This is a genomic window from bacterium (assembly GCA_023230585.1).
Lineage (GTDB): Bacteria > Ratteibacteria > UBA8468 > B48-G9 > JAFGKM01 > JALNXB01.
In genome coordinates this window covers 1-111,848 of record JALNXB010000002.1, presented here as the reverse complement: position 1 = coordinate 111,848, position 111,848 = coordinate 1, and the positions used below count along the sequence as shown (strand labels likewise).

At 35.4% G+C, this 111,848-nt stretch carries 88 protein-coding genes, 4 tRNA genes, 1 rRNA gene, 2 pseudogenes, 1 CRISPR repeat array and 1 riboswitch; of the genes and pseudogenes, 50 read left to right on the top strand and 45 right to left on the bottom strand.

Annotation, left to right across the window (positions count from 1 at the left end; translation table 11 throughout):
* A 23S ribosomal RNA gene (locus tag M0P98_01185) occupies nucleotides 1-816 on the bottom strand; the annotation flags it as partial.
* Nucleotides 817-1,305: 489 nt separating this feature from the next.
* On the opposite strand from M0P98_01185, the pseudogene M0P98_01180 reads away from it, so the two are divergent.
* The 5 genes and pseudogenes from M0P98_01180 to M0P98_01160 all read left to right on the top strand — a co-directional run bounded on the left by M0P98_01180 (nucleotide 1,306) and on the right by M0P98_01160 (nucleotide 11,124).
* Nucleotides 1,306-1,392, top strand: a pseudogene (locus M0P98_01180) (prepilin-type N-terminal cleavage/methylation domain-containing protein).
* A 757-nt stretch (nucleotides 1,393-2,149) separates the two neighbouring features.
* A complete protein-coding gene (locus tag M0P98_01175; protein MCK9265491.1) occupies nucleotides 2,150-2,875 on the top strand; it encodes a prepilin-type N-terminal cleavage/methylation domain-containing protein in 726 nt (241 codons plus the stop codon).
* A gap of 171 nt (nucleotides 2,876-3,046) precedes the next feature.
* Nucleotides 3,047-6,475, top strand: a complete 3,429-nt coding sequence (locus tag M0P98_01170; GenBank protein MCK9265490.1) for a right-handed parallel beta-helix repeat-containing protein — start codon at nucleotides 3,047-3,049, stop codon at nucleotides 6,473-6,475.
* Nucleotides 6,476-6,878: 403 nt separating this feature from the next.
* On the top strand, nucleotides 6,879-9,092 hold the full coding sequence (locus M0P98_01165) for a tetratricopeptide repeat protein (protein ID MCK9265489.1): 2,214 nt from the start codon (nucleotides 6,879-6,881) through the stop codon (nucleotides 9,090-9,092).
* Nucleotides 9,093-9,936: 844 nt separating this feature from the next.
* Complete coding sequence (locus M0P98_01160; GenBank protein ID MCK9265488.1) at nucleotides 9,937-11,124, top strand: DegT/DnrJ/EryC1/StrS family aminotransferase; 1,188 nt, start codon at nucleotides 9,937-9,939, stop codon at nucleotides 11,122-11,124.
* Between the two features lie 152 nt (nucleotides 11,125-11,276).
* Here the strand turns inward: M0P98_01160 and M0P98_01155 are convergent, their stop codons facing one another.
* The 6 genes from M0P98_01155 to M0P98_01130 all read right to left on the bottom strand — a co-directional run bounded on the left by M0P98_01155 (nucleotide 11,277) and on the right by M0P98_01130 (nucleotide 19,430).
* Nucleotides 11,277-13,262, bottom strand: a complete 1,986-nt coding sequence (locus tag M0P98_01155; GenBank protein MCK9265487.1) for an OPT/YSL family transporter — start codon at nucleotides 13,260-13,262, stop codon at nucleotides 11,277-11,279.
* Between the two features lie 14 nt (nucleotides 13,263-13,276).
* On the bottom strand, nucleotides 13,277-17,662 hold the full coding sequence (locus M0P98_01150) for a M28 family peptidase (GenBank protein ID MCK9265486.1): 4,386 nt from the start codon (nucleotides 17,660-17,662) through the stop codon (nucleotides 13,277-13,279).
* Nucleotides 17,652-18,185 (bottom strand): hypothetical protein, encoded by a 534-nt coding sequence (locus M0P98_01145; protein ID MCK9265485.1) that lies wholly within the window; start codon nucleotides 18,183-18,185, stop codon nucleotides 17,652-17,654. The genes M0P98_01150 and M0P98_01145 overlap by 11 nt, the downstream gene beginning before the upstream one ends.
* Complete coding sequence (locus tag M0P98_01140; protein ID MCK9265484.1) at nucleotides 18,182-18,379, bottom strand: hypothetical protein; 198 nt, start codon at nucleotides 18,377-18,379, stop codon at nucleotides 18,182-18,184. The genes M0P98_01145 and M0P98_01140 overlap by 4 nt, the downstream gene beginning before the upstream one ends.
* Nucleotides 18,380-18,483: 104 nt before the next feature.
* Nucleotides 18,484-18,564, bottom strand: a tRNA-Leu gene (locus M0P98_01135).
* A gap of 11 nt (nucleotides 18,565-18,575) precedes the next feature.
* Nucleotides 18,576-19,430 (bottom strand): glycine--tRNA ligase subunit alpha, encoded by an 855-nt coding sequence (locus M0P98_01130; protein MCK9265483.1) that lies wholly within the window; start codon nucleotides 19,428-19,430, stop codon nucleotides 18,576-18,578.
* Nucleotides 19,431-19,654: 224 nt separating this feature from the next.
* Here M0P98_01130 and M0P98_01125 point away from each other — a divergent pair, with 224 nt between their 5' ends.
* The 11 genes and pseudogenes from M0P98_01125 to M0P98_01075 all read left to right on the top strand — a co-directional run bounded on the left by M0P98_01125 (nucleotide 19,655) and on the right by M0P98_01075 (nucleotide 34,284).
* Nucleotides 19,655-20,911 (top strand): DegT/DnrJ/EryC1/StrS family aminotransferase, encoded by a 1,257-nt coding sequence (locus M0P98_01125; GenBank protein ID MCK9265482.1) that lies wholly within the window; start codon nucleotides 19,655-19,657, stop codon nucleotides 20,909-20,911.
* A 191-nt stretch (nucleotides 20,912-21,102) separates the two neighbouring features.
* A riboswitch (cobalamin riboswitch) is annotated at nucleotides 21,103-21,280 on the top strand.
* A 114-nt stretch (nucleotides 21,281-21,394) separates the two neighbouring features.
* A pseudogene (locus tag M0P98_01120) lies at nucleotides 21,395-21,478 on the top strand (prepilin-type N-terminal cleavage/methylation domain-containing protein).
* A gap of 39 nt (nucleotides 21,479-21,517) precedes the next feature.
* The gene (locus tag M0P98_01115) at nucleotides 21,518-22,117 is read left to right on the top strand and encodes a hypothetical protein (GenBank protein MCK9265481.1); all 600 of its coding nucleotides are present in this window, start codon (nucleotides 21,518-21,520) and stop codon (nucleotides 22,115-22,117) included.
* A gap of 9 nt (nucleotides 22,118-22,126) precedes the next feature.
* Complete coding sequence (locus tag M0P98_01110) at nucleotides 22,127-22,987, top strand: helical backbone metal receptor (GenBank protein ID MCK9265480.1); 861 nt, start codon at nucleotides 22,127-22,129, stop codon at nucleotides 22,985-22,987.
* 172 nt (nucleotides 22,988-23,159) lie between these two features.
* Nucleotides 23,160-24,149, top strand: a complete 990-nt coding sequence (locus tag M0P98_01105) for an iron ABC transporter permease (GenBank protein ID MCK9265479.1) — start codon at nucleotides 23,160-23,162, stop codon at nucleotides 24,147-24,149.
* Nucleotide 24,150: 1 nt separating this feature from the next.
* Nucleotides 24,151-24,945: an ABC transporter ATP-binding protein gene (locus tag M0P98_01100; protein MCK9265478.1), complete on the top strand. Its 795-nt coding sequence runs from the start codon at nucleotides 24,151-24,153 to the stop codon at nucleotides 24,943-24,945.
* Between the two features lie 451 nt (nucleotides 24,946-25,396).
* Nucleotides 25,397-26,794, top strand: coding sequence for a hypothetical protein (locus tag M0P98_01095; protein MCK9265477.1), 1,398 nt, complete (start codon nucleotides 25,397-25,399; stop codon nucleotides 26,792-26,794).
* Nucleotides 26,795-27,031: 237 nt separating this feature from the next.
* Nucleotides 27,032-27,550, top strand: coding sequence for a hypothetical protein (locus M0P98_01090; GenBank protein MCK9265476.1), 519 nt, complete (start codon nucleotides 27,032-27,034; stop codon nucleotides 27,548-27,550).
* Between the two features lie 16 nt (nucleotides 27,551-27,566).
* Nucleotides 27,567-29,384 (top strand): DUF11 domain-containing protein, encoded by a 1,818-nt coding sequence (locus tag M0P98_01085; GenBank protein ID MCK9265475.1) that lies wholly within the window; start codon nucleotides 27,567-27,569, stop codon nucleotides 29,382-29,384.
* A gap of 12 nt (nucleotides 29,385-29,396) precedes the next feature.
* The gene (locus tag M0P98_01080) at nucleotides 29,397-32,747 is read left to right on the top strand and encodes a carboxypeptidase regulatory-like domain-containing protein (GenBank protein ID MCK9265474.1); all 3,351 of its coding nucleotides are present in this window, start codon (nucleotides 29,397-29,399) and stop codon (nucleotides 32,745-32,747) included.
* Complete coding sequence (locus tag M0P98_01075; protein MCK9265473.1) at nucleotides 32,671-34,284, top strand: hypothetical protein; 1,614 nt, start codon at nucleotides 32,671-32,673, stop codon at nucleotides 34,282-34,284. The genes M0P98_01080 and M0P98_01075 overlap by 77 nt, the downstream gene beginning before the upstream one ends.
* 520 nt (nucleotides 34,285-34,804) lie before the next feature.
* Here M0P98_01075 and M0P98_01070 read toward each other — a convergent pair.
* Nucleotides 34,805-34,954, bottom strand: coding sequence for a hypothetical protein (locus tag M0P98_01070; protein MCK9265472.1), 150 nt, complete (start codon nucleotides 34,952-34,954; stop codon nucleotides 34,805-34,807).
* Nucleotides 34,955-35,004: 50 nt separating this feature from the next.
* Here M0P98_01070 and M0P98_01065 point away from each other — a divergent pair, with 50 nt between their 5' ends.
* From M0P98_01065 to M0P98_01040, 6 genes are all read left to right on the top strand, one after another.
* Nucleotides 35,005-37,260: an SGNH/GDSL hydrolase family protein gene (locus M0P98_01065; GenBank protein MCK9265471.1), complete on the top strand. Its 2,256-nt coding sequence runs from the start codon at nucleotides 35,005-35,007 to the stop codon at nucleotides 37,258-37,260.
* 167 nt (nucleotides 37,261-37,427) lie between these two features.
* Entirely contained in the window at nucleotides 37,428-37,982 is a 555-nt protein-coding gene (locus M0P98_01060) for a DUF6036 family nucleotidyltransferase (protein ID MCK9265470.1), read from the top strand.
* Nucleotides 37,969-38,187, top strand: coding sequence for a hypothetical protein (locus tag M0P98_01055; protein MCK9265469.1), 219 nt, complete (start codon nucleotides 37,969-37,971; stop codon nucleotides 38,185-38,187). Before M0P98_01060 ends, M0P98_01055 begins: the two co-directional genes overlap by 14 nt.
* Nucleotides 38,188-38,458: 271 nt before the next feature.
* Nucleotides 38,459-38,710: a BrnT family toxin gene (locus tag M0P98_01050; protein MCK9265468.1), complete on the top strand. Its 252-nt coding sequence runs from the start codon at nucleotides 38,459-38,461 to the stop codon at nucleotides 38,708-38,710.
* Between the two features lie 21 nt (nucleotides 38,711-38,731).
* A complete protein-coding gene (locus M0P98_01045) occupies nucleotides 38,732-38,995 on the top strand; it encodes a BrnA antitoxin family protein (GenBank protein MCK9265467.1) in 264 nt (87 codons plus the stop codon).
* Nucleotides 38,996-39,162: 167 nt separating this feature from the next.
* Nucleotides 39,163-39,234: transfer RNA gene (locus M0P98_01040), tRNA-Ile, on the top strand.
* Between the two features lie 474 nt (nucleotides 39,235-39,708).
* Here the strand turns inward: M0P98_01040 and M0P98_01035 are convergent.
* The 6 genes from M0P98_01035 to M0P98_01010 all read right to left on the bottom strand — a co-directional run bounded on the left by M0P98_01035 (nucleotide 39,709) and on the right by M0P98_01010 (nucleotide 46,655).
* On the bottom strand, nucleotides 39,709-42,240 hold the full coding sequence (locus tag M0P98_01035; protein MCK9265466.1) for a hypothetical protein: 2,532 nt from the start codon (nucleotides 42,238-42,240) through the stop codon (nucleotides 39,709-39,711).
* A gap of 397 nt (nucleotides 42,241-42,637) precedes the next feature.
* Nucleotides 42,638-42,850, bottom strand: a complete 213-nt coding sequence (locus tag M0P98_01030) for a hypothetical protein (protein ID MCK9265465.1) — start codon at nucleotides 42,848-42,850, stop codon at nucleotides 42,638-42,640.
* A gap of 125 nt (nucleotides 42,851-42,975) precedes the next feature.
* Nucleotides 42,976-43,305 (bottom strand): hypothetical protein, encoded by a 330-nt coding sequence (locus M0P98_01025; protein ID MCK9265464.1) that lies wholly within the window; start codon nucleotides 43,303-43,305, stop codon nucleotides 42,976-42,978.
* A gap of 249 nt (nucleotides 43,306-43,554) precedes the next feature.
* Nucleotides 43,555-43,941: a hypothetical protein gene (locus tag M0P98_01020; GenBank protein ID MCK9265463.1), complete on the bottom strand. Its 387-nt coding sequence runs from the start codon at nucleotides 43,939-43,941 to the stop codon at nucleotides 43,555-43,557.
* Nucleotides 43,942-44,124: 183 nt separating this feature from the next.
* The gene (locus tag M0P98_01015) at nucleotides 44,125-45,405 is read right to left on the bottom strand and encodes a M48 family metalloprotease (GenBank protein ID MCK9265462.1); all 1,281 of its coding nucleotides are present in this window, start codon (nucleotides 45,403-45,405) and stop codon (nucleotides 44,125-44,127) included.
* A 56-nt stretch (nucleotides 45,406-45,461) separates the two neighbouring features.
* Nucleotides 45,462-46,655 (bottom strand): hypothetical protein, encoded by a 1,194-nt coding sequence (locus M0P98_01010; protein MCK9265461.1) that lies wholly within the window; start codon nucleotides 46,653-46,655, stop codon nucleotides 45,462-45,464.
* 211 nt (nucleotides 46,656-46,866) lie between these two features.
* Here M0P98_01010 and M0P98_01005 point away from each other — a divergent pair, with 211 nt between their 5' ends.
* Nucleotides 46,867-47,313, top strand: a complete 447-nt coding sequence (locus M0P98_01005; protein MCK9265460.1) for a lecithin retinol acyltransferase family protein — start codon at nucleotides 46,867-46,869, stop codon at nucleotides 47,311-47,313.
* Between the two features lie 177 nt (nucleotides 47,314-47,490).
* On the opposite strand, the gene M0P98_01000 is transcribed toward M0P98_01005, so the two are convergent.
* The 6 genes from M0P98_01000 to M0P98_00975 form a co-directional block, all read right to left on the bottom strand.
* Nucleotides 47,491-47,721 (bottom strand): thioredoxin family protein, encoded by a 231-nt coding sequence (locus M0P98_01000; GenBank protein ID MCK9265459.1) that lies wholly within the window; start codon nucleotides 47,719-47,721, stop codon nucleotides 47,491-47,493.
* Nucleotides 47,722-47,737: 16 nt separating this feature from the next.
* Nucleotides 47,738-48,919: a permease gene (locus M0P98_00995; protein MCK9265458.1), complete on the bottom strand. Its 1,182-nt coding sequence runs from the start codon at nucleotides 48,917-48,919 to the stop codon at nucleotides 47,738-47,740.
* Nucleotides 48,920-48,921: 2 nt separating this feature from the next.
* On the bottom strand, nucleotides 48,922-49,257 hold the full coding sequence (locus tag M0P98_00990) for a metalloregulator ArsR/SmtB family transcription factor (protein ID MCK9265457.1): 336 nt from the start codon (nucleotides 49,255-49,257) through the stop codon (nucleotides 48,922-48,924).
* A gap of 382 nt (nucleotides 49,258-49,639) precedes the next feature.
* The gene (locus tag M0P98_00985) at nucleotides 49,640-51,379 is read right to left on the bottom strand and encodes a tetratricopeptide repeat protein (protein ID MCK9265456.1); all 1,740 of its coding nucleotides are present in this window, start codon (nucleotides 51,377-51,379) and stop codon (nucleotides 49,640-49,642) included.
* A gap of 548 nt (nucleotides 51,380-51,927) precedes the next feature.
* Nucleotides 51,928-52,221: a hypothetical protein gene (locus M0P98_00980; protein MCK9265455.1), complete on the bottom strand. Its 294-nt coding sequence runs from the start codon at nucleotides 52,219-52,221 to the stop codon at nucleotides 51,928-51,930.
* A 56-nt stretch (nucleotides 52,222-52,277) separates the two neighbouring features.
* Entirely contained in the window at nucleotides 52,278-53,264 is a 987-nt protein-coding gene (locus M0P98_00975) for a hypothetical protein (protein MCK9265454.1), read from the bottom strand.
* A gap of 385 nt (nucleotides 53,265-53,649) precedes the next feature.
* Between M0P98_00975 and M0P98_00970 the strand changes: the two genes are divergently transcribed.
* The 5 genes from M0P98_00970 (at nucleotide 53,650) to amrA (ending at nucleotide 58,837) form a co-directional block, all read left to right on the top strand.
* Nucleotides 53,650-54,585 (top strand): carbon-nitrogen hydrolase family protein, encoded by a 936-nt coding sequence (locus tag M0P98_00970; protein MCK9265453.1) that lies wholly within the window; start codon nucleotides 53,650-53,652, stop codon nucleotides 54,583-54,585.
* A 150-nt stretch (nucleotides 54,586-54,735) separates the two neighbouring features.
* Complete coding sequence (locus M0P98_00965; GenBank protein MCK9265452.1) at nucleotides 54,736-55,761, top strand: AEC family transporter; 1,026 nt, start codon at nucleotides 54,736-54,738, stop codon at nucleotides 55,759-55,761.
* Between the two features lie 153 nt (nucleotides 55,762-55,914).
* Nucleotides 55,915-57,210, top strand: a complete 1,296-nt coding sequence (locus M0P98_00960; GenBank protein MCK9265451.1) for a neutral/alkaline non-lysosomal ceramidase N-terminal domain-containing protein — start codon at nucleotides 55,915-55,917, stop codon at nucleotides 57,208-57,210.
* A gap of 28 nt (nucleotides 57,211-57,238) precedes the next feature.
* Nucleotides 57,239-58,270: an alcohol dehydrogenase catalytic domain-containing protein gene (locus M0P98_00955; protein ID MCK9265450.1), complete on the top strand. Its 1,032-nt coding sequence runs from the start codon at nucleotides 57,239-57,241 to the stop codon at nucleotides 58,268-58,270.
* 15 nt (nucleotides 58,271-58,285) lie between these two features.
* Nucleotides 58,286-58,837, top strand: a complete 552-nt coding sequence (gene amrA, locus M0P98_00950) for an AmmeMemoRadiSam system protein A (GenBank protein MCK9265449.1) — start codon at nucleotides 58,286-58,288, stop codon at nucleotides 58,835-58,837.
* A 371-nt stretch (nucleotides 58,838-59,208) separates the two neighbouring features.
* Here amrA and M0P98_00945 read toward each other — a convergent pair whose 3' ends face one another.
* Nucleotides 59,209-60,540, bottom strand: a complete 1,332-nt coding sequence (locus M0P98_00945) for an IS4 family transposase (protein ID MCK9265448.1) — start codon at nucleotides 60,538-60,540, stop codon at nucleotides 59,209-59,211.
* 52 nt (nucleotides 60,541-60,592) lie between these two features.
* On the opposite strand from M0P98_00945, the gene M0P98_00940 reads away from it, so the two are divergent.
* Together M0P98_00940 and M0P98_00935 are read left to right on the top strand one after the other, a co-directional pair.
* Nucleotides 60,593-60,799, top strand: coding sequence for a hypothetical protein (locus M0P98_00940; GenBank protein MCK9265447.1), 207 nt, complete (start codon nucleotides 60,593-60,595; stop codon nucleotides 60,797-60,799).
* A 267-nt stretch (nucleotides 60,800-61,066) separates the two neighbouring features.
* Nucleotides 61,067-62,365 (top strand): neutral/alkaline non-lysosomal ceramidase N-terminal domain-containing protein, encoded by a 1,299-nt coding sequence (locus tag M0P98_00935; GenBank protein ID MCK9265446.1) that lies wholly within the window; start codon nucleotides 61,067-61,069, stop codon nucleotides 62,363-62,365.
* A 221-nt stretch (nucleotides 62,366-62,586) separates the two neighbouring features.
* Here the strand turns inward: M0P98_00935 and trxA are convergent, their stop codons facing one another.
* From trxA to M0P98_00890, 9 genes are all read right to left on the bottom strand, one after another.
* Complete coding sequence (trxA, locus tag M0P98_00930) at nucleotides 62,587-62,934, bottom strand: thioredoxin (GenBank protein ID MCK9265445.1); 348 nt, start codon at nucleotides 62,932-62,934, stop codon at nucleotides 62,587-62,589.
* Nucleotides 62,935-63,212: 278 nt separating this feature from the next.
* Entirely contained in the window at nucleotides 63,213-63,809 is a 597-nt protein-coding gene (locus tag M0P98_00925) for a 5-formyltetrahydrofolate cyclo-ligase (protein MCK9265444.1), read from the bottom strand.
* Nucleotides 63,772-65,133, bottom strand: coding sequence for a replication-associated recombination protein A (locus M0P98_00920; protein MCK9265443.1), 1,362 nt, complete (start codon nucleotides 65,131-65,133; stop codon nucleotides 63,772-63,774). The genes M0P98_00925 and M0P98_00920 overlap by 38 nt, the downstream gene beginning before the upstream one ends.
* Before the next feature lie 96 nt (nucleotides 65,134-65,229).
* Complete coding sequence (locus M0P98_00915) at nucleotides 65,230-65,925, bottom strand: hypothetical protein (GenBank protein MCK9265442.1); 696 nt, start codon at nucleotides 65,923-65,925, stop codon at nucleotides 65,230-65,232.
* 135 nt (nucleotides 65,926-66,060) lie between these two features.
* Nucleotides 66,061-67,896 (bottom strand): hypothetical protein, encoded by a 1,836-nt coding sequence (locus M0P98_00910; GenBank protein ID MCK9265441.1) that lies wholly within the window; start codon nucleotides 67,894-67,896, stop codon nucleotides 66,061-66,063.
* Nucleotides 67,883-68,758 (bottom strand): homocysteine S-methyltransferase family protein, encoded by an 876-nt coding sequence (locus tag M0P98_00905; protein ID MCK9265440.1) that lies wholly within the window; start codon nucleotides 68,756-68,758, stop codon nucleotides 67,883-67,885. Before M0P98_00905 ends, M0P98_00910 begins: the two co-directional genes overlap by 14 nt.
* A gap of 1 nt (nucleotide 68,759) precedes the next feature.
* Nucleotides 68,760-71,729, bottom strand: a complete 2,970-nt coding sequence (locus tag M0P98_00900; GenBank protein MCK9265439.1) for a hypothetical protein — start codon at nucleotides 71,727-71,729, stop codon at nucleotides 68,760-68,762.
* 6 nt (nucleotides 71,730-71,735) lie between these two features.
* Entirely contained in the window at nucleotides 71,736-72,602 is an 867-nt protein-coding gene (locus M0P98_00895; GenBank protein MCK9265438.1) for a histone deacetylase, read from the bottom strand.
* A gap of 11 nt (nucleotides 72,603-72,613) precedes the next feature.
* Entirely contained in the window at nucleotides 72,614-73,357 is a 744-nt protein-coding gene (locus tag M0P98_00890; protein ID MCK9265437.1) for a serine/threonine protein kinase, read from the bottom strand.
* 275 nt (nucleotides 73,358-73,632) lie between these two features.
* Between M0P98_00890 and M0P98_00885 the strand changes: the two genes are divergently transcribed.
* From M0P98_00885 to miaB, 6 genes are all read left to right on the top strand, one after another.
* Nucleotides 73,633-75,882 (top strand): heavy metal translocating P-type ATPase, encoded by a 2,250-nt coding sequence (locus M0P98_00885; GenBank protein MCK9265436.1) that lies wholly within the window; start codon nucleotides 73,633-73,635, stop codon nucleotides 75,880-75,882.
* 4 nt (nucleotides 75,883-75,886) lie between these two features.
* Nucleotides 75,887-76,705 carry a sugar phosphate isomerase/epimerase gene (locus tag M0P98_00880; protein ID MCK9265435.1) on the top strand — a complete coding sequence of 273 codons (819 nt, stop codon included), beginning with the start codon at nucleotides 75,887-75,889 and terminating at the stop codon, nucleotides 76,703-76,705.
* A 68-nt stretch (nucleotides 76,706-76,773) separates the two neighbouring features.
* Nucleotides 76,774-77,376, top strand: a complete 603-nt coding sequence (locus M0P98_00875) for a hypothetical protein (protein ID MCK9265434.1) — start codon at nucleotides 76,774-76,776, stop codon at nucleotides 77,374-77,376.
* Nucleotides 77,377-77,429: 53 nt separating this feature from the next.
* Nucleotides 77,430-78,779: a neutral/alkaline non-lysosomal ceramidase N-terminal domain-containing protein gene (locus M0P98_00870; GenBank protein MCK9265433.1), complete on the top strand. Its 1,350-nt coding sequence runs from the start codon at nucleotides 77,430-77,432 to the stop codon at nucleotides 78,777-78,779.
* Between the two features lie 13 nt (nucleotides 78,780-78,792).
* Nucleotides 78,793-79,404 carry a hypothetical protein gene (locus tag M0P98_00865; protein ID MCK9265432.1) on the top strand — a complete coding sequence of 204 codons (612 nt, stop codon included), beginning with the start codon at nucleotides 78,793-78,795 and terminating at the stop codon, nucleotides 79,402-79,404.
* A 33-nt stretch (nucleotides 79,405-79,437) separates the two neighbouring features.
* Nucleotides 79,438-80,763 carry a tRNA (N6-isopentenyl adenosine(37)-C2)-methylthiotransferase MiaB gene (miaB, locus tag M0P98_00860; protein MCK9265431.1) on the top strand — a complete coding sequence of 442 codons (1,326 nt, stop codon included), beginning with the start codon at nucleotides 79,438-79,440 and terminating at the stop codon, nucleotides 80,761-80,763.
* On the opposite strand, the gene M0P98_00855 is transcribed toward miaB, so the two are convergent.
* Genes M0P98_00855 through thrC form a run of 7 tightly spaced genes read right to left on the bottom strand, consistent with a single transcriptional unit; the run spans nucleotide 80,678 to nucleotide 86,461 of the window.
* Nucleotides 80,678-81,178, bottom strand: a complete 501-nt coding sequence (locus tag M0P98_00855; GenBank protein ID MCK9265430.1) for a DNA-binding protein — start codon at nucleotides 81,176-81,178, stop codon at nucleotides 80,678-80,680. The genes miaB and M0P98_00855 overlap by 86 nt on opposite strands.
* Before the next feature lie 17 nt (nucleotides 81,179-81,195).
* Complete coding sequence (locus M0P98_00850; protein MCK9265429.1) at nucleotides 81,196-82,695, bottom strand: TrkH family potassium uptake protein; 1,500 nt, start codon at nucleotides 82,693-82,695, stop codon at nucleotides 81,196-81,198.
* A complete protein-coding gene (locus tag M0P98_00845) occupies nucleotides 82,692-82,838 on the bottom strand; it encodes a hypothetical protein (protein ID MCK9265428.1) in 147 nt (48 codons plus the stop codon). The genes M0P98_00850 and M0P98_00845 overlap by 4 nt, the downstream gene beginning before the upstream one ends.
* The gene (locus M0P98_00840; protein MCK9265427.1) at nucleotides 82,835-83,506 is read right to left on the bottom strand and encodes an NAD-binding protein; all 672 of its coding nucleotides are present in this window, start codon (nucleotides 83,504-83,506) and stop codon (nucleotides 82,835-82,837) included. Before M0P98_00840 ends, M0P98_00845 begins: the two co-directional genes overlap by 4 nt.
* Nucleotides 83,506-84,150 (bottom strand): TrkA family potassium uptake protein, encoded by a 645-nt coding sequence (locus M0P98_00835; GenBank protein ID MCK9265426.1) that lies wholly within the window; start codon nucleotides 84,148-84,150, stop codon nucleotides 83,506-83,508. The genes M0P98_00840 and M0P98_00835 overlap by 1 nt, the downstream gene beginning before the upstream one ends.
* 27 nt (nucleotides 84,151-84,177) lie before the next feature.
* Complete coding sequence (gene thrB, locus M0P98_00830; GenBank protein MCK9265425.1) at nucleotides 84,178-85,086, bottom strand: homoserine kinase; 909 nt, start codon at nucleotides 85,084-85,086, stop codon at nucleotides 84,178-84,180.
* 10 nt (nucleotides 85,087-85,096) lie between these two features.
* The gene (gene thrC / locus M0P98_00825; protein ID MCK9265424.1) at nucleotides 85,097-86,461 is read right to left on the bottom strand and encodes a threonine synthase; all 1,365 of its coding nucleotides are present in this window, start codon (nucleotides 86,459-86,461) and stop codon (nucleotides 85,097-85,099) included.
* A gap of 297 nt (nucleotides 86,462-86,758) precedes the next feature.
* On the opposite strand from thrC, the gene M0P98_00820 reads away from it, so the two are divergent.
* From M0P98_00820 to M0P98_00795, 6 genes are all read left to right on the top strand, one after another.
* Nucleotides 86,759-87,541 (top strand): hypothetical protein, encoded by a 783-nt coding sequence (locus M0P98_00820; protein ID MCK9265423.1) that lies wholly within the window; start codon nucleotides 86,759-86,761, stop codon nucleotides 87,539-87,541.
* Between the two features lie 2 nt (nucleotides 87,542-87,543).
* Nucleotides 87,544-88,830 carry a homoserine dehydrogenase gene (locus M0P98_00815; protein ID MCK9265422.1) on the top strand — a complete coding sequence of 429 codons (1,287 nt, stop codon included), beginning with the start codon at nucleotides 87,544-87,546 and terminating at the stop codon, nucleotides 88,828-88,830.
* Nucleotides 88,831-88,893: 63 nt separating this feature from the next.
* A complete protein-coding gene (locus M0P98_00810) occupies nucleotides 88,894-90,135 on the top strand; it encodes an MFS transporter (GenBank protein ID MCK9265421.1) in 1,242 nt (413 codons plus the stop codon).
* 44 nt (nucleotides 90,136-90,179) lie between these two features.
* Nucleotides 90,180-90,253: transfer RNA gene (locus M0P98_00805), tRNA-Arg, on the top strand.
* Nucleotides 90,254-90,296: 43 nt separating this feature from the next.
* A complete protein-coding gene (locus tag M0P98_00800; protein ID MCK9265420.1) occupies nucleotides 90,297-91,238 on the top strand; it encodes a membrane dipeptidase in 942 nt (313 codons plus the stop codon).
* Between the two features lie 80 nt (nucleotides 91,239-91,318).
* A tRNA-His gene (locus M0P98_00795) sits at nucleotides 91,319-91,390 on the top strand.
* A 50-nt stretch (nucleotides 91,391-91,440) separates the two neighbouring features.
* Here the strand turns inward: M0P98_00795 and M0P98_00790 are convergent.
* Complete coding sequence (locus M0P98_00790; protein MCK9265419.1) at nucleotides 91,441-92,622, bottom strand: ankyrin repeat domain-containing protein; 1,182 nt, start codon at nucleotides 92,620-92,622, stop codon at nucleotides 91,441-91,443.
* A gap of 445 nt (nucleotides 92,623-93,067) precedes the next feature.
* Between M0P98_00790 and M0P98_00785 the strand changes: the two genes are divergently transcribed.
* From M0P98_00785 to M0P98_00760, 6 genes are all read left to right on the top strand, one after another.
* Nucleotides 93,068-93,331, top strand: coding sequence for a hypothetical protein (locus M0P98_00785; GenBank protein MCK9265418.1), 264 nt, complete (start codon nucleotides 93,068-93,070; stop codon nucleotides 93,329-93,331).
* 24 nt (nucleotides 93,332-93,355) lie between these two features.
* Nucleotides 93,356-94,702: a hypothetical protein gene (locus tag M0P98_00780; protein MCK9265417.1), complete on the top strand. Its 1,347-nt coding sequence runs from the start codon at nucleotides 93,356-93,358 to the stop codon at nucleotides 94,700-94,702.
* A gap of 103 nt (nucleotides 94,703-94,805) precedes the next feature.
* Nucleotides 94,806-95,186: a YbaN family protein gene (locus M0P98_00775; protein ID MCK9265416.1), complete on the top strand. Its 381-nt coding sequence runs from the start codon at nucleotides 94,806-94,808 to the stop codon at nucleotides 95,184-95,186.
* 124 nt (nucleotides 95,187-95,310) lie between these two features.
* A complete protein-coding gene (locus M0P98_00770; protein MCK9265415.1) occupies nucleotides 95,311-96,765 on the top strand; it encodes a catalase in 1,455 nt (484 codons plus the stop codon).
* A 433-nt stretch (nucleotides 96,766-97,198) separates the two neighbouring features.
* Nucleotides 97,199-97,996, top strand: coding sequence for a hypothetical protein (locus M0P98_00765; protein MCK9265414.1), 798 nt, complete (start codon nucleotides 97,199-97,201; stop codon nucleotides 97,994-97,996).
* A gap of 53 nt (nucleotides 97,997-98,049) precedes the next feature.
* Nucleotides 98,050-98,844, top strand: coding sequence for a sugar phosphate isomerase/epimerase (locus tag M0P98_00760; protein ID MCK9265413.1), 795 nt, complete (start codon nucleotides 98,050-98,052; stop codon nucleotides 98,842-98,844).
* A gap of 294 nt (nucleotides 98,845-99,138) precedes the next feature.
* Here the strand turns inward: M0P98_00760 and M0P98_00755 are convergent, their stop codons facing one another.
* The 4 genes from M0P98_00755 to M0P98_00740 form a co-directional block, all read right to left on the bottom strand.
* Nucleotides 99,139-99,675 (bottom strand): hypothetical protein, encoded by a 537-nt coding sequence (locus tag M0P98_00755; protein MCK9265412.1) that lies wholly within the window; start codon nucleotides 99,673-99,675, stop codon nucleotides 99,139-99,141.
* Between the two features lie 27 nt (nucleotides 99,676-99,702).
* Complete coding sequence (locus M0P98_00750) at nucleotides 99,703-100,809, bottom strand: Ldh family oxidoreductase (protein MCK9265411.1); 1,107 nt, start codon at nucleotides 100,807-100,809, stop codon at nucleotides 99,703-99,705.
* Nucleotides 100,810-101,111: 302 nt separating this feature from the next.
* A complete protein-coding gene (locus M0P98_00745; GenBank protein ID MCK9265410.1) occupies nucleotides 101,112-102,011 on the bottom strand; it encodes an EamA family transporter in 900 nt (299 codons plus the stop codon).
* A gap of 315 nt (nucleotides 102,012-102,326) precedes the next feature.
* Nucleotides 102,327-105,872, bottom strand: a complete 3,546-nt coding sequence (locus M0P98_00740) for a DUF748 domain-containing protein (protein ID MCK9265409.1) — start codon at nucleotides 105,870-105,872, stop codon at nucleotides 102,327-102,329.
* 183 nt (nucleotides 105,873-106,055) lie between these two features.
* Between M0P98_00740 and M0P98_00735 the strand changes: the two genes are divergently transcribed.
* Complete coding sequence (locus M0P98_00735; GenBank protein MCK9265408.1) at nucleotides 106,056-106,529, top strand: hypothetical protein; 474 nt, start codon at nucleotides 106,056-106,058, stop codon at nucleotides 106,527-106,529.
* A 26-nt stretch (nucleotides 106,530-106,555) separates the two neighbouring features.
* Here the strand turns inward: M0P98_00735 and M0P98_00730 are convergent, their stop codons facing one another.
* Entirely contained in the window at nucleotides 106,556-108,025 is a 1,470-nt protein-coding gene (locus M0P98_00730; protein MCK9265407.1) for an ankyrin repeat domain-containing protein, read from the bottom strand.
* A 636-nt stretch (nucleotides 108,026-108,661) separates the two neighbouring features.
* Here M0P98_00730 and M0P98_00725 point away from each other — a divergent pair.
* The gene (locus tag M0P98_00725) at nucleotides 108,662-109,321 is read left to right on the top strand and encodes a hypothetical protein (GenBank protein ID MCK9265406.1); all 660 of its coding nucleotides are present in this window, start codon (nucleotides 108,662-108,664) and stop codon (nucleotides 109,319-109,321) included.
* A 172-nt stretch (nucleotides 109,322-109,493) separates the two neighbouring features.
* On the opposite strand, the gene M0P98_00720 is transcribed toward M0P98_00725, so the two are convergent.
* Nucleotides 109,494-110,642 carry a beta-lactamase family protein gene (locus tag M0P98_00720; protein ID MCK9265405.1) on the bottom strand — a complete coding sequence of 383 codons (1,149 nt, stop codon included), beginning with the start codon at nucleotides 110,640-110,642 and terminating at the stop codon, nucleotides 109,494-109,496.
* A gap of 123 nt (nucleotides 110,643-110,765) precedes the next feature.
* A complete protein-coding gene (locus tag M0P98_00715; protein MCK9265404.1) occupies nucleotides 110,766-111,065 on the bottom strand; it encodes a transposase in 300 nt (99 codons plus the stop codon).
* A 138-nt stretch (nucleotides 111,066-111,203) separates the two neighbouring features.
* Nucleotides 111,204-111,700: a CRISPR direct-repeat array (repeat unit 32 nt; unit sequence GTTTCAACCCACGCTCCCACACGGGGAGCGAC).
* Nucleotides 111,701-111,848 lie beyond the last annotated feature (148 nt).

Here is a 111,848-nt window from a genome sequence, read left to right as displayed (position 1 = left end):
CTCCTTCGCTTTTTACAGCAAACTCACCCTGGTCATGGGTTGACCGCTCAGTTTCGGGTCTACTAATTGCAACTAATGGGCCCTATTCAGACCACTCGCTTTCGCTACGGCTTCCCTGCTTAACAGGTTAACCTTGCTACAATCAGTAACTCGTCGGCTCATTCTTCAATAGGCACGCCGTCATCCTATATAAATATAAGACTCCGACTGCTTGTTGGCACACAGTTTCAGGTTCTATTTCACTCCCCTCCCGGGGTTCTTTTCACCTTTCCCTCGCGGTACTCGTACACTATCGGTCAAAACCTTGTATTTAGCCTTGGGAGGTGGTCCTCCCAGATTCCTACGGAGCTTCTCGGTTCCTCCGTAGTACTTAGGTATCTGACACACAGGCACTTTTAAAATTTCACTTACGGGACTTTCACCCTCTATGGTTGGCATTCCCATACCATTCAATTATTTCAAAAGTTTTTAAACCTGCTGAAGGAGTAGGTTCCTCCATATCAGACCCTGCAACACCCAATAATGAACGCACCTACGCTATCACCATTATCAGGTTTAGGCTATTCCCCTTCCGCTCGCCGCTACTCAGGGAATCGATTATTCTTTCTTTTCCTCGGGGTACTTAGATGTTTCAGTTCCCCCAGTTCGCTTTTACCTTGCGGTAAATACCTGCCTATTAAAGCAGGTAGGTTGCCCCATTCGGAAATCTCCGGATTAAAGGTTGCTTGCACCTACCCGAAGCTTATCGCAGCTTGCCACGTCCTTCATCGCCATGTTTTGCCAAGACATCCACCGTATGCCGTAATTAGCTTAACCATAAATTCTTTTTTCAATGAACAAAAACTTGTAGCGTTTAGCCACAGTATATTATTATACTCATCTTTTTTTCTTTTGTCAATAGATGAACTAAATAATATATTTTTTACTTTCAATTTTTATTTTAATTCAGAACACAATTATATCTTATACCTTCTTTTTCTTAATATGTAAACACTTATTAAAAAATATCTTTTTCACTTTATAATTACATATCCGCTATTCTTATTACGTTTTGCCAAACTTTGCTATGCTTTATGCGCTCGCAAAGACAGAATGGGGGGGGGACTGCCCGCTATACTATCAAGAATTAGAAAAAATTTGACAAAATATAGTACAGAGGATAGAATAAACACAGGAGAAAATTTAACCTTGCAAGGTGTTATAAAGTTTTTATTAAAACCATTTGAATTATAACCCTTGCAACACATCCTTTGAAAAGCAAACTCCAAGCGAGAATTATAGGAATGACAAAAGGAGGTGAGAAAAATGAAAAAAGCAGAAGGTTTTACTCTCATCGAACTGTTGGTGGTTGTTGCTATTATAGCGATACTTGCGGCCATGCTTCTACCTGCTCTTGCAAGGGCAAGGGAACAAGCAAGAAGAGGCGTATGTCTTTCCAACCTAAAACAGTTAAGCACTGTTCTTTATATTTATGCTCAAGTTTGGGGTGGATGGTTTCCTTATCATGACCATGAAACTCCAGAATCTATACCCAACATATCACTTGCCTTACTTACAGGTCAACTCGATTCTGACGAGAATTTTGAATCTGTTAAATATATAACTGATTACAAACTTTTTATATGTCCAAGTTCAAGAGATACTGCCTCATCTGTTGGTTATCTCTGGGCTATGAGACAAGGGGCAGAGCAAGGGGGAGCTGTTCCTGGTGGCGCCCATAGTTACGCTCCTAAAGGCACATGTTCTTATGCATACGCCTTAAATTTAAATGTTCAGACCCACCCTGATACCGCTATTATGGCTGACAAAAAATGCTCTTATTCGGCTTCAGGTACAACAAATTCAGGGGATTGGTCTCGTAGTGGTCTACCAAGCAGACGTTTAACCGAGCACGATAACCACGGATGGTACGGAGTAAACGTTTTATATGTTGGCGGACATGTAAAATGGTCAGGCAGAGTACGGGTACCTATGGCAATAGCGCCTGGTAGGTACAAAGACGACTGTTTTTATGTGCCTTACGAGGCAGTTCCTAATTCAGGAAGAGGGCTTGGATATACAACTACCCTTAGAGATTTGCATTTTGAATACTAATTTAAGAGAAATATTATATATAACAAAGAAAGATGCTAAAGAGAGGTGGTAGAAAATGAGAAAAAACAGAGGTTTTACTCTAATAGAATTGTTGGTGGTTATCGCAATAATAGCGATACTTGCTGGTATGTTACTCCCAGCATTAAGTAAAGCCCGCGCCCGAGCAAAAAGTTCTGTCTGTATGAACAATATGAAACAGTTAGGGTTAGGATTTCGTATGTACACAGAAGACTGGGAAGGATGGTTCTGGAAACTTGGTTGGAAAACCGAAATATTTATTCCTACCTATTACAGTACTGATGTTATTGTATGTCCTGCTTTTCCACCTTACGAATACGACCCTGCTCTGCCCTATGCAACGTATGGGGTAAGATTTGCTGCTCCCTATTGGGTAGGGTTCCCCGGTAACACAAGCCCACATTGGAAGGTTGATAAGATAAAAAGTCCTGCTACTTTTCCCGTCTTAACAGATACTGTTCTTTCACCAGAAATAGATGTTACAAAATCCGCAAGCAAACCTTACATACGTAAACAGTATTCAGGGACTCAAGAGCAGTTCTTAGGAGCGTGGGGATACGATACAAGCCAGGATAGAGGATTGGCACATTTTAGACATAACAGGTTGGCAAACGTTCTCTTTTGGGATGGGCATGTGGCATCTGTAACTCCTGAAGGCTTACAAGACGCTTTTAAATCTGAAGGTGCTACTGGAGCAACACCAGCAAATGCTTGGTGGGTTGTAATGCACAACTTTGAACTTAAACAATTAATAGTTCCTTAAAATCTTTTTAGCGTCTTCTCTTAACATCCCCAATATTATGATAAATTTTTAAGTAGACACCACTTTATTTCTATATAGGGTAATCGTTGATACCCATACAAAAACTTTAAGATTGTTGGCGAGAAAATATATTAAATTTTACAGAACGCTCTGCGCTTACGGGGAGGTTTTATGAGACAAACAAAATTGTTTATATTGTTTTTATTTTTTACTTCAGCACATATTCTCAACCCTCAGCCGCAGACACAAACAACAGACGTTTATTCTTTGGTTGAACCTATATTAAAAAAAGCAGACACATACCTCAACTCCCGTGACTACAATTCAGCCAGAAAAGAGTACCTTAAAATCAAAGAATATAAAGATTTGGATTATGCTGCCCAACTTTCTTTATTTAATATAGCAGAAACCTACAGGTTAGAAAAGAAGTACTCTCTCGCACACCAGACCTATAACGAAATCCTAAAAACACCTAATCTATCTCTAAACTACCGAATATACTCCCTTTTTACACAGGCAAGTCTTTATCTTGAAGAGAATAATTACACTATAGCACGTAAGATATATTCAGATATAACAAAAACAAAAGATGTTTCGCAAAACCAGATATTTAAAGCAGAGATGTACACAGGAGATACTTATCGGTTCGAGAGAAAATATACTCAATCTCGCCGTATATACGAAAAGTTGTTAAAGCAAGAAGATAGTAGTTCTAACCCAAATGAAAACTATAGGTTAGAACTTGTTGATCGACTGGAGAATATAGAAGGATTAAAAGATGGAGAAGCAGAAAAGAGTATTAGAGAAAACCGAGTAGAACGGATAAATAGTCCAAAGTATCATATATATGTTTCCCTAAAAGGTAGCGATACCAATCAAGGTACAAAAGAATTTCCATTCCAAACAATTAAAAGAGCACAAGAAGAGATAAAATCTATAAAAAAGAATAAAGGTATACCTCAAAGCGGTATTGGAGTATATTTACGTGGAGGCAAATATTTTATAACCGAAGGGTTAAAGTTTAATCAAGAAGATTCAGGTGAGGAAGGGGCGCCAATCGTATATAGAAGTTACCCAGGTGAAGAGGTGCGAATCATCGGCGGTAAACAGGTTACCAACTTTAAACCTCTTAAAGACTCAAAAATAATAAGACGGCTCCCAAACGAATCAAAAACTAAGGTATGGGTATCAGACCTTAAAGAGGTGGGTATAAACAATTATGGAAACCTTATAAATAGAGGCCACTCCAGTTCTCCTTATACGAGGTCTGGAATGGAACTTTTTTATAATACCAGACCAATGTCTCTTTCCCGTTGGCCAGATGAAGGTTGGGAACGGGTATTAGACCTTATTGCTCCACAGGGTGATGGAAAGATACTCAGTTTTTTTTATCAGAAAGGACAATTTAAGTATTCAGGAGATAGACCTAAACGCTGGATTGAAGAGAAAGATATATGGGTAGCAGGATATTTTTTATGGCCCTGGGATAAGATTCATACTTCGGTAATAGATATAGATACAAACAACAAAATAATAAACCTTGCCCCTGATGTTAGGCAGGCAAAAAGTTATCCTGCTTACGATATACCTGTTGTTAAAGGTACTCCATACTATTTTTATAACATACTTTCTGAGATTTCCAAGCCAGAAGAATTTTATATAGATAGAGAAGACGGTAAACTATACTTCTATCCGCCTGCCAGAATTGAAGGAAGCGAAATTATTGTTTCTACTCTAAACGAACCAATAGTAGAGTTACAAAATGTTTCTGATATAATCTTTTTTAATTTAACATTTGAATGTACTTGGCACAACGGTTTAACTCTTAATAATTGCACAGACATCCTTATAGCTGGTTCTACTATAAGAAATACTGGAACTTTAGGTGCAGTGATAACTAAAGGTAAAAGAAACGGTATAGTTGGTTGTGATATATATGATACTGGTGAGGGCGGATTAAATATAACTGGTGGAAACAGAGAGAGTCTTTTACCATCAGAACACTATATAGAAAATAACCATATTCACCATTTCGGCAGATTTACTCATGCTGGTGGAAAATATGGCATTGGAATATCAGGCGTTGGAAGTAGAGCTTCACATAACCTTGTACACGATTTTTCTGGCTGTGCTATTAATTTTAGTGGAAATAATCAGGTGGTGGAATATAATGAGATATACAATGTTATGTATGAAGCCAGAGACGGGGGCGCTATATACTCTTCAGGTGCCCCAAGGTACCTTATGAATCGCGGTAATGTAATGAGATATAATTTTATACATAACATCACCGAACATTCATCACCTTTAAAAACACATCAAGTGACAGGCATCTATATAGATTCTCTCAATGGTGGTATGACAATGGAAGGAAATATTTTTTACCGTTGCACAGAGCGAGCAATGTTCACTCACGGACCAGATACTCAAATAAAAAACAATGTTTTTGCAGACTGCAACATAGGTATATCCCAATCCAATAGAACTTCTCTTCTTAGAGAAGATACAAACGTGAAAAGGTGGGCAGGGCATCTTAACACAGTTTTTTATCGTCAACCGCCTTGGAGTGGGCGGTACCCTCAGGTAAGAGATTTTTTGAAAAAGAAACCTTATGGAGAACCAAAAAACGTTATTATTCAAGAGAATATTTTCTCTAATGTATATGATATGTTAAGAATTGGAGGAAATTTTACTTACGCTGACAATAGCGTGAAAAACAATTTTGAAAAAGGTGCAGTTTTTTTTAAAGATAAAGATAACCTCAATTTTACTATAAGAGTTGGTTCACCTGTATACGGAGAAACAGAACATACTCCTGTTCCTTTTGAGGAGATAGGTTTGTATAAAGACGAGTTGAGAGCAACTTGGCCAGTAAAAAAATCCCCAGCAGGAAAATATTATAATCCAGACTGGAAACCGCCAGTAGAAGATATTTCTGCAAAATTTCCACCATTAAAAAGGATTAGTAGGGAAAAAGAATATAAAGTAACAAAACGTGTAAACCCTATAAAAATCGACGGTATTCTTAATAAGGAAGAGTGGTTTGGACTTGATAAAAAGAGAGCCATACCTGTTGTAGAAGAACATAAAAAAGGATTAAAGAGAGAACCTGTTGGTATTTACGTATGGGTAACTTATGATGAGGATAATATCTATTTAGGAATAGAGTATATGCCTGACCCGTGGAAAGAGGGGTTGCCTAAAAACAATCCTTATGTCTCTCACGAGTTTGGTATCGAAGGAGTAATGGGGCAAAACACGTGGTGGTGGCAAGAAGGTGTGCCAACAGGACCATTATATGTGTTTACAGGAAGACCAGATGGCACTTTTGTTGCACACAATCTTTTTAACATACCTGCAAATATAATAAGAAAACTCCAAGAGCAGGTAGAATATAAATCTATAGTTATTGATAAAGATACCAGCCATTGGACATCTGAGTGGAAACTCCCTATTTCTCTTTTAAATATCAACCTTAAAAATAATAATACAGTTAGGTTTAATATTGGTGGTTGTATGAGAGACGGATGGTTTGCATGGGTAGCAACAGGTGGTAATATCTGGCGAGTTGATACTGCAGGAGTATTCAAATTTCAATAACTGTTTGTTGTAATAAAAAAACAAAGTATGGGGTGTTATTCACTCCTCTTTACCCTCTACCCTTGAGAATTATAGGTATTGGAATCCCCAAGGGGTTGCAGAGAGGTTAATGGGATGAGGTTTATCCACCGAAGCCAACCTACGCTACAATACAAGCTTCGGCAGGTATACCTTGGCGTAGGTGGAGGTGCAGTTAACAGGCAAGGAAAAATACGAGGAATTGCCCTGCTTGTCATTCCGGACTTGATCCGGAATCTCGTTTTGTACGTTGTGCCTACTGCCGATGTGGGTTAGGTTAGAGATCCTTAAACAAGTTCAGAATGACAGATTGGGGCGTTCCTAAACACATACTTTTTTAACGAAAAGAAAAACAAACAAAACACAGAAAAACAAAGGAGGCGATATGAACAGAATAAAAGAGTTAATTTTGTTAACATTAATTTTAATTTTCCTAACAGTTGTTCCTCTTAAAGCTGAGTTGGTTAACCCTGGGTTTGAAGAAACTTATATAGTGCCAGAAACAGAAGGGTTTTACAAGGTTTTACAGGATGATGACTGGAAGTTTGATAAACCTCTTGTTCTTCCAAAAGGTTGGCGTCCTAACAGAGGGATAAAAATGCCAAATAGACAACACCGTCTGATTACCGATAGCAAACAGTCCCACAGTGGCAACAACTGCATATATCTTATAGGACATTTCGCTCAAGACGGTACACTTGGTGTTACCGCAGGTGATGAGATAGAGATAAGTCTTTATGTTAAAGACCCTAATAAAAAAACAGCTGGAGTTAACCTATACTATTATTCAATAGGTGAAAAAAACAAGAGATTATTTGCTGGTTCTGGGGCGTTTAACATAAAAACAGAAGAAGAGTGGACAAAACAGACAGGCACAATAAAGATACCTAACGAGAGTAGAGGTATGCGGGTAAATTTTGTAAAACTTGCTATTTATAGCAAAACAGGTGCTTACTTTGATGATATTTCATTGATACATAAAAGACCTACAAGTTGGTTAAATTTTCAGGACGCTTGGATAGAAGGTAACAAAAAATTTGAAGAGAAGAATTTTTCTGGAGCTCGGCAAGACTATTTAACAGGTTTAAAATTGACGGAAGAAAGACAAGAAAGGTTAGACACACTCTTAAAAATTGCCGAAACCTACCAAAACGAGGAAAAATTCACCCAAGAAATAGAGGTTCTTAACAGAATAATAGAAGCAGAAAACCCTGATATTGAAACGAAACTTAGTGTTATATTTAAAATTTCTGAAGGATATGTAAAATTAAAAGAGTATGATAAAGCAAGAGGTCAACTTAATAATATTTTGAAAATGGGAAAAGAAGCAAATCCTGTAAAGGTTGAGGCTCAACAGGAGATTTCTGATACTTGGATAAAGGAGAAAAATTATCCTAAAGCAATCTTATCTCTTGAAGAAATATTTAAAATGGAACAGGCAGGTAACCTTGTCAAAGTATCTACTCAATTTAAACTCGGTGATACTTACTTACTTGCAAAAGATAACAGAAAAGCAGAAGAATCTTATCTCAAAGTTTTATCGATGAGAGGACTTACTTTTGTTGATAAACTTGATGCCAATATTAAGGTAGGCAATATATATAGAAGCGAAAAGAATTACGAGAAAACGCGTGAATTTTATCATAAAGCTTTAAGTGTAGAGGATGTTAATAGATGGAGCAGGTCATCTCTGTTTAACAATATTGCAGATACCTATTTGGCAGAAAACAATTATGATAAAGCAAGAGAATATCTCCAGAAAATTACTAACGGAACTCTTGAATTTATTGGCTGGAACACAGTAAAACCTGCCTTCATAAAGATAGGCAACACTTATAGCAAAGAGGGTAACTATGAAAAAGAAAGACAAATGTATGACGAAATGTTTGACTGGGTAGAAAAAAATTATCCAAAAGTTAACAGATCTACCTCAGAAATCATTCTTGCTTACGCAGAACGGTGCAAACTTTTTGGAGATAGTTTTTGGAAGACAGGAGACAAGGTAAAAGCAGAAGAATACTATCTACTCTTTTTAGAAACAGGGAAAGGAAAACTCGACACAAAAATGTTAAAAGATGTAGAAAAGAAAATTGGAATAAATAGACCTGCTGAACATATAAGAAAAGGTGATTCTTTATTTTCAGAAGATGAATATGTTAAAGCAAAAAAAGAGTTCTTAAAAGTTTTTGAACTGGAAACTGCAACCCCTCGCCAAAAATCTATCACATACATAAAAATTGGGGATATATATATGATTGAAGACCAGTATAACAATGCAAGAAAAGAATATCAAAAAGCCTATGATGTTAAAGGGGTAGGCGTTGAAGAGAAAATATCTGCATTGTTTTTAATAGGAGATAGTTATGCAGTTGAACAGAATTACAAACAGGCAAAAGAACAGTATAATAAAATCTTGTCTATAAAAGAAGCAGTTGCTTCACATAAAATAAAAGCGCAAGAAAAAATTGCTGAAATGTTTAGAGGAGAATTGAATTATACAAAAGCAAAAGAAGAATATACAAAACTTTTATCAATGGAAGGGGTTACTTCTAGACAGAAACAGGAGTTTACACAAAGAATACGAACTATCTACCGTTAAATGAAAAGTTATTAGAAGAATGGAAATATTTTTTATTTATCTGCCGTCTTTTGTCATTGCGAGGAATGCTTATAATGACGTGGCAACCCTCGTATTTATCCTACACACTATTGTTTAGTCTCCCGTTGTCTTTTAGTCTGCTAATTGCTCCTCCACCTACGCTACAATACAAGCTTCGGCGGACAAGCCTCATCCCATTAACCTCTCTGCAAACCTTTGGGGATTTCCTATACCTATAATTCCCAAGGGTAAGGGCAAAGAGAGGTGCATTCCTTTTCCGCCTTCGGCTAGATTGCCACGTTACGAAACACTCACAAAGACGGAATGGGGGGCTGTTAACAAAAGGTTCAAGCCTTTTGTTCTACTACTCTGAGCCTGTTAAGCCCTTCGGAGACGCTCTTTGTGCAAAAGGGTAAGTTCTCAGAGTGCCCGATTGTTGTGTAGAAGGTGTATGCGCCGTAGTACCAGAGTGAGTAGACACCCCATACGTTTTTCTTTCATGCATTTATCCTTGCCTTGTCGCCGTTTTGTGGCGTTGCGAGGAGCATTTTATTCCATAGTTTTCAGAGGAATTGCGACGTGGCAATCCTCGTCTTTATCATTGTTCTTATTCCGTTAAAAAATATGTGTTTAGGAACGAATTACGAGGCGCTATTACAACTCAAGTAAGAATGGGTACTAAAAAATAAAAGAATTAAATTTGACAATTTATAGGAAAATATTGTAAAGTTTCTGTTATGTTTGTAACTTATGGTAGAGTGTAAAACTTATTAACCCGTATAATGTGAAAAAAACGCTAATAAACAAAATCTAATTCACATAATACAAAAAAAAGGGATGCAAAATGTACAGAATAGGAGATGAGGAGTTAAAAGAGTTAGAAAAAGTTATTACAAGCAGGAAACTTTTTAGAGTGGGGAATAAAGAGGCAGGACACCCGTTAGCAGTTGAAACATTTGAATCAGAATTATCAGAAAAAATTGGAACCAAGTACGCCTTATGCCTCTCTGGTGGAGGAACATCTGCCCTAATTTGTGCTCTTGTTGGGCTTGGAATAGGTCCTGGCGACGAGGTAATCGTCCCTGGATATACTTTTATGGCAAGTGCCTTAGCTGCTTTAGCAGTAGGAGCTATCCCTGTACCAGTAGAAATAGATGAGTCACTTATGCTTGACCCTTATGACTTTGAAAGAAAAATAACTCCAAATACAAAAGTCGTTATGCCTGTTCATATGGCAGGACTTGCCGCTGCTATGGAGAAAATCAACAAAATTGCTGAACAGAACAACATAAAAGTTGTTGAAGATGCTTGCCAAGCTGATGGAATAACTTACAGAGGCAAAAGAGTTGGTAATTGGGGTGATGCAGGTGCTTTCAGTTTTAATTATGCTAAGATTATAACATCTGGAGACGGAGGCGCTCTTGTAACAAACAGCAGAGAAGTTTATGAAAGAGCCCTTGTTTACCATGATGGTGGCGCTTTTATAAGACCGTACAAGAGAGACCTTCATATAGACGTTTTCATTGGGGTACAATTGAGAGCAAGCGAGATTATGGGCGCAGTGCTTAGGGCACAACTAAGACGACTTGACGGAATTCTTGAAGATATCGGGAAGGTAAGAGCAACAATTCTTTCTGCTCTTGAAAACAGACCAGGAATATCTTTTGCGAAATATAACGACCCAGAACGTAACCAAGGAACAGTGATTCCTTTTAGTTTTGATAGCGAAGAAAAAGCAAGAAAATTTGCAAAATCCGATGGTGTCAATGGCTGGCTTCCTATTGATACAGGTAGACACATTTACTCTAACTGGGAACCAATCTTTGCGAAACGAGTGGGTGGCCACCCTCTTAGAAATCCGTTCAACCATCCTGCAAATAAAGAATTGCGGACAGAGTATACCCACGATATGTGTCCAAAAACATTAGATATTTGCTCAAAGACGGTGTTTATATCACTTAGCCCAGATTGGACAGAAGAACAGGTTGAAAAAGTTGTGGATAGTTGTAAAAAAGCAGGAGCAAATCTATAAAAATTTGATTAATTCTTATTGTTACTACTCTCCTCAAACGAGGAGAGTAGTAGCACCCCACCACCTTGATTTACACAAAAGACAATAAAAAAGTAAAATTGAAAGACCAACTCAAGGTTCAATTAATAGTTTATAAATAAACTTAATTAACCTCAGAAGATAATCTGGAAAACAGTTTTAGCAATCAACGCTACCGCAACAGAAACCATACCTACCAAACCCATTCCGCAAGAATAACCTGCAAGAATAATTGGAGTATACCTTTTCCATTGAGGTCCAATTTTTTTTGAAAAATAGAATCTTCCAAGCAGTGCTCCAGCAAACATAGGGAAAGCTGCATGAGGTAAAGCACCCAACCCACCTATCATTCCATAAAAAAGCCCCATAGGTAACTTTAATAATGTCATCACAACATATAAAACGCCTCCAAAGGCAGCCGCTGGTACAATACGAGAAAATTTAATAGCTTGTAACATCCAGTTAGAACCAGCGCCTTTTAAAGTACTGGTTACCCACAGAGTTTGGAACATAGCACTCATAGGCCACATCTTCTGTACATACGGATAAGTTGAAGAAGGTATGGGTGCCATTCTCCAGATAATTGACCAGAAAAGAAAACTACAAAAAAGCATTATAGCAAGTGTAGTAAACGATGCTTTGTAGTATGAAGTAAATTTTGTTCTTGTTAATTCTAAGGTTTTAAAAGTTTGAGCCAATCCACCGTGATTAAAATAAGGGATTGGAGCAAACCAGATATCTGCCCCTTTATATCCACTTAAAATAAAAGTACCTTCTCTAACATAAGGAAAAGAAACTCCTCCAGCAACGCCTGTTATACCAAACATTCTTGCAGAAGTATAACTCAATAAAGGGCTTAAAACAAAACCAAACATTACAAACAATATGATTGGAAACGCTGGAACAAGTATTTTGCAAATCACTATATAGATAAGTGTAGAAAGAAACCATAGCCCTAATGCAATAGGTAGCGGGTAATCTCCCCTATTTTCTGGAAGAACTTCCTTCTTTTTAATTGTACTTTTCCCTTTCTTAATATATGCTTGTATTGTCTTTACTAAACCTGTTATTGTAACAACTATAGCACTACCTATACCAACATTTATCCAGAAATCCATTGAAGCAACAATATTTGTAGGAATTGCTGTCATTCCTTGGTGCCAATTTTTAATTATACCTATCTTATAAAGTATAGGGTTTCCAATAAGATTTGCTACTACTGAACCAATAAAAGTACCACATACCACCCAAAAAGGTAGAACAAACCCTGACAACACTATACCAAGTTCTGTACTTATACCCAAAAGAGCAGCAGGAAATTTAACTCCTATCTTATCAGTAAAATCTATCCAAGGTATTGGAAGCAACTGAACAGGGTTAGACATCATCAACCCAGTTATGGTAGGTATTACCACATAAACCGCTCCAAATATAATGCCTATCATAGCAGAAATACTAAATACTCGCCACCTCCAAGTCTCCTTTTTACTAGAAGATTCTGCAAGAGCGTTCATTCCTTCTGCAGAAACAGGAGCCATAGGGAAAGGAAGGGATTCTCTGTCACTGGTTATCCTAAACAAAAAATATCCCATAGTATATCTATTAATTCTGTAAAGCACGTTATGTACAACTATTAGCAATATAGGTACAAGCCAAGCTCTATGGAAAAAAGTTCTTCTAATGATAGCGTCAGAATTTGCAGGTGGAACAGCCCATGTAGGTATTTTGTCGTGGAGCCCCATAGATTGAGCGTAAGGTGATTGAATAAGGTATTGTTTCCAAATAAGGTCGGCAAAAGCACCGCCCTGCAATGTAAGTCCAGCAGCTCCAAGTATCAAACCAGCTGACATAAGACCACTTACTATTTGGAATGTTACAAACAACTCTTGTCTTTTTAACTCTATAAAAGACCTCTTGGATATTTCAACAAGTAGAATAACAGTTACCCATGAAGCAGCCCCTACTAAGCCGCCCCCTGTCATAAGCCCAAGGTAAATGGTTCCGGGAAGCATTACAAATCCAATAAAAAGCGCAGCCCAGATAGTTCGTAAGTTAAACCCGTCGCGAAACTCCTCTTGTATCTCTAAATCTTGAAATTCATCTCTTATTTTTTCATCCATTTTACCTTCCTTTTTTAATCTATTTTAAGAATCTCTTTTCCCTTCTTCTCATAGTTCTTCTTAACTTCTTCATTAACTGTTCGCCATATAAGAAACTGTTTCCTCATACTGTCAAGAAATCTGCGGTTAAGACGTTTCCAGTCGGTCTCCTCACCACTTGTTCTTTTCATAACAAGAGTTATAAGGTAAAAATCATATTCTCCCATAGGTTTAAGAACCATTCTTACAGATTGGCTTACTGCCAAATCAAATGGTGCAAGCCAAACCTTGGTATCAAGCAAATACTTATTCTTACCAGAATCGAGTTTCTCATATTTTAATTCAGCTCCAGATGTATAAAAATTACCTATAGAAATATCAAGGTAAGCATTATAATATTCTGTTAAAAAAGTCACCATACCTAAAACCTCTATTTCGTTGAGAGTAAAAGGAAATTCAAATTCCCACAAATCTCCTTTAGGTTCAGGGAGAATCCATCTTCTGGTAACATCAGGAACAGCCATTTGAGAAGCTTTTCTGGCAGGATAAAGTGTTGATAAAAGTACAGTAATAAATATAATTATGGTTGCAAAAACAGCTGAAAGCGATGAATAGTTCAACACAAGCCCTTTAAGCATCCCCATAGACATAAGAAATTTTGCAAGAATCTGACCAAGGAGATACCCACTAACCGCTCCTAAAACAGCGTAAACAAGAGATTCTGCAAGGAATAAGGATGATATGTGAACAGGAGCAAGCCCAACGGCACTATATGTTCCTATCTCTCTTATTCTTTCATAAACAGAACCCAACATTGTATTTAAAACAATTAAGGCAGCTATAAGTATAGGTATCAAAAGATTAGCTAACCCTGAAAAAGATGTTAGTCCTATACTGCTATAAACATAAGTTTTACCTTCAAGTCCTGCAAAAATGTTTACTGCTAATTTGGACACAAAACTCTCTGTTACAGCCATCCCATCAACATCTTCGTTAAATCCAATAGCTATCGAATTGATAGTACCGTTCATATTCATAAGGGTAGTAAAAGGCATAATAATAACATTGTCTGACTCAACCCGTGGGAAAATATCAAGTTCTGTCTCTGTAGTTTCGGCAACTCTTTGACGCCTTGACTTTATTTGAGTTAGTTCAAGTTCTGGTATTACAGAAAAATTTACAGGTGTTATAAGTTCATTATCAAGGTCTTTCATATCACCAAACGTCTTGCCGTCAAACATTCCTTTCAAAAGAAATTCTTTTCCGTAAATTTCAACATATTTAATCCCAACATCATTTTTAGAAAGACCAAGATGAGTAGCTGTTCTTTCAGATATAATCACTGAATCTTCATTATCAGAATCGAACCACTGCCCCTTTGTTAATGAATCTTTAAAAGGCATTACTTCATTCGCTGATAAACCCAAAAGCCCCATTGCCAAAAAACTATTTCCATCGGAGATAACATCAATAGCTGTTCTATCGCCCACCTCACCCATAATATACCACGCTCTCGGAGAGATAACGCCGTGAGATGAAAATTCGTTTTCTACATAGTCAAAAACAACATTTGTTATAGGTGCGTGTGAGCGGTCCCTAAAAAGAATTCCTTTGTAGGAAGGGTTATAAGGTCTTAACACCTTATTGAACTTCATATGGGTCTTAATTGAAGTAAAAGAAAGTACTGTAAATGTAAGAAGAATCAAGGTAACAGAAGTTAAAGCAGTTCGTACTTTACGTCTTTTCATATTTGCAACGCCAAGCGAAAATGCTGTAGCAGTAGCCGTGACCCTACCAACATCAGTATTATAAATACTTGTACTTTCCATCTTCATCTGTTGCATCTGCTCTTCAAATTTAGAAGCAATAATAGTTATAACAATCCCAGATAAGGTTAAAACTATAAACGATAACAGGATAACCTCTGGCGCTTCGGTCAACTTAAAAGCAGGGTGAACACTTCTCATTATCCAATAAACTACAAGAAATATACCGCCAATACCAGCTATTCTTGCTTCTGTTTTTGAAAAACCAAAAATAAGCCTTTCTGCAAAAAAAGCAAAAGGCAACAGAAGCATAAAGTAGAAGATTATACCTTTCACAACATCATTAGCAGTGTTTCTTACATCAGGGTAAGCCCTTGATTCCATAGCAAGCGCTTGTCTGGAAAATTTCAAAAAATCATACCATTTTTTCTCTCTTCTTGCTTCTTCTGCTTGAGCAAGAAGTTTTCTTGACTCTTCTTGAAGTTCTGTAAGTCGCTCATTTTTAATACCAAACTTTTCAAAATTCGTTTTTCTAAAACTACTAAGAATATCCATATCTCTTGCACCTTGATATGGTGTGTTAAGAATAGAATTTATATCATCAACAGCAAAACCCATACCCTCTGCTTTTTCTTGGTTTACGTCTTTTCCTTCAGAATTTAAAAGCAAAAGTCTTCTGCCAAGCAGACCAGACAACCCAATAACCTTAACGTGAGTATCTGGTTTTGCAAAAACAACAGCAAGGGGTTCCGCATAAGATGTCCAAGTACTAAAAACATTACGTAAATAAAAACCGTACTGGGTAGGAAGACTGTTTGCTCTATCAAAAACATCTATCTTATTAAGAGAGGTAAGATATTGAGGGTCTATCAGTTCAAAAACACCTATAGGTTTTGCTTCAAACAGGACATGCATCCAACTTTTATCTCTATAATCCATTACAACCCTTATAGGATATTGCTGAGCACCGCCACTACCTAAATCTGAAGCAAGAACAATTTTTCCTGTTTCAGTATCAAGCAAAAAACCAGACAATTCACCAACAGTACTCATTTTTAACATAGAAAATTGAGCTCTACCTCGTTCATCGGCAAGTCCAATCAAACTATTTCTAACTCCAAGAGAAGTTTTTTCCTGAGTATAACCTCTACCAGTCATTCTCGGCACAACAAGAGCATTAACAACCGGGTCTTTAGGAACAAAACTTGTTGTTGGGTCAAAGGTTGTTACATTAACTGTCAATGAAGCAAGGGAATCTTTTAAATCGAGTTCTGTTTCTGGAAAAAGTTTTTCATCTCCAACTGCCTTTTCAAGAAGTTTCTTTATAAAAAATGTCTGTTTTTTTACGTTTGCAATATTAACTTTTTCAAAAGTATCTGTTGGAGTATCAACCCTCCATCTACCGTCGTTAACAGTAACAAGAGAAACAGATGGAACTCCGCTATATATAACATATTCTCCGTCTGTCCTTATTTTACACGGCATAAAAGTGTTCCACACTCTACCTTTTTCTGGCATTATGCCATTTACAAGAGCAAATTCCTCATTGTAACCAAATCTTTTACATATCTCGCCAGAGTAATCAAGGAATTTTCTTGCAAAGGAAGTCATAGCCCTCTGGTGAAAAGCTTCTTCGGAGTTATACCACACGCCTAAACCTGAACCTCTATCAGAAAGTTCAAGGCCTATGAAAAGAGAAACGTTTATTCTATCTTTATCAGAAATTCTTTTCTTAAAGAGAGGGTCTTTTCTTAAATGTTTCTGCACAAAATCGTTAATTCCTCTCATACTATGAAAGTGAGAGGAGGTAGCAAGAAATAACAGCGTTCTATCAGGTGGGTTTTCTTTAAAATATTCAGCAATTTCAAGCATAGTAGCAATACCAATAGAAGAAGTAGCGCCCGGTGCTACGGAAGGAACAACACTAATACTATCATAATAACTTTGTATTACTATAACCTCATTTTTTAATTTACTGTTCTTTCCTTCCATATATCCGAAAATATTGTAATCATCAGTTTTCTGCCAAGTCATTCGAGCAAATATTTCAGCATCTTTATTTTTACTTGCAACATCAATCAAATATTGGCTATTCTCCCCAGCATAAAACCTTGGAACATCTATTGGAGTATCAACAAACTTCTTCTCTGCTTCTAACCTGGTAATATTTCCAAGATTAGTAAAAACAAAAGCCCTTGCACCCAACATAGCAAGAGTTTGCCACATATCTGCAGAATCAAAATCCAGAAGTATTATGCTACCTTCGACATCGTGTCCATCGAGCAATTTCCAATCACCTTTCTTTGCATAAATAATTTTACCTTTAACTCCTGCAGGAGGCACAGTAGAAGTCCTAATCAAGTTAGGCCATAAACAATACAGGTTAGTGTTTTTACCATCAACAGTCACATAAGCAAACTCTTGAACAGGCATAGGAACATTAAACTTTTCTTTAGTAATTTTGGTAAGACCTGCTTCTTTAAATTTTTTCTCGATAAAGTTAGAAGCCTCTATATGACCTTGGTAACCAGGTACTCTTGAAGAGAGAGAAGAAAAATATTTTAAGTATTCAATAGAATCATTAGCATTTAAAAGACAAGGTAAAACAAAAAGCAGTGCAATAAAATAGGCTTTAAGCCTGAATCTATTCCTCATTTTTAACTTCCTCCCTAATTTTTAACCAAGCATTTTTTGAACCTGGATTTACATTTAATTCCTTTACAAACTCTTCTTTTGCTTCTTTTTCTCTACCCGTTTCTTCATAAATCATACCCTTTAAAAAATGTACATTCGGGTAAAATTGATTGGCAGAAAGAACTTTATCGCAGTTTTCCATAGCGGTTTCATACTCTTTATTATAGTAACGTACAAGTGAATTATTAAAGAGAAGATTTGTGTTATCAGGAAAATAAAAAAGACCTTCTTGTATCCACTTATCAGCTAAAGAAAGGTCATTTTTAATAATATAAGCCATTATCATCTTTTCGTATCCCAATGCACTCTTCTCTTTTTCCAAAGATTTTTTCCATAACAAAATTGCTTTATCAACATCTCCAGAAGCAAAAAAAACATCCCCTTCTTTAATTTCTTTTGCCCCTTGAGGATCTTTCGAACTGAAAGGATAGCAACCACAAAAAAAAAATAATAACAAAAAAAGCAATATTTGATTAAATTTCATTTATTAAAAACCGAATTAAACCTTTTAAAACGCCTTATCAATATAAAACCAAGCAACAATAACACAACTATCAAAACAATTCTACTAACAATACTTTCTCTATTTAGAACAGTTGGCCACAAAGTTACTATAGAAACAATTATTGCGACATCTTCCCATAAAGGCGTTTTCTTAAATTCCTTATTATCTTTCATTTGATTTTTTCAAGTAACCACAAGTCAATTACCAAAACAAACTATAATTTTGAGAGCCCAAACCCAACAATTTTAAATTATCTTTTACTTCTATATCTTGATAGTGCCGGGAGGGGGACTCGAACCCCCATGCTGGAAGCATACGCCCCTCAAACGTACGTGTCTGCCAATTCCACCATCCCGGCTATCATTTATATTACTCTATTATAACATTTTTTCTGTCAAGGTAAAGTTCAGCACAAATCCTTGCAAGTTTTCTCACTCTTCCTATAAACCTTACCCTTTCACTAACGCTTATCGCCGTTCTTGCATCCAGAAGATTAAATATGTGTGAAAGTTTCAAAACATAATCGAACGCAGGGTACAAAACTTTCTCTCCGAGAATTCTTTCTGCTTCTCTTTCAAATTTTTCAAACAATTCAAAAAGCATATCTGTATCTGCTTTATCAAAACCATAAATAGAATAATCTTTCTCTCTATCTTTGTAAAGTTCACCATAAGAAACATTATTACTCCATAAAAGTTGATAAACATTACTCTTTTTTTGAATAAAGTTTGATATTCTATCCAACCCGTACGTAATTTCAACTGAAGGTGGAGAGAGATCTATTCCACCAGCTTGTTGCATATAAGTGAATTGAGTAATCTCAAGCCCATCAAGCCAAACCTCCCACCCTACTCCCCACGCACCTAAGGTTGGAGCCTCCCAATTATCCTCAATAAACCTTATATCATGTTTTGCAACATCTATACCTATAGATGAAAGACTTTTAAGATAAATCTCTTGTATGTCCTGTGGAGGAGGTTTCATAATAACCTGTATTTGGTGATGCATATATAGTCTTATTGGATTATCCCCATACCTTCCATCAGCTGGTCTAACAGAAGGCTCCATATAAACAACATTCCACTCCTTTTCTCCAAGAATACCAAAAAAAGTTGCTGGGTTAAGAGTGCCCGCTCCCACCTCTACATTATATGGGTGCCAAAGGTAACAACCTCTACTTAACCAGTAGTTCTCCAAATTTCTCCAGATATCCTGAAAGGTAATAGTCTTATTTTCCATTTTTTAGATATTATACTTAAACTTATGATATTGTCAAAATGCCCATTCCCATTCTTGTTTTTAATATGTATAATAAACTTTAATTAATATATTATACAATATTTATTAAGGGTGCACAATATAATCATTTGACAACCCACGTATGAAGGATATAATTTAATCACAAAATCAATTTATTCAAAAATTCTTACCATTAAAAGGAGAAGAAGATGAATATCTATAACGAAGAATTGAAAGAAATTATTGATTTATGGAACCTAAAACCTGAGGTTAAAAAAAAGATTTTTAACCTACTTGATGAAAATCCCTCTATAAAACCTGCTCACCTTTTCCGTTATTATTGTCCCGACGAAAAACAGAATAAGGTCGGTAAATTAGAGAAAATGTTTACTCAAAAATTTAATTCAAAATACGCCCTTGCTGTCAACTCTGGAACATCTTCTTTATTAGCAGCTCTTGTTGCCTGTGACATTGGTCCTGGAGATGAAGTTATAGTGCCTGGGTACACTTTTTTTGCTAGCGCCTCTGTGGTTGTTGTAGCAAAGGCTATCCCTGTAATTGCAGAAATAGATGAAACCCTAACTTTAGATGTAAAAGATGTAGAGAAAAAAATAACCCCTCAGACAAAAGCCATTATCCCTGTTCATATGAGAGGATTACCAAGCAATATGGACGGAATAATGAAAATAGCTAAAAAATATAAACTAAAAATCATTGAAGACGTAGCACAGGCAGCAGGCGGAAAATATAAAGACAAATATTTAGGAACCTTTGGAGATGCAGGATGTTTTAGTCTTGATGCGTACAAGATAATCGCAACTGGTGAAGGCGGCATGCTTTTAACCGATGACGAAAAAACCTATATTAAAGCTCAAAGTTGGCACGATACGGCAGCTTGTTGGAGACCCAACAGATATGAAAAAGAAAGAATGCAAGGAGAACTTTTCTGTGGAGAAAATTATCGGCTCAGCCAAGTACAAGGTGCTATAGGTATTGCACAAATGAAAAAACTCAATAAGTATATAACTAAACTTAGAAAGAATAAAAAGATTCTTATGGAATCCTTGGAAGGAAAACTTAAAACTCAAACCTTAGCCCCAATAAACGATATAGAAGGCGATTGCTCCACAAACTTAATTCTTCTTTCTAAAACTTCTGAAAAAACAAAAGAAAAACTTGAAACTCTTAAAAAGAAAGGAGTACCTGCAGGCGGCATATACGACCAAACAGTAAGAGATTGGCATATTTACAAGTTCTGGGAACACATTTTGCAGAAGAAAACGCCCACAGAAGAAGGGTGCCCTTTCACCTGCCCCTACTACAAAGGAGAATTGCCTGACTACAACCAGAATATGTGCCCCCAAACCCTTAGCATACTTGAACGGGTTATAAGCATATCAATAAATGAAAACTGGACCAGGCAAGATATCAAAAAAATTGCTGAAACAATAATAGAAAACCAGTAAAGTTTAAGAAAAGACGGTGTTCCCCCTGCATGTTATTCCGAATTTATCCCGAGTACCCCCGAGGGACCCTTTACGGAGGTCTGCCCTCCGTCTTTATGGGACGCAGGCGAAAGAGGAATGGAGAGGTTGTTATGCAACACGCCCTCCCTTTATTCCACCAGTAAAATTTGACATTATAATTTACATAAGTCATAATAATACAAAATTAGAGTGCCCACTGGGCTTAATAGGGAAGTGCTAAAAGCCACGCTCCCGGCGCTGTAAGGATAAACGAAATTCTAATCCACTCTTCATATAACGAAGGGGAAGGAAGAAAAGTAGGTTATAAAATCCTAAGTCAGAAGACCTGCTCTAATAATGCCAACCTTTTCCTGCGGGATAACAGGAAGAAGGAACAAGTTTTCGGGCAAAGTAAATCAGGGTGCAGCCCGTCACGTATGTGGCGGGCATTTTTTTTATCCCATACCAACAGGAAAAGAAAAAATGAAGAAAAAAGGATTTACTTTGATTGAACTGCTTGTTGTAATTGCTATAATTGCCATACTTGCAGCAATGTTGTTACCAGCCCTTGCTAAGGCAAGAGAGCAAGCAAGAAAATCTGTCTGTATGAACAACCTTAAGCAATTATCTCTTGCTTTCCTTATGTATGTAAACGATTATCAAGAGTACTTTCCTCCAGCATACTATTTCGCTTCTGATTGGAGTTGGCAGAACAACTGGGATTTCTATATTGAGTACGAAGGGTGGGAAGTTGACCCAAATAAAACAAAAGGCGGTATCATATCTTCTTATTGTCCTTCTGGAGAGGTATGGCAATGCCCTTCATTTTTCGTAGAAAAAATAGACAGACCTTCTACTGGTTACGCTTACAATAGTTATATTGGTGGTGATTTGGGTGCTTCCTCCCCTACCCTTCCAGTAAAAATGGCTGCAATCAATAATCCTACAGAGACAATACTCCTTGCTGATAGCGGATATTTAAATACCACTACAGGTAAAATCGATGGTAACAATATTTTGAGAGGACCAAACGACCCTTCGTATCAATGGATAGGACCAAATGTTCATTTTAGACATAACAGCACAGCCAACGTTGCTTTTGTTGACGGAAGTGTTCGTTCTTATGCCACTAAATACAATATAAGTGCTACAGAAAAAAACCTGGCAGACCTTTCTTCTGACGGGAAAATGTATGAACTTAAATAAGGAATACAAATGAAAAGAAAAATAATTTTCCTTATTAGTTTGGGTGTTATTATACTTCTTTTTTTTCTTCTACCAAACTCCAAAAAAGATAACACCATTGTACCTAAAAACGAATCTAAATTAAGAATAATATCACTTGGTCCTTATGTTACTGAAAACCTGTTTCTGCTTGGAATGGACAAAAATATAATTGGTTTAACAATTCACGACCTTCCTGAGAGAAAAAAAAGGAAAGAAATTATAGGCACCCTTATTGCTCCCAACATAGAAAAAATACTTACCTTAAAACCAGATATCGTTATCGGCGCAAAAGAAGGTAATAAACCAGAAACAATATACGAACTTCAGAAGTTAGGAATAAGAACCCTTACATTAAAAGAACTCTACTCATTTGATGATATTAACAACAATTTTCTTGCATTGGGAGAAATCCTTAATGTTAAAAAAATAGCTGAAAATATTATTTCAAGAAACCTAACAGAACTAAATCAAATATTAGACAAACCAGAAGAAGAAAAGAAGAAGAAAGTTTTTTTCATACTTGGTTTCAACCCTCTTATTACAACTGGAAGGAATACCTATATAAACGAAATGATATCTTTTGCAGGTGGTGAAAACATTTTCAAAGATATAGAGAAAAAATGGTTCACTTGCTCTTTTGAAGAAGTTGTCAGAAGAAATCCAGATGTTATACTATTTATAGGAATGGATAAAGATACCAACTTTTTTGATAACAGACTTTCCGAAATAGGTGGAATAAAAGAATCTTCCTGTTACGAAATGGAAGATACCGTTATTGGTAGCCCCACACCAGAAACTTTTGTTAACTCAGTTAAAAAATTAAACGAACTATTTTACAAGCTACCTTAAAAAATCCCCATTTTTGCCCTCTACCCATAGTGAAGAGGGATTAAGGGTGAGGGGGTCTTTTGCTTTACGTCTTTTTGTGTCTTTGCAAGCGTTTCTTAGCGTGGCAATTCCCTCGGGGATACTCGGGACAAGACCCGTCAAAGGCGAAAAGGAATGAGGTAGGGATATAACAATGGTAAGAATGAAAAAAGGAACAATATTGTCAATTAAAAATAGATATCTTCTATTGTCAGCATTGTTTTTAACTACCCTAATTTTTGGAATAAGTGTTGGTGTCAAAAACATAAATTTTTTGCACTTCTTTTCTCTTTCAGAACTTGATAAAACAATTCTTCTACGTATCCGAATACCTCGAATTCTGGCAACTTTTATTGTAGGAGCAGGATTATCTGTTACCGGTTCAGTTTTACAAGCTACCTTAAAAAATCCGCTCGCAGAAAGTTATACACTCGGAATATCAGGGGGCGCTTCACTCGGAATATGTGTAGGAGTTCTTATGGGAAAGGTTCTGGTTATACCTTTTTTTGCCTTCATAGGAGCTTTAGCAAGCGTATCAATAATACTTACCGCCTCAATAAAAAAACGTTTTTCAAACACATCAATAATACTTTTAGGGGTGGCTCTCAACTTTCTATTTTCTTCTTTTGTCTTATTCCTTTTAGCAGTAGTAAAAAACGATAAGTTTCAATCCACAATGCTCTGGCTTATAGGTGATTTTTCTTCCTTCCCTACAAAAATTTTACCTTTATCTTTTATCATTATACTCTGCTTATCATTATACTTTGTTTTTTCGGGCAAAATTTATGATATTTTAAGTTTAGGAGACGAAAAAGCAACCTCTTTAGGGATAAACGTAGAAAAAGAGAAGAGGACATCTTTTTTCTTATCCTGTATTATAGTAGGGTTATGTGTTAGTTTATCTGGTTTAATTGGTTTTGTAGGGCTAGTCTCTCCCCATATATCAAGATATTTTTTTGGCACTCCGCACAAGAAAAACCTACCAGCAACTTTTTTAATAGGTGCAACTTTTCTTATGTCTGCAGATACAATTGCAAGAACTCTTATAAAACCGATAGAAATACCTGTTGGAGTAATAACAGGGTTTTTTGGAGGACTATTTTTTCTCTTTATGCTTTTATATAGACGAGAAAGAGGGATTTAATATGTTAAAACTAAAAAACCTAAGTTTTTCGTATAAAACAACTCCAGTATTAGGGAACATATCAACTGAAATAAAACAAGGCGAATTTCTAGGGATAATCGGTCCTAACGGTTCTGGTAAAACTACTCTACTAAAGTTAATCGTAAGAATATTAACTCCTTCAAAAGGCAATATTTTTCTTGATACAAAAAATATAAAAGATATACCCTACTCAACATATTCGCAGAAAGTTTCCTTCCTACCCTCAAACCTTGAAACCCATTTCCCTTACACAGTTGAAGAATTCATTTCAACAGGCAGAGCTCCTTATATAAATAGATACGGTATCCTGAATGCGGAAGACCTCCAAATAATTGAAGAAACAATGGCTCTTTTTGAATTAAAAGATTACAACAACTTAAATATAACAGAACTTTCTGATGGAGAAAAACAGAAAGTTTTTCTTGCGCAAACAGTCGTTCAACAACCCGCTTTACTAATTCTTGACGAACCCACATCTCACCTTGATATAGGTCACAGTTACAAAATTATGGATATAATAAAAGAACTAAACAATAAAGGAACAACCATTATATCAGTTTTGCATAACCTAAACCTTGCATCAGAGTATTGTAGCAACCTTACTCTTATGAATATAGGCAAGATAGTTTCCTCAGGTAGCCCTTCTGATGTCTTAACCTACCAAAATATAGAAGAAACATATAAAACAAAAGTTTTAGTCTACAAAAACCCTCATTCAGGCAAACCTTACGTCTTTGGACTTCCAGCCCACCAATTAAAAAACTCTAAAACTTGATTTCCCCGCCCTCAAGAGGAGAGGCAATTAGAGGGGAAATTCTCTCTCGCCCATTTTGTTATCTTGAACTTGTTTCAAGATCTCTAACCTAACCCACTTAACATAAGCGGTAAAAACGAGATTCCGGATCAAGCCCGGAATGACATAAATGGGGAAGCGGAAGCAATAGCAAAGATGAAATAAGGAAAACACACACCATACTTTTTTAGTTCTTATTTTCAAAACTTGACAAACAAAATAAAATAAGTATAATAATTGTATTGATATCATTTTAGTTATTATTGCAAGGGCAGGAAGCAAATTTTTATTGTAAATACTCCGTAATAAAGAGTAAGAGCAAGGTTTTGAATTAAATTATATTTACTGTCATATTTTATTCTAATAATTTCCAAAAAACCTTCCAAAAACTCCTTAAATTTGGTGTATTATATTTTTATTTTTATTAAATATTATGAAAAATTTATTCAAAAATATTGGGTTTTTTACTCTACTATTAACCTTGTTAATATCCTCTTCTGCTTTTGGGGCTTGGGTACTCGGTGGAGACGCAACATTTTCTGGGCAGAGAATTATCCTAACACCTGCATCAGGGGATAAAGCAGGGGCTGCCTGGTCTGATTATCAACTTGACTTATCAAAGGACTTTGATTTTACTTTTATAGCCAATTTTGGAAATCGAAATAGTGACGGTGCTGACGGTATCGCCTTTGTTTTTCATCAAGACCCCAGAGGAACAGGTGCTTTTGGAGACACATCTTATGGAGGAGAATGGATAGGATGTTATGGTATTCTTCCAGCGGTTGCTGTGGAGTTTGATACCTACCAAAATACTGCCAGAGGCGACCCAAGTGCTGACCATATAGGTGTTAACCTTTATCCTGCCAACGGTACTGGTGTCCCCAACCATTCAGGGCAAGCGGCTGTGCAAGCTCGTCGTACTAATACCAACATTGAAACAGGAAACGATTATACAATAAGGGTTGTTTGGACTGCCTCAATAAATAGGTTGCAGGTCTATTTTGATGGTTCACTTAGATTAACTATGACAAGAGATATTGTTTCTCAAGTTTTTGGTGGTAACCCTTTAGTGTGGTGGGGATATACAGCTTCAACTGGTGGTGCTTGGAATAAACACGAAGTTCTTGTCAACCCATCTATGTCAGTTACAAAAACAGGTCAGCCAACATCAGTAAACTCTGGCGAAGAGATTACCTACACCATAACAATAACAAATACAGGAAACGCTACAGGTATAGTCGGAGAGATTGAAGATACTCTCCCGTCTGGTTTAACTTATGTAAACGGTTCAACAACTGGACTTACCACAGACAACCCCACCATTAACGGACAGAAACTTACTTGGACTGGTTGTTGGTGCGTTCAACCAGGAACGTCCAACAGACGAACCCTTACTTTTAAAGCAATTGCAGGCGAAACACCGGGTATTACATATAATAGCGTTATAATAAGAGGTTCTTTCCCAGATACTGGCTCGGGAGGTACGGCTCCTGTAACTATACACGGACCTGTTTTAACTCTGGAAAAATTTGTTGACAAGACAACTGCGACTCCCGGTGAAGAAATCATTTATACAATACAATATAAAAATATAGGCGACAGAGACGCCAGAAACATTATTATAGTTGATACAGTGCCTTTTTATACTTCTTATGTTGCAGGTAGTTTAAAATCTGGAGCTGCTAACTCAACGTATCAGAATGCGACTTCTCTGACTGATGCTCAAGATAGTGATATTGGGAATTCTGATGGGACAACTGTGTCTTTTATTATCCCTTCTGTATCTGCAAATGTTACGAGAAGGGTCTTTTTTAAAGTAAAAGTGGATTAAAAGCAAGAGGGAAAGCCCATCCTTTCCCCTTCTACCCTTAGGGGAAAGGAAAGTATGGGAGAACAATTTCCTCCCTTCTGTCTTTGCGAGTCGTTTTGTGACGTGGCAATCTCGCCGAAGGCGGAAAAGAAGGGAGGTTACGTGAGTTAGATGAGAGATCCTGAAACAAGTTCAGGGTAACAAAGTGGGACATAAGAATAAAAACATTTTATTTACATATTACAAGGAGGTGAAATAATGAAAAAAATTGGTCAGATACTTGTATTATCGTTATTTCTTTTTACCGGCATCGTAACAGCTCAAACAAAAGGGTCAACTGCTCCTTCACAAAAGGAAGGTCTTTCTCTTGTAATGAGTGTTGAAAGAGAGGCAACCATTAAAAAAGACGGTAAAACTCAAATAAAATTGGAACCGGTAAAGAAGACCTCAAAAGGGGACATACTTGTTTATACTCTTAAATATAAGAACGAGGATAAAGAAAAACTTACATCCGCATCTTTTGTAACCCCTATACCCGAAGGAACATCTTATCAAGATAAGAGCGCTGTGGGTAAAGGGACTGATATTCTTTTTAGCATTGATAAGGGAGTTGTGTACCGGAAACCCCCTATCAAATATTCTGCCAAAACTTCTGACGGTAAAACAGAAGAAAAAGTGGCAACTCCGGATATGTATACACATATAAGATGGGTTTTAATGAAGGACTTACAACCTGGAGATACAGGAAGTGTAACCTTTAAAACAAAAGTAAGATAACTATAAGGAGGAAGTAATGGAAGTAAAAAGTAAAAGTTTGTTTAATAAAAAGAAAAGAAAAAAAGGAGGTGAAATAATGAGAAAAGTTCTTTTAATTTCAAGCATAATAGCAATCTCAGCACTTATGTTTGCGCCTATGGCAATGGCTAAAGGAACTCCAGCTGGCACTGAGATTAAAAACAAAGCATACGCTGATTATAAAGATGCAAACGGCAACGATAAAAGCAGAGTATACTCAAACGAAGTAACTACTGTAGTTAGCCAGGTTGCAGCTATAAACATAACACCTAACACTGGTAACCAAAGTGGTGTTGCAGGTAGCGAAGTTGCTTATCCAGTAACAATATGTAACGATGGCAACGGAGACGATACCTTTACTCTCGGTGTAGCAGATACAACCTGGACATCAAAAATATATTTTGATACCAACGGCGACGGTGTTTGGGACCCACTTACAGAAACAACTGAGGTAACAAGTACAACTCTACTTGCAGCTGATGCTTGTTATAAGGTTATTGTTGTTACAACAATACCTCCAACAGCAGCAGATGGAGCAGAGAGTACTGCAACTTTAACTGCTACATCAACTTTTGATAACACAGTTAAAGAGACAGGTACATATAAGACAACCTCATTAAAAGCTGTATTTAGTATAGTGAAATCTGTGGTTGACACTCCAGCAAACCCGGTACCTGGTGATATCATAACTTACAGAGTTAACGGTGAGAATACCGGTAGCGCTGATGCAGAAGATATTAGAGCTGAAGATACTATCCCTACTGGAACAACTTATGTTGCTGGAAGTATGAGATATGGGCCCATAACAACTACATACTCCACTGCAACAGCTCTTACTGACGCTAACGATGGAACTGAACAAGATGGTATAGGCGGTTACTTTGACGGAACTAAGGTTATATATACAAGAGAAACCTTCCCAGCAGGAGAAAAAGGTTCTTTCTTCTTCCAGGTAAAAGTGAACGACACAATAACTGAAGGCACAAATATTACCAACACGTTGACTGCATACCACAAACATATTGATTTGCCTACAGAATATACAACAACCAGTAATACAACTACAACTACAGTAGGTTCTAAACCAGCTATAGAGGTAAAAGACAACGGTATATACTCAGGTGACCCCGGTACTCAGATTGTCCACGCCTTTACTGCTACAAACAAAGGGAACGCACCTGATACAATCAATATAACCTACTCATCTGGATTGGGCTGGACTTGGAAATTTTGGGTAGACGTTGATGGTAATGGTATCCCCGGCACAGACGGCGATTACGAAATTTACGACACAAACTCTGACGGCATAATAGATACAGGAGTCCTTGCTGCAAACGGTGGGTTTATAAACATCCTTGCGGTTGCAACGATACCTGTTGGCACAACAGATGCTAATGTTGATACCACTACCGTTACAGGAACTTCTGTTAAAGATAACACCTTAACAGATGCAATAACTATAACTACAACCTGTAAAGCACCTGTATTATCTCTTAGCAAAACAGTGTCACCAGAAGGACCTCAACCTCCAGGAACTGAACTTACTTACACAGTAACTGCTACCAATACAGGTTCTGGAAACGCAACATCTATTATTATTTATGATGTTGTACCTCAATATACTACTTATGTGACTGGTAGTATCAAAACAGGTGATACTGTTGCGACTTTGATAACAAGAACCGATGCTTCAGATAATGATGGAGGTAGTTATGACTCCAACTCCAAAACAATAAGAGCAGGCGGTTCAGGTACACCTTTAACACTTGGGCAGAACGGAACTTGGGTGCTCCAGTTTAAGGTAACGATTGATTAAGTAAGGAAAAAAATGATAATAGGAGTAATTAAAAAACTTTTGAGGTATAAAAGACCGGCGGCAGTAGCTGTTGTAAGTATGCTGTTTTTTGCTTACACTATTGCTCTTTTTGCGGCACCTACGCCGCCGGGCACTCCTATTATTAATATTGCTTCAGTTGAATATAAAGATGCCAACTTGAACCCTTATGATGGAGATACCCCACCTGTAACAACTATTACTACAGAAAGAACTCAAGGTATTATAGAGTTTTTCAACGAGAATTGGGAACCCAAATCTGTATATAAGGTAGGCGAAACGTTATATATACAGGTAACAGATTTAGACCAGAACATTTACAGAGATATAGAAGAGACAGTAACCATAACCCTTACAGATAGCCAAACAGGTGATACAGAAACTATAACACTTTATGAAACAGGGATTGATACAGGTGTTTTTAGGGGCTCTATACCTACAACTTCTGCTCCTTCTGTTCCAAACAACGATATTCTATCAGTAAGAGAAAACACTATTATTAAAGCCATATATACCGACCCTCTCGACCCACAACCTGTGGTTGAAAGTGTTGCTTATATAGACCCTTATGGAATTGTTTTTGACTCTATTACAGGCAACCCAATAGAGGGTGTGGTTGTAACCCTGATGGATGCAAGTACAGGGGTAGCAGCTGACTTACCTTTTGACCCTAACCCTGTTACAACCGATTCTGACGGAAAATACGCTTTTCCTCTGGTCCCACCCGGAATATTTTATCTTTCATTATCTTCTCTACCAGAAGGTTATACTTACCCTTCAGTTGTTCCTACCTTAGAGATGCCTTCAGGGTACGAAATAGTCAACGGTTCAAGGGGCGAGAATTTTGAACTTACACCTTTAACTCCACCTTTAAATATAGATATCCCTATAGACCCAAAAGCATCAGAGTTTAGCATAACAAAAACAGCCAATAGAACAACTGCTTCTATAGGCGATATTATCAGATATTCCGTAAAAATAACCAACCAAGGTAATGTTGATATAACCAACATAAGTGTTACAGACGTGATGCCGCATAGTATAAGTTATGTTGAAGGTTCCACAAAGTTTGATTCTTTACCCGCACCCAACCCAACAATTACAGGTAGAACACTTGTTTGGGATATACCTATAATCAACTCCAACACTTCTATAGAAATAACATATAACGCCATAATCAGTGTTGGTACTAAAAAAGGTGACGCTAAAAACAGAGTTATAGCAACTGGAACAAGTGTTGGTAAAAGCATTTCTTCACCTCCAGTATCTTTCACTATAAAAATTAATGAAGGTGTTTTCACTTCAAAAGGCACTATTATAGGTAAAGTTTTCCTTGATAATAACAGAAACAAAATTCAAGACACTGACGAATCAGGTATAAAAGGTGTTGTCTTATATACTCAAGATGGTACACGGATTGTAACCGATGAACAAGGAAAATACTCAATACCTGGTGTTACTCCCGGCACTCATATAATAAGGATCGATAAGACAACTATTCCCGACGGATTAAAACCATACCCTATATCAAACAGGTTTATGGGTAACAATATCTCACAATTTGCTGATATACTCCCAGGTGGACTATTTAGGGCTGATTTTGCTTTAATAGAAGAAGATATATCTAAAGACGAAACACCTACAACTATAAATACCATACAGATAGCTTCTTTCCAAAAAAGAGATACTAAAAACGCTATACTTACCGCACAAAAATTAGAGAAAGAAGGATTTAAGAACCTTAGGGTTGAACTTATACAAGATAAACTAACTTTAAGAATGGGTAACTATAACTCAACAGCAGATGCACAAGTTGACCTTAAAAAAATTAAAAAGGACTACTCGAGTGCGTTTGTCAGAAGGGCGTATATACTTCCTGATAGAGTTGTTTATCCAGATGTTTCACAAAAAACTGATGAGACCATTGTAAAAGAAGTTGTAGAAACACCGGTCGCACCACAAACTCAAGAAGAAAAACTGGAGTTATTAAAGGAAGATATAGTAAATATGGTACCTGAACTTGATTTTATTTCTCCTTTAGATGGGACATATCTACCTAAAAAATCTACCAACGTAATGTTTAAGGCGCCTTTAAATACTGCAGTTACTTTATATCTTAACGGTACAAAAGTAGAAGATACAAAATTAGGTATGAAACTTGAAAGCAACCGTTCAAGAACATCTGTATATGAATATATAGGTCTACAATTAAAGCAGGGAGCCAGCAACATTTTTAAGATTGAAGTTGTTGACCAGTTTGGAAACGTTAGAGGTGTAAAAGAGGTTACAGTTACAACTCCAGATAACCCGTTTGAGATTGTGGTCAACCCAAAAGAAAAGAAGGTTCAAGCAGACGGAATATCTATACTTGAAGTGGAAGCATTTATTAAAGATAAAAACGGTAACCTGCTTGAATATCCTACCTCTTTTACTGTTGAAACAAGTGTAGGCGAAATAGTTACCAAAGATATAGACAAATCAACCCAAGGTATACAAGTATCTTGTAATAAAGGGGTAGCAAAATTCCAGATTTTATCTCCAATATCTCCTTCTTTATCCACAATAAAGGTTTATTATGACAATTTGGTTGGTGAAAATACAGTATTCTTCTCTCCTTACCTGCGTCCTCTAATGCTTATAGGTTATGGAGAGGTTGCTCTTGGGTATAGCAGAACAAAAGGCAACACATCTTACCTTGATAAAAACTGGATGAAACAAGAAGGTCTTGGGGTTGCAGGAAGAGGTGCGCTTTTTGCTAAAGGAGATATAGGTAACGGTTTCCTTCTTACGGCGTCTTTTGATACTGCAAAAGAGAAGGATGACGATTTCTTTCATGAAAGAGTTAAAAACACAGAAACAGAAGACAAATACCCTATATACGGTGATGATAGCAAACTCGAATATGAAGCCGAATCAAAAGACAGAATGTATATAAGGGTAGATAAAGACGAATCCCATATTATGTATGGAGATATACGGACAGGGTTTAACGATTCAAAACTTAACTCTTACGAAAGAACTTTTACAGGGTTAAAATCAGAAATCAAGAAAGAGGATTTTTCTTTCAAGAGCTTCTTGAGCCATACCAACCAGGTCCAAAAAATTGATACCTTCCCAGCAAAAGGTATATCTGGTTACTACTATCTTACCAGCAGGTCTGTTATTGAAGGTAGCGATATGGTTATTATTGAAACACGAGATAGAAACCGACCAGAAAAAATACTTACAAAAGATAGAATGAGAAGAGGTAACGACTACGTTATAGATTATGATATTGGTGGTATTTTATTCAAAAGAGCTATACCTTCTCACGATAGCAACCTTAACCCTATCTTTACCGGGTAACACAACAGTAAAGACAGAGTTTTCTCAGACAGAATCTATATTTGATATAAGCAACACCTTCACTCCCAAAAAAGATACAGGTTGGTTGATTGAAGTTGATTCGCACCCTACCGATAACCTGCTATTATCTGCATACTACAGAAATATAGGCGACTACTTTGATAACCCATCAGCTATTGATGTAATGAGAGGTACAGAAAAATACGGGTTTGAGGCAATACTTAAAGCAGATGAAACAACCTGGTTAAAAGCCACCTACTTTGATGAGAAAGATACTCTTAACAATATGAAACACCAGTTTGGCAGTATCGGTGCCGGTAAAAAAATAGGTAAAACAACCATAGAAGCAGAATTTTATAGAGAGACAGCAACCGATAATTATGTATCACCATCAAGCCCTTCTTCCCGTGAACCATTTGATTTTAGCGAAGATACACCAGAAGAAGCAACAGGTGCAAAGGTAAGGATTGAACAGCAACTCAATTCAAAGGTATCTGTCTTGCTTGAACATAAACAAAATTTCCTTGCAGACGAGGGAACAGCAACCCGTGCAGGAATAGATTACAAAATTGATGATACTAGAAAAGCGTACCTACGGCAGGAATACGGACATTTTGAGGATAGAAAAGAGATGAGAACAGCGCTTGGAGTGGAAGCAGACCTTACACCTTCAACTTCAGCTTTTAACGAATACCGTTTGAGCGGTGGCATAGACGGGAACAATTCTCAACAAAGTATTGGATTGCGTAACAAATTCAATTTAGCCGATAACATTACAGGCAACGTATCCGTTGAAAACCTTACTACTCTTAGCGGAAAAGAGCGGCAGAGCCAACCAGACGCTTTTGCTGCTGCTTTAGGGCTTGAATACCTACCTAAAGATGACCTAAAAATAACATCAAGGTTTGAACATAGGCGCCAGACATCGGAAAGGTCTAACCTGGCAGAGTTATCTATTGCAACTATGCTTAACCCAGAATACTCATTTATGCTCAGACAACGGTTATTCTACAACTCCTTTATTGGTGGTGGCGAACAGATAACTGCAAGAACACTTTTGGGCACAGCATACAGACCTATAACAAATAACAAATTTAACGCCTTAGCTCGCCTTGAGTTTAAGGTAGATAAAAATACTAACTCTTCACCATCTTATAACGAAACCTCTTATATAGGTTCAGTTGAGGGGAACTACCAGTTTAACAGCAAAACTCAGTTCACAGGTAAATATGCTGGTAAACTAACCAATGATGCCGATATTTCCAGTTATTCAGACCTTATATCTGGACGTCTCTTACATGATATAACAGACAGGTTTGATTTAGGGCTTGAACTTAGGTTGCTAAACTCTTATGATACCGGAACAAGTTTTATTGGTGGTTCAGCTGAAATAGGTTATAGGGTAGTAAAAGATTTATGGTTCTCGCTGGGTTACTCTTTTGATAGTTTTGACCAAGACCTTACAGGTAGCACTTATAGCGGTAAAGGTCCTTACATTATGTTAAGGTTTAAACTCGACGAAAACCTCTTCAAATAACTCCTCCATCCCACTCTCCTCTAGGGTCTTGTCCCGAGTATGCCCGAGGGAGAGATGAAATCCACCCAAATTCTCCTCTCCTCTGGGGAAGAGGATGTAAGGAGAGGGGGGCTTTTATGTTTATGTTTTTTGCTTGTCACTATCCCATCTTAGCGTCCAATTTTGTCATCCTAAACTTGTTTCCGGATCTCTAACCTAACCCACCTAACATAAGTAATAAAAACGAGATTACGGATCAAATCCAGAATGACATGCAAGGAGCAACTTCATCTTTTATTGTTACGTCCTTCGTTTTTTCTTAGCCTGCTAACTGCACCTCCACCTACGCTACAATACAAGCTTCGGCGGACAAGCCTCATCCCATTAACCTCTCTGCAAACTCTTTGGGACTTACTACCCCAAACATCCCCTTAGGGGAGAAGGCAAAGAAAGGGGCATTCCTTTTCCGCCTACGGCGAGTTTATCCTTATTCTTGGGACATAGTTTACACTTTTATTCATTTGTAGTTCAAATTAATATTTTAAGCCAAATTAACCTTAACATAACGAAAATCTGTCACTCTCTTTATCAAAAAACCAAGTATATAACTAATAAAATCAATTTGCCATATCCCGTTACCCACCTCTTTACCCCCTACTCTACCAATACTTCTTTTTCTTTCTTTATCCAAAAAAATGTACTATAATAGAACACAACTTTTTAAAACAAAAGGAGATTCTTATGTCAACAGAAAAACAAAAAAAGAGTATTCCAATTGTCCCCCCTAATTTTTTAACTAACCCTGAATTCAAGTGCCTCAAAAAAGATTTTGATTATGGACATTATACAGCCGGTTGGAATGTAAAAGAGTTCGGAGATATAGAAATACACCCAATGAAAGAAGGTTTTAATAAACAAAGTTCTGGCAACTGCGTAAAAATCTTTCCTAAAAAATTATTCTGGCAGTTTATACCTCTTGCTGATTTAGATATTAAACTTAAAAAAAGAAGACTGAAACTTAAAGCAGAAATAAGACAAAAGGAACCTTCCTCAGTAAAAATGAGTCTTAAACTTGTTGGTCCTGAAAGTTCTGACGGTACCTGGTCCCCTTCAGAGTTTGGGTTAACAGATATCCGTGTATTTTATAAACACGGGCGAGGCGAACTTGTTATTATATCCGAAGAAACTTCCTTTTCAGGTAGAACTGATACAGAACAACTCGAAACAGAATGGTTAACTATTGACTGGTATTTTAAGAAGACAAGAGAGTCCTCCTCAGAATATCGAAATGTTGTTGGGCTACAAATCCAGTTTGAAAACATCTCATCTTCCCCAGTGTGGGTTAGATGGCCTCTACTTACAACAAAAAAAGATACACTGTTAAAGTTGGTCAAAGGCAGACAGATTCCTTCTTATTCACAAAAACTTCCCCGCACAATGAAAAAACTTCTTAACGACCAACCTATACATATCCTTACGCTCGGTTCAAGTATAGATAGAGGTAGCGCAAACCCTCCTCTATACCTATACGATGAAAACCCCCAAAGTAAAACCTATAAAGAACCTGTTCCCAATAGCAGGTTTTTTCTTCCAGAAACAGTTGGTAGACCAGACCTTACAGGGTATATAGGTTATTTTCAACACTACTTTATGTATACGGGTAGGTTACGACTTGAATTGATGAGAAAATTTAACTTACCTGTTAGCAGAATCTTGCTTAATGTTATGGCTTGCGATGGTTCAAGTATTGGAGAAGGACATACAGGATTTATTGAATACTCTAATTTATTTAGTGAACCTATCCCAGGTATCAACGGACATTCAGAAGGATACAAATGGGAAACTCTCTACCCTGAACTATTCAAAAAAGGTAAACCTTCACCTGATTTAATAATTTTTGGGTATGGTAGCGGTCACAACGAACAGATAGACGAACCAGATACTGTAGCCGCTTATGAGGGTGCAATACGGTTATTCCAGAGATACCACCCTAACGTTGAATTCCTTTTTTGTTGCTGGCCTGTCAAAAAAGGGAAAGAAGATATTACTACCGGTCCACTAAAAAGACTTTGTTCGCTCTACAATATCCCTTTCATAGATTTAAGAGATTTTGATAGACGGCTACCTAAAAGTACAAACTTTTTTGCGTTAGCAACAGATAACGTCCATTTTCAAGCAGTCGGTCATTACCTGTGGTTTAAACAACTTGAAAAAGGGTTTGAAATTACTGATTTTGACCAAAAATGGTCAAACCAAAAACTTCTCCCTAAAAGAATGAACAAATACTCATACAACTGGGAAGGAGATATGGTAACCTTTACCGCTCCACACCCTCGTTTTGTTGAAGGGAGAATGTTTATACTCGAAGATAGTGCGTTCAATCTTTGGGCATCACACACGCCCCCAGAAACAGATCCCCCCACCACAATGAAGATTAAAATAAATGGAACTCTAATGAAAGACGCTGGGAGAGGTCGCAACTCAATGGGGCGAGATATAAGGAACTCTGCCTTTGCTTATGGTAGATTAGAAACAGGTAACCGTTATGTTGTAGAAATAATCGGTACCAACCCCAAAATTATTGCAACAGACAATAAAGTAGCATTAAACAAAACATTCTTTCCAGCAGACAGCAAAATGTGGGAGAAAAAAGTTGCAATAAAAGAATTTAAATCAGAATGGGGCGCTCCATACGGCTCTAAATATTTTCTTTTAAAAGAAGGCGAAAGCATTGATATTCAAGCAACAGGCAACCTATTTTCAATTGCCTATATTGATGAGAAAGACGGAGGAAAATTTACTGTAAGCGTAAGTAATACCAAACACCAAACAGAAGTAGAAGCAAATGTTCCCTATAAATGCACCAACGGAAACACCTATTATATGGAAAACAGGGTACCTGTTACGGGGGGTTCTTACGGTAAACACAAAATTACAATAAAAACAACTGGTGGAACGGTTCGCATACTTGGTCTTTACGCTTACGACACCAGATAAAAATCGCACTATTGCCTTCTATCCCTCGGAGATACTCGGGATAAACTCATCTTTTATCCGTTACAAACTTTCCACCAACCCTTCCCACCCCAAAATCCACAAAAATTGACATAAAAACGCCTATATAGTACTCTAAAATCTGTAAGGCAAAACATTATCAAAATAATATGAATAATTTACCTAAAGAACTCAAAAAATTGGACACAATAGAGAACGACTTCAAAAGACGTCTCTATTTTACTGGTATCCTCACAAAATATCTCCCTGATGACATCAAACCTATCATAGTAGGAGGTCATGCCGTCGAGTTTTATACACTCGGTTCTTACGCAACAGGAGATATTGATATAGTCACCGATGGGCAAACTGAGATAGAAAATTTACTAAAATTATGGAATTTTCAAAAAATCGGTCGACTATGGATTTGCCAACAAAATAATATTGAAATTGATATTGTCAGCAGCAAATTAAAAAATGGAGATTACTCAAAAATATCAGAAATTATTGTTGATAATTTAAAAGTTTACATCATTGGTATAGAAGACTTAATTATTGACCGCCTAAACGCTTCTGTTTGGTGGAAATCTGAAGAAGATGGTAAATGGGCAAAACAATTGCTAAAACTTCACAAAAAAGAGATTGATTGGAAGTATCTATCCCAAAGGGCAAAAAAAGAAGAGGTTACTCAAGAGTTGGAAAAGATAAAAAATGAGAAAATATAACTTCGACGAATACAAAAAGAAGAACCTTTCTATCTTCAGTATTCAGAGAGCAGAAATAAATCAAACAAAGACCGTAAGAAAAAGACCACGACACCCAGAAGAATGGAAAGCATTTTATATATTAACTAAAGCAAAATGGGAAAGATGGACAAAAGAAAAGAAAATCCAAAAAACAGGTGAAAGAAAATACCGCCTTACAATATAACCTAATTCACAAACTAACTTCTCAATGACCACCATTCAATTTCTACAGGAATAAACAATTCTCTTTTTGCCTTCTATCCCTCAGAAATACTGTCGGGACAAGATCCCTCGGGGGTACTCTGAATAAACCACCGCAGGCAAAAAGAATCCTTAATGCTCTTTTAATCTTTAAATGACATCACAATTCGGCCTGTTGACAGGACATCATATCAACCGTATAATTTAGATAACGATAAGAGATTCTGATAAGATATCAATTACAAGGGAACTGATTGAAAAAAATTGAAGGGTTAATCTGGCTCGAAGAAATTATTGAAAAACTTTTACGCAAACACAGAGTCAATCAAACTGAAGTAAAAGAGGTATTTAGGAATAATCCTCATTTTAGGTTCTTAGAAAAAGGATATCGTTTAGAAGAGGATGTTTATGCAGCAATGGGACAAGCGGATAGCGGTCGCTATCTTATTGTCTTTTTTGTGTATAAGAAAGATAAGAAGCCCTTATTGTATCGGCACGGGATATGAGCCGTGCGGAGAAAAAAAGATATGAAAAACAACAAAAGTAATTTATCCAAAGCGAAGTCTTATAAAGAGATTGGAAATTTTTGGGATACCCATGATTTGTCGGATGTTTGGGATAAAACTCAAGAAGCACAATTTGATGTAGATATCAAATCCGAAACAACTTATTACGCATTAGATAAAAAGTTAGCTGAACAACTCCATACAATCGCACAAAAGAGAGGTATTTCTGCTGATACCTTGATAAATTTGTGGGTACAGGAAAAACTACAAGAACAGAATGTCTGAGTCTCTAATTTGATATAGGGAACATATCTCGAATAAACAAGGTCAACACGCTCTTTTCCAAGACAGAATTTTTAGCATAAAAAATTAGCTCTTGAAATTTTTTTAACAAAATAGTATAATAGTAGAATGTAATTTATTGATTATAAAGAATTACAGAAAAAAATTTAGGACCCGTAGCTCAAGGGCAGAGCAGCGGACTCATAATCCGTTGGTTGCTGGTTCGAATCCGGCCGGGTCCATTTCTTTTTTAATGGAGGACGGGTTCGAACATGGTTCGGAACCGAGACCTGTCTTTCCCCTAATCATACACTATGGGCTGCTGAGGTCGAGCTGTATGGCGTAGTTTGCCAGCACAATCCGGCCGGGTCCATTCTTTTTTTATGGAGGCCGGGTTCGAACATGGTTCGGAACCGAGACCTGCTTTTTCCCTAATCATAACAAGATATGGTAGAAATCTATTATCGTCTACGATAGCTATATTCCCACTTAATCGAAGTTTTCAAATATCCTTCTTGAAACTTTTGAAATGAGAACAATTTTATTTTTAATTTTGCATTTATTCTTATGAGAGAATAGGTTTTTTAATTGAAAAGTACGAAAACCTGTATGTATAAGCTATCAAATAGACAGGTAGATATTTAAATTATTCGTCACTATCTTTTCAGCTTATATTGCACTTGCTTAATTAACCTTCATCTTGATTTTTCACATTATTATTGATTTGATGAAAATTGATTTAATAATAACTTACTATTTATCAATATTGATTTATTATTAAATTCTTCTAAAATAGCAACTAATTTACACATTGATAAATTAATCATTTCTTCTTTAATCGGAATAAACATATTGTCAAGAGTATTTATAAATTTTTCTAATTGTCCTATTTTATTGATATATTTATCATACGCTGATGTAAAGTTTTTTATTACTATTTTATCCTTTCTACCCCTTAAAAAACTAAAAAATCCTATTATGCCAACACCTATCCCACCAACTAAATAACCTAAGATAACTCCGCCCGCACCCCATTTAGAAATTTCCATCCATTCCTTCCGTCCTATTATTTCTGAATATTCAGGGAAAAAAGATAATGCTTCTTCACTACACACTGCTATTTCCTTTTTAAGAGTGAAATACTTCTTTAACGAGCTTAAAATATCAGCACACCACTTTTCTTTTTGAAACATATCAATTTTTGTATCTAAAGAAATCGAGTCGGTTGATGAAATATATAAATGTGGAGTTAACAAATTATCTACAATACTATTATTATGGTACGAAATAAATTTAGTTACTACACATTCAATTGCAATACAAAGAGAATCCTTGTCGGGTAGACATATATTTAAACTCTCTTCCATTTTTTCAATAATTTCTTCCGTATCTATCTTTTTCCCTGAATATTTTTTAAAAAAAGCATCTATTTCTTTTAATTCGTTTAGAGAGTCTACTATAATATACATTATATGCTCCAATAATGCCTTATCTAATATTGAAACATAGTTTTTTCTTACTGTATCTCTTATTTTAGCAATTATTTTATTGTTTTTGTTAACAATGCGCCTATATCTTCTCAAAGACATTCTTGCTCTTATTCTTGAGAAAAAACTTATCTTTTCAATAGAGTCTTCTATATTTTCAAGGCGAGAATTCAGTTGCTGTTTTACCATCAAAAGAAACATCTTAAGTTTTTCGGATTCTATTTGAGCTATTTTAGCACGCCTTAAAGCAAGGAGAACAGATTGCATAATAACAGTATTTTGTGAAGCCAATTTTTCTAAAAACCAAGGAATTGCTTTTTGAACTTGTAAAAGATTTTCTTCGTTAACTGATTTAAGATGTTTATTTTTCCCTGTTATGGTATGCCAGGATCTTTGAAACCATTTTTGATTTTTTATCTGTTCCAAATTCTTGCTGGTCACTTCTAAAAGTTGAGTAATGTCCCCTATTCGCTCTTGTAACATTACTGGATCCTCTTTAGTTTCTTCAACAAAAGCAGCAAGTGTATATTCAAGTTCATCTATATCTTTGGATTGAAAACGCTTACCACCAACAATTTTATCAATATTTTTCAATGATAATTTTGTTTGTTCTTTCATAATTTCCCCATGTGTTAGTAATTCTTCTATTATTTTTTTGTCCACATTTTTTGAAATTTGATCTATTTTTTTAAAATCTTGTATTTCTTGTTTTAATTTATCAATAAAAATTTCTTGAGTATAAAATAGTTGAGAGCTTAAATTAGCAAAATTCATCCACCCTTTTGCTATATCCTCATAAAATTGTAAATCACTCAATATTTTAGCATACGTACCTTCTTTGAACATTGGAGCTATAATTTTGTTTAATCCCATTCCTACAACTATCATAACTGGTATTGTCACGGGATACGCTACCCCTAATGTTTTTGCACTATATTGAACTGCAATATTTATTATTGCAAAACTACCTCCCATAATGGAACTTTTTGCAGAATCTTTAAGAATTATTTTTGCAAATTGTTCTTCAGAAATTTGCCCGTTAACATATTGCTTGTAATTTGATATAGTCGAAAGCCCCACTCCAATAATAGCACCTATGACTGCTCCCTTGAATGCTTCATTTAAAACACCCATTGTATGCAAACCAGCAAAAGCTTCGTTTTGTGCCAGTTGCTTAAAACGCTCTTCACCAATGTTGATAAGTTCCTCATCACGCATAATAAAAATAAATCTTTCTTTTGGCATGCCCAGTTCAAGAGCTTTATTGTATATTGACTCATTTACAGCAAAATAACGGTCAGGAGGATACTCAAATAATCTTTTTGCACCTTGAAGTATTGTATTTGAAGTTATACCTGTTTTGCATTCTATAAAAACTTTCTTACCTGTTAACAAATTAGAAGATATAACATCTTTCCCAGGAGCATTAACAGCAATGTTAGTACCTGTAAACCCTGGAAGTTCATTAATATTTAATAAACTGGGGCGATACTTATTAAATACCTCCCACTGAAAACCCTGGTATCTTAGCACAGTTTCTACAGATGTAGGGTGAGTTTTCGAGTAATTTGCTATTGCTTCTATAGAATTAAAAAATTGTCCACCCTTATAACTTTGAGTTATATATTGCCAATAACTAGCATTATTTACACATTGAACACCATCGTTAAAAACCTTAAATCCTGCAGCAACACTCCCAATTTTTTCCATCATATCTTTTAATTCTTTAGGAGAAATCTTTGTGCTTGAAGTTTGTTCCATTTTAATGTCCTTGAAAACCTATTAAAATTCTATCTACTGTTTCATATAGTTTCTCTTACAACTATACGAACCATTTTTAAATAATATCTAAAGCTACTATAGTTAATTGAATAGAGCTAATTTTACACCTACCATTTAAGTTCTCAAAAAACGATTATTTACGTTTGAAAATTTTTCTTATAAGATTCAATGTATTCTTTAATACCTATAAATATCTCTTGATATCTTGAATAGAGGTATTCATACATCCATTGCTTCCAATCTCAAAGCCCTTTGTTATACTGCTTTTGTAGAAGAAACTTAAAATATTTAAAGATTCTTTCTCCTACTTTTGCATTTTATTATGTAAAAAACAAATTCATTGTCATCAAACTCAGGCCCAGCAATTGTTTATAGATTATTGTGCCAGTTTAACTTTAATAGCAGGAGTCGAGTATGAATCTACTGATCTGCCTCTAACTTGCTCAATATTAACCTTTATTATTTCTTTCTGAGCATTAGCAACCTTTGGAGTTAAGAAGCCCTGTAACAACAGTCCTAACAAAGCTACAGCAATCACTGTAAGGATAAACTTAGTATATCTGTCTACTTCAAATCTTACTTCTGCCATTTTACCTCCTATAAAAAAGATATTTTTACCAAATTTGGCTATACGACGCCTTTAGTTGTTGCTTTTTTAACACAACTCAAAACATTAGTAACTGAACAAGAAAAAGGGCAGGTCTCAAATTTCAATTATAGTGGAACCTCTATAGGATTATCGCAATCTTGGCAATTGTATAATTTTGTAGGTCTGTTATGTTGCGAATACATACTTGCACCCAATAACCCTCCCCAAAAACTTTTTGTTACCATTCCAGATAGAATTCCTGCAGATAAATTACTAACACCTGTCCCAAAACGTTTAGTCATTACATAAGTTGCGTAACCACCACAATATGGACAGTTTATTACATCTCCTGCTGGCTTTATATTTGCATTCATTGGCTGTATGGATTTTTTTACAGATGGCTGAGGTCTCGTTTCATCTGTTTTTTTATCAGTTTCTTCCGGCTTTTTTATCATTGATAAACAAAAAAGGTTCAAAAGCTCCAACAATTCTTACAAGCATTTCTCACACCTCCCAATTTTATGAATATCCGTTAAACCCTAATTCACTTGCTTTAGCCATCTTCTTCGCCACTATACAAACAAAGCTAAAGTCTTAATCTTATTAAACACTCCCCCCCTTCAAAGTCGAGTTTGCGAATTGAGAAATAAAGGGAAAATAAGCACCATATTAGCATCTTGTGATACATTTTTATCGAATGCCTATTATTCTTTTTCTACGCAGTATTTTATAATTTCCTTGTATACTTCTGTGCGATAATCACGCCCTAAAGGATGTTTTTGATTAGCAAGAATATGTTTTTGAAAAAGTTGCCAATAATAAATTGACTTGTCTGGACATTTCTTCGAACAAAAATATTCTGCAAATGCCAATCCCTTAGCGTAACAAGAAAAGCAACTACGCATACGGACAAGCAAACTATTTATCAACGGTAACAGAAATTCTTTTATCTCCTCTGGCTCTAATTCATCTATAAGCGGAACCATTCTGGAAAACCCTTCCATACCAGCACTATTACGCTGAAGAGGATGTGATTCGCTATGTCTATTACCTATAATTCTCTCAATTTCAGTTTTTGTCGTTTCCTTCATTACAGTAACTCTCAAAAGAAAATTGGATAAACAATGAAAAAAACTATTAACAAAATTCACTAATAGTTAGATGATTTCAAGCCACCCTACTCCCTTACTATCAAATCTTTACTACAATACCTTCTTATTAAATCCTGTGTTGTGATGTTTTTTTATTTCACATTACAAATTTTAAAGATTTTACTATTCCTCAAACGGTCTGAAAAAAAACTTTAACTTTTCTACAAGAATGTCATTTAAAACCCGAGGATCAAATTGTAAATGTTCCAAAGCTATATCAGTTAACATTTTTTCACCTTCATCTGTTATTCTTTTATCACTTAGCATCAATTCAACAAGAATTGCAACTACGTGATATTTTAATTCGGGATATTTCTCTCTAATTATCTTTGCGTTTTCTTCCATTGTTTCTTGAAGGTTTTTATCTTCCATCATATTTTGTATTAAGTCCATCGAAAAAAGATAGTAGTTAGATGCAAAATTACTTAAATAATAAAACCCGTTCTCACTAAACCCTTCACAAGCATTCATTATCATTATGCCTGCAGCAATGACAAAAAAAAGCAGGGTACTTTCTTCTTCATTTGCAGGATACCTTTCAAGTTTCTCAGTTAGCTCTTCATCTAAACCATCAAGCAAGCAATCTCTTTCTTCATTTTTGCCTCCTTCTAATATTCTTTTCATTACACCAGAGTTATAAAACCTATTCAATGCCACAATTCTCATAGGGTTTGCAGGATGTTCCGTATTCATCTTATTTGCAAAATATTCCATTTGATTTGCATTCATATCTTTAAAATTTTCTACTGCAAAGTCAATAATACTTGATATATTCAATTTTAGATGTTTATCTGCTAACCCCGAGGATAGTTTTACAATTGCTCTTATAGATGTTTCAAGGTCTCCGATTAGAAATAAAGCCAGCCTATCAGCCGATATTTCCGCAAGCTTCTGCCAAAATAAATAACTATTAAACAGTAGTAAAGGACATCGTTTCTCTCCTTCCTGTGGATATAAAAACCCATAGGTAGAATCAATATAAGAATGTTTATAAAAAAGGTGTGCCAATTCATGAGCTATCACAAAAGCCAATTCATTTTGATTAAACACATCAAACAATTTACTATTTAAAGCAATAATATGCGGGATAGATGCATCGTTCGAATATAATGAGAATGCGTTTAAATCAGGATGGCTAACAATAAAACATTTTACTTCTTTATCGCTAAACCCAATCTTTTTTGCTAAACCATAAAATAACGAAAATATCTCAGAACCAACTGTTGTACTAAGAGGAAGATAATATCCTTTAAAATAAGACGTCAAATACAAAAAATCATCCTTATTTTGATCTTGGCTATTAAAAATTCTATTGATAAGAGAAGCATTCCACGCTGATTCTAAAAATTCACTTACTTCTTGTTCTTTTTCAAGTCGAATTTTATTGAAAATATCCTTTGACATACTTCCTCCTATGTTAAACTACTGAGAATAACTACCTAACAACCAACGGCGTTAATTTATAATTTTTGTATTTTTATATTCATATAAGATGATACAAGATACGCAAAATACTTTGCATGAGTCTTATCTGGCAGGTCGCCTACAGGAAAAACATTAATAACAGATGCGTAATTGTTTCTCCCTACATAGATTATGGTTACCTCTCCTGTATCTTTTATATTAGTAACTCGATTAGGCGGTTTTACATTAATATTTTCGCTCCAGAATATCTTGTTTATCTTACTAAAACGGGTAAGTTTATCCAAAAAAGATTTCTGATTCTTATCTACGTAATGACCTTTTTCGTGAACCAATTTATCAACTGGGTCAACTGTTGAATCTTTTAAAGAAAAGATCAAATCAGCGTTGAAACCTTTTCTATTTTTTCTCAATCTATCTATTTTATTTTGAGAATCTGACAACTCTAATTCAGCAGATTCTAACATCTCTTCATATTCTGCCATCTGTTTTTTTATTTTTTCTTTTTCTTTTTCACTTCTATCAATGTCAACAACATACATCTTCTCAAGATTCTTTTGCTCCTCGATTAGGTTATCTATTTTATCTTGAAACCCCTTTTCCCTTTCTTCTTCCAGAATAAGATTTTCTTCTATGGTTAAAAATTCATTCCTAAACTCTTGTAAATTTTCACACTGGTTACCATTGTTCCTAAGACACCCCTCAACAAGAGTCCACAGAGCATCGGAAACATCAGAGATTCGTTCAAAACCGTATTTTTCCTTATATTCACGCAAAACAGATAAATATTTCACGTACTCATCAGCATACTCCCAACCTAAATCAAACCTACCTTGTAAAGCATATTTAACAGGTGGGCTTATAATCCCGTAATTCACTGGGTCAACCAATCTTAGAATAATTGAAACAACCTCAATATTTTTGAATATTTTATAAAGCATCTGGATAGTTTCAACTTCTTTTTCTGGTAAGGTAGAAAAAACACCAACAGTTTTTTTAAGGTCAGTACGCATTTCCCAGCGTGAAGGCATTACCCAAAAATCTTTGAAAATCCAATCTTTTGAAGTTTTAAGGTTTTTAAGCAACCGCCAGGATAAAAATGCGTCTTTAGTTTTTAGGTAGGAGAAAGTTTTCTCGAGATTGCATAGTTTCAACTCTCTTCCAAACAGATGTTTTTCTAGATTTTCTTTACAGGTTAGACAAAGCTTGAGGTCAAAACTTTTTGTATCCATTAAGCTCCTCTGAATAATAATTTTAAATTATTATATTATTAACCACTTTTTTAGCTATCAATGGTACGCTGTAAGCAACTTCCTCTCAAACTTATTCTTAATATACATATTAAAGAACATTTCTCAACTTCTGTCAATCTTACACAAGGCAATCGTCTTTATTTTCAATTATTTTATATGAAAAAATATGTTTTTCTGGTAAAATATATATATGAGAAAAGAAGAATGTATTCCGGGAAGCATAATTAAAAGAAAAATTTATGGTGTCGTCTGGCATATGGGTATTTACGTTGGAGACGGTAAAGTTATCCATTACCATAACCCTAAAGACGATAAATTAGATCAGAGCAGTACCAAAATAAGAAAAGAAAACTTAACAAAATTTGCTAATGGACAGGCAGTTTTCATTCATGCTGAACCCAGAAACGCTAAACATAGTAAAGAGATAGTCAATAAAGCTGAAACATTTTACAAAAATCCGAAGGATTACAACGGTAAATATAACTTTGTTTTTAACAACTGCGAGGATTTTACCTCTACTTGCTTTGGTAACCACTCAGCCCCTATGAAACAGACCACAAAAGCTGCTGTTGTTTTGGTAGCGATAGGCACAAGTTTAATAGTGAAAAAACTCTTAGATACTGACAAAAAAGTGTAAGAGATTAAATTTTAATTTAATCCCTGTTCTCAATTATTTTTAAAAGTTCGTCTGATAGTTTTTTATCAAGTTTCAACTTAACAAATATACACACCTATATGTTTGTATTTTCCTTTATACTTGTCTAATAAGATAGCATCTCTCAGAATATATAATATTACTTTATCTATCAATGAGTCAGGTAATCAGTTTTTTTATATCCTCCACTGTGAGCGCCTTTCCTACATTTTTAACCTTTCCATTAATAACAAGGGCTGGAGTGAGCATCACACCATAATTCATAATATCATTTAGTCTGGTTACCTTTATTATTTCAGCTTCTATTTTAAGTTCCTTTACAGCTTTTTCTACGTTTGCTTGAAGTGCTTTACACTTCGGGCACCCTGTTCCCAAAATTTCTATTTTCATTATACGCCTCCCGGATTTATAGCAAACCAAAGATAAAACCACTTATTGTAGCCATTATTACTACCAAAGATACATAAACTATTGTTTTCTTCCACCCGATAACACTTTTTATAACAAGCATACTGGGCAAACTGAGAGCAGGACCAGCAAGAAGCAACGCCAATGCAGGACCTTTACCCATACCCGAACCGATAAGTCCTTGTAATATTGGTATCTCCGTTAGAGTGGCAAAATACATAAACGCTGCTACAAGAGAAGCAAAAAAATTGGCAAAAAAAGTGTTTCCGCCAACAAGAGTTACTACAAATTTATTTGGAATAAATCCTTCATATCCTGGTCTGCCAAGCAGAAATCCTGCAACAAAAACACCTATAAGAAGTAGTGGTAGTATCTGTTTTGCAAATATCCATGTTGCATCAACCCATTCCCTAATCTCCTTTTTTTGAAACCATTTTCTCAGTATAAAGGATAAAAAAAGTAGTAACGTGCCTGTTATATACCATTTGAGAGTGAATATTATTCGAAAGATTAAAGTATCGCTACTATTAGGTCTTGCAAAATTAGCAAATATCAGAATTCCTACCATTGTAAACAAATAAACTATATTTTGTTTAATACTTCTGGTTTCTTCTTCTTCATCAAGCTCTAAGGAGTTATTTTCAACCTGCCTTTGACGCTCCTCTTTTATAAAAATAAGGTGCATAAGAAGCCCAATAATGATACTGAAGAAAATAGCACCAACTGCCCTTGCAACACCCAATTCCCAACCCAAAACTTTTGCAGTAAGGATAATTGCCATAATGTTTATTGCAGGACCAGAATATAGAAAAGTAGTTGCGGGACCTAACCCAGCCCCACGCCTATAAATACCAGAGAATAGCGGCAACACGGTGCAAGAACAGACAGCAAGGATAGTCCCAGAGATAGAAGCAACTCCATACGCAAGTGCTTTTTTTGCTTTAGGACCAAAATATTTTAATACTGTGCTCTGACTAACAAAAACAGAGATTGCACCAGCTATAAAAAATGCTGGAACTAAACATAAAAGAACGTGTTTTTTGGCATATTCCTGAAGCAGTGCAAAGGCTTCAAATAAAGGATTTCTAAATGAAAGTAAGGATAGAGGGAAAAAGTAGAAAAATACAAATATTAATATTACCACAGAAAACTTTTGCCATTCTTTGAATATTGTTTTCATTTTTATTTCTTTACAAGTTTGTATCTGTCAATAGTTTTAATTTTTAAAGAATCCCTTTTAACTTGCGGAACATTATTAATAATTTTTAAGATTTCTCTCTGTAACTCAATAAGGGTTTCTTCCCGCAGAAGAAAGAATTCTGTAAAGAGTCCTTTTTGTCGCTCACCTATGATACCTGCCTCTTTCAATTTTAAAAGATGTCCCGTAACAGAAGGTTGCTTTATTCCAAGTACTGCTGTTATTTCACAAACACACAAATCCTCTTTTTCAAGCATTTTTATAATGCGAAGGCGATTTTTATTAGCTAGCGCCTTTAATTTTTTTTCTATTAAAAACATTTACCACTCCTTTTACATAGGCATTTAACTATATAGTTATACCGCTCATATTTTGTTTGTCAACACCTTAAAATATAAGATTTTTGACGTTTTATAGCATATAGGTATTTATGCTTGTGGAGGCAGGAGTTATGCAATTATTACAACCTAAAAGGAAGGTACAATATCAAAAAAACATACAGAAATCCGAAGGATTACAACGGTAAATATAATTTTGTTTTAAACAACTGCGAGGACTTTACCTCTACTTGTTTTGGTAACAACTCAGCCCCTATGAAACAGACCACAAAAGCTGCTGTTGTTTTGGTAGCAATAGGCACAAGTTTAATAGTGAAAAAACTCTTAGACACTGACAAAAAAGTGTAAGAGATTTAATTTTAACTTAATCCCCGTTTTCAATTATTTTTAAAAGTTCATCTGCTAGTTTTTTATCAAGTTTTTTTAGAATCTTATATTGCTTTTGGGCAGATGCAACTTTTCCTTCTTTTAGATAGACCTTCCCTAATAACAAATACGCATCTACATATTTTGGATTTAATTCTACTGCTTTGTTTAGCATTTCATTCGCATCTTCATACTGCTCAAGTTCATTGTAAGCTCTACCTAAATTGTAGTAAGCTTCATCACATTTTGGATCTAAGCTTATTGCTTTATCTAATTTCTTAATTGCGCCATCATACTGTTTAAGATCAATATAAGTTTCACCTAAACCGAGATATGCTCCTTCAAATTCCGAATCAATCTCTATAGCTTTTTTATATGCTTTTATTGCTTCAGAATATTTTTGTAAGAAAAAATTAGAATTCCCTAAGAAGAAATAAGCAATTGTCAATTTAGGATTTAAACTTATTGCTTTATTTGATACCTTGATTACCTCTTCATATTGTTTAAGAACAGTATAAGCTGCACCCAAGTAGATATATGGTTCCACAAATTCTGGATCAATCTTTATAGATTGCTTCAACACTTCTGTTGCTTCCTTATGCTGTTTAAGACCATTGTAAGCTACACCTAATTGATAGTAAGCTCCTGCTGATTTTGGGTCTAAGATTATTACCTTATTTAATACTTTTTTTGCATCGGCATACTGTTTAAGTTCATTGTAAGCTATGCCTAATTGAATGTAAGCTCCTGCTGATTTTGGGTCCAAACTTATTACTTCATTTAATACTTTTATTGCATCGGCATACTGTTCAGTATTATTGTAGGATATGCCTAATTGATAGTACGATTCCAGATATTCTGGATCAATCTCTATTGCTTGTTTCAACACTTCAATCGCTTTCGTATATTGTTCAAGGTTATTATAAATCTCTCCTAAATTAGCATAGGATTCCACAAACTTTGGATCAACCTCTATTGCTTGTTTATACGCTTTTACAGATTCGGCATATTGTTTTGTAAATTCATAGGTTAAACCTAGTAGGAAATATGCCTCTACAAATTCTGGTTCAATTTCGATTCCTTGTTTATATGCTTTTATTGCTTCAGAATGCTTTTGCAAGCAAAAATTTGCATATCCTAATTGCAAATAAGCGTATGCTGATTTTGGCTCTAAGCTTATTACCTTATTTAATACATTTATTGCATATTCATACTGTTTAAGTTCATTGTAAGCTATGCCTAATTGAATGTAAGCTCCTACAGATTCAAGATTTAAACTTATTGCTTTATCTAATACTTTTATTGCATCTTCATACTGTTCAAGTTCATTATAAGTTATACCTAATTGATAGTAAGCCTTTGCTGATACTGGGTTTAAACTTATTGCTTTAGTTAATACATTTATTGCGTCTTCAAAATGTTTAAGTTTATTGTAAATTTCACCTAAACTGGCATAAGCTTTTGCAAATTTTGGATTAATCTCTATTGCTTGTCTCAATATTTCTATTGCCTCTTCATAACATTCAAGGTCACAGTAAGTCAGACCAGAATATAAATATATTTTTTCATCATCTGGATTATTTTTTAGTGCTTGTTCACAAGTTTTAATTACAGATGGGTAGTTATCTAATTTTTTGTAAGCCTCTGCTAAACTAATATATGCTTTTATATCACTTGGATTTTCTTTTATCTTTGCCTTGAATTTCTTAACTTCTTCTTTCCATTTATTTAAGTCCATACTTACCCCCCCTTATAGTATTAAAGCAAAACTATATTAGTTCTTATTTATTTTTTTGATTTTTTCATTCTTTCGCCTTCAGAATATTGCTTAATCTCACTACCCAATGCCACAAAATAACGGATAAACCTCATCCCATTAAACTCTTTGCACCCCCCCCCACCCTTAATTCCTCTCCCTCAAGGGGAGAGGGCAAAGAAGGAAGGTATTCCTTTCCGCCTTCGGCGAGTTTATCCCGAGTATGCCCGAGAGAATTGTCACGCTAAGAAATCCCTCAGAAAAGAATTCGGGATAAACCCTCACCCTTTCTTGCCCTACGGGCTCCAATCAGCGAGGGCAGTTCACCGACTCTCTGCCTTGCCAAACGATGCTCATTACTCTTCGCACCAGCACTCCTCCCCTCCCTCGGGGTACTCGGGACAAGACCCAAGGGGAGAGGGCAAAATAGCAGTATTCTTGCTCGCAAAGAGGAATGAGGGGAGAAAAATAACGAAACAACAGATGCAAACAGTTTTTTCCTCATACACTACAATTGTAAGTAGTTGTTATTAAACTCTTAAGTTACCTTTTACATACAGTTTATCTCCACCACGCAAATATATTTTTAAATCGGTTGGATATTTCAATCTTAAAAAAGTTCTATAAGGTTCATAGTAGACTTCCTCAATATCCAAATCTTGAAAAAAAACGTCTGGAGCTGTATCAAAACTATAAACGAATTCTGATTCAGGTAAAAACCCTAACTTAAAATCTGTTCCGTCTTTTTCCCCGCTAAATACAATATCTTTGGCTTGTTTGTAATAAACAGGTGTCTTAAAATCCTCTAATGTAACTTGTTTCATTCTATAACCTCCTCGTATAATATGTTTCTACCAATTTTGGCTTTATTTTTTAAGTATTATATATCTTCTTTATCCTTAAATCTCAATCGTTCATCAGCTTCAAGTTTTCTCAAGAAATTTTCCGCCCTCAACCAAAAATTGTATCCAAACCATTTCATAGGACTAACAAACTGAGGTAATTCTTTTATTAGTTTAGAATGAATATTATCGTTTAGTTTCCACAAACCAGCACGCCTTTCGGGTAATCTTGTTAATATCTCTCCTTCATATTCGTGCCAACAGGGTTTTACATAAGATTCTACCCTATCGCCCCATCCTCCATACAAGAGGTACGGTGGAGAACCGACTTCGTTTAATGCTACAACTTTTTTGAAAAAACTATTATCGTAGTCAGCTGCCTCCCATCCTAGTCCAAATCCCCCCCCTGGTTGAATTATAGATAATACTGTTGGAACAATTTTCAACCTGCAGTACAACCCTAAATATATTGCGGACATTTCTCCACAAAGAAATAAAAAACTAAACGCCTTTAACGGCTCATCAAAATTGCTATCAGGATTTTTCAACCAAATACTCCAATGTGCAAATGGTTCACATTGATTTTCCCATTCTCCGAGAACTCCATATTTTGCCAACGCTTGTTGTTTTGTTAGCAATTTAGAACCGCTTTCCCTTCTTTTTTCATTCTCCCTAAACAAGAACAAAGAAGAAAGTTTAAAATCCCAATTGTCAGGCAGTATTTCATTTTTTAATATTTCACGTTGATAGATTGAGTGATAACCTTTAAAACCACAGTCCTTAGCAGTCCCGTTGAGGTTCTCTGAAAATTCTTCCTTTGTAACCATATAATCAGCATAAACAAAAGAATGGATATTGCCTGTGAGATACTTTACAGGTGTACCATTTAAACCACAGGCGGGGTAGTATAAGGAGTTTTGAAGGATATTTTCAAGATTAAAATCGGGTTGTGTTTTATTATTTATGTTATTTATTGAGTCATTTAGCCAGGTAGGAATCTTTAATTGAGGCAGTTCTCTTATCATATTTTTATCTCCAAGGTTTTTGTTTTATTAACATTTTAGATTAGAAACATAAGATAAGTGGCTTTATTTGAAGTAAAAATTCAAGAAAAAGTAATATTGTTATTCTAAAAGCATACTTTAATAATGTTAAATATGCAAATTAAATCATAGAAATATAATTAAATCATAGAAATATAATAAAAAGCAGTAAGGATAAAAGACAAACGCTCGCAAAGACGGAATGGGGGGCGTGGAACGTGAAAAGCAAAAACAAAAAGAGGCTTAACAAATGCAACAACTAAGACGAAGATTTAGCCTCCATAATTCGTATTATTTGCCTTAATTGCCATAATATATATATAATACCTTGAAGGTTAAAAAAACAACTTATAAGGGAGACTGCTATATGGCAAAAAAAGTAAAAATTAGCAATTTAAGTATTCCATTACCACCTACTAATCTTACTGTTAATTTTCAGCAAGTAGTGGAAAATGTAATAAATTATCTTGATTCTCACCTGAAGGCAGTTTTGCCTGACAAACCTGACTTAATTGTGTTGCCTGAAAACTGTGACCGTCCACAATCTTTGAAGCAAGAAGAGTGGTTAGATTTTTTTTGTACAAGAGGGGAACAGGTTCTTAATTTTTTTAAAGAGAAGGCAATAGAAAATAATTCTTACATAGCTTACTCGTCAACTATAAAGGATAATGAAGGGTTTTGGAGGAATGCTACAACCATTATAGATAGAACTGGAGAGATAACAGGGGTTTATTACAAAAACCATCTTACTATAGGCGAAAATGCAGAACACAATATAGCATACGGAACAGAAGCACCTCTTATAAAATGTGATTTCGGTACGGTCGCTTGCGCTATATGTTTTGATTTAAATTTTACAAAACTCCTTGAAAGATATGCAATTCAACGTCCAGACCTTATTGTTTTCTCTTCTGCATACCACGGTGGATTAATGCAAGCATACTGGGCATACACCTGCAGAGCATATTTTGTTGGAGCACTTAGAGGGATACCTGGGTCTATTGTTTCGCCAGTTGGGGTTACAATCGCTACAACATCGAATTACCGCTTTTATGTAACAAAAACGGTTAATCTTGACTGTTGTGTGGCTCATCTTGATTATAATGGTCGCAAGTTTCTTGCAATAAAAGAAAAATATGGTCCTAAAGTTGATATTTTTATACCAGAATATTTGGGGTCTGCACTTATTACCAGTAATTTAGAAAACATTACTGCAAAAGATATTGTGAAAGAGTTTAATATAGAATTGCTGGATGATTATTTTAGTAGAGCAATAAAACATAGACACAAAAAAATAAAGTAAGAAACAAAGTTAAATCAACTCTATAAAACTATGAGTTTCTCCTAAAAATTTAACCTTCCACCATTTATTGTGTTATGATATTTGAAATTGTTTTAAATAGAGTTTTTATCATAATACAACCAGCATTTTTACAGTTAAAGGAAAATTACCTTGAATACGTTATATTTCACTATGATGCACCAGATTATCTCTTTATTTCTGTTGATAGCTTTAGGTTTTTTTTTAAGGCGAATAAATGTTTTGCCACCCACCACTGCAAGAGTGCTTTCCATACTTGAAACTCATATTTTGCTCCCTGCTCTTGCGTTTAAAAATATGTCGACAAATTTCCATAGGGAGTTACTCGAAAATAACCTTTTAATGGTTCTTGTAGGGGCTGGGTTTCTACTTATTATTCTTTTACTGGGCTACTTGCTGACAAAAAGTATTGGGGAAAAAATTAGCATACCTAAAAATATACTTCTTTATATATTCATCTTTCCTAATTACGGATATTTTGGGTATCCGGTTATTAATGCTGTTTTCGGAGAAAAGATGCTCTTTAATACTATGATATTTGCTATTCCAATTAGTGTTGCTATCTACTCAATAGGGATTTATATAATTAATCACCTACACCAAGATGAAAGTTTATCACCAGAAGAACTACAAAAATTAGCTTTAGAAAAAACACATAATGGCAAAAAAATAGGTTTGAAAAGAGTTGCAAATATATTTCCACCTGCTCTTGTTGCTCTTGTTTTGGGTATATTGTGGGGTGTTGCTGAGATACCTTTACCAAAAACATTAAATGAGGATATTACATTACTTGCTAACTGTATGGGACCTATAGCTATGCTTCTTACAGGGTTTGTGCTTGCTTCTTATCCGTTAGGTAAACTTTTTGCTTCTGTACAAGCTTATATTGTTTCTTTGATTCGTTTGCTAATAATACCTTTTTTGGTAGGGATAATTTTTTGGTCATTAGGGTTAAGGGAACATCTTATGATTCCAGTTATTATATCCGCTATGCCTGTGGGATTAAATATTATAGTGTTCCCTGAGTCTATAGGTAGAGATACAAGCGAATATGCAAGAATTTGTTTTGCTTCGTATATACTTTCAATTTTTACTATACCGCTTGTTTTTATGGTTCTTATTGCTTTAACCAGATATAATGGAATTGTTGGAGGGTAAAGGAGAAGACGGAATGAAGTTGGGACGAAGAAAGTAGTGGTAATATAAAACTTCTGTTACATTGTTTCTTTTGATTTCATTAAATGAATCTGTTACACTTTATCATATAAAACAATTAAATTAAGCGTTTAAAATTATTCAAGGAGGGAGACAATGATTAAAGCAGGGTTTGGGACTGTTGATATAACACCACCATTAGGTTCTGCGTTACAAGGTTATTTTGGTCCTCGTGAAAGTGAGCTTATACACGACCCTCTATTTGCAAACTCAATGGTAATTGATGATGGTAATCAAAGAATATGTTTAATTTCCTGTGACTTGATAAGTTTAAATAAGGAAGTATCTGATAAAACAAGAACTCTTTTGAAGAAACGGTTCTCTATACCAGAGAATAATGTAATCATTTGCGGTACCCACACCCACACAGGTCCTGTTATGAGATTATCTATTTTGCCCGGTTGGGAAAACGCTATAGCAGAAGAGTGGATGTCTATGCTTCCTTCATATTTATGTTCAGCTACGACACATGCTATCAATTCCCTTGATACAACAAAAGTTGTTTGGATGAAAGGCAAAGAGGAGAGTATTTCTTTCAATAGAAGGTTTTTAATGAAAGACGGGACTTTTCAAACAAACCCCGGTAGAGGTAATCCAGACGTAGTAAAACCGGTAGGTCCGATAGACCCTGATGTCGGAATAGTTGCTTTTGGTGAAGACTATTTAAATATTAGAGGACTTGTAGTCAATTTTGCTTTACATCTTGATACGATTGGTGGTAACAATATTTCAGCAGATTTTCCTGGTGTGCTGAGGCAAACTGTCAGAAAATTTATTGGCGAAGACACGGGAATTGTATATACCTCTGGAGCGATGGGAGATGTAAACCATACAAATGTTAAGGAGAAAAGTAAAGAACGTAAATATTTTGAATTTGCACAACGTATAGGAACAGTTCTTGGGGCTGAAGTAATAAAAAATATTTTTAAAATGGAGAATTTTAAAAGCGAAGCTAAAGTGAACGCTGGCAGAACGTTAGTGAAACTACCTTTGAAAAAATATAACGATGAATCTCTTGAAAAGGCAAGAAAAAGCGTGTTGCAAGGCTATGGACTGCATAATTTAGAATATTTATCAGGGTTAGGCATATTAAGAGCAGAACAATTAGGTAAAGATGAGGTCACAACAGAAATAGTGGCGTTAAGTATTGGAGAAGTTGCCTTTGTTAGTATACCAGGCGAATATTTTGTGGAACTTGGGCTACATATAAAAAAGAACTCTCCATTTCCTTACACTTTTATAGTGGAACTCGGGCTGGACAATTTAGGATATATTGCACACAGCCAAGCGTATGACCAACAAGGGTATGAACCTGTGAGTTCTCCCGTTGCTCGTGGAAGTGGGGAGATACTGGCAGAGAAAGCAATTCAACTACTTAAATCTATAAGATAGTTTTTGTTTTAACAAATGGAGACTAATAATGAAAGCAGCATTATTAAAGGGTGTTGAGAACCTTGTTTTTTGTGATTTCCCCACCCCTGTTGCTAAAAACAAGGATATAGTAGTAAAAGTAAAAGCATGCGGAGTATGCGGTACAGATGTGAAAACTTATCGACAAGGCCATCGTTTCATAAAATATCCGTCTATTCTCGGGCACGAACTTTCTGGTGAAGTAGTTCAATTAGGTAAAGAGGTTGTGTCTTTTAAAATTGGAGATAGAGTACAGGTTGCAGCGGCTATACCTTGCGGAAAATGTTTTTACTGCTATAAAGATATCCAGTCTATGTGTGAAAACTTAACTGTTGTTAGTTGCCATTACCACGGTGGTTTTGCTGAATATATACTTATACCTGAAAACTTTATTTTAAACAAATGTGTGAACAAAATTCCCGAAAATCTTTCATACCAGAATGCAGCTCTTGCAGAACCTCTTGCATGCGTAATAAACGCTCAAGAGTTAAGTAATATTAAACAAGGAGAATCTCTTCTTATTATTGGAGCAGGTCCAATGGGTTGTTTTCATGCACAACTGGCTTATGGAAAGGGTGTAAAAAAAGTAATTATGTGTGATACAGGTGAAAAAAGGTTGGAGTCTGCTAAATTTACAAAATCTGATAGATTTATAAACCCTTCCGTTGAAGAACTCGAACCTGTAATAAGAGAAGTGTGTGACGGGCGGTTGGTTGACCAGATTATGGTGGTCTCTGGGTCTGCTGCTTTGAATGTTAAATTTCTGAAATTGATTTCTCCACGTGGAACAGTCAACCTTTTTGGTGGTTTTAAGAAAGAGCAACTGGCAGATGATATTGATAAGATACAGTATGGAGAGTGCAGGCTTATAGGGAGTTACGGTTCTTCACCAAGACATAACAGCCAAGCTATCTCTGTTTTAAGTTCGGGGATAATTGAGGGCGATAAGTATATAACAAAAACTTTTTCTTTATCACAGGTACAAGAAGCTTTGGAAGTAACAGAAGAACGACAAGGATTAAAGAATATGGTTCTTCCTTAAAAATGGTGGTGATAAATGTTAACAGAAAATCAAAAAAATAGTCTTTTAAAAATTGCAAGAGATGCTATTGAAACCAATCTTGCAGGAAAATTGTTTAAAGCACCAGAAAGTCAAGACCCGCTCTTTAAGGAAAAAAGAGGTGTGTTTGTTACTCTTAAAAAGAATGGTAAATTGAGGGGTTGTATCGGATATATCCAACCTATTAAACCTCTTGTTGATGCTGTTAGTGATATGGCAGTTCAATCTGCAACAGAAGACCCTCGTTTTTCGCCTGTTTCTTCTGTTGAACTAAAAAGCATAGTAATCGAAATTTCTGTTCTAACAGTTCCTGAAAGAATTAATAATGCTGAACAAATTGTATTAGGAAAAGACGGTGTTATAGTTAAAAAAGGGTACTTGCAAGGAGTTTTTCTTCCGCAAGTTGCAATTGAGACCAATTGGAATTTAGAAGAGTTTATGGATAACCTATGTATGTATAAAGCAGGGCTACCAAAAGATGCCTGGAAAAAACCTAATACAGAGATTTATACCTTCCAAACAGAAGTGTTTTCTGAGGATGACCTTTGAGCCCCCCCTCATCCTTTCTTGCCCTACGGGCTTCAGTCAACGGGGGCAGTTCACCGACTCTCTGCCTTGCCAAACGATGCTCATTACTCTTCGCATCGGCACTCCTCTCCTCCCTCGGGGATATTCGGGACAAGACCCAAGGGGAGTGGGCAAAAAAGGAGTGAATAACACCAAATACTTTTTTCTCCCATTAACCTAAACTGGTAGCAAGAAAAACGAGATTCCGGATCAAGTCCGGAATGACATATAGGGGGGATATTTCTTTTCACTACACTTGAGTAAGACGAAGGCTAGACCTCCGCAAAATACTCCGAGGTACCACCTTCATCACTTGCAAAGACAATCTTTCCTTATTTGCCTCTCCCCTTGAGCTATCTCTTACCCATATCTTTTAAAAGGTGTATGTATGCTTCATATACAACGATTAAATCATACATTCCACGCATTAAAGTTAGCCATCCAGGGTTGCCATCAGATTTTCTGCCTATAAATCCACCTTTTCGAGCAACTAGACGTAATACTTTTTGAGGTGTCATTTTTCCCTTTGCTTCTTTAGGGAATTTCTTTCTTAAATAAGTTATTTGTTCTGGATGTAGAATTACCTTTCCTGCAACCCCTTTTCTTACTTCATGTCGCATTAGTAGAATATTGTAACATAAGATTGAAAACATACCTAAGCATTTTTCAAGCTGTTCTTTAGTTTGCAACTGTCGGTCTTCTATTCTACAGCCAGTCTTTAATCCTTTATGAAACTCCTCTATCAGCCATCGAGATTGATAATACTTTATTATTTTTAAACAATCTTCTCTACTTTCTATTTTCTCGTTTGTTAGAAGTATCCAATGTATTTTGTTATCTGCGTTTGATGTTTTGAGTTCCTCTACTATTACTACATTTATATCCAGTTCAGGACCTTGTCTGTTTATAGATTTTGGTGCAAGTATTTTCAGCGTACAACTTCTTATGCTTGCCTTGGCAACTCTTTCTTTTCTATTCCCATTACGTTCTATTTTTATGTTTGTATAACCATACAATTTCGCCTTTTTTATGTCTTCAAATATATGTCCCGATTCTGTCTTTCTGTTCCATGCACAACGTATTACAAATCCCTGATTTAACTCCTGTATCTTTTTAATAAAAAAGTACACATCGCCTTCTCTGTCGCATACTTGTATTACCTTCTTATGTCCCTTGAGTAATTTACTGCTGCTTTCTAATCCTTCTTGCCATTTTATGCTTTCTTTTTCGTCTTTTTTACTTCTCTTGGCTTTCGACTTTCTTACTATTGTTTTTTGATGTAGCAATCCTAACGGTTTTTTATCTTCACCACTTACCGCATATCCATTATGCACCAACATTCCTATAAACTTTTCTTTAACTCCTATAGAACCTAAACCTTCAGTAGATGGATGATGTGAATAATTCAAATATGTAGTGTCTTGTATAAATAGAACAACCTCTTCTTCCATGCATCTTGCTACTGTACTGTTTTTATGTGGCATAAGTATTCTCTCATGGGTTACTTTTTTATTGGCAAAAAACCTGTATAACGCTTTTAAATCAGACCAATTATCTGGTATTATTATGGGAAAACTTAAATCTGTACTTCCCTGTACTTGCTCTATTATTTTAACATATCTTTCAGATAATCGTCTATCATTAAAATTAACCTTTGCTATTTCTTTTTCTATTACTATTGACATTTTGCCTCCTTTGTGATATAGTAATTATACTATATAAAAGGAGGTGAGGCAAATGGCTTATAAAACTAAAATTCAAAAAGTAGAAAGACCTACTAATCAATCGTTTTATGTTAATCTTCCTTCTGCTTTAGCTCAAGCTATGGAAATTGAAAAAGGTGAAGTGTTTGAGTGGGTTGTTGAAAATAAAAACTTGCTTCTCTTGAGACGGGTTAAAGAACAAAAAACGTTCAAAAGCAAGAAAAAAAGAGCAAATATTTAAATTTTATTACCTCTTATAGCTTTCGTATCAAGAGTTAACAAACTTGTGGGTAAGAGATAGCCCCTTGAGGAAGAAGATGGAAGGTGAGGGGTTCTTTTATGTTTTTTGCTTTTATGTCTTCGCCGTTGCTTGTTATTACGAAACGCTCGCAAAGACGGAATGGGGGGAAGGGAAAAGCAAAACTTTTTTTTATTTAGTTAAATGATGTTACACTTATCATATAAAATAGTTAAGTTAAAAATTTAAAATTACTCAAGGAGGAAAGCAATGCTTAAAGCAGGATTCGGAACTGTAAATATAACACCGCCGTTAGGTTGCGCACTACAAGGTTATTTTGGTCCTCGTACAAGTGAGTTGATACACGACCCTTTATTTGCAAGTTCAATGGTGATTGATGATGGTAATCAAAGAATATGTTTAATTTCTTGTGACCTGGCAACTTTAAACAGCGAAATAACCGATAAAACAAGGGCTCTTCTGAAGGAACGGTTCTCTATACCAGAGGATAACGTAATTATTTGTGTCACTCATACCCACACAGGTCCTTATGTTAACAAGTTGTCTACTTTGTCTCCTAAAAACAAGACCGTAAATAAAGAATGGTTATCTATGCTTCCTTCATATTTATGTTCTGCTACAACCCACGCTATGAATTCCCTTGATACAACAAAAGTTGTATGGATGAAAGGTAGAGAGGAGAATGTTTCTTTTAATAGAAGGTATTTAATGAAGGATGGAACTGTTAAAACCAACCCCGGTATAGGCAATCCAGACATAGTTAAACCAATTGGTCCAATAGATCCTGATGTCGGAATAGTTGCTTTTGGTGAAGACTATTTAAACATTAAAGGGCTTGTAGTCAACTTTGCTTTACATCTTGACACAATTGGAGGGAACAATATATCTGCAGATTTTCCAGGTGTGATGCGAAAAACTATTAGAAAATTTACTGGTGAAGATACTGGAATTGTATATACCTCTGGAGCGATGGGAGATATAAACCATATAAACTTTATGGGAAACAAAACAGAATTCGAATATTTTGAATTTTCTCAACGTATAGGAACAGTTCTTGGCGCTGAAGTTGTCAAGAATATTTCTAAAATAGAGAATTTTGAAAGTGAGGCAAAAATAAATACAGGTAGAACTCTTTTAAAACTGCCTTTAAAACAATATGACGATGAATCTCTTGAAAAAGCAAGAAAGAATGTTCTTTTAACTCCTGGATTGCATAATTTAGAATATTTATCAGGGTTGGGTATGCTAAAAGCTTCCCGATTAGGTAAGGATGAGGTGACAACAGAAATAGTTGCATTTAGTATAGGAGAAGTTGCTTTTGTTAGTATACCGGGCGAATATTTTGTTGAGCTTGGACTACATATAAAAAAGAATTCTCCGTTCCCGTTCACATTTATTGTTGAACTTGGTATGGAAAACTTAGGTTATATTGCTCACAGTCAAGCGTATGACCAACAAGGGTATGAACCTGTAAGTTCGCCTTTTGCTCGTGGTGCTGGTGAGATACTGGCAGAGAAAGCAATTGACCTTCTTAAATCTATAAGATAGTTTTTTTATAAGTAAAAATATAAAATATATCTTTTAAAAACTTTAAGAGGTTTTCTTCTGTAGGTTGTAACAGAAATAAGTTAGAATATATACGGGTTAATAAATAACACCTATGCGTATATAAAGTAGACCTCCAAAAGATATAAAGCTCCTCCTAATACAGAGGTTTATATCTTTTAGGTAGAAGTTTTTTATGAGGAGAACTTTTAACTAAGTCTATTTCAAGTGCCAAATATTTTGTCCTCAATAGCTTTTTCCGACACCACTCCAACAAGTTGACCTACCTGCTCACCATCTTTAAAAATTATAAGGGTAGGTATAGACATTATATTAAATTTTGTTGGGATAGAGTCGTTTTCATCTACATTCATTTTAGCAAAAACAACACTTCCTTGATGTTTTGTTGCAAGTTTTTCTATTGTAGGAGCTAACATTTTGCAAGGCATACACCATCCTGCCCAAAAATCAACAACAACCAGATTATACTTTTTTAATGCTTCCCCAAAATTTGCGTCGGTCAAATCAATAGGCACACCAGGGTTTTCAATCAATTCTTTATTATCAGCCATTATTCCTCCTTATTTAATGTTTTTAGGTAACAATGATTTTACCATATTTTTTTATAATTGTATATATTACAGTTATTTAAAAAGCGTTTAGAGTTTTATTTTGTTTGCTTAATGTGAAAAAGAGAGCAAGACAAGCAGAGGGTAAATATGTGGGTTTTCATTCCTTTTCCGCCTTCGGCGAGATTGCCACGCCAAAAGACGGCTCGCAAAGACGGAATGGGGGGGGGAGTGAAAAAAGGGAGGGGCAGAGGCAAGGTCATAAATGGACGGGGTTGGAATTATGCTCGTAGAGTAGGCGATATCAACTCTGGATTAAAAACTATTGTTCTTTTTTCTGTAATTATTATATCAACCTTTTCATCCCACTGTTCTGCGGGTATTTTCTCTTCCAATATTTGAAAATCAAAAGTAAAAACTGCTTTAATTACATCTTTTTTAATAGTCGAAAGAAACTTATCATAAAACCCGCCACCCATACCTATCCTGTTTCCCAACAAGTCAAAAGCAAGTCCAGGTAGTATAACAAGGTCGATTTTTTCTGGTGGGTACGGACGAAAGAAATAAGGTTCAGGAATATTTTTTGTCCTATCAATATCTTTTTCAGACGATATTACTGAGGGATAAAACTTTTTTTCTGGTATATCGTTGAATGGAATGCAAACAGTTTTTCCGTTATCAAAAGCGTTTTTTATAACTATGTCGGTCTTTACTTCCCTACCAAAATGGGCATAAATTAATAAAGTTTTTGCATTTAAATAGTATTCGGAAACAAGAAGTTTCTCTTGAATTGTTCTGCTACCTTTCAACCATTGGTTAAGGTTAAGACTCTTCCGCCTATTAATCATTACTCTTCTTATCTTTTTTTTCTCGCTCATTTTTAAGTCTTTCCAGGTGGTTTAGAAAAAATCTAATTCTTTTTTCATATCCAGACTCAGAAGGTATATAAAACTTTTTTTCAAATGGCATATATTTCTGTTGGACATAATGTTCTGGAAAATCGTGAGGATAAAGGTATCCTTTACCTTTACCTAATTTTTCTGCACCTTTATAGCCTGTTCCTTGCAAATGTAAAGGAACTTCTTGTACCTTCTCTTTTTTCACATCTTCAAGCGCTTTATTTATGGCAAGATATGACGAGTTACTTTTTGGGGCAGTTGAAATATAGATTACTGCCTGAGCTAATATAATGCGTGACTCTGGCATACCTATCACTTCAACAGCTCTATAACAACTCTCGGCTATTAAAAGAGCCTGCGGGTCTGCGTTACCAACATCTTCCGAAGCACATATCAATATACGTCTTGCTATAAATCTTGGGTCTTCACCTGCAACTATCATCTTAGCAAGCCAATATATCGCCGCATTAGGGTCAGACCCTCTAATACTCTTTATAAAAGCTGAGATTGTATCGTAATGGTGGTCATCATTTCTATCGTAAGCAACAAACTTTCCTTGAGCTGATTCTTTTGCCATTTCTAAACTAATATTTATAACATCTCCTGTGCCACTCTTTGGAGTTATTGTCAAAACTTCAAGCAGATTTAGAGCACGTCTTGCGTCTCCTTGACTACTTTTAACTATATAATTTAGGGCTTCACCAGAAAGTTTAATGGGTAGGTTACCAAGACCTTTAGTCTTATCTTTAAGTGCGTTTGTTAAAATTTCTTTTATGTTATCATCAGAAAGTTGGTTAAATTGGAATATCATTGCCCGCGATAATATGGGGGTGTTAATATAAAAAAACGGGTTATGGGTTGTTGCGCCCAAAAGAATTATTGTTCCCTCTTCTACATCCTTTAAAAGTGCGTCCTGCTGGGTTTTGTTAAAATGAGCAATCTCATCAAGGAAAAGAATTGTTCTGCTCCCTGAATGATTAAACCTATGTTTAGATTCCGATATCACCTCTCGCACATCAGAAACAGTTGAAGTAACAGCGTTAAGATGTTTGAAATGGTTTTTGGTCTTTTGAGCAATTAACGTTGCAAGACCAGTTTTACCGCAACCAGGCGGACCATATAAAATTATTGAGGGGATATTATCGCTCTCTATTATCTTTCTCAATATTTTATCTTGCCCTAAAAGATGTTGCTGACCTACAAACTCACTAAAATTTTCAGGACGCATCCTTGCGGCTAAAGGCGTTTTTTGAGATACGGTTTTCTTATATTGAGTTTTAGGAGAGTTGAAAAGTTCATTCATTTAATATAATCAGATAGGTTGGTTAAAAACACTCCGGGGATGAAAGATTCTCATCCCCGGGGATTAGTCAAGAAAAGATGTTTCAATAAATAAGTATTACCAGTAGACAGTTCTGATTCTCTGTTCTACTTTTTCTTTATATTCTGCATTTGCTTCGTCCATTTTAAGGATTTTTGCCCACTCGGCTTTTGCTTTTTCAAAGTTACCTTCTGCTCTATAATCTGCTCCTATATTATATTGAGCTTCAAGCCTCATATCAGGTTTAATATCTTTCATCTGGACTACTTTAGCGTATTCTGCTCTTGCTTTATCGTACATTTTCTCTGTTGCAAAAGAATCCCCTGTACCAAATATTGCTTTAGCTTTATCGTCAGGAGTTGCTCCAGCCATACTTAAAATTTTAGTATATTCTACTCTTGACTGAGCATAGTTTGGTTTTTCCTGAAACCTGTATCCCATAAAACTTTCAGCAATTCTAAATTGTGCATCTATCTTCTGTTTTGAAGTACTTCCTTTAATGTTGAGAATTTTTGCGTCTTCTGCTCTTGCTTTCTCATACTCTCTTGCTCCGTAAAAAGTATCAGCAATTCTTGATGTAGCAACCGCTTTTTCGCTATCATTAGAAGCCACTTCTAAAGCTTTAGTAAAATCAGCTCTTGCAGAAACATAGTCTGGCTCTCTTTCTCTCATTTTTTTAGTTCCAGCATCAATTGCCTGTTTATAATTAACCTGTGCTTCTGCTGTTAAACCCAAACAAACCAACATTCCTAAAATTATTACTAACCTATTCACCTCATCATCTCCTTTATCCCAAATTTTATTTAGGGATATCTGTTTGTTTCTTAACAGATAAAACTATACCACTTTTTTATATTTTTTGTCAACTCATTAATCTAATTTTAACCTTCACAACTTTTTTGTCAAATTTTATATTCTATCAGGGTTTGTCTCAATATACGCTCCAATTTCATAAATTGTTCTTCTTAACTCCTCTTTATCCAAAATACCGTTCACTCTAAAAAGATATTTCCACACATCTTTTCCCTTTTTTACTGGTGGGAAAGATGGCCCTGAGTATATGATTTCAATATTATTTTCCGACAAATAATTATCTATTAAAACTTTTTTTGAATCAAGTAAAGATTTCTTCTTATTCCTTATTTCAACTTTTACTATTTCTCTGTAAGGAGGGTATCCAAGTTGGTCTCTTACAATAAGCTCTTTATCCAAAAAAAGTTGTGGGTTAGAATCTTTTAAGGATTTATAAATCTCCATATTAGGGTTTCGAGTCTGAATAATAATCTTACATAAAGGGTTTTGTATAAGCGAGGCGACCTCATTAACAAGTATGAAAAAATGTTCCTCGCTTCTATAGTCGGGCACATTTAAAAAAGATTCGCCACTAACAAACACTACAAGCCCAAAAGAGTACTCTCCTAAATATTTTTTAATAGCTTTTGTGCCAATAAGAATAGAGCAATCTTTACAAATATCGGTATCTGGTTGAGAGATTATTTTTGAAATAGAAACAGTAGGATATTCTTCAGTTAAGACCTTAAACATTCTTTCTATACCAAAAAGTCTGAACGAAATTCTTTTGCTACCACACTCCGGGCACTTGTTCTCAAAAGGTAAAGCAATCTTGCAAAATCTACATAAAAGAGTTTTACCGTCTTCGGATAAAACAAGTTCAGAATCACACTTCTGGCAAGTTAGACGTGTTTCACATTTTTCACACCTAAATATTTTTCGATTACCTTTACTATTATGTATAATTGCTATCTTTTCTTCTTTAAGTATTGTCTCTTCAAGGATAGAGACCACATCTTTTGAAAGAAACGAAATTTTCTTATCAACAGTCTTTTTAGTTATAGGAACAATATATACCTTATCCTTTAAGTTTGGCTCTCTTTTTGTTTCAAGCGAAGTTGACTGATTCTGGATTGAATAGTACCTGTTTATTGAAAGAGATGTTTCTAAATAAAATAGAGAGATATTATTCTGTGAAGCCCTAAACTCTACTACCTCGCAAGCATCATACTTTGGGGTCTGTTGCTCTTTATAAGAGGAATCGTATCCATTATTTATTATAAAAGCACATATATCTGATAAAGGAGAAAAGACACCAAGACGGGTACCTATGACCAACATCTTTTCTCCACTCAACATTTTAAGCCATCTTGAAATCCTATCTTTTGGTTTTAAATCCCCGTGGAATAGGATAGTTTTTTCACCAAAGACTGCCTTCATCTGCTCATAATAAGATTCTGCTTGATAAATTTCTGGAAATATAGAAACAACCGAACCATTGTGAACCTCTTCTGCTATAAGTCTATTCTGCTCAAACCTTTCACTTTCATTACTTAAAAGGATACATTTTTTTTCTAATCTTATCTTTGTTTTTTTTATTTCCCTTACTAACTCTTGATTATGGTCATCTTTATACTTGGTAGGAAGCCTGCCAACTATGGAAAAAAGGGATTGACCTAAAGAAGAAAAGTAGGTTGATGAAAGAAATTTCGCAACCTGAAAAATATCGTCTGGAACCAATGAAAAACTATCGTATACCTTCAAAACGTTTTTACATAACCCTGCGTCAATCTCGCCCTCTTTATCTGTAGATGTAACTATTCCTGTCTTTTCCTGCCTGCCAAAAGGAACTCTTACTCGAGAACCAATAAAAATTTTACCTTCAAATTCTCCAGGTAGGTAATCAAAACTCTTTTCAAGAGGGATATCAAAAACAACTTCAATCCGTTTCATATATTACCTTTTTAAGATTTTTTATATATTTTGGGGTTGTTCCGCAACAGCCACCAATAAATTTTATTCCTTTATTAACCATTTCAACACAATTTTCAGTAAACTCTTCTATACTTTCTGGGTAAGTTATATTACCGTCTGATACTTGGGGTATCCCAGCGTTAGGTTTTACCCATAAAGGTATTTCTGAAATCTTTCTTATTTTGCTAACAACAGATTCCATTTCCCTGCTTGTCAATCCACAATTTATACCAAGAACACCTATCTTTTCTGCCCATTCCAACAAATCCTCTATTTTCTGTCCCATAAGTGTCCTATTTTCTCCGCCTGAACTCAAGGTTAAAGAAGGTATGATAAAACAATCATATTTTGCTTTGATAGAGTTGTATGCAACCTCAATTTCTTTTAAATCTTGAAAAGTTTCAAGCAGAATAAGATCAACACCTGTCTCTTGTAAAAATTTAGCCTGATAAACAAATATATCTTCTGCTTCTTTCATTGTTAAGTTGCCATAAGGTTCAAGAAATTCACCAGAAGGTCCTATATCTCCAGCAACAAGAATACCCTTATATTGGCTACTAACTCTTTTTGCAATCTCGCCGCTTTTAATATTTATATCTTCAATTTTATTTGCCAAATTCTTGCGAGCCAACCGTTTCTTGTTAGCGCCAAAAGTGTTTGTAAGTATAACAGACGCCCCAGATTCAATATACTCTTTATGTACCGAAGCAACTAAATCAGGCATATCTATACTTGCACATTCAGGGGTAATACCTAAATATCCTAACTCTTGAAGGTATGCTCCCATACTACCATCGGTTATAATAACGCCTTCTTTTTCTATAACTTGCCTTATATCCATACTAAAACTCCTGGATAAGTAAAGTTTTACCTACCCCAAAAGGTACATTTGCGTACCCTTCTGTTTCAAACGATTCAAAAGAATCCGGACCAACGATTGTTGGGAACATCTCTTTTAAATGAAACGGTCCAAGCGCATTCCTAAGGGTTCCAGCACATTCAATTGATATTATATTTGTTCCTTCTTTTAAATAGCCTGTCAGGTCAATCTGGTAAGGAGGAAGATATACTGTCCCAACCTTTCTTCCATTAACGCTAACCTCTACTACCGTACAATGAAACTGCTCAAATTGTAGTACATATCGACCTTTCAGTTTATCTATAACAACCTGTTTTTCTGCAGACAGGATGCCAGTATAAAACGGATAACCTTGCAAGTTTACACTCTTTTCATCTGTTATTTTTTGTGAAGGTGCCAACTTTAAACCGCTATGGTAATACCCATCTGCTGTATGATGTATATCTTCTGCTTCAACAGAAAAATCTCCCGCTATATAAATGTTTTCCAGTTCAGTACCACCTTTCTTAAAAATAAGTGTGCCTTCCTTTTTAGGTAAATTAAACAATGTTTCAAGGATAATACTGTTTTTTCCAGATACTATAAAATTTGCTGGTATATCCACTACATTAAAACATTTATCAATCCATCTTTGGCCACTTTTAGCATTCAAAGACTCTCCATTAACGCTAACTTTGTAGTTATCAATACTTTCTACAATAAGTTTTAGACCTTTAGGAGAAAACCCTTCCTCTACTTTAAATTCAAATAATACTCTTACCGTTTCACCGTTACACGTTTTTTCCATCTCATTTTGAACTTCTATTGCAAGCATCTTCTCAGACCAACGTGTATCTGTACTTTTTTGAAAAGCGCATCTATCAAGCACCAGTACATTGAAATCCTTCATTGATATATCCCAGCCAGAAAGTTGGGCTTGTATTCTCTCTTTATTTTCATCTTTCTTTGTAAGCAATGGCTCTTCAGATTCATTCAAAAGAAACATATATGAACCTACTGGAGGAAAAACCAAGTCGATACCCATTTTACCGTCTTTAAGATGCGAAACTGGCGTCTTTTCAACTGTTCCTTTAAAAGAGTTCATTTTATAAAGCGCACCTTTTTTAAAAATTTCTACTGTTGCTAAATAGTTTTTATCGGCAGTTATATTGGTAAGAAAAATCAAAGAAGTTTCTCTATTTAGTCTTCTTGTATGCACATATATTTTAGGAATATTTTCTCCGTTAGCATCTTTAACAAGAACAAACCTTTCAATATTTTTATCAAGAATATTCATTAGACTATCAAGCGAAGAGTATGTATGGCAGAGTTGTTTAAGTTCTTTGAATAATTTTTCGTCTTGTTGACCTCCTTCCATAAGAGAAGGAAACCTTTCTGAAGCAATCAACACTCCCCCTGCTCTTCCAAAATCAACAAGTAACTCAACAGTTTTTCTTCTAAGGGTTATTGAGTCAGGAATAATAACAGCAGAATATTTTCCGTTTTCTAAAGTAAATATACCGTCTTCTATTTTGCCATATTTTTCTATTAAATGTTCGCTTCCAAAGTCATACTCAAATTTATTCTCAATAAGCATTAAAGTTAGTTCTGCTAACCTGTTATCTATATCGGTTAAAACAGAGTTTCCTTTAGAGTTCCACCCACTCTCCAAAAGTTTATCAATTGTTTTACCTTGCTTTAAACTAAATTTACACCAAGCACTTTCTACAGGATGAACAACAAGAATATTTGAACAGTACTCACCTTGACTCATAAGAAAGTTTGTTCTTGCAAAATAATCTTCAATTTCGCTCTGGTAATTCCAGTACGGTTGGTGGTGAGAAATAGTGGGTGGATAATCTCTCTTTCTACAACCTCTTAATGAGTACAGATAAAGGTGAGGGCAGAAAAAGTTTATACCGAGAACAATATTCCAATCTCCCAACCTTTTTCTATCAGCAAGCGAAAAATCTTGCCCAGCACACCCATATAGTTCAGATAAAACACGTTCTTTAGACAATTGGTTAGCAACAGAACTACATTGTTTTGGTATCAGAGGAACAGGCGTTTTTCTGCCAAGACAATCTATACCAGGCCAATGCATATACTCGTATAAGTTCATTGCTTCCCCAAGGTTTTGCACCTGAGAAAAAAGTGTCTCTTCTCCCATATAATGACCTGTTAAGGCAATATTTCTCTCATCGCACCAACTATAGACCTGCATACCAAAATTTTCAAGGAGTAACCTGTTTAACAATTTAAAGTAATCATACCGAACCTTCTCGTACCCTTCTTTTTCTTCTACAAGATATACAACATTTTTCAGGATATCGTACCCGTAAGTTTCTTTAAAAATCTTTTCAAAACTGAATGTCCACGGCAAAACAGTAACCTGTTCGTTCTTATCGCCCCATTTATAAAGGTTGCCTCTATAATAGTTTGGTTCATCGGTAAAAATAGCAGGTATAGTATTCCCAAAATATTTTTTAAATAGGTTTTCATAAGGGGTGTAGGTTGAATCCATAAAATCTTTAACTGTATTTTTGTTAATAATATCCACGTACGTAGAACCGTTATACCACTCGGTGTTAGGTCCAAAAATCAATGAGTATGTGTACTCTTTATTCTTTTTTTGAATCTTTATGTACCTCATTCTATTATCAGGGTTTTGAGTAACTATCCCGCTAGCAAAACCGCTTGAACACCTATCTTCATCATAAATATATGCTTTAAACCCTCTATCTTTAGAGTATTCAACAGTCTTTGTTATACAGTCAAACCATTCTTCAGAAAGATAAGTTGTAACCAACCCCATCCTTGCATGCATAAACCCACCACCAAACCCGCCCTTCTGCATCATATCAACCTGGTAACACAATTCTTTTGAGTCAAGTTGGTCGTTCCATGACCAGAAAGGGGCACTCCTAAAAAGAGGCGAAGGAGTTTTAAACTCTTTTATAAGTTTGTTAAACATTTTTTATTACTCCTTGGTTAACCCGTTAACAAAACAGTAACAAGAATTTCCTATTGTTGAAATACTGTACCCTCCTTCAAGAACAAAAAACTTTTTCGTCTCAAGAAGAGCAATCTTTTTTCCAATATCGTAGTAGTGTGTATCTTCAAGAGGTAACTCTAACAAAGGGTCGGCACAATGGGTATCAAACCCTATAGAAACCCCAAGAATATCAGGAGAATATTCTTCAATTACCGATAAAGCCGTAGTAAACTTTTCCAAATATGTTTTAGCTGAACTTCCTTTGTAAACAGGAAAATTGTAACAATTACCAAAAGAAATGTTGCCAGTATCAGGAAAAGAAGGTTTCTGATGCACAGAAACAATTATTATGTTATCTTCTCCTTTAAAAATATCCTCTGTCCCATTACCGTGATGACCGTCTATATCTAATATTGCAACTCTAAACCCTTGATTTAAAGCAAGTTTTTTTACTGCCACAGCAATACTGTTAAAGTAACAGAACCCACTTGTACTATTTTTTCCAGCATGGTGACCTGGCGGGCGAGATAATGAAAAAGAGGTTGTTCCTTCAAAGGCTAATTTGCACGCAGTTATAGCGGCTCCACAGGAAAGAGATGCGTATTTATAGATGTTTTTTATGTTTGGAGTATCAGGGTCGTAAGGCAACAGCCCATTTTTAACCTGATGTATAAGTTGCTGTGTATGAACAAGCATCAAATCTTCTTCAGTACAATATTCTGGTGTCACAAACTTCCCAACCCCTTTCTTTTTCAGAAACTCAACAATACTTTTCACTCTTTCAGGAGATTCTGGATGGGTAGGTTCATAATAATTTAGGAACTCGTTTGAATAGACAAAATTTATAGGCATATTATATATTCTTATAAAGAGTATATCAGTTCTTCCATAGAAGAAAACCTTTCTTCAGGGTCGGTATGGGTAGATTTTCTTATAATTCTTAATATCTGTTCTGAAAATTCAAAATTCAACTCACGGTAAATTTTTTCAATTGTTTTACCGAAAGCATATATATCTGTTTTAATATTTGCTGGTTGCCCTTTTGTTCTTTCAGGAGCAAGATATCCATCTGTTCCTGCCCTAATGGCTACTTCTTTCTTGAACAGTCTCCTCTGGTGAGCAAGCCCAAAATCTGTAAATTTAACTTTCTCCAGAGAAAATGATATTAAAATATTAGCAGGGTTAACATCTTTATGTATGATAGCATTATTATGCACAAAAGCCAACCCTTGCCCAGCTTTTTTTATTACTTTTACTATATTTTCAGGAGTAAAAAGATAATTTTTTGTTTTTATAGCTTTCATAAGGTCAGCATCAAGGTACTCCATCAACATAAACAGGTTTCTATCTTGTTTTTTCACTTGATAAACTTTTATTATGTTGGGATGGTTTAAGGACATAGAAATTTTTGCTTCAGCAACAAACTTTCTCGATTGTACACGGTCGAGCCGTCTTGGATGAAGAACTTTTACCGCTATTATAGTATCATATTTTGGTATTGGGTATATTGTTCTTGCTTTATAAACAGAAGAAAAACCTCCTGCTCCAACCATCTCTTCAAGGATGTACCCCTCTATCTCATAACCTTTTCTTACTTGTATATTCATTGATTTATTCTAAAAATTATTTCTATTTTTTACGGTAAACATTGCTTTGAAATTTTTAAAAGTAGAATAAAAAGTGTACCATTTTTTTAGTAAAAAAATCAAGGTTTTATAAAAGTACCTACTTTTTATGTTATAACTTGCAAAGACACACTGCTATTCTCAATAATAATATAACAGAATAGAAAGAGGAGAATACGTAAATAATTACATAAAAAAACTATACTTTTTCTTAAATTATTTGATTATTTCATAAGATAGAAATATAATATTGTTAAATGAAAAAAACTTTTCTGGTCGAAGGTATGCATTGTGCTTCTTGTGCAAAAAACGTAGAGAAAGCCGTAAAACAGGTTAAAGGTGTTACTTCTGCTTATGTGAACCTGCCAGCAAAAAAACTTTATGTCGATGCTGAGAATATTGATGTAGCGACTATTTTGCAAGCAGTAGAAAATGCTGGAGATTTTAAAGGTTTTGACTTGCAAGCAGGAGAGAAACAAGAAGATGAGGTCTTAGAAATAAAGAGTGCAAAACAGAAGGCTATCTTTTCTTGGGTTTTTACTGTACCTGTTGCCATAGTGATGATTATACATATGACAGGTCTTTTCTCTAAAATAGATGTTTTTTTATATAATATATTTTATATAATTATAGCCATACCTGTTCTTTTCTTTCTTGGATTTAAAACATATATATCGGCAATCAAATCTGCAAAAAACTTTTCCTTCAATATGGATTTTTTAATATTTTTAGGAACTGGTGTTGCTTTTATAACAGGTCCCCTTAGTCTATTTTTACCTATAGAAAACTATGCGGCAATAGCTTCTATGATTATGGCTTTTCACTTAACAGGTAGATATGTAGAAACAAAAGCAAGAGGGGAAGCCAGTCTTGAGATAAAAAATCTTCTAACCCTTGAAGCAAAACAAGCCACACTACTTATAGATGGTGCTGAGAAACTGGTAGATATTAAGGAAGTTAAAACAGGTGATATTATGCTGGTAAGGCCAGGAGAAAAAATACCAACCGATGGTGTTATAGTTAGAGGAGATAGTTATGTAGACGAATCTATGGTTAGCGGAGAAAGTTTGCCTGTAGCAAAAAAAGAAGGCGACAATGTTATTGGGGCAACACTCAACCAGGACGGGTTTTTGCAAGTTAAGGCTCTAAAAGTAGGAAAAGAAACTTTTTTGAACCGTATAATACAACTTGTAGAAGAAGCTCAATCAAGTAAAATCCCCGCCCAAGATTTTGCTGATAAGGTAATATCTGTTTTTGTTCCCATAATTATAGGTATCTCTTTGTTAACGTTTATGTTATGGATTTCTTTCCCTTCCTTTATGTTTAATGCCAAAAAATTGTTCCTTTTTCTTCCTTGGGTCAACATAACCGAAACAACCAGGTTGAAACCAGCTCTCCTTGCTGCAATCTCAGTACTTGTAATAGCTTGCCCTTGTGCGTTAGGTCTTGCCACACCTACTGTTCTTCTGGTTAGTTCAGGGATGGGCGCAAAAAAAGGTGTTTTTATAAGAAAAGGTGCTGCTATACAGGTTATGCAGGAAGTTTCTTCAATAGCTCTCGATAAAACAGGCACTTTAACTATTGGAAAACCTGTTTTAACAGATATTATACCAATAAAAGATTCTCAAGACGCTAAATCTGAACTTTTAACTATTTCGGCGTCCCTTGAATCTTTATCAGAACATCCATTAGCTAAAGCTATAATAAAAGAAGCAGAAAAATTAGAATTAAAACTCAAACAAGTTGAAGAATTTCAAGTGTTAAGAGGGCTTGGAGTTAAAGGCTTAATAGAAAATAAGAAAAGTATTGCAGGTAACAGTAAACTGTTAAAAACAGAAGGAATAGATTTAAATAAGTATAAAAAATCTTTAGAAAAAATTGAAGATGTCGGTAGGTCTCTTATTTATGTTGCCCAAGAAGGAGAACTGCTCGGAGTTTTAGGGTTATCAGATACATTGAAACCTGAAGCTAAGGAGGTTATTGAAAAACTAAAACTGTTAGGTTTGAAGGTTGCTATGATTACTGGAGATAACGAAAAAACAGCAAAAGCAATATCTCAGCAAGCCGGTATAGAGAGGGTTATAGCTAACGTTTTGCCAGATGAAAAACTTAGACAGATTGAAGAACTCCAAAAGGAAGGAAAAGTTGCGTTTGTAGGAGATGGTATCAACGATGCGCCAGCTTTAAAGAAATCTGATGTAGGTATAGCTATGGGAACAGGTACAGACATCGCAATAGAGACTGGAGATATCATTCTTGTTAAAGGAAACTTGTCTGGCATAGTTTCTGCTATTCTTTTAAGTAAAGAGACCTTTAAAAAAATTAAACAGAACCTTTTCTGGGCTTTCTTTTATAATATTGTTGCTATACCTATCGCAATCTTTGGTGGTATGCACCCTGTTGTTGCAGAAATATCTATGGCTATCTCATCTATTTCTGTTGTTACAAATGCCAATATGTTAAGAAGAAAAAATATAACAATGTCAAACAAAAATTTGGAGGAATAATATAATGAAAAAAAGTGTGAATGTTCAAGTTTTTGGGAATAGAGATTTTGAAGAAGGGTTACAAATAATTAAAGATGCAGGGTTTGAAGCAGTAGAGTTAAACGCTCGTGATATTATTAATGTTGATGGCTCAGAAGAAGGAATTAAAAAAGTAAAAGACCAGGTTCTTTCAAAAGGGCTTGAAATAGCGAGTTTGCTTGGCGGTTGGTACTCTCTGTTTAGTGATTCTTCTGAAAAACGGAAAGAAGAAGAGAATACTCTAGTTAGGGATATTAATATATGTAAAATTCTTGGGACAGACGCTCTACTGGTTGTTCCCGGGGCTATCCGTCCTTCCCCAGAAGGAGACCAACCTATAAGTTATGATAAAGCTTACGAAAGAAGCGTTGAATCTTTGAAAAGAGTAGCACCAATAGCAGAAGAAAACAAAGTTTTTATATGTGTAGAGAACGTCTGGAACAACTTTCTAATTACACCAATAGAGATGAAGAACCTTATTGAAGAAATAAATTCAGAGTTTGTTGGTGTCTATTTTGATGTAGGCAACATTTTAAAGTACGGATTTCCTGAAATGTGGATAAGAATTCTTGGTAAACTTATCAAAAGAATTCATTTGAAAGATTTTAAAACTGCAGTAGGAAACAATACTGGTTTCTGTGGTTTACTTCAAGGAGATGTGAATTGGCCAGAAGTTATGAAAGCCCTCAAAGAAACTGGATATAATAGTTACTTAACAGCTGAATTTGGACCATACAGATATCACCCTGAAACTGTTATCTATCATCTTTCTTTGTCGATAGATAAAATTCTTGGGAGAAAATAGTTTTTCAAAACTTCTCATTAAAGCTTAGCCAAGTTTGGCAGAACGAAATCTTTTTAAAGGAGGAAAATATGAAAAGATATTATTTTTGTGCGGTTATATTTTTAACTTTTCTGGTATTTTTTACAGGTACCGCAAGTTCTCAGATAGCTAACGGTGATTTTGAAGAAACAGTTACCATACCAGAAACTAGCTCTTACTTCAAAAGAATGGAATCAAAAAAATGGGAATTTGAAAAACCTCTTATTTTTCCTAAAGGGTGGTACGTCAATGCAGCTTTGTCTGAAGGTGTATATAAAATAATCACCGACAAAACAGAGGCACAGAGCGGTAATAACTGCATATATCTAAAAGGTGCTTTTACGCATCAGCAACTTATAAAGGTAACTCAAGGAGATGAAATTGAGGTTTCTGTATATGTCAAAGGTCAAAAAGGAAACGAGATAAGGATTCAATGTTACGCTTACGGAAGAAAAGATGATAATAAACGGACAAATGTTGGTGGCTTGAATTTAAGAGCAAAAGCAGAAAGTGAATGGACAAAACAAGTATGGAACTTTACAATACCAGAAAATATCAAAAACAAAAAAGTGCACGAAATTAAAATTGCTCTATACAGCCCTGTGGGGGCGTATTTTGACAATTTGACAATTGAGCATAAAAAAGTTCAATAAGATAGTTTAATACAAGTTCAACTGCTTTAATAGAAGTAGACAAGGAGACTTTAATGGGGGAACGAGTTTTTGCAGGAGTTTCAAAAATAGATATAACACCTCCTCTCGGATATAGGTTACAAGGGCACGGTATGAGAAAAAAACCGAGTCAGAGAATCCACGACCCGTTACATTTAAAAGTTCTTACCGTAAAAAAAGGAAATGATAGAGTTGCTATAATAACGTTTGATCTTCTGGGACTTTCTGTAGATTTTGTTTTGGAAGCAAGAGAAGAGATAAAGAAAAAGACTGGACTACTTGCAAACCAGGTTATGATGTGTGCCTCACATACCCATAGTGGTCCTTTTGTTCTACCAGCTCCTGGCGGTACAATGGATGAAAACTTTATCCCTGACTATTTACCTTTACTTATAAAACAGACCGCAGGAGCTATAATTGAAGCCATAAGCAGAGAAGAAGAAGTTAATCTGGTTTATGGTAAATCTACCATTGATATAGGTTCTATAAATAGAAGAAAAAAGAATCCAGACGGCAGTATATGGGGTCCTGACCCAGAAGGACCAGTTGACAGAGAGGTGTCAGTTCTATCTTTTGAAAAAAGCGTAGGTAACCCTGTTTCAATTCTATTTACTTATGGGTGCCACCCTACAACTGTTAACACCTCTATTTCCGATATAACCGCAGAATACCCTGGCACCGCCCAACACGAATTAGAACGGTTTTATAGCGGTTCAACTGCTCTTTTTACTAACGGTTGTAGCGGAGACGTAAGACCAAGTTTAACAAACGAAGAAAAAACTGCTTTTAAAGCTGGAGATTTTAATGATGTTAAACGTATGGGTAGACTTCTTGCTGCTGGAACAATAGAAGCAATAGAGACTGCACGGATGAAAAGTAAAACTGCTTCTTTAAATATCAAAAGTGTAGCAGGTTATCTTGAAACTTTTCAGTTTCCATTAAATAAAGATTTTCTTCCAGTTGATGAAGAGTCTATTGAAAAAAACTTTCCAATTCTTGTAAAAAAATTTAGAGGAAATTATCAGGCTTTTGAGTCTGAACTGAAATGGAAAAAGATGTGGAAAGAAAAGTTGCTCAAAGGAGACCCAGTTCCAGAAACTGTAGATGCTGATATACAGGTTATTAAAATTGGAGATATTTCTCTAATAGGTTTCCCTGGGGATACAATGGCTGAGATAGGTCTAAAAATTAAGCAAAAAATTCCTTATGCTATACCTATTTCAAACAGTAACGGCAGAATAGGTTACATACCCTCGGCTCAAGGTTTGAAGGATGGAGGTTACGAGGCGTCTTTCTTTTTTTATCAGGGGTTTCCTGGACCGTACGCCCCAGAGATGGAAAGTGAACTAATAAAAAAAATTGTAGAGTTAACAGAACGACAATAACAAGGAGGATATAATGATGAAAAAATGGATTGGAGTGATAATAATAGGACTTATATTGTTTGTATCGGCTGGAGCATTAAAAGCAGAAGTTTTTTCTAACGGTGGGTTTGAAGAGACTGAGACAGCAACACCTTCGCTTATGAAAGTTCTTGATACTGCAGGATGGAAATATGATACACCACTGGTTTTTCCAAAACAGTGGAGAACAAACTCAGGAGTAAAAACAGCAAACGGTGAGTATCGATTAATTACTGATAGCAAACAGGCTCATAGTGGAAACAACTGTATATTTATACGAGGTCATTTTAATTCTATCGGCAACCAACTTAAAGTGTCAGGAGGAGATACGGTTGAAGTAAGTTTTTATGTTAAAGATAAAGATAAAAAAGACGCATTTGCTTTCTTGTATCTTTATGGAACAAATGAAGAAGGAAAAAAAATTTATTGCAGGTCAATCTCTCATAAAACACAGACAGACGAAACATGGACAAAGCAGACAGGCACAATCACAATCCCAACAGGAAAAATCAAAGATGTGTATGTAAGCTCTGCAACTCTTGCGATAGCCAGTCCGACAGGAGCATATTTTGATGATGTAGAGTTGACTATAAAAAAAGCTGAATAAGAAAGTTTGCCATATCACGTTTTTATAAAGAAAATGAAAAGAGTTTATATACGCACCTATGGATGCCAGATGAACGATTATGATTCGGCAAAACTTTCTTCTCTGCTCAAAGAAAACGGGTACTCAATAGTTGAAACCCCGCAGGAAGCCGATTTTATAATAGTCAACACATGTAGTGTTAGAAAAACAGCGGAAGACAGAGCTTTAGCTTTTCTTAGTAGCCAAAAACCTCTTAAAAAAGAAGGGAAAAAACTCTGTCTTTTCGGTTGTTCGGCAAGTTTGTATAGAGAAAAACTCTTCAAAAAATATCCTTTCATAGATATAATATGTAGTCCTGACAACTATAAAAACGTGCCAAACATTTTTAAAACGAGCAAAAAGGGATGTTATGTTGAAGAGAACCTACATCCTTTCCTTGAGACCACACCCTTGTCAGATAAAACTCTTTCTGCTCTTGTTACTGTTACAAAAGGATGTGAAAACTTCTGTTCATACTGCGTTGTACCTTTTACCAGAGGAAAACTTATAAGCCGTCAGCCTGAAGAAATATTAAATGAGATAAAAAAACTTACAGAGAATGGAATTAACGAAATAATATTATTAGGTCAGAATGTCAACGAGTATGGAAAAGATATAGGTACCACATTTATAGATTTGCTAAAAAAGATAGACAGTATGGAAGGTGTTGCTCGTATTAGTTTTACTACCTCTCACCCTAAAGATATTTCTGATGAACTACTCGCTCTTTTTGCTCAATTACCTAAATTATACAAACACCTGCACCTACCTTTCCAATCAGGGTCAAACAAGATTCTAAAACTAATGAATCGTAAATATACAATTGAACAATATTTAGGTATTATAAAAAAAGCACGTGATATGTATCCACAAATAACCATCACCTCAGATATAATTGTTGGCTTTCCAGGTGAAGATGAAAAAGATTTTCAAGATACATCTCAAATTGTAAAAACGGTGGAGTTTGATGATCTTTTTATTTTTAAATACTCTGCAAGACCAGGCACTGTTGCTGCTTTAATGAAAGAGACTGTTACCTCAACAGAAAAAGAAGCTCGACACAAATTTCTTATTTCTCTCCAGAACGAAATATCTTGTAAAAAGAATCAAGGGTATATAGGAGAAACTTTATCTGTTTTTTTAAGAAATATAAGCGAAAAGAAGAACGGGGTTCTTATAGGAAGAACCATCACCAACAAACCTGTCTTTGTGAAATCAAGTAAAAATAATCTTGGCAAGGTTTGCCAAGTAAAGATTACAGATGCTCATCGGATGTATCTTTTGGGGGATTGTTGCGACGCGAATAGAAACGAAAAAATATTATCAGAACCCCAAGTATAAAGACCATTATTAATGTTTTAATATCAATCTCTTCCTCAAAAATTTCTCCTTCTTTAACAATCTCAAGAGTTTCAGCGTGTATATCGTTATCTCCGAAATGTTCAAGGCAATATTCATTATAAACACCCACCACTCTTACTGTATCTCCTGTAACCAGGTACCTGCCAAACCTTTTAATTTTAATAATATCTTTCTTTTCAAGAAAAACACCTATAAAAAACTCGCCGTTTGTTATGTTTACCCAAAAGTTTTTACCAGAAGAGGCAGGTTCACCTATAACTTCGCCTGTAACTATGACCTTTTTACCATTATACTTTTCAGAATTATCAAAAAGGTGTTTTAAAGAGACCTCTTCATAAGAGTATAAATTAGAGACAAGAAAGAATAAGAAGATTGTTAAAAAAAGTTTTTTCACTATATTTCCCGCCATTGTTATTGAGGGCTTTTTAAGGATACTAAAAACCTTAAAAGAACAAAAACCGATAAGAACTCTAACCTTCCAAGCCACATCTGTAAAATATATATAACCTTTAACCCTGCAGGCGCACTTGATGACACTATCCCCACAGATAAACCAGTATTACCTGTTGCCGAAACTGATTCAAAAAGAGAACCAAGAAAAGGGTAACCATAAAACACACCCACCATACTACCTAAAAAAAACGATGTTATATAAAGAATTATTATTATACTTACCATCTTAACATAATTATCTTCTACTACAATCTCTTTTATGTGATGGATTTTTTCTATAATTATCGCTGATTCAGGAGACGTTAGCCTTCTCATCTCTTTTTTTATACCTTTAAAAAAGATGCCAAGTCTAAGCATCTTTATTCCGCCAGCTGTAGAAGAAGAACAACCACCAAAACTCATTGCTAAAATTAAAGCCAACACACCCAAAGTATGCCACTGCCTATTAAAGTTGTTTATAGACCAAGAGGAATACCCAACGCTGGTATGGGCTGAGATAAGGTGATAAAAGGTTTTTCTAAAAAAAGAAAAGTAGTCAGGGAATGGGAAATTGTTTATAAAAGAAAAACAAATAAGAGTAAAAAGGGTCAGTATACTCAACATATAGATTCTCAATTCGTAGTTTTTAAAAAGTTCTTGTGGTTTTCCTGTCCACACAGCGTAGTGTACACCAAAGTTTATGGCACCAAGAATAAAAAGCACCCCAGTAACAAGTTCTATAACCGGAGAATGGTAATACATAATATTTTGAGATTGAACTGAAAAACCAGCAGTATCCCAACCAGACATAAACAGACATACTGAGTGAAACAGAGCTCTACCAACAGATGCGTTGCGTGCAAAATTAATAAAAAATAGGATAGATGTCCCGATAATAAGATAGGTAAAACTGACTAACCATATAAACTTTGCCGTCTGAACCACATTAGGCATTATTTTTTCTTCTTTACCTTCGCTCATATATACCTTTGAAGCGCTACCGCCTTTAACAAAAAATGTCATAGCCACAAGAATTATCCCTTGCCCACCAATAAAGCACATAAAATGTCTCCAGAAATTGTAAGAGTGCGCCATATAATCAAGATTTTTTGCAAGAGTAAAACCAGTTGTAGTGTAGGCGCTCATTGCTTCAAAACACGAGTCAAGATAAGAAAGGTAGTTACCCGAAAGAAAAAGAGGTATTGCACTCAAAAACATCGCAACAAGCCAACTTAGAGCAACAAGACTCATCCCTTGACGCCAATTTAAATTAATTTCTTTAGGGTGTTTTAGGTACAGGATATTTCCTATAAATAGACAGCAAAGTATTGATACAATAAAGTTTAAAGAAGGTGCCCATTCGCGATTCAAAATAGCCACAAATAAAGGAACCAACATTATTATGCCAAGCCCTTGAATGAGTTTACCAAGATAATATAATATAGATTTTACGTCTTCACGAGAAAATTGTGGTATCATTTTTTTATAGAAATGATAAGGTAGATTATAAAGGAGATTGTGGCTGCTACACTAAAGGTTATTAAAGGGTAAACAAGTTCAATAGATATTCCTAAAACCCCTTTATAAAAAACTTTCAAATACTTCAATATGTTGTCTATCATTTGTCTTTCTCAACCCCGCCTGTAAACATCTTTAGAAGATTTGATTCATTTTCAACTTTAGTAATCGCTATAACTTCATCTTTTTCTTTAAGAACAAAATCTGCTTTTGGAATAATTATATCTCCACTTCGTTCTACAGCAACAATAACAGAATCAGCAGGAAGGTCTATTTCGCTCATAAGAATATCAACAACAGGCGAGTTTTCAGGTAGACCTACCTTAACTATTGATAAGTTCCCCTTTTTAAACGCAAAAAGAGGTATTATATCTTCCCAACTAACTTCATCTTCTATAATTTTTGCTATTATAGAGGTGCTACCAATAGCTACATCAACACCAAGTTTATTGAATATTTTTTCATTTTTGGGGTCATTAACTTTAGCAACAGTCCGTTTTACGTTAAAGATATCTTTTGCCATCTGGCAAACCACAAGGTTATCTACATCAAAACCTGTTACAGCCGCAACAACATCCGCTTTACTCACACCAGCCTGCTTAAGCGTAACTGGATCGCACCCATCCCCTTGTATTACAAGAATATTTGCGCTACCTGCCAACTTTTTGCTTACCTCAAGTTCTTTCTCTATAAGAGTTACATAATGGTTCTCACGTAATTTTTCTACCAGATGAAACCCTACGTTGCCGCCACCTACAATTATTATATTCATTACTTTATCCCAAAAACTTTTTTAACTTTTCTAAGGTTAGCCAAACGTACTATTCCTATAATACGGTCGTTACCTTCAATAACCATATTTGCTTCAGGTATTATAACTTCGTTTTGTCTAACTATACTTATTATATGAAAATCTCCCGGTATATTCATAGTTTCTATTTTACGTCCTACATACTGACCATTATTTTTTATTTCTATAACAGTAACTTTATCGCTTTCAAATACATAGGTAGTAAAACTTTTTTCTACAATTTTTTCTCTAATCAGTGTAGCAAAAATAGCCGTGCTGTTCACAGAATCTACCCCTAAATTTCTGTATATCTCATCTTTACCTGTATCTGAAACTCTGGATATAACTTTAGAAAGGTTAAAAATTTTTTTTGCAATATGAGAAATAACTATGTTGGTATTATCATTGCTTGTAGTGATAGCAAGAGCGTCGGCTTTTTCTATACCCGCTTCTTTCAAGACATCAAGGTCTAACCCATCACCAGTTATAACAAGACCATTAAAACTATCGCCCAATTTTTGTAAACTCTTTTCTTCTTTATCAACCACAACAACATTATGCTCATCCTGCAATAATTTTGCCAACTGAGAACCTATTCTACCGCACCCTACAACTATTATATACATCACCCCTCCATAAAAGAAGAATATCTGCTAAGTTAAAACTTTCCATACAGTTTTTCCGCCTGTTGCAAACAGTTTTACTTCCCCCTTCAATTGGTCTTCTTTTATTTTATCTTCAACTTCTTTTACGGCAGATTCTTGCATCTTTTTTTGAGTAAAAAAGATAACTGACGGCCCTGCACCACTAAGACACGCACCTAACAAATTTTTACTATTTAACCTTGTTAACTTCTCAAGGTACCCCATCAATTCTCCTCTATACGTTTGATGCAACTTGTCTCTCGTACCATATTTCAATAGTTCCAAATTACCTGAAGAAAATGCCGTACACAAAAAACCAAAACTACACAAATTGTATACAGCATCACTGAGAGGAACCTTACTGGGCAGAACATTTCTTGCATCCGAAGTAGAAAGTTCGAATTCAGGAATATAGGCTACCACCCTCATATCTTTAGGTGGAGATATTTTATAGGTAACTATTTTATCTTTCTCACTAAAACCAAAGACAAAACCTCCATACAAGGAGGCTGCAAGATTATCTATATGTGTCTCTATCTCAACTGCCAGTTTCAAAAGAGTGTCTTTTTTGATTTGGTGTCCAGACAGTTTAAAAGCACTAATAAGTGCCCCTAAAATAATGGTCCCACTACTGCCAAACCCTCGCCGAAAAGGGATTCTGTTTAACATCTCTACCTTAACATTGAAAGGAGTTTTACCGAGAAATTTAAGACCTAAATTAAAAGCGTACATAAAAAACTCGCCTGTTTTAGTTTCGGATTCTTGTGAAACTTTGTTACTCAGGATAAAACTGTTTTTTATGTTTTTTTCTACAATAAACTCATTAAAAACATTTAAACTTAACCCAGAACAGTCAAAACCACTACCAACATTTCCTACGCTTGCAGGAACTTTAACAACCATTTTGTTTATATCCATTTAAGACCTCTCAGGAAAGAATTTTAAGAACATTTTCTTTGAAAGATTCATAATCGCTATCTATTGTTAAATACTCTTCTTCTTTGTCGTCTAACCCAAGCAAGTTATCAGAGATTGGAGGGACTATATGGAGTAACTCTTGAATCTTTTCTGGGAACTTTGCAGGGTCGGCAGTTTCAATAGAAATCACAACGTCTTTACTACTATATTTTTCTGAAGCAGCAATAGATATCGCTCCGTGGGGTTCAATCAAAATACCATATTCGTTGTAAAACTTTAAAATAGTTTCATCTACCTCTCTTTCTTCTACTGAGTATGAGATAAAATCGTTCCTCAACCTTGCCATATCAGGAAGTACCTTCAAATCTCCCTGCTTTATAAGGTTGCCCTGATGGTCTCTTACATCTGTTAACCAACCACCATACATATCAACCAAACGAGCAAGGTTACTCGGATGCCCAACGTTCATAGCGTTTGAACTACACTCTTTTGAAGGTACCACTGCACGATACTCACCTGTTTCAAGAAATTTCGGGAACTCGTCATTTTCGTTAACTCCAACGATAAATCTTTTAATAGGAAGCCCCATTTTTTTAGCAATAACACCCCCTAAAAGATTACCAAAATTACCTGAAGGGACGGAAAAGACCAACTCTTCTTCGTCAACCCTTGAGTAACCAAAAAAATAGTATACGCTTTGAGGTAAAAGCCTACCAAAATTTATTGAATTGGCAGATGTCAGGTTTAACAACTTAAAATCAGAATCATTAAAAGCCCTTTTAACAATAGATTGGCAATCATCGAATTTGCCTTTAATAGCCAAAGGTAAAATATTGTTTCCAAGTGTCGTCATCTGTTTGCGTTGTCTCTCTGTAATTTCCTGTTCAGGAAACAGTATAACAACATCGATTTTATCCAGCCCATAGAAAGCATTAGCAACAGCGCCACCTGTATCTCCAGAAGTTGCTACAAGTATGGTCAACTTTCTATTCTCTTGTATAGCAAAATATTCCATAACCTTTGACATAAACCTTGCGGCAAAATCCTTAAAAGAAGCGGTAGGTCCTTTTGTAAGCCACATAATATAAAGTTCATCTTTAACTTTTTGGATAGGTATCTCAAAAGAATAAATATCTTGCACAATATCTTTTAGTTTAGTTTTTTCAATTACATCTCCAAGAAATAAAGAAAACACCTCAAAGGCTATCTGGCTATAATCCATATCTCTAAAAGAGTTTATTTTCTCTTTTGAAATTTTAGGAATACTCATAGGCATATAAAGACCGTAGTCAGGCGCTTGCCCTCTCAACACAGCTTCTTTAAAAGAAACTTTTTCTGAATTTCTATTTGTACTTCTATATAAAATTTTTTCCATTTTTTCGTTGCTCTCAAAATACAATAAAACCTCTAAACTGTTAAAATTATAGCATAACCAGAACCATTTCAGCAACAAGGTTAGTATTTATAAACCGTAAAAACTATTACATATTTTTTAGAAACAAACCTAAAATTATGTTAAGATACTTCGAATAATAGTAACTTATAAGGTTAATTGACGCCGTTAAATCTATTAACAATAGCCGTTATTGCGCTTAAGGTATAATGTAATAAGCAATCTTCTTTAGATGTTTGGTTTTTAAAAATTTTTAATATATGTTAAAATGGATATTCTATGGATAAAAAGAAAATAGAAACAGAGAAAAAAATTGTAACAAATGTAACAAAACCTAAAAAGAAAAAACCTTTTGTGCTTATCTTTCTTATAATAATTCTCTTAATTGTAGGTGCTGGGGTATATTTCCATATACAACAGACAAAAGAAAGACAGAGACAACTTGCTCTTGAAGAAGAGAGAAGGTTAGAAGAAGCAGAGAGAGAAAGAGAGAGAAGGTTCCTGGAAGAAAAGAAGAATGAATTTGAAAACCTTATCCAAGAGATGAGAAGGTATTTTAATCTTGGAAATTTCAAAAAAGTAAGAGAATTGGCGGAACAAGCATTACTTTTAGCAAAAGAGTATAACTTTCCTACCGATGAAATCAAACAGATGTTACATATGATAGATGTCAACAGTTATCGCGCAAGATTAAAAAAACTCCAAGCCCAATCAGAAGATATGTATCTTTATCCACATATAAGAGCCGAAACCTTAAAGATACCTAACTTACCTGAATTAAGAAATTTAAGAACTTCAATTATAAATAAAACCTACGAAAATGAATACAAAGTTACCCTTGCTATTGCACATCAACAAGCAAAAGATATTAGCAAGGGTACATTACCCAAGTACAGTTATCTTTCAAGCAAAACTTTCCTTGAAAAAGGAATAAGTGTAAGAAAAAAATATAACTTAAAGAAATCAGAAGAAGAGGCTGTTATTATGGACCTACATAACGAACTCTTTTTTACTTCAAAGGAATTACCAAAAGAGACTGTACCAACCTCTCTATACCGTTAAAAATGAAAAAAAACAATATTAAAATAGGCGTTTTAGGATGTGGCACTGTTGGAAGCCAGTTTGTAGAGCATTTTAATCAAAAAAAACTTTATTTTAAAAAGAAAACTGGTGTTGATTTTGAACTGGTAAAAGTAACTGATAAAAACATTGATATACAAAAGAGGTACCCTCTTATATATACAGAAAACGTTCAAGATATTTTAACTAACAAAAATATTGATATAGTGGTAGAGTTGATGGGAGGAGTTGAGCCGGCTTACACATTCATTAAGCAAGCTATATCAGAAGGTAAGTCTGTAGTAACAGCTAATAAAGCGCTCCTTTCTGGTAAAATAAAAGAACTACTTGACCTTGCGGGAAAAAACGGAGTACACCTTGGATTTGAGGCAAGCGTGGCGAGCGCAATACCTATTGTTAAATCATTAAAAGAAGGTTTTATAGGTAACAATATTTCCAAATTTATGGCAATCTTAAACGGCACAACAAACTATATACTCACTCAGATGTCTCTTTACGGGAAAAACTTTGCAGACGCCTTGAAACAAGCTCAAAAACTTGGGTACGCAGAAGCCGACCCTACCCTTGATGTTGAAGGGTTAGACGCTGCGCATAAATTGTCTATACTATCTTTTCTTTCATTCAACAATTTTGTTTCTTGGGAAGAGATTTTCACAGAAGGAATAAAAAATATAGAACCTATAGATATAACACTTGCAAAAGATTTTGGTTACAGAATTAAACTTCTTGCTATAGCTAAAAAGAATAAAAATGAGATAGAACTAAGGGTTCACCCAACTTTTCTTGCATCAAACCACCTTATTGCCAACGTTGAAGATGTTTATAACGCTATATATCTGGAAGGAGATATGATTGGAAAATCTCTTTTTTATGGGGAAGGTGCAGGAGGCAACGCCGCCGCAAGTGCTGCTATATCTGATGTGGTTGATATAGGTCAAAAATTAGCAGGAGAAACCCCTATCCAGGCAGGTCCTGTATTTGAAGATAAAAAGATTTCTGTTATGCCTATGGAGAAAATTTCTACAAGATATTATTTCAGGTTTACTGTACCAGATAAACCAGGCATTCTTGCAAAAATAACAGCTGTTTTGGGTAAAAACAAGATAAGTATCGCTTCAGTCATACAGAAAGAACAGAATAAAGATAGTGCGGTGCCTGTTGTAATTTTAACACACACAGCAGAAGAACAATCTGTCAGGAAAGCTATTGAGGAAATAGATAAATTACCTATAATCAAACTCCCAACTGTAGTTATAAGAGTAGAAGATTAAACTAAACTTTCCTTACATTACCCTATCTCGCCCAAATCTATATAAAATTCGTATAGGAGTATTATGACCACCATTAAGAAGAATAGTTTTTTGACTCTTATTGTTCTAAACAGCATATACTTTTTTTCTTACTTCCACAGAGTCGCTGTTCCGGGAACAATATTTAATGAATTACAATCATCTTTTTCTCTTTCAGCCACTGCTGTCGCTGGTCTGGGAGCATTAACAATATTGATTTACGGAACTTTCCAAATTTTCGCAGGTATTATCTCTGACCGTTTTGGAGGATTTAAAACGTTTCTTGCTGGCAGTATTCTTTTAAGTATTAGTTCCACTCTTTTCTCCTTTGCATACACCCCTGCTATGTTGTTTATAACCAGAGGTTTGGTTGGATTTGGTGCCAGTTTCATATTTATCAGTCTTGTAAAAATATTAACAAACATTTATAGCCCAGACGATTTTCCTTTCTTTTTAAGCATCTCAATTATATTGGGATATTTAGGCGGAGTGGTAGCAACATACCCGCTGGAAAAAACAATATCTTTTATGGGATGGAGAAACTCTTTTTTTATTGCAGGAATTTTATGTACAATTTTTTCTATCATAGCTTTACAGACTTTTAAAAAAGTTCAACGTTCAGAGAACTTAAACAGAACATTTTCTTTCGCCTCTTTTCTTCAAGTTATACAGAACGTCTCTGCCATACCTGTACTTATCTCAGGGTCAATAAATTTTGGAATATACTTTTTGTTACAGTCCTCTCTTGGAAAAAAATTTCTCCAAGACTCTTGCAACCTTACCTCTGAAAAAGCATCACTGTTTACATTCTATATGATGGTAGCTATAACTTTATCTGTATTCTTTTCGGGTCATATATCAAGATTGCTCGGAAAACGCAAGCCAATCCTAACCACTGCAACATTTATAACCCTGCTTGGCTCAGCCATAATTTTTTTAAATCTAACATTTAAAGGTTCTTCACAAATATTTCTTATTTCGTATATTCTACTGGCAACATCAGCGGCAGTTTCACCTATATTCTTAACTGTTATGAAAGAACTTTACCCAGAAAACGTTTCAGCCACCTCAACAGGATTTCTTAACACGATCTGTTATATAGGAATTTCTTTAATGGGATACCTGGCAGGGGTTGTTCTTGACTTGTTCAAACACGTTTCAATTGAAATTTCTGGAGTTATTATATACCCTGATGCCGCTTACAGAATAATATTTCTCGGATGCGTTATGCTTGCATTGATATCGTTTCTTGTTTCGTTTTCAATAAAAGAGACAGGTAAAGAATAATTTAATTGATATTTAATCTTATCTGTTTTAAGATATAGTGTTAAGCGCCTGTAGCTCAATTGGACAGAGTAGTGGGCTTCGAACCCAATGGTTGCCCGTTCGAGTCGGGCCAGGCGCAATAACGTAATAGAAATATATTTACCATATTAACAAGGAATAAGATGAACAAAAAAACGGTTATTTTTGATAATCACTGTGATACATTGGTTTCTGTAAGAAGGAATAATAGAGATTGGTTATCTGAATCTAAAGACGGGCATTGGGATATTGAAAGATACATAAAAGTAGGAGGTAAATACCAGGTAATGGCAATATGTCCTCCCCCTAACCTTCTCGGAGATATCTCTACCTCTTTTACGTTTGAGGTTTTAGGAAGTTATTACAGCGCTTTAAGAAGAACAGACAAAATATTGACCATTAAAACGAAAACAGACCTTGATAAAGTTAAAAACAGGTTAGGAGTAATCCTTGCTATAGAAGGAGCCAACCCTCTACTTGGTAGAGAAACTCTTCTTGAAATGTTTTTTCAGGCAGGTATAAGACTTATTACCCTTACGTGGAACCATCGAAACGAGTTAGCAGACGGAAAAGGCGTTGGCGGTAATTACGGCCTAACCAATATAGGGAAAACTCTTGTAGCAAGTATGCACGCAAAAGGGATAGCTGTTGATGTTTCCCATCTAAACGAAGCAGGATTTTGGAATGTAGCAGACATTTTAAAAACAGGAATGATGGCTTCTCATTCAAATTCTCATAAGATATGTAACCACTCAAGAAACCTTAACGATAAACAGATAAAAGCCATATCTGACAGAGACGGTATAATAGGGTTCAATTTTGCCAGCGGTTTTATATGTAGTGAAGGCGAACCCGGAAAAGAGCATTTTCTTGCTCATCTAAAACAGATAAAAAAAGTGGGGGGGACAAAAGTTCTTGCTTTTGGTGGAGACCTTGATGGTATAAATAGAGGTTTAGTTACAAATGCTCTTAAATACCCTACCCTTTTAAACTGGGCAAGCGAAATTTTAACCGATGAAGAACTTGAAGATTTTGCATGGAAAAACTCATACAATTTCTTCAAAAATATTCTACCTGACGCCTGACTATTTCTATTTTTTGAAATATCTGGTAAAATATAGATACTTTATTAGTTTGTATTTTTTTTTATAAATAATTTTAAATGGTGGGTGTAGCTCAGAGGCAGAGCGCTAGACTGTGGCTCTAGGAGTCGGGGGTTCAATTCCCCTCACCCACCCTGGCAGTTTTTAGTATTGATTCTATTGCTTGTTAAATTGAAAAACCAGGTTACCACTTTGCACCTGCTTCCTTTAAAATCTTGATAATTTTTGTACGTCCACGTCTTAGTGCATAAAACAAAGGTGTCTGTCCGTCTTCATCCCTCGCATTAATATCAGCACCTTGTTTTATCAATAATTTAACCATTTCTACTTTTCTATAGAGAATTGCATCAAACAAAGGGGTCCGGCCGAAATAATATTTCGCATTAACATCAACACCGTGTTTTAGCAATAATTTTACTACTTCTATGTTTTCATCTTTAACTGCTTTAAACAAAAGAGGCGTTTCATCTACACCTTTAGCGCTAATATCCATACCTTTTTCTATCAACAGTCTTATTATTTCCACTTTTTTAGTATAATCTTCACCAGACAAAGATGTCTCTTTATCTTTCTCTTCCACATTAATATCAGCGCCGTGCTCTATTAATAGTAGAGCAATTTCTAACCGCCCCAAAAAAACTGCACTATGCAAAAGTGTCTGCCCATTTTTATTCTTCGCATTAATATCGGCCCCTTTTTCTATCAATAGTTTTAATATTTCTACATTTTTGCAAAAAGCTGCTATATGTAAAGGCGTCCTTCCTCGTCCATTCTTCGCATAAACATCCGCACCATATTCAATTAATAGCTTTACTATTTCTATTTTGCCAACTTTTACTGCCTCAAACAAAGACGTCTGTCCGTCCTCATCTTTTGCATTAATATCAACACCAAGTTTTAGTAATAGTTTAACTACTTCTATCTTTTCACCTTTAACTGCTTTAAACAAAGGAGGCATTTCGTCTACACCTTTAGCACTAATATCAACACCTTTTTCTATTAACAGTTTTATTATTTCCACTTTTTTAGTATAATCATCACCATACAAAGATGTCTCCTTATCTTTATCCTTCGCATCAATATCGACACCGTGTTCTATCAATAATTTGGCAATTTCAAATTCTCTCCTAACAACTGATATATGTAAAGATGTCTGCCCGTTTTTATTCTTTGAGTTAATGTCTGCACCGTGTTTTATCAATAGTTTAGCAATTTCCAATTGCCCCCAAGAAGCTGTTATATGTAAAGGCGTCCTTCCGTCTACATCCTTTGCATTAATATCAACACCTTTTTCTATTAATTGTTTTACTGACTCTATATCTCCAAGCATTATTGCTTTATGCAAAGAATTATCTATCTCTTGCATATTTTTCCTCCTAAATAAAAAAGGTAAAAACATCTCTAATAAACAATGATATTTAAGCACCCCCTTCTCTTCTGTCAATTTTTTCTTCTGAGAAGCGCCATAAAACAGAACTATTTTCACAATGCCCGAAATCTCGTGTTATTTTTAAGAACATCTTTTCATAAACTTAGTTAAATAAAATCAATAGCATATATACCCAACGGTCAAAAAACAAACACCTATTATCCACTTTCACTACATACTATTTACTTTTGTAGTTACTTAAAAAAAGTCATCCAAGTTTTTATAAAATTTCAAATTGACTATTTACAAAAGAACGTGATAATATTTTTAGTATAAATGAAGAACAGGTGCGAATCAAAACCTTGCTCATATAATTTAGACAGAGTAATTGTGCAGGATATTTATACAAATAAAGTTCGAACAAGCGAAAGGTTTATGAATAATGTTCTCTTACAAGGAGAGTTTCTATGCGAACAAAGTGTTTCCGATTATTGTTGGACTTATTCTGTTTGGCTCTCTGATTAAGGAAGGTTTCGCCAATTACCAGAATGCATGGAGAGCAGGAGAGAACCAACGGCGTGCAGGAAAGTATGTAGAGGCAAGGAAAAACTACGAGCAAGCCCTAAAGTTAGCTGTATCCGGAGTAGATAAGGCAAAAGCACAGATTGGGGTTGCTCAAACATACGACGAGCAGACCAACTACTAGCAAGCACGTCTTGAGTTTGAAAAAGTGTTTGATATTGAAGAAGCCACGCCAGACCAGATAGCTCAGGCACAGTGGTATATTGGGAAAGGATATCTCGCCGAAAAGAAATACTCCATAGCAATGGTTACGTTTGAGAAGGTGTTGGATATGGAAATGGTGTCGCCTACCTGGAAGGTGTTATCATGGATGTTCATTGGTCACACCCATAGCAGAGAACGCAAGTATGAAGACGCCCGAGCGTCCTATACTGCGGTTAAGGAGGTTTCCAACGTATCTGAAAAACAGAAAGCGGAAGCTATGATAGCAATTGCCAATACGTTCATTGTAGAGAAAAACTACAAGGATGCTCGCAACAAAATGAAAGATCTTTTGAAAGAAAACAATTTGCCACTTAAGGAAAGAACTTTGGCACAGATGCTCTTGGCAAGAGGTTGGTTCCTGGAGAGAAACTTTTCAGTCGCACGAGAAGAATTTACAAAGGTTTTATCTATGGAAGGTATGTCTAACACAAACAAAGCAGAGGCTCGATTGAATATTGGATTATGCTTCTACTATACTGAAGATTACGAACACGCAAGGAAGGAACTTGAGCAGGTTCTCTTAATGAAAGGTGCAACAGAAAAACAGGTCCACGAAGCTAAACTAAGATTACGATTAAAAAGACTCGTTCCCGATGATGAAGTAGTGATTACTGCTTTTTTTATCGGTGCCAGCCACACTCAGGTATGGAAGATACCCCAGATGGTTGAAGCAATAGCAGCGTCTGCTCCTACCGGAACTCCACGAATTATCTCAGGCGAATTTCTCCGTGGCGGTACAATGATTGATACATTTTGGGAAGAGGGAACAGAACCTAATACTGCCCGCAATCAGCTCGCCTCAGAGCAATGGGATGTTCTTGTTATGGAGACATACTGCAGATTACCTTACGCTAAACTTGTAAAGTATGGAACTTTATTTAACGACCTTATTCTTGCAGGAAAAGACCGTACTGTTATATGCGAAAGCCCTGTAAATTTTGGTATGCCATACCCTACAAGGTTCGAAAAATTCCACGCTGAAAATCTTTCATTAGGCAAACTATTGAAAGCTAAATTAGCTCCGTCTCTTAACGCCTGGATGTATTACCTTGGTCCAGAACCAACAACTGAACAACGGCTGGCTCTGTATGGTAAGGATAGAGTGCATACATCCAAAAAAGGTGCTTATATGGCGGCTTGTTGCATATACTCTGCAATTACAGGATTGAGTCCGGTAGGATTAAACCCAGTAATTCCTTCGTTTGGGTCAGACCAGTTCTCACAGGAAGAAGTTATGAAGTTACAGAAAGCATCTTGGAAGGCTTTCCAAGATGCCAATCCAACAGAATAAAAGCATAAATAACAAAAATTGTTTTCTTCTTTCTAACTATAAATCGGAAGAAAGTTTTTATTGAAAATTTGTTTTTTTTTGTTTGGAATGGTAATCTTACTGGATGAAGCAAGTCAAACAAAAACTGTTAATAGCCGTAGGCACCCTCTCTGTAGTCATAGGTTTTATAGGTATTTTTGTTCCAATTCTTCCAACTACCCCTTTTCTTCTACTCTCAGCTTTCTGTTACTCTCGAAGTTCAAAAAACTTTTACAATTGGTTGATAGGAAATAGATTTTGTGGGCAATATGTAAGAAACTATATACAAGGTAAAGGAGTACCATTAAAACAGAAATTATACACATCTATTCTGCTGTGGGTAACCATATTGTATACTGTTTTTTTTATTATAAAACTTTTATGGTTGAAATTTCTTCTGATATTTATTGCAGTTGCGGTTACAGTTCATCTTATTATGATAAAAACTTATAAACATACAAAATAAAGAGTTTCCGTATAAAAGCAGGAACTATTGCAAATATGTAATAATTGTTGTATAAAATATAGTTGAGTAGTATAATAAATAAAATAGAATCTCAATTCATATAACAAATAGGAGGGGAAAAGTTATGGAAAAAAAGGATATGAAGAAAATGACTACTGCGGCTGGTGCTCCTGTTTCAAACAACCAGGATTCTATGACAGCAGGTCCACGCGGACCGATGCTTCTACAAGATGTCTGGTTTCTTGAAAAGATGGCACATTTCGATAGAGAAGTAATTCCTGAAAGACGTATGCACGCAAAAGGTTCTGGGGCTTACGGCACTTTCACAGTTACCCACGATATAACAAAATATACAAAGGCGAAAATATTCTCTCAAATCGGAAAGAAGACAGATATGTTTGTACGTTTTTCTACCGTAGCAGGAGAACGTGGAGCGGCAGATGCAGAAAGAGATATAAGAGGGTTTGCAATGAAGTTTTATACTGAAGAAGGCAACTGGGACCTTGTAGGTAACAATACGCCTGTATTCTTCTTTAGAGACCCTTTAAAATTTATGGACCTAAACCACGCTGTAAAGAGAGATCCACACACTAATTTGAGAAGCGCTAAAAACAATTGGGATTTCTGGACACTCCTCCCTGAGACTCTCCACCAGATAACCATAACAATGAGCGATAGAGGTATCCCCTACTCTTACAGATATATGCACGGGTTTGGAAGCCATACATATAGTATGATAAACCAGAACAATTGTAGGGTGTGGGTAAAGTTTCACCTTGTCTGTCAGCAAGGTATTAAAAACTTGACTGATGCTGAAGCTGAAGCAGTAATAGCAAAAGATAGAGAAAGTAACCAGAGAGACCTTTTTGAAACTATCAGTAGCGGAAAGTTTCCTAAATGGAAAATGTATATACAGGTGATGACAGAAGAAGAGGCACAAAATATGCCTTACAATCCGTTTGACCTTACAAAAGTATGGTACAAAAAAGAGTTTCCTCTTATAGAGGTTGGTTATTTTGAACTTAACAGAAATCCAGAGAACTATTTTGCAGAGGTTGAACAGGCAGCTTTTAACCCAGCAAATATTGTGCCCGGTATAGGTTTTTCACCTGACAAAATGCTTCAAGGACGACTCTTCTCTTATGGTGACGCACAGAGATACAGGTTAGGTGTTAACCACCATTTGATTCCTGTAAATGCGCCTAAATTCCCTGCCAACAGTTACCATAGAGACGGAATGATGAGAGTTGACGGCAACGTTGGAAGTAAACTACACTATGAACCCAACAGTTATGGTGAGTGGAAGGAACAACCAGAGTTTAAAGAACCTCCTCTCAAGATTTATGGTGAAGCCGACAGATGGAATTTCAGAGAAGACGACAATGATTATTACACCCAGCCGGGAAAACTTTTTAGATTAATGTCTCCAGAACAACAGCAAGCTTTATTTGAAAATACCGCTCGTCATATGGGAGATATACCAACAGAAATAAAAGAGAGACATATAGCCAATTGTATGAAGGCTGACCCTGATTATGGTAAAGGGATAGCAAAAGTTCTGGGGCTTTCAGAAAAATAAGAGCAAAAAGAAGATCCCCCTTGTATGTCATGCCGGATTTATCCCGAGTACTCCCGAGGGACTCGATCCAGAATCTCGTTTTTATTACTTCTGTTACGGGATTAAGTGAGAGATCCTGAAACAAGTTCAGGATGGTAAATGGTGGCAAGTAGAAGGAATTTAAGGATAAATACTGAGATTGCCACGTCGTAAATAGTTCTCCTCGCAATGACAAGCAAAGACAAAGACATGAAAGAAAAAAGCCCCCCTCACCTTGCATCCTCTCCCACAAGGGGAGAGGCAAATAAGGAAAGTTTGTCATTGCGAGCGATTATGAAACAAGTTCAGGATAAAAAATGGGAGGAGAGAGGACAGTTCATTTAACATTCACAGCATAAGTTTAAATATGCTGACATAAAAATTATTCGTATTACATTTATTTCTTAACAAGTATATGAAAAACATATTTAAATTTGTTTTAACAGTTATCATATTGTCCGTTACAATGTGTTCTGCAGAAAGAATAAACATTCTTACTCCATATTTCGGAGTTGAAAAAAATACTTTTGTATATAAAAAATATAACGTATCTCTTGAAGATTCTTCTAATATGAAAGGTATATTCTTTCAATCTGTAGACACAAAAAAATATCAGTATAACCTTTACCTATTCCTAACAGAAAACATTAATTATAGCGACTTAAAAGGTATTAATTTTGTATACGATCACTATTTTACATCGAACTCAAAGAATAAAAATGTTTTAGGCGCTGGAGTGAATTTCCTCAATCTAAACCTTGACGGAAAAAATGTGCCAGTTACAATGGGCACTCTGGATGGATTTAAACTTGATATGGACGTTTACAGTCTCTTTTTTAGGGCTGGTAGGTCTTATGCCACAGAAGGTAAAAAACTTAATCTGACGATGATGCCTTGGGCAGGGGTTCAGATGGATAAAATAAGAGGTAACGGGTTTGTCGATTACCCTGGACCTGGAGAGGCTTTTTTTGACGTTGTCCAGGATGAATATTACGGTATCGTAGGTATAAAACTTATGGCAGATTATTGCCATTTTATTCAAGGCGAGTTAAAGTATAATATCACTTTCAATGATGAGTATTATCACAAGGTTGCAGCTATGCTCAACTTATTTTTTTCAAGAAGTTTGGGACTTTCATACAGGTTCAGTTATCAAGAAACCAGTGTGGGCAAAGATGTCTACAATATTTTTGGGGTTGCTGTAATGTTTTAAAACACAACATCAAACAAAAAGCAAAAACTTCTTATAATATGACTGGAGAATAAATGACAAAAGAGAAAATGTTTGTTTCAATGACTACCGATTACGCACAGAGCAGAGGTAATCCCAAACCTTATTTAGAAGCCATATCTAAAGCGGGTTTTACTCATATACATTGGTGTCATCACTGGAATACAGATTTTGTATACCAGAACTGTGAAATTCAACAGATTAAACAATGGTTATCAGTTTTTGACCTAAAACTTTTAGATTTACACGGCTCAAAAGGATCTGAAAAAAATTGGGTATCTGATTCAGAGTATGAAAGATTGGCAGGAGTAGAACTCGTAAAAAACAGAATAGGTATGACAGCACAACTTGGAGGAGAGGTTGTTATTATGCACCCTGGAGACTTGAGTCGATTGACGCAACTTAGAAAATCGCTTGATGGACTATATTCCTTCGCAAAAAAACATAATGTAAGAATAGCCCTTGAAAATGGAGATTTTGAACTGATACAAAAAATTTTTACCGAGTATCCTAGTGATTTCGTTGGTCTATGCTACGACTCAGGGCACGGCAATATGAAACCAGGTAGTTTAACAAAACTTGACTCCATAAAGGATAGACTTATATCAATACATCTGCACGACAATGACGGGGCAACCGACCAACATAAGATACCTTTTTCAGGCACTATAAACTGGCAAAAACTTATAAATATTATTTCTGAATCCTCATATAACAAATATATAAGTTTGGAAGTTATAACTACCAACTCCGCAATAAAAGATGAATCTAAATTTCTTGACTATGCCTATAAAGTTTCTATTGATTTAACAAAAATGTTGCGGGTATAATAAGGTTTTTTGTAAATATTCAACAAACAATCCTCATACTCTCCCCCAAGAGGAGAGGCAAATAAGGAAAGTTTGTCATTCCGGGCTTGAACCGGAATCTTGTTTTTTTATGTCGCGCTAACCACCAACGTGAGTTACATTAGAGATCCTAAAACAAGTTCAGGATGGTAAATTGTGGCGAGTAGAGGGCAAAGGCGGGATTATTTCTGCAAACCCACAAGGCAGACTATCTGCTCTGAACAATATTTACTGAGGATTCACGATTTTTTTAATAATTGAAAAGGTATGGATAGGTTAATCTGCTCGTCTTCTTAGAATAGATGTTTTTCTCTGCTCAAGTTCATGCTCATATTCTGTACCGGGGATAGCGTAAGAACTTTTATCACTCTTTACTGCCTCAGAACCTGGTGGGATGATTTTACGTGAAGTTGACCTCAGTTTCCTTTCTGGTTTTATACTTTCTCTCGATTTTGCTTTTTTACTATCGTAATCTTTTTGACTTTCAAGTTGTAAGGCAAATGTTTCGTTGTAAGGAAGAAAAAAAGTACGTTCTTCGTTTATATATCCTTTCTCTTTTCCATCAACAACAACTACAATCCCTCTTACGTCTGTCAAAACCTTATCAGTAATTTTTAGGGGAGTAGTACCTTTGGCTAACACCTTCCCTTTGTTTCCTTTCAAAGGGGTCCATTCATAGACTAAGGTTGAGAAACCAGAAGGAGCAGTATCAACAGTTATATCCTGTTTTGGTTGGCTAAATAGAGGTGCAACAAAAAAAATTAAGTAAATAAAGGCAAGAGAAAAAACCTTCATTTTATATCTGATTTTCATTAATTTACCCTCTTTAATAAACCATTATTATTCAAATTCAAATTTCGTATCAAGTTTCAACTCATCTCTCATCTGAACAAATTGTTTGCGGATTATTTCTCCAAGAGGAACACCTTTATCTTTTCTCTCGTTCCAAGCTTGATATTCTTTTTCGCCAGCTGTATAAATTCTATCTTCTCCGGGAGCTTTTTTAGAATTTCTTAGCTCTCTTAATATATTTCCTGAAATTTTCTTAAATATATCTAGGTTAATAAAAGATTCAACGTTTATAGCTATAAAAAAATGACCAAGGTTATAAGGAATTTTGTTACCATCTTTATCGTACCCGGAAAGTTCTTTCATAAATTTTCCATTCTGTAAGGCAGAAGATAATATTTCAACAACAGTTGAATAACCGTACCCTTTGTACCCACTTGTATCTTCTCCAATACCTCCTAATGGGGTTAGAGCAGCTTTCCCTTTAACAAGGTCAACCAAAATGGTATCTGTATCTGTTCTTGCGTTACCGTCTTCATCAATAACCCAACCCTTAGGAATTTCTTTGCCTTCCCTTGAGTATGTTTCTATTTTTCCTCGCTGGCTTATAGATGTTGCAGCATCTATAACAAAAGGAAAGGGTTCGTCCGTTGGAATACCAAAAGTCAAAGGGTTTGTTCCAAGCATATTCTCCACACCAAAAGTCGGCGCAACAGATGGTCTGGCGTTTGTCCCTGTAATACCTATCATACCGTTATCGGTTGCCATTAGCACATAATAACAGGCAGCACCGTAGTGACTTGAATTTCTTACAGCTGCCATACCCATTCCATACTCTTCTGCTTTTTTTATACATTTTTCCATTGCTTTTTTTGCAACAACAAAGCCCATCCCGCCATTTGCATCTAAAACTGTTGTTGTTGGACCTTCTTTAACAATTTCAATTTTTGTTAAAGGGTTTAAAATACCGTCCCTTATTCTGTCATAATAGATAGGTTTAAGTCTTCCGACACCGTGAGAATCAATACCACGTTTATCTGCTGTAATAAGAACATTAGCACATATTTTTGCTTCTTCATCAGGCACACCGAGTGCTTGAAAAACTTCTGCCATAAACTTTTCTGCCTTATCAAAAGGCATCCAGAAATTATTATCCATAACGCCTCACTTTAAATATTAAAATACAAAACGAAAAGATGCTTATATTTAATTGTAAGTTCTCAACAAAACAATGCTCAGTTGGTTGAGAAAGACCCACCCCACTCTCCTTTACATCTTATTATTCTTAAAGAGAACAACTTATCATCCGAAACCTTAACGTAAGAGAATGAAAGGTGAGAAGTGTTTCTTGCCATTGTAAAAAAATATGGCAGGGCTTACTATATATATTCTTAGTTTAAACCAGTTTACTGTTACTGTCAAAGAAAGTTCCACCAGAAGAAGGTGCTGTTCTAAAACTGTTACCCTAACCCAACAAGAATAAGACCTATTAGAATAATCAGTACACCTATTATTCTGGTTGGATATTTAGGTTCCTTCAAGAAAAAGATTCCTAAAAAAGCCCCTATAGGAATACTTAATTGACGAAAAGCGGCTACATAACTAACATCTTTTACAAAAGCCATTGAAGAAAGCACAAGCCCATAACTAAGAAAAATAGATACACCTACAATAAAAGCTGTTTTTATGTCTTTTTTAGAGATAGTTATCAGTTCAAAAAATTTTCTCCGTTCCTTCTTAATGATAGCAATCCCCAATCCTAACCAAAGAAAACAACTTATACCTTCAAGAGATAGGTAAAGAAATGCTGCTTCAAACGGGTTAAATGGCGTATTTGGTAGGGTTCTTATAATAGATAAAGCGCGGTCATCGATAATTGTGTACCCCACAGTACCAAGCGCAGCAAGAAACGCAAAAATACAACATAACCTAAAATAGTGCTTAAATGAAAACTCGTTGAGTTTTTTTATCGGTAAAATAAACATCCCAACCACAACCATAAACATCCCCACCAAAGACCAGAACCAGATATTGTCTCCTTTGCCAAAAAGAAAACTAATAAAAGTTATCAAAAGTATTGGGAACGCCCTGGCTATAGGGTAAGCAAGAGAGATATCTCCTTTTCTATAAGCTCCTGCTAGTGCAAAGTAGTAGAACGCCATAAAAAAACCTGTAGATAAAAGCATCCCCCATACAGAAAGAGGGATATAGGCAAGTTTTTTATAAAAAAGAAGTATGACGGGAGAAATGCAAACCATAGCAAAACCGATAGCAAAAAAGAAAAAAGCGCCAGACGGTTTACTGTTCTTGGTAAGAAAATTCCAACCTGCATGAGTAAAAGCAGATATTAAAATAAGCATAATTGCAACAATAGACATTTTTTATTAGGTTTAAGTAGTATTCAGTAAACTCCGTCTCGACTATTCGAGAACTTACCTACACTAATCTTTTGTGCAGGTGAAAACTTGTTAGCACTATGAAAACAAGGTTGAGATTCATTCTCAATTTTTAGCCAATATCAGTGACCCTCCCCCTCTCTCCGCCCATTTTACCATCCTGAACTTGATCCGGAATGATATGCAAGGACAACTACCCCCCCTCATCCTTGATCCTTCTCCCTCAAGGGGAGAAGGTAAAATAAGGGAGTGAGTAGACACCACATACTTTTTTGTCCCTTATTTTAAGCGAAAATCTGCACGACTTGCTCTCAATTCTTGCCCCTTTTTTTCAATAGTAGTTACCTTTGGTTCTAACAGAAAAACTCTATCAGACGCCACACCGTTTTTAACTAAATAATTTTTTGCTGCTTCACCTCTGGCTGTAGCAAGACGTCTTAAATCATCATTAGTAATTTTAATATGTTCCAACATCAATTGTTCCATTTCAGAGACAGGTACCTCTTTTACTTGCCCTAAAACAGTTTTGGGTCTGGAAAATGTTTGATTTTTATATGCAAGCCATAAATAATGCTGGTACTCTTCTTGAGTTAAAACAATATCTTCAACAGGGATGGATTCCTCACCTTTCTTGACGCTCTCTTTAAGTTTTTCCATTTTAACTGTCTTCAAAAATAAATTTTGCCTTAAAACATCAGTATCTTCTACTTTATCAACAAACCCTTCTATATCTAAATTTAATCCAGGACGTTCTTTTAACATCTTTACCAGAATATTAAGTTTCTTCTCTCCTTCTGGTTTTATAATTGTTGACCCATAATCGTATTCAAGATAACTAATCTCTTCTCCACCACCAAAAATTGCGCCCAAAAGAGTAAAAGGAGAAACAACAGCTTTTGTGATAAGGTTAACAAACATTTTCATTATAACAGGACCTATTCTAAATTTAGGGTCATCAATATAACCAGAAACAGGCAGGTCAAGACTTATCTTGCCTGAAAGGTCTTTCAAAAGAGCTATAGCAAATTTTACAGGTAGTTTTGTTGCGCTTTGGCTTTCAATACGTTCACCAAGAATAAGTTGGTCAAAAATAAATCTGTTTTGAGATTGAAGTTTGTTTTTTTCTATAAGGTAGTCAAGGTCTAAGACAAGCCTCCCTTTTCTAGTTGCATATCCAAGATACTTACCTGAATACGGGGTTGCTGAGGTTAAATCCATTCCATCGAGAGTAACTTTCATATCAAGAAAAAAATCTTTTTTTAAAGGCCTAAGCCCTCCAGTAAAAAGAAGATTACTATCTCCACCAATTTTAGCAACTACCTCTAAGGAGGCAGGTTCTTTCTTTATTGAAGAGATACCGGTTAAGTTTCCTTCAAGATTATCTATTGTTGTAAAATAGTTTGGCTCTATACTTTTATCAATAAAGTTTATACATCCATTCTTAACACCAATCTTACCTATATAGGTATTACCTGAACGGCTATCTTTTTCTTGACTGGTTCTCCTTTCTTTTTTTTTTACGGCCGGTTCTCCTTTTTTTACTGCATTTAAAACATTTATCATATTGTCTGAGTATATAATTACATTAGCATCAAAATCTCTAAGATTAATCTCTTCAACTGCTATATTAACTGGGCTTGTACCTATGTTCATCTTTTCCAAAGACAGTTTTGACCATTTTATAAAAGTATCTCCATATCGCTCATCTACCGATACAAAATTTTGTACGGAAGCGTTCCCTTTGTAAACAAAAGAACTGTTTTTATCTTTAGGTTTTATAAAAGAAACATTCCCCGCAGACGAAAAACTCCCACCTGTAACTATTATGTTTAACTTTTCCGCAATATAGGGTTGGATAGGCATAACCTGTATGTCGGATGTGTCAAGAGCAAATGTTGCTGATAAAGGCGCAGGAGTGAAGTAGCCATCAGCGGAAATCTTTCCTTTCTCGTTCAAAGTAAAAAAGAGTTCAAACGAACTTTTCTTATCTGTTGCAGGAAGAAAATCCACAATTTTTGCAGATAAGTTTTCAACAGCAATATATGCAGGGTTGACCGGCGAATTATCAGTTAAATAGAAAGAACTTTTGTTAAGTTGTATATTTCCAACAGAGAAAGCCCATCTCACTGAACCACTTTTCTCAGTAGGTTTCGTTTCATTAGAGGTTTTAGGGAAAAGAGGTAGAAAATCTATTGTCCCGTCTTTCATCTTTGTACCTCTCAAAGAGATACTTTCAGCACGACAACTCCCTACAGAAACCTTCTTTTCTTTTATGTTTACATCTGTTTTAAGCAACCTGAACAAAGGTGTTTCCAGAAAAGGGGTACCATCTTTTTGCGTTGCTTTCACTCCATTTAGAGAAAGAGATATATCCGAAAATATTAGCCCTATATTGTTTTCTCCTGGAAAATATTTATATTCTCCAGATATACCCCCTACCCCTTCAGCAACATCAAACAAGATGTGCCTACCGTAGTATGGAACATACCTGTTTATTATAATTTTATCAAGTTCAACTTTTCCTTCTGAAACAAAAGGTGTTAACCCTATATCTCCACTTGTAGAGAGAGTCTCTTCTGCCTCGCTTTTAGCTGAAAGTTGGAAACGAGCCAACTGGTCTTTCATATTTGAAAGGTTTGCAATGTCGCAGTTAACCGAATCTATTATAGTATGAAAAGGGGTATCAAGAACTTTATCTGTAAACGAAAACTTGCCATCAGAAAGCATAATGTTTTCTATATTAAAAACAAACGAAGGGTTATCTGTTTTCTGGTTTTTCTCTTCCTTGACAGGTGCATCTTGATTAGAAACCAACTCTTCAACTTTCTCTTTTACCAGTACAAATGAAGGTGAAACTATGTTAATTTGGTTAACCTCTGCTTGACGTGAAAAAAACTCGATAGAAGATATGCCTATACCAACACTTGAAACATCCAGCACAGGATTATCTTTTATACCAGAAATTGAAATATCGCTAAATAAGAGGTTACCGTTAACAGATAAAGATTGTTTCCCTTTTGTAGGGTTTTTATAAGATAAACAGAGGGTGCCTTCTAAGTATGCTGATAAAAGTTTGAATTTCAAAGGAACAGGTACATAAGAAAGATACTCTGGGATAGAAAACTTAGAAATATCTATATCAAAATAGGTCTCGAGGGTATCAGAAAAAAGTTTAGTTTTTCCTTTCAAAGCAAAAAGTGAATCATTAATTTCTGCTGAAAAAGCTGGGGACGTATAAGTGTTTATAAAAGCAGGGAAGTTAGAGATAAAAGGAAGGGATAGGTTTAGTTTTCTAACAAAATGTTTCTTCTCCTTTGGTTTATCTGAGAAAACAATTCTACCGTTACTGAGCACAATATTACCTATAAAAAACTTTAACGGTTTTTCCGAAGGGCTATCTTTGGTTATAAGGTCAGAAAAATTATAGAGAGATTCCTCTTCACGAACTATATTAAAATATGGATTAACAATCTTCATCTCGTTGACTACCGGAGTAAATCGAAAAATAGACGAAATGTTGATATCCACAAAAACCTGTTTAGCATAACAGAAAATTTCTTTTTTATCTGGTTCAGAAATAAACAAATCTTTTATATCAATAGAGAAAGCATAAGGATTTATTCTTATTTTATCAATAGTTACATTTCTGTTAATCTTTTGTGAAATTTTTTTTTCAACAAGATTCTTAAGCAGAGGTGGCAATATAAAAAAACAAAAAAGGTTAAGTACGGTAAGCAGGACAATTAAGATGCAGAATAATCTCCGTCGACGTATGAGAGTTTTTACGATTTTGGAATTTCTAATATTCAGTTTTTTGTAAGCCATTTTTAAAGTCAAATCCTAAAGAAAAACCTTAGGGTCTGAAATAAGATTAAATCATTTATCTTTATAGTAGTCAAATTATTACATAGTAAAGTTTTAGCATAGTTTTTCTTATCAAAACATTTATGTTACAATAATAAGAACATATATTTTACAATAAACATTTTACCCTATAAGGAGCATATTATGGAAAAAAAAGAAAAATTATATTTAAAGCCGCACCATCTTGTAGATATTTTATCTTCATTCCGTATAGAAAATTTAGAGTTTAAACCAAGCGCTCTTGGACACGATGTTCATCGAATAGCAGAAATCGTTTTTAATAACCCAGATGTAGAATTCGAAATTGAGTTGGGTATAGATACAATATGTTTACCTTGCAAATATAATGTTGGGAACAAATGTATTGATACCATAGATACTTCATACAGACCCCTTGCGCCAAAATCTAAAAACGACTGGAACCTGCTTATAGATAACAGATGGTGCGAAAAACTGGGAATAAAACAGGGAGATATTTTTACAGCAAAACAGTTTGCTAAAATGGTAAAAGAAAAAGCAACCGATGTTTCTAATATATATCGTGAATTTCCAGCAGATATGATAACAAGAAAACAAGAAGCAATCCAACAAGGTGTAGAGTGTTTTCTTAAAAAATAAGGTGTTTGGAGAGTCAAGTTCTTTCGTTAATTTTTAAGTTTTTTATTCTGTGAAAAATTAGTAAGTACATTTATAATGTTAGTATGTTTTTTCTCTTTAGCGATATCGTTGGCTGTTTTTCCTAAATTATCTTTTGTATTAATATCTGCTTCTTTATCCAATAACAATTTGACAATTTCAAGATGCCCTTCCTCCGAGGCTATATACAATGGAGTTTCACCAGTATCCAATATTTTCATATCAATATCTACACCCTTCTCAATAAAAAACTTCACTACTTCCAAATGACCCATTCCAACAGCTATATGTAATGGAATTAGGCCACCTTCAACTGTTTGTATGTCAATCTGTGCGCCTTTCTCAATAAGAAGTTTCACTACCTCTAAATGCCCTGCTCCTGAAGCTGCAAACAATGGAGTCGCACCAACAACATCATCTTTCACATCAACCTGTATTCCTTTGCTTAACAAAAGTTTAACTACTTCAAGATGTCCAGCAAGCGAAGCACTATGCAACGGTGTAAAACCCTCATTAGTTTTTGCATCAATCTGTGCTCCTTTGTTTAACAAAAGTTTGACTACTTCGAGATTGCCACCAATTGAAGCACTATACAACGGTGTAAAGCCCTTATCATCTTTCAAGTCAACCTGTGCACCTTTATCAAGAAGAAGTTTCACAACCTCCAAATGCCCTACTTGAGAAGCAACATACAACGGAGTTGTACCATGAAAATCATTTTTCACATCAACCACAGCGCCCTTATTTAACAAGAATTTAACTATTTCAAGATGGCCATAAGATGAAGCCCAATACAATGGACTTGCACCTGCAACATCTTCATTCACATCAATCTGTGCGCCTTTACTTAACAAGAGTTTGACTACTTCAAAATGTCCAGCAAGCAAAGCTCCTAACAACGGAGTTTCACCATAAAGACCCTTAATTTCAATCCGTGCACCTTTACTTAATAAAAATTTAACTACTTCAAGGTGTCCCCTCTCAGAGGCTGCATACAGAGGAGTTGTGCCAATAGTATCCACTTTCATATCAACCTGTGCACCTTTATTTAACAAAAGTTTGACCACCTCAAGATGCCCAGCAAGCGAGGCTATATACAACGGTGTAGTGCCTATGTTACTTTTAACATCAACTTGTGCTCCTTTGCTTAACAAAAGTTTAACTACGTCAAGGTGTCCACTATATGAAGCACTATACAACGGCGTTAATCCCTTATCATCTTTAATATCAACCCGCGCTCCTTTACTTAATAAGAGTTTAACTATTTCGAGATGACCATAAGATGAAGCCAAATCCAAAATAGTTTTTCCATCTTGTTTTGTGTTTACATCTCCACCAGCAACCAATAAAGTTTCAACCTCTTGAAGATTACCATCCTTCACAGATTTTACCAATTTAGAGTTTATATTTAAACTATCTGTTTCTGAAAAAACTGTAACAGCAAAGCAAACACATATCAATAATAGAATTCTCTTCATTTTACCTCCTATTATAAAGGGTTTTTGCCAAACTTGGCGTATTTCATTATCATTAAAGTTCATTTTTATATCCTCTTATTATCATAGAGTATTAACTCTTTAATACAATTTACCTAAAAGCATTTCTTTTGTCAATAGTTGCACTTCTTTATTACATATATATTTTTGTTAGTCCACATTACTTGTTATCATCGTTCCATTCTTTTTGCTCTTATCTTATTTACATTTTGGACAAAATATTTTTGACAAGATTTGACAAGAAAAAAGGGGCAGAATATAATTAACCAAATTATTAAATTTATAATTTGTATGAATGTGTTATAAAGTTTCAAACAGGGTTAAGATTAAAAACAACCTGTTAACCACGGCCTTGCTTTAATAGTGCAAAGAGGGTTTGAAAATAGATAAAATGTGGATTACTGATAGACACAATGCAAATTAAAAATATGTACCCTATATTTTTACGTCTATACGTTATTGAAAATTCACGTTGCTTAAAAACTAAGGTAACGAAAATCTTGTATCCTGTTATGAAAACCTCCACCTCAAGAATATACCCACAATAAACACATATTTAATTGAAATATAAAACGTACAATTTTGTGCTAATTTCGCAAATTATAAACTGGGAGAAAAATGCAAAATAATAGAATAAAAAAACGTATATTATTGCTTTTTCTTCTCTTGTTTTTATCTTTCTTTTTTTCAGGCTGTAGAACAGAACTTTGGGTTAACAACGACGGCTCCGGAAGAGGCGTTGTATCAGAAATTCCAACCAATATTTTTACAAAATCCCTATTAGAAAATGAATTAAAATCTCAAGGGCTTCAGTCCATATCTGTTACAGAAAAAGAAGAGTATTTTCAAGCAAAATTTATATGGAAAGATTTTGAGGTGTTAGGTAATCGTGAGAAAGGTAAAGACGGGTCAATTTATCTTGATTTTGGTTATATTAACGAACTTAAAGGTATATCTATTGTCCATGTCCCTGGTAGTATAATTGATACAACAGGCAAGCAAATCGGGCGAAAAACAGTAGATTTTACTTCCCTCAACCATTACAAAAAAGCCACTATATCTTACAAACCCCAGTTATGTTTTTCAAAGGTTATGTTGTTGATTATGCTTATAATTATAACGATTGGTGTGGGGCACAAGTTTTTAATAGGCAAGAAACCCGTACCAACTGGAACAGATGAACCTGTGCTACAAGAAATATTCTATTGTAGCAAATGTAGTGCAGAAATCTCAACAGACTCTATATTCTGCGATAAATGCAGGCATTCGCTTAAATAAAGGAGGTTGGAGAAATTGACAATGTTCAATTACTCTAACATTATAGATGCCTGTTGGGAACATACCCTTCACTTCTACGAAATAGGAAACACAGCAAGACACCCGTCATAGAAAATGGCAACAGAAGATTTGTATAGACGCTTACCCCGCTTCAAGAAATGAAAAACCATCATCACGGGTTCTTTTCAGATGTGAAAATACGGTATATTTTATCTGCGCAAGATTCCCTTTCCTCCCCAGATAAGAGGTATGCAGAGTTAGAAAGAACGCAGACCAAAAGCCCTTCTTGCGGATAAAACCTTAAGATATTCTTGAATCCTTCCATACTTCCAGTATGACCTACCCTGTACAAAGAGTTACTATGGTCGATTTGCCAACCGTAACCATAAAAGGTATCTTTTCTTTCCCTCTGCACAACGTCCGACCACATCAATTCTCTTAAATCCTTTTTCAAGAACCTGTCGGAAAGTAGCCCTTTCCAAAAACGGTACAAGTCTCTCACATTAGAAAAAACTCCGCCAGATCCGTTCGCGAAAAAAACTCTCTGTTGAAATGAATATTCCCCGTTATTGTGACGATTGTACCCCCAAGCGCGTTTTGGAATAACCTGCCTCATATCGCTACAAATACAGGAACAGTCCATCCCAAAAGGCTGAAAAACAGACTCCTTCATAAATTCAGAAAAGGGGCGGTCAAGAACACGCTCAACAAGGAGAGCCAGAAGCGCATACCATGTGTTTGAATACTCGTATCTCGTTCCTGGCGGATAATTACAAAAAGGGCTTGAAGCGAGAAACATTTCATATACATCTTTATTTCCATACGATGCCCTCATCTCGGCATAATCAAAATGGGTTTTGTTTGAAGATTCTGGGAAAAAACGGCCAGCACGTAAAACATTACATATATGCTGGTTCTCCGGGGAAGATATATCGCCCGTACTGGGGTTCACAATACTACCGCTGGACACGCCAGAGGAATGACTAAGGAGATGTCTAATCCGCACGCTTTTACAACAACTTTTTAACTCAGGAAAGTAGACTCCAACCTCATCATCAAGGGAGAGACGTTTTTTCTGCACGAGAAGCATAATACCTGTCGCAGTCAACGGTTTAGATATTGAAGCAAGGTTAAAAAGGGTATCCTTCCGAATTGGAATATTGTATTCAAGATTTGCAAGTCCAATGTACTTTTCGTAAAGAATCTCTTTTTTGGTTGCCACAAGGACAGCCACCCCAGGCGTCGTATGGTCAAGCCCTAAAAAAACTGTGTTCAAGAGTTGGGGCTCTGCCCCAGATTTTACAGATGGTCTTACTTTCATTAGTCTCCTCCCTTGCCCGTATTCGACTTGGGTGTTATTACACCATAATACCTAAAGCATTCTTTCACTACGCCATTGGTTAGTTTTATAATAAAAAGATAATTTGTTTCATCAGTTTTTTTCTTAAAGTTTTTCTTCTTCTGGAAGTTCTGGTATTATACTTGATGTTTTTTTTAAAATATCTATATGGCGCTTTAATGTAACTCCTTCTGCCTTTAACTCTCGAAATTCTTTATACGCCTGTCTTATTTCTGATATTTTTTTACCAGACAGAAGAGATTGCTCCTCAAAATATGCTTCCCGCCAGTTACGTAACGTCTTGGGGGTTACTCTCAATTCTTTTGATAATTGCCGTAGAGAACTTTCACCTTTAAGTAACATCTTTACAGCTTTTTTACGAAATTCTTCATCATACTTTCGCATAAAGGACCTCCTTTGATTATATTTTACCACCCCCTTGGTATTTATCAAAACAGGTAAGGTGTACTCAAAAACGGTTCATCCCCACGCCTGTGGGGAACATGGTGCTCTTGCTTTCTGTTTTTTTCTGTAAAAACTCTTGTTTCAACCCACGCTCCCACACGGGGAGCGACCTTTCTCTTTACCTATTTTTCACATCAAAAAATGGTTTCAACCCACGCTCCCACACGGGGAGCGACTGAAAAAACAATGGACAGCAGTAGCCACTGTATTCGTTTCAACCCACGCTCCCACACGGGGAGCGACCTCCCTAATGGTTCGGAGATTTATTTTTTGCATATGTTTCAACCCACGCTCCCACACGGGGAGCGACCGAGGGAATTATTGGATAGAGCATTTGGCAAGCCGTTTCAACCCACGCTCCCACACGGGGAGCGACGTATTAGTTGGCTTATTATCTGCTCTTATTATTTGTTTCAACCCACGCTCCCACACGGGGAGCGACTTGTTCTTCCCCTTAATCTCGCTTGTTGCTAACTTGTTTCAACCCACGCTCCCACACGGGGAGCGACAGACATTTGTTTAGAGTGTATTAGCAAAGAGCAGGTTTCAACCCACGCTCCCACACGGGGAGCGACGTTCGAGAATTGGCAGTATTCTAACCTGTAACTCTGCGAAAAATAAGTAATATATCATACCATAAATTTCTATAATGCAATAAAAATAGTAACTTCACTTGACAGAGCTCTTTTTTTTAGGTATTACTTAATAAGTAATATGCAAAGG

What these genes read in the sequence shown, in the direction of transcription:
- M0P98_00935 (MCK9265446.1), top strand. Translation starts at nt 61,067, where the DNA reads ATGCTTAAAGCAGGATTCGGAACTGTAAATATAACACCGCCGTTAGGT.
- M0P98_00990 (MCK9265457.1), bottom strand. Translation starts at nt 49,257, where the DNA reads ATGTTTTTAATAGAAAAAAAATTAAAGGCGCTAGCTAATAAAAATCGC.
- M0P98_00755 (MCK9265412.1), bottom strand. Translation starts at nt 99,675, where the DNA reads ATGAAAATCAGATATAAAATGAAGGTTTTTTCTCTTGCCTTTATTTAC.
- M0P98_00770 (MCK9265415.1), top strand. Translation starts at nt 95,311, where the DNA reads ATGGAAAAAAAGGATATGAAGAAAATGACTACTGCGGCTGGTGCTCCT.
- M0P98_00835 (MCK9265426.1), bottom strand. Translation starts at nt 84,150, where the DNA reads ATGTATATAATAGTTGTAGGGTGCGGTAGAATAGGTTCTCAGTTGGCA.
- M0P98_00970 (MCK9265453.1), top strand. Translation starts at nt 53,650, where the DNA reads ATGGCAAAAAAAGTAAAAATTAGCAATTTAAGTATTCCATTACCACCT.
- thrB (MCK9265425.1), bottom strand. Translation starts at nt 85,086, where the DNA reads ATGGATATAAACAAAATGGTTGTTAAAGTTCCTGCAAGCGTAGGAAAT.
- M0P98_00940 (MCK9265447.1), top strand. Translation starts at nt 60,593, where the DNA reads ATGGCTTATAAAACTAAAATTCAAAAAGTAGAAAGACCTACTAATCAA.
- M0P98_01125 (MCK9265482.1), top strand. Translation starts at nt 19,655, where the DNA reads ATGAATATCTATAACGAAGAATTGAAAGAAATTATTGATTTATGGAAC.
- M0P98_01035 (MCK9265466.1), bottom strand. Translation starts at nt 42,240, where the DNA reads ATGGAACAAACTTCAAGCACAAAGATTTCTCCTAAAGAATTAAAAGAT.
- M0P98_01025 (MCK9265464.1), bottom strand. Translation starts at nt 43,305, where the DNA reads ATGATAAAAAAGCCGGAAGAAACTGATAAAAAAACAGATGAAACGAGA.
- M0P98_00920 (MCK9265443.1), bottom strand. Translation starts at nt 65,133, where the DNA reads ATGAATGAACTTTTCAACTCTCCTAAAACTCAATATAAGAAAACCGTA.
- M0P98_00785 (MCK9265418.1), top strand. Translation starts at nt 93,068, where the DNA reads ATGTTCTCTTACAAGGAGAGTTTCTATGCGAACAAAGTGTTTCCGATT.
- M0P98_00740 (MCK9265409.1), bottom strand. Translation starts at nt 105,872, where the DNA reads ATGGCTTACAAAAAACTGAATATTAGAAATTCCAAAATCGTAAAAACT.
- M0P98_00910 (MCK9265441.1), bottom strand. Translation starts at nt 67,896, where the DNA reads ATGAAACGGATTGAAGTTGTTTTTGATATCCCTCTTGAAAAGAGTTTT.
- M0P98_00960 (MCK9265451.1), top strand. Translation starts at nt 55,915, where the DNA reads ATGATTAAAGCAGGGTTTGGGACTGTTGATATAACACCACCATTAGGT.
- M0P98_00865 (MCK9265432.1), top strand. Translation starts at nt 78,793, where the DNA reads ATGATGAAAAAATGGATTGGAGTGATAATAATAGGACTTATATTGTTT.
- M0P98_00955 (MCK9265450.1), top strand. Translation starts at nt 57,239, where the DNA reads ATGAAAGCAGCATTATTAAAGGGTGTTGAGAACCTTGTTTTTTGTGAT.
- M0P98_00810 (MCK9265421.1), top strand. Translation starts at nt 88,894, where the DNA reads ATGACCACCATTAAGAAGAATAGTTTTTTGACTCTTATTGTTCTAAAC.
- M0P98_00735 (MCK9265408.1), top strand. Translation starts at nt 106,056, where the DNA reads ATGGAAAAAAAAGAAAAATTATATTTAAAGCCGCACCATCTTGTAGAT.
- M0P98_01150 (MCK9265486.1), bottom strand. Translation starts at nt 17,662, where the DNA reads ATGAGGAATAGATTCAGGCTTAAAGCCTATTTTATTGCACTGCTTTTT.
- M0P98_01105 (MCK9265479.1), top strand. Translation starts at nt 23,160, where the DNA reads ATGGTAAGAATGAAAAAAGGAACAATATTGTCAATTAAAAATAGATAT.
- M0P98_00765 (MCK9265414.1), top strand. Translation starts at nt 97,199, where the DNA reads ATGAAAAACATATTTAAATTTGTTTTAACAGTTATCATATTGTCCGTT.
- M0P98_00870 (MCK9265433.1), top strand. Translation starts at nt 77,430, where the DNA reads ATGGGGGAACGAGTTTTTGCAGGAGTTTCAAAAATAGATATAACACCT.
- M0P98_01155 (MCK9265487.1), bottom strand. Translation starts at nt 13,262, where the DNA reads ATGGATGAAAAAATAAGAGATGAATTTCAAGATTTAGAGATACAAGAG.
- M0P98_00730 (MCK9265407.1), bottom strand. Translation starts at nt 108,025, where the DNA reads ATGAAGAGAATTCTATTATTGATATGTGTTTGCTTTGCTGTTACAGTT.
- miaB (MCK9265431.1), top strand. Translation starts at nt 79,438, where the DNA reads ATGAAAAGAGTTTATATACGCACCTATGGATGCCAGATGAACGATTAT.
- M0P98_01165 (MCK9265489.1), top strand. Translation starts at nt 6,879, where the DNA reads ATGAACAGAATAAAAGAGTTAATTTTGTTAACATTAATTTTAATTTTC.
- M0P98_00980 (MCK9265455.1), bottom strand. Translation starts at nt 52,221, where the DNA reads ATGAAACAAGTTACATTAGAGGATTTTAAGACACCTGTTTATTACAAA.
- M0P98_01015 (MCK9265462.1), bottom strand. Translation starts at nt 45,405, where the DNA reads ATGTCAAAGGATATTTTCAATAAAATTCGACTTGAAAAAGAACAAGAA.
- M0P98_01010 (MCK9265461.1), bottom strand. Translation starts at nt 46,655, where the DNA reads ATGGATACAAAAAGTTTTGACCTCAAGCTTTGTCTAACCTGTAAAGAA.
- M0P98_01060 (MCK9265470.1), top strand. Translation starts at nt 37,428, where the DNA reads ATGAATAATTTACCTAAAGAACTCAAAAAATTGGACACAATAGAGAAC.
- M0P98_01140 (MCK9265484.1), bottom strand. Translation starts at nt 18,379, where the DNA reads ATGAAAGATAATAAGGAATTTAAGAAAACGCCTTTATGGGAAGATGTC.
- M0P98_01075 (MCK9265473.1), top strand. Translation starts at nt 32,671, where the DNA reads ATGATATTGGTGGTATTTTATTCAAAAGAGCTATACCTTCTCACGATA.
- M0P98_01080 (MCK9265474.1), top strand. Translation starts at nt 29,397, where the DNA reads ATGATAATAGGAGTAATTAAAAAACTTTTGAGGTATAAAAGACCGGCG.
- M0P98_00800 (MCK9265420.1), top strand. Translation starts at nt 90,297, where the DNA reads ATGAACAAAAAAACGGTTATTTTTGATAATCACTGTGATACATTGGTT.
- trxA (MCK9265445.1), bottom strand. Translation starts at nt 62,934, where the DNA reads ATGGCTGATAATAAAGAATTGATTGAAAACCCTGGTGTGCCTATTGAT.
- M0P98_00760 (MCK9265413.1), top strand. Translation starts at nt 98,050, where the DNA reads ATGACAAAAGAGAAAATGTTTGTTTCAATGACTACCGATTACGCACAG.
- M0P98_00775 (MCK9265416.1), top strand. Translation starts at nt 94,806, where the DNA reads ATGAAGCAAGTCAAACAAAAACTGTTAATAGCCGTAGGCACCCTCTCT.
- M0P98_00895 (MCK9265438.1), bottom strand. Translation starts at nt 72,602, where the DNA reads ATGCCTATAAATTTTGTCTATTCAAACGAGTTCCTAAATTATTATGAA.
- M0P98_00720 (MCK9265405.1), bottom strand. Translation starts at nt 110,642, where the DNA reads ATGAAAGTAAGACCATCTGTAAAATCTGGGGCAGAGCCCCAACTCTTG.
- M0P98_01005 (MCK9265460.1), top strand. Translation starts at nt 46,867, where the DNA reads ATGAGAAAAGAAGAATGTATTCCGGGAAGCATAATTAAAAGAAAAATT.
- M0P98_00750 (MCK9265411.1), bottom strand. Translation starts at nt 100,809, where the DNA reads ATGGATAATAATTTCTGGATGCCTTTTGATAAGGCAGAAAAGTTTATG.
- M0P98_00850 (MCK9265429.1), bottom strand. Translation starts at nt 82,695, where the DNA reads ATGATACCACAATTTTCTCGTGAAGACGTAAAATCTATATTATATTAT.
- M0P98_01145 (MCK9265485.1), bottom strand. Translation starts at nt 18,185, where the DNA reads ATGAAATTTAATCAAATATTGCTTTTTTTGTTATTATTTTTTTTTTGT.
- M0P98_00790 (MCK9265419.1), bottom strand. Translation starts at nt 92,622, where the DNA reads ATGCAAGAGATAGATAATTCTTTGCATAAAGCAATAATGCTTGGAGAT.
- M0P98_01090 (MCK9265476.1), top strand. Translation starts at nt 27,032, where the DNA reads ATGAAAAAAATTGGTCAGATACTTGTATTATCGTTATTTCTTTTTACC.
- M0P98_00820 (MCK9265423.1), top strand. Translation starts at nt 86,759, where the DNA reads ATGGATAAAAAGAAAATAGAAACAGAGAAAAAAATTGTAACAAATGTA.
- M0P98_01000 (MCK9265459.1), bottom strand. Translation starts at nt 47,721, where the DNA reads ATGAAAATAGAAATTTTGGGAACAGGGTGCCCGAAGTGTAAAGCACTT.
- M0P98_00885 (MCK9265436.1), top strand. Translation starts at nt 73,633, where the DNA reads ATGAAAAAAACTTTTCTGGTCGAAGGTATGCATTGTGCTTCTTGTGCA.
- M0P98_00725 (MCK9265406.1), top strand. Translation starts at nt 108,662, where the DNA reads ATGCAAAATAATAGAATAAAAAAACGTATATTATTGCTTTTTCTTCTC.
- M0P98_00890 (MCK9265437.1), bottom strand. Translation starts at nt 73,357, where the DNA reads ATGAATATACAAGTAAGAAAAGGTTATGAGATAGAGGGGTACATCCTT.
- M0P98_00995 (MCK9265458.1), bottom strand. Translation starts at nt 48,919, where the DNA reads ATGAAAACAATATTCAAAGAATGGCAAAAGTTTTCTGTGGTAATATTA.
- M0P98_00945 (MCK9265448.1), bottom strand. Translation starts at nt 60,540, where the DNA reads ATGTCAATAGTAATAGAAAAAGAAATAGCAAAGGTTAATTTTAATGAT.
- M0P98_00715 (MCK9265404.1), bottom strand. Translation starts at nt 111,065, where the DNA reads ATGCGAAAGTATGATGAAGAATTTCGTAAAAAAGCTGTAAAGATGTTA.
- M0P98_01045 (MCK9265467.1), top strand. Translation starts at nt 38,732, where the DNA reads ATGAAAAACAACAAAAGTAATTTATCCAAAGCGAAGTCTTATAAAGAG.
- thrC (MCK9265424.1), bottom strand. Translation starts at nt 86,461, where the DNA reads ATGGAAAAAATTTTATATAGAAGTACAAATAGAAATTCAGAAAAAGTT.
- M0P98_01170 (MCK9265490.1), top strand. Translation starts at nt 3,047, where the DNA reads ATGAGACAAACAAAATTGTTTATATTGTTTTTATTTTTTACTTCAGCA.
- M0P98_01065 (MCK9265471.1), top strand. Translation starts at nt 35,005, where the DNA reads ATGTCAACAGAAAAACAAAAAAAGAGTATTCCAATTGTCCCCCCTAAT.
- M0P98_01175 (MCK9265491.1), top strand. Translation starts at nt 2,150, where the DNA reads ATGAGAAAAAACAGAGGTTTTACTCTAATAGAATTGTTGGTGGTTATC.
- M0P98_00900 (MCK9265439.1), bottom strand. Translation starts at nt 71,729, where the DNA reads ATGTTTAACAAACTTATAAAAGAGTTTAAAACTCCTTCGCCTCTTTTT.
- M0P98_00880 (MCK9265435.1), top strand. Translation starts at nt 75,887, where the DNA reads ATGAAAAAAAGTGTGAATGTTCAAGTTTTTGGGAATAGAGATTTTGAA.
- amrA (MCK9265449.1), top strand. Translation starts at nt 58,286, where the DNA reads ATGTTAACAGAAAATCAAAAAAATAGTCTTTTAAAAATTGCAAGAGAT.
- M0P98_00745 (MCK9265410.1), bottom strand. Translation starts at nt 102,011, where the DNA reads ATGCTTATTTTAATATCTGCTTTTACTCATGCAGGTTGGAATTTTCTT.
- M0P98_01110 (MCK9265480.1), top strand. Translation starts at nt 22,127, where the DNA reads ATGAAAAGAAAAATAATTTTCCTTATTAGTTTGGGTGTTATTATACTT.
- M0P98_00840 (MCK9265427.1), bottom strand. Translation starts at nt 83,506, where the DNA reads ATGAATATAATAATTGTAGGTGGCGGCAACGTAGGGTTTCATCTGGTA.
- M0P98_00905 (MCK9265440.1), bottom strand. Translation starts at nt 68,758, where the DNA reads ATGGATATAAGGCAAGTTATAGAAAAAGAAGGCGTTATTATAACCGAT.
- M0P98_00985 (MCK9265456.1), bottom strand. Translation starts at nt 51,379, where the DNA reads ATGGACTTAAATAAATGGAAAGAAGAAGTTAAGAAATTCAAGGCAAAG.
- M0P98_01030 (MCK9265465.1), bottom strand. Translation starts at nt 42,850, where the DNA reads ATGGCAGAAGTAAGATTTGAAGTAGACAGATATACTAAGTTTATCCTT.
- M0P98_01095 (MCK9265477.1), top strand. Translation starts at nt 25,397, where the DNA reads ATGAAAAATTTATTCAAAAATATTGGGTTTTTTACTCTACTATTAACC.
- M0P98_01100 (MCK9265478.1), top strand. Translation starts at nt 24,151, where the DNA reads ATGTTAAAACTAAAAAACCTAAGTTTTTCGTATAAAACAACTCCAGTA.
- M0P98_00875 (MCK9265434.1), top strand. Translation starts at nt 76,774, where the DNA reads ATGAAAAGATATTATTTTTGTGCGGTTATATTTTTAACTTTTCTGGTA.
- M0P98_01160 (MCK9265488.1), top strand. Translation starts at nt 9,937, where the DNA reads ATGTACAGAATAGGAGATGAGGAGTTAAAAGAGTTAGAAAAAGTTATT.
- M0P98_00845 (MCK9265428.1), bottom strand. Translation starts at nt 82,838, where the DNA reads ATGATAGACAACATATTGAAGTATTTGAAAGTTTTTTATAAAGGGGTT.
- M0P98_00925 (MCK9265444.1), bottom strand. Translation starts at nt 63,809, where the DNA reads ATGAGCGAGAAAAAAAAGATAAGAAGAGTAATGATTAATAGGCGGAAG.
- M0P98_00815 (MCK9265422.1), top strand. Translation starts at nt 87,544, where the DNA reads ATGAAAAAAAACAATATTAAAATAGGCGTTTTAGGATGTGGCACTGTT.
- M0P98_00975 (MCK9265454.1), bottom strand. Translation starts at nt 53,264, where the DNA reads ATGATAAGAGAACTGCCTCAATTAAAGATTCCTACCTGGCTAAATGAC.
- M0P98_01020 (MCK9265463.1), bottom strand. Translation starts at nt 43,941, where the DNA reads ATGAAGGAAACGACAAAAACTGAAATTGAGAGAATTATAGGTAATAGA.
- M0P98_01055 (MCK9265469.1), top strand. Translation starts at nt 37,969, where the DNA reads ATGAGAAAATATAACTTCGACGAATACAAAAAGAAGAACCTTTCTATC.
- M0P98_01115 (MCK9265481.1), top strand. Translation starts at nt 21,518, where the DNA reads ATGAACAACCTTAAGCAATTATCTCTTGCTTTCCTTATGTATGTAAAC.
- M0P98_01085 (MCK9265475.1), top strand. Translation starts at nt 27,567, where the DNA reads ATGGAAGTAAAAAGTAAAAGTTTGTTTAATAAAAAGAAAAGAAAAAAA.